Genomic DNA, 111048 nt, shown 5'->3' with positions numbered 1-111048 from the left:
GCTTCCGCCCAATGTCAGCGTGCCGCCAATGCCCGATGCGCCGGCGGCCGCCACGATTGCCGACGTACCCAACAGCTGGCGCCTGCTCAGGGTTCTCTTGCGGTCTTCTTCCGACATATTCCGTCTCCTTCTGGTTGAGTCTTAGGTCGTTGAACTGAGAACAGGGCTGCTTTGCTCGATTGGCTTGCCTTTGAAGGCGATCACCGGCTTGGCCGGCCCCTTGCCCCGGCTCGACGGTGACGAGAGCGCCTCGAATTTCTCGCGCTTCAGGCGCACCTGGATCATGTGCGGGCAGCGATGGTCGTCGTGGTAGAGTTCTTGGCAATGCATGCAGTAGATGCATTCATTGACGTTGATCTGGCCCTCTGGATGGATCGCCTGCACGGGGCATTCCTTGGCGCAACGCTGGCAGGGCGAGCCGCACTCGGGATAGCGCTTCAGCCACTCGAACATGCGGATGCGCCCTGGTATGGCGAGTGCGGCGCCGAGCGGACAGAGATAGCGGCAGTAGAAGCGTTCGATGAACAGGCCGGCAACCAGAAGCGCCAGCGCGAAGATCACGAACGGCCATTCGCGGGCGAACTTCAGGATGATCGCGGTTTTGAACGGCTCGACCTCGGCGTAAGTCTCTGCCATTCCCACCGAATAGAGCGAAAGGCCGAAGAGGCCGAGGAAGATGATGTACTTGATTGGCCACAGCCGCTCGTGCAGGCCGAAGGGCAGCGTGATCTGGGGCACTTTCAGCCACTGCGCCAGATTATTGCTTAGCTCCTGGAGCGCACCGAACGGACAAAGCCAGCCGCAAAACGGCCCACGGCCCCAGAAGAGCAGCCCGGCCGCAACCGCACCCCAAAGGATGAAGATGAGGGGTGCCGACAGAAAGAATTCCCAGCTGAAGCCGCTGATCAACGAGTTGAAAAACGTCAGCACATTGACCACGGAGAGCTGGGCATTGGCGTACCATCCAAGCCAGACCAGTGTGAAAAGGAGATAGCCTCGTCGCACCCAACCGAACAGGCGTGGCCGCCGAACCAGCCAGTTCTGGAAGAAGAAGATGGCGGTAAGGACAAGGAGGGCGGCCACGGTGATGGCGAGCGAAACGGTGTCCATCCTCCAAATTTTCATCCAGAGCGGTTCTTGGTCGGGGAAAGTCGCGCCTGGCTCTTCAGCCGACGCAGGTGCCGGCGCGGCCGCTTCCGAAACCGATTTGACGGCCTCCTGCACCGGAGGCTCTTCGATCGTCAGGTAACGGTCGGGAAGAGTATAGCCGACATTGAACGGAAGCACCGCCTTGTCGCGCGCACCAAAGCTACGCTGGGCTAGCAGTTGCAGTTCCCAAGGCCGCGTCAGATCGAGCGAAAATTCCTCCGGTACGGAAAACAATGCTATTTCGCGCAGGCTCGGCGCGCCTTTGGCCGCCAGGTCGCCGAGTCTGGTGTGGTTTCGATCGCGGAACCGGACACCTTGGCCGTCTTGCAGCAGTTCGATCCGATCAAAGATCCCGCCCCGGACATAGCCAGAGCCCTTGAAGGAATAAGCGCCCTCCCCGGCAACAACGATTGCCTGCTGCCCGGGCTTGAGCTTCCTTTGCAGCCGCTCGTAGGCGGCATCTCCCAGAAGGCTGCGACCGATCGTCGGCACACTGACCGCAGCCACATACAAGTCGATGAAGCGATCGCCTGGATTGGCTGTCTCGGGCTTGACGGAAGCTTCTGGATGGCCGGCTTGCGCGAAAGCGTCGGAGACCTCGCCGACGCTGAGGCGGAGGCTGCGAATTGAGCCATCGCCCAGGAGCGAAGCCCAATCGCGGATTTCAGACTTGGATAGGTCCGGTTTCTTAATCAGCCCTGGGGCGACTGGTGAGGTGGACGAACCCGTTGCACCAAGACGGTTGCTCCGGATCAGTTTGACGGCGGAGCGGACGACGCTGTCGCTCATCACCAGAACTGTCACGGTGGCACCGCTGACGATGTCGACCTGCGGAAGTTGTTCTGCCCCAGCAGCGACGCGACTAAGGTCCTTGCCGATCAATAAGTTGAGCGCCGCAACGACCTTTGCCTGCGGTATGCCTATGAGGACGATCGGTTCCTTGTGCTCGACCAGCTTGATTCCGCGGATAATGCCCGCGGGATCAATGCCAACAAGAATTCTGATCGGTTTTCCCGAATATCCAACGGCGCTGGAAAAGTCGGTGTTGAGGTAGGCATATCCGATCTTTCGGTTTCCCGAATAGACTGGCGCCAGCGCCGGGACCCCCTCCATCTCCCCGTATCGGTCGCCTCCCTGGATAAGCTCCCCGGGCTTGGTGTTTGCCAGGTAATCCTTAAGGCTCCCAGCCGCATGGGTGGGAGCGGACAAGACAGTTAGGATTGCAAGGGTTGTAATTGCCCACGCAGCAAGGCGGCGCCAGTTCCTCCAGAGTCGGAAACAAGCGGCCAACATATATCGTGTGGAAATGCTCCCCGGCATTGGCTTCCTTCATCACGTTCTCAAGCTGGGAGCCGGCTGGTTTCGTCCGCCAGCAGCCTCTGGCGCGTGTGTCGGCGGTTTTGGACGGGAGTTCTTTGACGCAGCGCAAACAACTCCCAGGCAGTTGGCTTAGTGTCGGAAAAACTGGCATCGGAGGAAAAAGTCATGTCTCGTTTGGGAGCAGAGCCGGCGGCGCCGGTCAGGTCGATGGCCGAACTTCTGGCAATCGCTTTCGCGATGGAGAAGGAATCTGCTCAAAGGTACTCAGAACTGGCACAACGAATGCGCGATAAGGGTCAGGCGAGACTGGCCGAGGTCTTCGAGCGCCTGGTCAAGGAGGAAACGGGCCATATCGAAAACGTCACTCGCTGGTCCCGGCAATCCAGTGGCAATGATCCGGATCTGAGGCAGCTCCGATGGACGCCGAAAGGTGTTTTCGATGACGAGAACACGGCCGTGGTCTCGCCGGAACTTGTGGACCCCTACCATTCGTTTGCGATGGCAGTGAGAAACGAAGAGCGCGCTTTTGCCTTTTGGTCCTACGTAGCTTCGAACGCACCTTCAACGGAGATCCGCTCCGCTGCCGAGCAGATGGCCAGAGAGGAGTTGGAACATGCCCGTGTTCTGCGGGTCGAACGCCGGCTTGCATTCTCTTCGCGTCGTGAGGCCGACGCGACATTTGCCAGCGCTGGCGACCTTGCAACCATGGAAGAACAGGTCGCGATCCGACTGAAAGCATTTGCGGCGCTTCGCGGGGAACATGACGAGACCGTGCTTAGCGGTCTGGCGGCAGAGGCACGAAAACTTGCGCAACAACTCACGGCCAGTCCGTTTGGAACGAACACGTCTATCAGCGACCGATCGCCGGAATCCTTGGATGCTCTCTGCGAGCTGCTGGCCGAATCCTACCTCAACGCGGGGGAAACCCTTCCCCTCCAGGCCGACCGCGACCGAGCTCAAATGCTGGCAACGACTGCCATTAAGCGCTTGGCTACTTTGAGATATCTCGACGAACAGCCGCTATGATTGTTGGCGCGATCAGTGTGGGTTCAACACCGAAATTCGCCAATTGCGCTGCTCCAACGTGATACAAATTCCGGATTCGTCATACCAAGCGATGTCGACGGCATTCCGTTTGCTTCGATACGGCGCGGTCCAGGTCTCGCGCGTCAAGAAGGCGCCTTGTTCGGCTGCCGCGCACGTAATTTGGGCCGAACGAGCATGCCGCCAAACAGGGCCACATATCCGAGGAAGGCCGCCACCCACAACGTCGCCGACATGTGGAGAAGCATTGCTTGCGCAGGTAGGAACGCGGCGCCGATGCGCAGGACGGCCGCAAGCACGATCGCGACAAAGACCACGCGTGTGCCAATGGTCGCCCGCAATTCGCGCCCTGTATGCCCAAGCGTGGCTCGGGTCATGACGGCGAGCGTCATGCATGCCACCGCTCCTACGCTGAACGCGTGAATGCCCGCCGCCGAAGGGACTGTCTCCGGCACGACGACGGCAAGTCCGGCGAGCAGGAGACCGATCGGCACGAAGGCAAACGCGACGTGCAGGATCAGCACCAGCGGATCACGAAACGTGCGATCACCCGCCCAGCGCACAAGCCGGATAGCGTTGAAGGCCGCCCCGACGATCAGCATCGCGCCTGTCGCGCTGCTTTCGGGAAAGAATGCCCAGGCCGCCAACGCGGTCGCCGACAGTGCGATCGCTGCGATGTCGAATTGGCTGAACGGGGCCGGCAGGCGTCCCTGATTTTCGCGTACCAACCAATTGCGGGTGAAACTGGGAACGATACGTCCGCCTATGATCATGATCAGAACGACGGCAGCCCCGAGTCCGAGCCGGCGGCTGATGTCCGAGACTGCATGGTTGTGCGCTTCGACATGAAACATCACATTGGCCACCAAAAGTACGGCGACCGGCAACAGCACCTTGAGGTTCCGCCAGTTCCGACCCGCGATGATTTCAGTCGCGGCGGCGACCGCGACAGCCACAAGGAAGGCGCAGTCGATTGCGGCTCCAACGAGCCAGCCGGTCTGCGCCGAAAAGAACACGGCGAACCGCCCCGCAAGCCACAACAGGACGAGTGCCAGCAAAGGCAGGCCTTGCACCGGCAGTCGTCCGGTCCAATTCGGGATCGCGGTCAGCAAGAAACCCGTGACGATCGCCGCGAGATAGCCAAACAGCATCTCGTGGACATGCCAGTCTACCGGCAAGAAGGCGCTTGAGGTTTCGATACGACCGTAAAACAACGGCAGCCAGAGCAGGATCGCCCCTCCGGCATACAGCGAGCCGAGCAGGAAGAACGGCCGGAAACCGTAGGAGAGAACCGCCGGATAAGTGCCGGGTCGTGTGCGTGGGATTGCCATCGGATGCATTTCAAAAGGGAACCATAGGCGGACTAACGTCCGCCCGCAGGTCCTTTAGGTCTCTGAACAAGAATTGCCCCACCTTCAGTTGCCTGCTGGAATTGCACCCAACAGCGTCTCGAACACTTTCTTCGCCTTCCCGGACTGCTTAACCGCCGCTGCCTGCGCCAGATTGACCGGCTTGCCGACCACGATCAACGCCACCATGCCCATCCCATAATGAGGCGCGCACTTCACGCCATAGATACCTTCCTTGTCGAGTGTAACGGTGATTTGTTCGCCCGGCTTGCCCTTGAAAGTCTTCGCGCCGTCGGGGATCATGCCGTTGATCGTTTCGGCATCGTGGCCCTTGTCGGTTGGCACGAACGTGATGGTGTCACCAGGCGCTGCCTGGACAAAGTCCGGTTGAAAGACCATTACGCCTTTCTCACCTTTGTTGAGCATCTGGATCTGGTGATCGGCGGCTTGAGCAGCTCCGCTCATTAGCGATGCGGCGGCGAGCGCGGTGGCGATGGTGACTGCGTATCTCATGATTTTACCTTTCTGTGATTTCATATTTGACGGGTTCGCCGTTGGGGAGCTTTTAGACTGACTTCAGCATGCGAACTTTGATGCAACGCAAACAAGGTCGAAGGAAAAGGCCGGGCTTGGTGCCCCTTGCCGTCCGTCGGGAACCCATGACATTGTGTGCTCGACAGAGACACGGATTTGCTGATGCCCATTGCAAGATCTTGGAAGAGGAATTGCCCTTGAGCCGTCTGGATCGGTCGTTGATCTCCGGGCTATCGGCCTTCCAGGGCATGACCCCGACGGATCTTGATTACATGATCGGCCAAGCGCGATCGTTGCGGGTTGTCAAGGATCAACCTATCTTCGAGCAAGAGCAGGAAGCCCACTCCTTCTTCTTGTTGCTCGACGGACATGTGCGTGTCGTTAAGACAACGCCAGACGGCCAAGAAGTGACCGTGCGCTACATTAGTCCTGGTGAACTGATGGGGATTGCCCACGCGTTGGGTCGCAGCACCTATCCGGCCAGCGCAATTGCTGCCGTCGATTGCGTGGCTCTTGCATGGCCAGGTCATCTTTGGCTCAAGTTCGCGGATTCCTTCCCAAGTTTTGGCGCCAATACCTATAAAACCGTTGGCAGCAGGCTGCAGGACGCTCACACGCGCGTGATCGAGATGTCCACCGAACAGGTGGATCAGCGCGTCGCCCATGCGCTGCTCAAGTTAATCAAGCAGACCGGTCGGCAAACCGATGAGGGAATCATGATTGATTTCCCGATATCACGGCAGGACATCGCCGAGATGACAGGAACGACGCTGCACACGGTGAGTCGGCTGCTCTCATCTTGGGAGGAAAAGGGGCTCGTTAAAAGTGGCCGCGAAAAGGTGACCGTGGTGGAACCTCACCGCCTGCTTTTGCTGGCCGAAGGACGGACTGGGAACAACTAGTCCGCTCCGGTTCGCTCGATCGCGGCGTTCAGATCGACACGCAGTGATTCCTCGCCTATCCCGTGCTCACGCGCCGCTTCGGAAATGGTGTGGAACGAGGCAACCGGGCAGCCGACGCAAAGCAGGCGATACTGGAGAACCACTCCGATGGTTGCCGGCCACCTGAGCATTATTTCGTCCATCGTTGCATCGTCGCGAAGTCGGGTCTTCATGCGCGTCGTCCAGGTTTAGGAAGCAATATCTTGCAACCGCTGTTCCAGATGATCGTTGCGCTGAGACAAAGAGGAAGCGCCCTCCCGCGTGTGCCCCCTTCCCAAGCAACGCTGAGATGCGTTTTGGACACCGAGGGCGGGCGCAGGCTGCTTGGTCCATAGGAGTAGGCATGCCACCCCAACAGGAAACTCTGAGCCGATGCTAAGCGCCCGTGTCATAAACATTCCGACGGTCGGGAAAGCGAGCGCGCTTCGCCGTGGCCGAACAGCGTAAGCCCACAAGTGAAACGCGCCACTGCAAGGCCCGGCCTTGCAAGGCAAGCATATGCGCCGCTGGTTGCGGGAACTCCGTAGCAAGGGTCCGGGTCAGAAATCGCGCACACCTTTCAACCATGAAGACGATCAGGACCGATGTCTTCACAACGCCGTGGAGCGCATTTGACCGTCGTAAATCAACGACGTTTCCAGAGCGGCGCACCGTCTATGACGAGGCGTTGCCTTGCAGCCATGCTGTCATGCAATGGGTCACGTTGCGGTCAGGCCAAGACGGCACTTGGCGTCTGTATTCATCATATCAGGTGCCCATGGTGGATCATATGTGAGCCGGATGTCTACCCAATGGATCCCAGGTACTATCCAGGCGGCCGAGCGGACTGCATCCTTGAGGTATCCCGTCGCGGGACAAGCACGGGCCGTGGTCGTCATTTCGATATGCGCTATCCCATCCTGTTCCACCGAAACTTGGTAGATCAATCCGAGATCGACGACATTTTCTCCAAGCTCCGGATCAATGACCATGCGCAGGGATTCACGTATGCCAACCGCTAGTGCCTGGCCTTCCGCTCCGTTCATGATACTCGCCCTCCTGACCCACCAGAGCGGATGACTATGCGATAGTGCCCTTGCGGCTCGAAGGTGCCGCGCCAGCGATGCCCACGTACCTGCAACTCATCGAATAAAAAAACTGGTTCGCGCGGCAGCAGCACTGCCATCGTCTGACCAAGTGCCAAGGTCTTGACCGCTTGCAGCGTTCTGACCATCGGTTCCGGCGGCTCGAGATCGCGATTGTCGAGCTCCATGATTGGTTCTGGCCAGTCGCGTGGCATGTCGTCGGTGCTTGCTGATCGTTCCGACGGTTCCCCTACCTGCTGTGCTGCCCCAACCGGCGTGAAGACAACTTCCCAGTCACCATTGCCAATTTCTTTGGCCGAGGGCTCGAAGCCTCGCGCGCCAAGCACCTGAAACAAGGGAATGGGCTTAAAGGACACAAGCAAGCGCAGGCTTTGACCCGGGCCGAGTGCGGCCACCGCTTCCATGATGGCACTGAAGGGCTCGCCACCTTCGCGAAGGATCGGCCGAACGTCGAGGTCGTAATGCGGGGCACTCATTCGGGTTTCCTCTATAATGGGCGCCAGGAGGGCAGGAAAAGGCGCGGGCGCGATGCTCCCTCGGGCAGGCGCAAGGCTGCGGTAACATTGGCAAGGCGGCGCGCAAGAACGAGTTCCGCGACGATCGCTATCGTAGCAGCTAAGGTCACAGCCGTAGCCATGCGGAACAGACCCGGCACCTCGGTCAGAAGCGCCCCAGTCCCGACCAGCACGCCGGCGTAGAAGAGTGCGAAACTCACCTTGCCGCGCGTTTCGACGACAAGATCCTGGACGCGCGGCGTTGGCTTCCTGCCCATCACCGGTCCGTAGCATTCGAGCCAGGTTAGGAACGGCACGATCTTGTAGAGTTGCGAAAGCCCCAGCCCTGTTAGCCAACCGAAAGCAACGAGATAGACAACTGCGCCTGCATGCTGCGCAAGCGTTCCCGTCGCCAGCAGAGCGAGGAGAAGCACAACCGACAGATAAAGGGCGGAGAAGGCGCCGATCGCCGAACTGCTGTTCAATTCGATCTTGCGTCGCTTGCGGCTGCGATAGAAGAAAACGAGATCGATGGCATAGAACACCGTCGCGGCGGACGCGAGTAAGCAAGCGAGAACGGCAGGCAGCATTATCTCTCCGGAAAGACGTGTCAAAGGCTCTGACGACACAATAAGAAGCAGGGCGGTAGCGCCGGCCCACAAGACCAGATAACCCGTGGTGCGTTCGCTGTCCGGGGAAAGCATAAACATTGGCAGCAAGCGGTAACTCACACCAACGGCCGTGAAGCCGAGCCAGCCGCCAAGGCCTACCATCACGTGAGTGGGAAGAGCCGCTTGCACATCTATGCCAATCCCACCTAGCACCTCGCCGGAGAGCGAGAATGCAAAGGAGGCACCCAAGACGCTGGTGACTGCGATGCTGGCAAGCCCTCCCGCAACGAAGCGCGCGGGCAGTGGCAGTCTGGATGGTCGGACATCCCATAACGTACGTGCGAGCGCCCATCCCACCAATCCGAAGCCAGCCGGAAGGAGAAGCCCGGCAAACGCAAGCGCAGGAACATCAACGTCAATTGCTCCTGATAGGCGCAAGAATCCGGTGACCAGGCAAGTCAGACCGACAATCAGGCACAGCAGCGCCGGCAAGGCCAGAGACTCGCAGCGAAGTGGCCGCGCAACGAGCACCGGGACAAACTGGAACAAGGCTCCGCACATCAGAAGGCTAAGCCAGCCTATTGTGATCATGTGGACGATCATAAGCGTCTCTGGGGCTTCCAAGGCAACAGTCGGAAAACCGTAGCCGGCCATCATCAGCATCTGAGCGGCGACCAAAGACACCAGTGCCGAGGCGAAGTACGCCATGGTCCAGCGCGAAAGAGCCGAGTTGATCATCGCCAGACAGCTATACAATGAAAACATCTGCGATCATGGGACATGTCAGAACTCATTCGCCAAATCGGAGCAGCAGACATTCTACACAAGGGCCATCACCGCTGTGGCACCCAACACGATTGGGGCGAGCCCAGCGATGAGCATGGGCAGCCATGTCTTCTCTGCCTTTGGGCCGCTCGCCGCTTCAGTGCTGAATACGAGGCTTGGGCATCCGTTGATCGCGTCTTCCATCCCTATCTCGAATTGCATGTTCATGTCACTTCCTTGAACTCCCGGTCGCTGAGGCGTCCGTCAAAGCGCTTCGCATTTGCCTCGCAATCCTTTGTTTGCTTCGACGTGCGACCGCTTTAGCAATCCCGCATCGTACGGCAGAAGCGCAATCGTATCCCCCTCGGGCAGCGCGCGAACACATCAGGTCAAAGTCGTCGAACGTCGATTACGAGAAGCTATCCGACATGCCCCAATAGTTCTTTGCGTTCGCGCAAACTGGGGTCGATCCGCGTCTTACTCGGGTTAGTGATCGCCCTGTGGGATTTCGGGTGCCATTCCGGTGCAAGAGCAGTGAGGACGCTGACAAGCGCGATTACGCCTGAGCAGGGAACGATCTCCGCAATCGCAACTGCTTGACCGACAAGACCAAGCCTTCGTAGAGCAATTGCCGCGAGGATGGCCAGAGCAGCTTGGGAGCGCTTTAATCAGTCGTCCAAAGGCAATCACCACAGTCCACAACGTCCCTGGGCAAAGCCGCCCGTCCAGGCCGAAATCCGTCGGGGCGAGCACGGCGACGAGGACGCTTGCGTTAGAGCAAAGAACATCCGATGGGATGCCATAAACTGGAGCTAGCAGTTTGATGGAAGGCCGTCGTTTAGAATCTATCGCGATGCTAATGGACGCAGAACTGCGGTGAGCGGATTCACCTTGCCAGTTGGCCGAGGGCAATCAGCAGGTTGAGAATTATGCAGAACAAGACGCTGCCAGAGATTGCGTGTGGAGGTCTGAATGATCTCGGTTAAATGGGCGGATGCTGCGCCCGAGATCGATGCCGCGGCTGCCGCCAAAGCGATGAAGTTCTCTGTTGAGTATTTCATAAGGCAGATCCAGCGTGGCGGCATCAAAGGGCGGGTTGAGCGAGGGGTTGGTGAGGACGATGGCAAACACCGTTTGGCCTTCCGTTCTCATGATCGTGAGTTGACAATAGTTGTCGGTCCAAACGGTGAGATCATCAGCCAGGAACTAATCGTGGCGACCCCAAAGCGTCGTTGGAGGCGGGCTTGAGCCGTGCCCAGCGCAATTGGAGACATCTGCGAGGCCGTCAATTCCTTCCTTGTAGCACAATGAGGCTGCTGACGTTGGGACCCCGACTGATCTGGCCCACTTCGATCCCGAGCCACTTCGCTTCACGAACAGGTTCCACTGCGCCTCGCACACTGACCATGTAATGATCTGAGCGCTGGTGCTGAAGCGCTAGCCCAAGCCACACAGCGAGATCGAAATAACTAGGCCGGTCAGATGGCAATACCAACGGCGGCGCCGATACCGGCGGTCAGAGCCATTGCCAGCGCGCCCCAGAAGGTGACACGAACCATTGCCCTCAGCACATTGGCGCCGCCGGCTTTGGCCCCGATGGCACCCAGAACCGCCAGGAACAGGAGGGAGGCGACAGACACCGTTGTGGCAAGCCAGGCGGCCGGCGAAATAAGCACCATCGCCAAAGGCATGGCTGCGCCAACCGAAAATGCGGCAGCCGAGGTCAGAGCGGCCTGGATCGGCCTCGCCGTGGTCACCTCGGAGATACCAAGTTCGTCACGTGCGTGGGCGCCGAGCGCGTCCTTCGCCATCAATTGGTCGGCGACCTGCAAGGCCAGGGTTGGCTCGACGCCTCGTCTGACATAGATCTCCGCAAGTTCGTGACGCTCGAAATCTGGCTGCGTGGCCAACTCGCCCTTCTCACGCGCAAGGTCAGCTTGTTCGGTGTCGGACTGCGAACTGACCGAAACATACTCTCCGGCCGCCATCGACATCGCGCCGGCGACCAGTCCGGCCACGCCGGCCACCAGAACATTTGAGGCCGCGGCATTGGCCGCCGCCACACCAACGATCAGGCTGGCCGTCGACACGATTCCGTCATTGGCGCCCAGCACGGCGGCGCGCAGCCAGCCGACGCGCGATACGAGATGGTTTTCACTGTGCAGGCGGCTCATGGCATCACCGCGCGCGCCGTCCAGCAGGCCGGAGCATTCTGACGAGCACATCCGATTTTACGAAGAAATGCTGCCACAGCGCCGCTACGGCATGAAGGCCTACAACGATGATGATCACTGGCTTGGCGAGTTCGTGTATCTCACCCATTGCTCGAATGTTGAAGTACCATGCCAGCGCTCCGGTAATTGGCATCCCGAAAATGAACAGGTAGAGCAGGAAATGGGCGGCAGCGGCGATCCCCTTTAACAGTGCGCTTTCTTCCGACGGTGCTGCCGGCACACCAACCTTGAGACGGACCGCAAGCCGCCAGATCGCCAGTACCAGAACTGCCAAACCGACATAGACATGAATATTCGCGTTTAAGATGTCGCCAGCTGCCGGCTCGGTGCCGCGCGAGAACGCCCGGTAAGCCGGCTTGATGTCCTCACCGATTACAAGCTGCAGGACGATCAGCACCGCGATGGTCCAATGCAGCAATATCTGGGTTCCGGTGTATCCGGCCGGCTCTTTGACAACAGCCATAGGCAGCTACCTTGTTTGAGAGAGCCCTCTTAGCTCAGGCTTTATGTGGATATCTTGATCTATGACAAATCGACTTGATGTCGTCCATGAGCTTTGCCGGGCACTCGCAGCTTGAACTCGGCTGACAGCCAGTTGTCAGCTTGGTCGTGGGATATTGCCTCCGGAGAGCAGATAGGCCGCCCTGCGAGAGTCAACGTGGAAACACCTCCGATGAAACAGATTGCCTTGTCACTTTTCGTGATCGCCGCGTCGGGCGCTTATGTCTGGGATCAGGCCGGCAAGGACCCTGCAAACGATATGCTCGGCGAAGCGCTGCCGGCCGACGCAGCCGAAGCGCCTTCAGCGCAGCCAAAAGAGCCGGCCCCGTTTGCGGCGACCTTGCCGGCGCCCCTCGACCCCCGGTTCAGAACAAGGTTCCCGATTGCCCCGGAAACGACGGCTGGCATAGCAGTGCCCGCCGAACGAACAGATGATCCGGTCAAGCAGACAGTGGTTCCGGTGACCCCACAACCCTCGCGAGCGCTGCTGGCGCAGCCAGTGGCGCCGGCTGCCTCCGATCCTGCGCCATCGGTACCTTCATTTGCCGTCACTCCCGCCGTCTACATACCAGTCCCGCAGCCGAGGCCAGCATATCGGGATGCGCCAGCACGTGTCGTCCGGGTCGACATGAAGATCTATGCCGACGGCGTCTACACCGGCCCTACGGCCGATGCCTACTACGGCATCATCCAGATTCAGGCCCTGATACAGGGCGGGCAGCTTAAGGCGCTGAAGGTATTGAAATACCCATCCGACCGCCGCACCTCCATCAATATCAACAGGCAAGCGCTGCCCATGCTGCGCGACGAAGCGATCAGCGCCCAAAGCGCCAATGTCGACATTATTTCGGGCGCGACCCTGACCAGCAGGGCTTTCATCCAGTCGCTGCGCGGCGCGCTGAAGAAAGCGACGTCGTAGGTCCATGCGCGACACGCGAATTTTGATGGGCATGCCCATAACGGTCGACATCGGTGGCGCCTCGACCGGGGAGCTGATCGACAGGGTCTTTGGCTATTTCGAGAATATCGACCGGCGCTTCAGCACATACCGGGCCGACAGCGAGATCGCGGCCATCAACCGCGGCGACGTTCCGGTCGCCGACTGGAGCGGCGAGATGATGGAAGTGCTCGCTCTCGCCAGACAGACGAAAGACGAGACGGACGGATACTTCGATATTCGCAAGCCCGACGGATCGCTCGATCCTTCCGGCATCGTCAAGGGCTGGGCAATCCGCAATGCGGCAGGCATCGTTCAACGGGCCGGCATCAGCGATTTCTTCATCGAGGCGGGCGGCGATATCCAGTCCTGCGGCAAGAATGCTTCGGGTCAGGATTGGAGCGTCGGTATCCGCAATCCCTTCAATGCTCACGAGATCGTAAAGGTCGTCTATCCCCGCGATCGCGGCGTCGCGACCTCAGGCACCTATGTCCGCGGCCAACACATCTACAACCCGCACGGGATTGGTAATCCAATCCAGGACATCGTCAGCCTGACCGTGATCGGCGCCGATGTGCTCGAAGCCGATCGTTTCGCCACCGCGGCCTTCGCCATGGGTCGGGACGGCATTTTCTTCATCGAGCAGACCCCTGGCCTGGAGGGATATCTCGTCGACGCCAGTGGCCGCGCCACCCCGACAGCCGGGTTCGGAGCCCTTTGCCTGCCATGATCAAGACCATCGACCGATTTCTCGATCACCTGACCATGTACAGGCTGGTCCTCTACTATCTGATGACGCTTGTCGGCGCAGCGTTCGTGCTCGGCTTCGCCAAGCTGGTGCCACATGACCCCATTGCGCTTGGCTTCACGACGGCTCTTGCGCTGGCCGCCTGCTGGATCACCAACAAGGCCTTTGCGCGTGTCTTCGCGGTCCCGGCCAACAACGAGTCCGCCTACATCACCGCGCTCATCCTGGCGCTTATCCTCGATCCGGTGGCGGTCACGGACACAAAGGGGATCGCAGCGGTGGCATTCGCGTCCGTCTGGGCGATTTCATCGAAATTCATTCTCGCCATCGGCCGAAAGCACCTTTTCAACCCGGCTGCGCTGGGCGTGGCGCTGTCCGCGCTGCTGCTCGACCAACCAGCCACCTGGTGGGTGGGCGGCAATCTGCCATTGCTTCCGCTCGTGCTCGTCGGCGGTATGCTCATTGTCCGCAAACTGCGCCGGCTTGACCTTGTCTCGACCTTCCTTGTCGCGGCGCTGGCGACCATCCTGGCAACGACCGATCCGGACCAGTATTGGACGGCGCTCACGCAGACACTGAGTTCCTCGCCCCTGCTGTTCTTTGCCTTCGTGATGCTGACCGAGCCGCTGACCGCGCCGACGATGCGTTGGCCGCGTATCGCCTTTGCCGCGATCGTCGGCTTTCTGTTTGCTCCCGCCATTCATCTCGGCTCGTTCTATTTCACGCCGGAACTGGCGCTGCTTGCCGGCAACCTGTTTGCCTATGCGGCAGGCCCCAAGGGACGCTTCGTGCTGACTCTTGAACGCATCGAGCAGTCGGCCGTCGACAGCTTTGACTTCATCTTCCGCTCGCCGCGCAAGCTCGCCTTCGAGGCCGGTCAGTATCTCGAATGGACGCTTGGTCTCCATCGTGCCGACAATCGCGGCAACCGCCGGTATTTCACGGTCGCCTCGGCGCCGACGGAGGAAACGGTCCGCCTCGGCGTCAAGTTCTATCCGCAATCAAGCGCCTTCAAGCGCGAATTGATGGCCATGAAGCCAGGCAGCACGATTCACGCCGCGCAACTGGCCGGCAATTTCACGTTGCCCGCCCGGCGTGAAATCAAGATCGCTTTCCTGGCCGGGGGCATCGGGATCACGCCATTCCGCTCGATGCTGCAATACCTACTCGACCGCAATGAGCGGCGGCCGATCGTCATCCTCTACGGAACCGAGGGGCAGCAGGACATTGCCTACCGTGACGTGCTCGGTGCCGCAAAACGCGAACTCGGCATCCGAACGTTCCACGCCGTCGCGCGAGGTGGCGAGCGTGGCCAGTATCCTGGCTACATCGACGAGCGCCTGATCCGTCTGGCTATACCGGACCACCTCGAGCGGATTTTCTACATTTCCGGCCCGCAGGCGATGGTCAAGGCGCTGCGCAAGAAGCTGCTGGCCATGGGCGTGCGTCGCTCGAAGATAAGGGTCGACTACTTCCCGGGTTTCGTCTGAAGGACGCTCAACTGTGTCGTCGCAAGGAAATGGCCATAAACAGACCCGGATCGGCGTTGGCCATGGCAAGGCGTCCGCCATAGGCTTCGACGATATCGGATACGATGGCCAGGCCAAGCCCGCTGCTGCCGCCCTTGCTGTCGAGCTGGACACCACGGGACAGAGCGGTCTCCCGATCGGCATCCGGTATGCCAGGACCATCATCGGCGACAGTGACGATTACCTCGTCAGCGGTGGAGGATGCATCGACACGCACTGACGACTTTGCGTAGCGCGCGGCGTTTTCGACCAGATTGCCGAGGATTTCCGACAAGTCGCCTTCATCCATCGGCGCTGTCAGATCCTCCGGGACGGTCATCTTGAATGAAAGCTGCTTGCCGCTTGGCGTGCGCTTGACGACGGCAATGACGCCGGCCGCGACCTGCGATACCCGGCAGGATGCCTCGCCGGAAACGCCGGGCGCGAGGCGGGCGCGCGCGAGCTCCCGCTCGACATGGCGCCGGATCGCTTCTGTGCTCTTCTCGATCTCGTCGGCCAGATCCGTCTCGCCTTTCTTGCGCAAGGCACGGATGTCAGCCGACAGGACCTGGAGCGGCGTCTTGAGGCCGTGCGCCAGATCGGTGGCGCGCGAACGGGCCCGAGCAAGAGCCTTCTCCTGGGCATTGAGAAGACGATTGATTTCGTCAGCGAGCGGCTGCACTTCGCTCGGTGCCACCACATCGAGCCGTGTCGTTCGCTGCGCAATCACGCTTCCGACGGCGGCCCGCAAGGTCTCCAGAGGTGCGAGACCGATCGTGATCTGGATGAAAAACGCGGCCATGAGAACTGCGGCGAGCATCAAGAGAGCCGGAGCAAGATCGCGAACATACTCGCTTACAGACGCCTCGATGGTTCGATGATCCTCCGCCACGACTGCGCGAAAGGACCGACCTCCGGCGTCGATGATTGTACGCTCGACCGCAATGCTGAGTTCTCCGCCAGGTCCCGTGAACTCCTCGACCGTTCGCATCTCACCCGTTGCGCTGCGGGCAGGCAGGACCAGCTTGGCGTCCCACAAAGATCGTGAGCGCTGGAGACCGCCGGTAGCGATGTCTTCGACCTGCCAGTAATAACCGGACAGCGGATTGGCGAAGCGCGGGTCGGTGAGCACCGGGGCTAACACCAGTTGGCCGTTGCTTGTGAAGGTCGTTGCGCCGATCAACTCATTGAGATCGACCGTCAGCTCGCCCACAACGCGCCGCTCGACGTGAAGTTCAAACAGATAGCGCAAGCCGGCGCCGGCTATGGCGAGCGCGACAAGAATCGAGATCGTTGCCGCCAGCCACAGCCTGAAGCGGATCGAGCCGCCCATCAGGCGGGATCATCGGGCATCAGATACCCGAAGCCGCGCCGCGTTTCGATGGCGCCACTCCCGAGCTTGCGACGCAAGCGCGCGACGATCACCTCGATCGTGTTCGGATCGCGGTCGTTCCCTGAATCGTAGAGATGCTCAGCAAGTTCGGTGGGCGCCACCACCCGACCAGCATGATGCATCAGAAACGCCAGGAGCCGGTATTCCAGCGGCGAAAGAGAAATGGGGACGCCACGGAGCGAAATACGCATCTGGCGCGTATCCAGAAGCAACGGCCCGGACCTCAGAACGGGTGCGGCCTGCCCGGCCGAACGACGCAGGATCGCCCGCAATCGGGCGAGCAGTTCTTCCATCTCAAAGGGTTTGGGAAGATAGTCGTCAGCACCGGAATTGATACCGTCCACGCGTTCGGTCCACGTACCTCTTGCCGTCAGGATGAGAACCGGAAACCTGCGCTCATTGGCCCGCCAGCGCTTCAAGACAGTGAGACCATCGAGCTTCGGCAACCCGAGGTCCAGGATCGCAGCATCGTAGTTCTCCACATCGCCTGCGAACCAGGCAGCCTCTCCATCGCGAACGATATCAACCGCCAGACCGGATGCCTTAAGGGCTGTAGCGATATCGGCGGCGATACGGGGCTCGTCCTCGGCAAGGAGGATCTTCATCAGTCCCCCTCCCTTTCGCGCATGATGACACCGGCACCGGCGTCAACATCGACAGTCTTTCGCCGGCCATCGGCGCCGACGACCTGGAATCGATAGACCCATTTGTTGGCCTTGCGGAGGAGGTCAACCGCGACGATGTCGCCTGGAGCCTGCGCGCGAACAATATCGAGGATATTGGAAAGGCCTTTTATCTCACCGTGTTCGTAGAGATCCCGCGCCCTGTCATGATCGCCATCGTCGTCCTCGTCAGCCCGCGCGGCAAGTGGCTGGGCCAGGACAAGCCCGGCCAGGCCCAGGATTGCGAGGCTCTTTAGTTTGACCATCATGAGGGAGGCATGTCGCACGTCGAAGCTTTCAATTTGCTGTCAACCATCCACAGCTGCCGGCAAGCAAAGGCTCGCTATCACGGCATCCTCGCGGCCAATCATGGCCGCGCAGAGAAAAGGATGTCGAAACCATGCGCAATTCCCTGTTCTTACTCGCAGCACTCGGATGCTTCTCGACCTTTGCCCTGCCGGCAGCCGCTGAATCTGAAGAAGGTTCATGCGCAGCGTCATCCTCATCCTCAATTGCCCCTGCCGGCCCAATCGATCTGGAGGCCATCCCCATGCAGGATGCCACCGGTCCCAAGGCGATCAAGGGCGTTGGCGATGACCACGAATGCGACGACAGTCACACTTCCAGTAAGGCCGTTTTCAGCAGCACTGACGAGGACGGCCAGGGGGACGACGACTGATACCGAAAAGCTTATGCCCAGCCCTTGAGCTGGGCGTCCGCTGATCAATTGCGCTATCGCCAAACTTACCCCCTCTATCTGCGCCATCCCTTGGCCACTCCGGAGATTTTCCTTGTCATGATCCCAGTCCAGCATATCCATCCCATGCTCGTGCATTTTCCCATTGTCCTCATCTACACTTTGGCGGCGATCGACCTTGTGGTGCTCGCTCGCGGCAACGCGGTGACCAAGCGTTCTGGCGTGGGGACGGTATCGACCTTTATCGCTCTCGCAGCCGGGGCGTTCGCGATTGGAACCTGGTTCTATGGGGGAATGGCACTCGATCATGCTGAAGCCGCCGGCTTCAGCAGTGACATAGCGGAGATCCACGAGAGCCTGGGAGGTATCACAGCGTTCGCGTTTCTGATCTGGGGCCTAGTGAGGCTCGGCCTTTGGGTGCGGAATCGTGAACTGCGGCTACTGACCATTGCTATTCCTCTGGTCGAAATTGGCGGAGCAATTCTGGTCACGGCGACGGCCTATTATGGTGGACTGCTTGTCTACGAACTTGGCGTGAACGTCGCTAAGACCGCGATCGCTGGTTGACGGGCACGCGCCTGGTTATTTGCAGCCCCAGCTTGGGTCATTTGTCTCGAGGGCAAAATGATTCAAATCAAGGCCCTTCGCTCATGCGGCATCTAAGAAGCCGGGAATGAAATATCTCCGGGGAGCGAGCATGCAAGCCGAAGCCATCATGAGCAAGCCAGTCATCTGCACGGACCCGTCCGCCTCGATCGCCGAGGTGGCCGGGCTGATGCTGTCCAATAAGATCAGCGGCCTGCCTGTTGTTCGCGGCGACGGCACGCTGGTGGGGATTGTCAGCGAGGGCGATTTCCTGCGACGAGGAGAACTGGACACCGAGCAAAAGCGCTCGCGCTGGCTAGAGTTTCTCGTCAGTCCTGGAAAGGCCGCCGACGAATATGTCCACGCCAATGGTCGACGGATCGAGGAGGTGATGTCCAGCGATGTCGTCACGGCGTCTCCCGCCGCGTCGCTCGCCGAGGTCGTCGAACTCATGACGCAACATCACGTCAAACGCATTCCGGTCATCGATGCCGGGAAAGTCGTCGGCATCATCACCCGTTCTGATCTGCTGCGGGCATTGCTCAGCGTCCTTCCGGATGCAGGCCGTTCGGTCATCGATGACGAGCAGATTCGCCACAACGTCGCTGGCGAGCTTGCAAAGCACAAATGGACCGGCAAAGACCTGATCCACGTGATGGTGAACAAGGGCGTGGTGATATTGAGCGGTGTCATCTTCGACGAACGTGAGCGCCAGGCAGCCTTTGTGGCAGCCGAAAACGTTGCCGGCGTAAAGGCTGTCAGGGATGGTCTCTTCTGCGCCGATCCGTTGTCCGTGGTGCTTGTTTCGTAGCGGCGGGACGATCCCGACGAACTTGCCACTGCAAGCCGCGGGTCCACGATCAATCTCGCTCGACAGCGAATTGTCGAGAATGAGAACATCACCAGCCGATTACCATGCCAAACGGGTTTGGATGCTCGCCTGAAGATGTGGCCACCAGCTGAAGAGGTCCGTGCTATCAAGCCCGCCAGGGCGATCCATGGAGTCCGGAGCCTACGCATCCGGTTGCGCTGGACCTCCAAGACGTACGGTCTTTCCAGAGGTTGAGTGACCCTCCATCCAGCTCGAGGCGTCGACGGTTCTAACGTTGACCGGCGGCGTGTTGCAGCCGTGCGATAAGATCACGGTTGCGGCAATAGTCTGGCGGATTATCGGCTTGCTGGTGTTCGTCGAGCCAGGTCGAGCATTCGTCCTGATGCCCACACGAGCGGCATCGGTCCACTGCCCGGTTGGTGACGGCGGCATGATCCGGCACCGATTTCAATTGTTTGTCGACGCCAAGCTTCTGCATCATGCGGCCCATCAGGGCGGTCCTGGCGTCGACTGAAACCAGATAATCGAGAAATGTCATGCTGATCACTCCTGCCTAGCGACCATCATTGTCATGTCGGCGGCCGCAATCATTGATCTCGATCAACAGCAGGCGTCGTTGCTAATCCCTGAGGCTAAACGGGAGGGCTTGGGCTCTGAGCTGAAGCGACAAGGCGGTCGAGAAAACGCCGTTGGCCGACTACCAACTTGTCCCGGGCCAAGGCTAGATCCAGCCATTCACCGCGGTCGACGTCGACAAACAATTGTCCCCGGCCACTGCGTGGTGGCCACTCCATAGCAGACAGATTGCTGCGCATCATCGCGGTGTCGAAATCACCCTCGAGCGCTGGGTTTGCCTTCTCGCTGGCGCTACTCACCCAAATTCAGCAGTGGGCCCTTGAGCTCCCAGCCTGTCTCTTCGGTGAACTCGCGCCGCGCCGTCCCCGCTAGGATTATACTCGCCCTTGCAATCGACCAGGCCCCAAGATCTCGCTTTTGCCAGAATGGGCCGCCTGGATGAACGAGCAGCACCTGCAGCCCCTTGTCCAATCTGCGATAAGGCAAAATGCCGGCGCTCTTTTCACGATGGTTTCAAGCCTCTCCACCCAGCCTATAATGTCGGGTACGCAGAATGAGACTTGGTGGCTCTGCCAATAGGTTGCCCCGGCCTCTTCGGGTGCGACTGCGGCTCCTCCTGGCCGAAGAACCCGCGCTTTGTCGCCTCTGAGGCCCATAGATAGAGCGCGGTGATAGCGACAAGTCCGGCAAGTATAGGCAGCGGCAAGGGCACGAAACCGAACCAGTCTGCGAACGGCAGATACGGAATCATGATCGCGACAAACCCGACGCCCAGTGTCAGCCAGGCGAGCAAGGGGCTCGGACGGCTCGCCCAAAAAGCGCGGTGCGTACGAACGATGAGCACGATTGCAAGCTCGGTCAGCAACGATTCGACAAACCAGGCTGTCTGGAATGCAGCCTCTGTGGCATGGGCGAAGAGCAGCAGGAACGCGAAGGTTGCGAAATCGAACAGCGAACTGACCAGGCCAAAGCTGATCATGAATCGCCTCACGAAACGGATGTCCCAGTGGCGCGGCCTGTGCAGCTGATCTGCGTCAACGTTGTCACTTGCGATGGCGAGTGAGGGCACGTCGGAAAGGAAATTGTTGAGCAGGATCTGCTTTGCCAGAAGTGGCAGGAAAGGCAGGAATAGCGAGGCGACCGCCATACTTATCATGTTGCCGAAATTGGCGCTGGTGGTGATGGAGATATATTTCATGGTGTTGGCGAAGGTCTTGCGGCCGTCGTCGACGCCCCGCACCAGCACTCCGAGATCCTGCTTGAGAAGGATGATATCGGCAGCCTCACGCGCGACATCGCATGCGGTGTCGACGGAGACCCCAATATCGGCCTCATGGAGCGCGGGCGCATCATTGATGCCGTCACCCAGATAGCCAACGACATGGCCCCTGCTCCGCAAGGCCTGGACAATGCGTTCTTTCTGGTTGGGATCGATCTCGACGAAGAGGTCAGTGTCCTGCACGGCTGCAAAGAGCGCGCTCTTGGTCAACTTCGACAGATCCTCCCCGGTCATGATCCGATCGCTACGCAAGCCGACCGCTTGAGCAAGATGGGCTGCAACGTAGCGGTTGTCGCCCGTAATGACGTTCACGGCGATGCCCCGGTGGGCGAGTTCGGCAAGCGTGCTCTTTACGCCTTCCTTGGGCGGGTCTAGGAAAAGCAGAAAGCCGGCGAAGGCGAGATCGACCTCGTCCTTCCTGCCATAGGTAGCGTGGCTTTCAAATCGACGCGTCGCTAGCCCCAGAACGCGATATCCTTCCGCGCTCCAGCGTCGAAACATCTTGTCGATCGCCGCGCGGTGCGTGTCTTCGAGAGGTTCCAGGCCTTTCGCTGTGCCGACGAAGCTGCAGGTTTCGAGGACGTTCTGTACTGCGCCTTTCGTGATCAGAAGATCTTCGCCATCCTTGGTTCGCACAACAACGGATAGGCGCTTGCGAATGAAATCATAAGGGATCTCGTCGACCTTGGTGAAAGCGGCCAATGATGCACCCTTGCCCGGCGCACCGGCGATGGCTTCGTCCAGCGGGTTCTTCAGTCCAGTGTGCAGGGTTGCGTTGAGACGTGCCCAAAGCAGGATGTCGGTTGACGGGTTGCCGTCGACATCAAGCCATCCGTCAAGGTGGATCACGCCTTCCGTCAGCGTGCCGGTCTTGTCGGTGCAAAGCACGTCCATGCTGCCCAGATTCTCGATGGCGTCGAGACGGCGCACGATGACGCCATTGGCAGCCATGGCGCGGGCGCCACGAGCAAGTGTTACACTGATAATGGCCGGGAGCAGTTCAGGTGTGAGGCCGACCGCGAGTGCCAGGGAAAACAACAGCGATTCTATCAGCGGACGATGCAGCATCAGATTGGCAAAAAACACGATGATGACAATCGCCAGCATGATCTCGGTCATCAGATAGCCAAACGATCTGATCCCGCGGGCAAAATCCGTTTCCGGGATTTGTCGCTCCAGTGCCGCTGCGATGGAGGCGAATTCGGTGCGCCGGCCGGTCGCTGCCGCAAGCACGGTCGCCGTGCCGCTGCGCACGGACGTACCGGTAAACACCGCATTGTTGCGTTGGGCGACGGACGCATCAGGATCTGATCGCCCCGCCGCCTTCAGGACGGGGAAGGTTTCGCCAGTCAGCACCGCCTCGCTGACATTGAAATCCCGCGCTTCGAGGATGACGCAGTCGGCAGGTATGAGGTTTCCGGCCGATAGCCGGATGAGGTCGCCCGGCACGATTTCTTCGGCAGAAACGGAGGATTCGACGCCATCTCGCAGCACGGTAGCCTTGCGCGAGATACGCTGTTTAAGTGCCTCTGTCGCCCGCGACGCCCCATACTCCTGGGTGAAGCTGAGAACGCAACTTGCCAGCACGATCGCCCCGATGATTGCGGCCTCCTGACCTGCACCGACGAAGGCCGAAACGCTAGCCGCGAAGATCAGGATCAGGACAAGCGGGCTACGGAACTGGCGAACGAACACGCTAAGCGCCGACGCGCCTGACTTCGAGGCCGGCGTATTCGCGCCGTATTTGATGAGCCGCGAGGCGGCATCCGACCCAGCCAGGCCCGATGTGGGCGAAGTTGCCAGACCTCGCACGAGATCTTCGCTGGTGATCGACCAATACGGACTTGCGGCCGCCGCAACGGAATGTTGGTCCACGCCAGAAGACACGATATTCGCCATCAGTATGACAGGAAGCGGTTGATGCTGCTCTCTTCGATCAGCGTGCGGGTGACGCCACCAAACGCCCATTCGCGCAGGCGGCTATGGCCATAGGCGCCTGAGACGATCATGTCGGCATTGATCAAGCGTGCGAATGTCAACAACTGCTCGCCATCGACTTCACCGGTGATCAGTTCCGTCTGCGCCATGATGCCATGGTGCTCAAGATAGACAGCGACATCGGCGAGACTGTCACGAACATTGTCGTCGCCTTTGGCGGCGGCGATCGTGGCGACGACAACCTCATTGGCCTTGGCCAGAAAAGGCAAGGCATCCGCCACCGCCCGTCGCGCCTCCCTGGTATCCTTCCAGGCAACCAGGACCGTATTAGCGCGGAGGTGTTCGACGTTGTTTCCGATGACCAGGACTGGCCGGCCGATGCCGAGCGCCAGGCTGCCAACATCGGCGGCGCGAAACACGTCGTCTCCCGACGCACCGGTCACGACAAGATCGGCTGCGCGGGCGAAAACGCTGAGGAAGCGGGTCGGGCTGCAGACGGCCTGTCCCCACTCGCTTGTGATCGAAGCCGGGACCAGGCTTTCGAACTCGGCACGCAGTTCGGCAAGCCTCTTTTCGATTTCAGTCCGCTGAATCTGCATGACCTCCCCTTCGTAGACCATGCCTTCACCCGTCGCGACCAAGGGCGGAACATCCGCCGCCGCCAGACCAATGAGATGGGCGCCGAAACGCTCTGCGAGTTCGATACCCACTTTCACAATCGCAGCAGGGGGCGTATCGACGGCGAGATTCGCGATTATGGACTTGTAGGACATTGGACGCGCCTTTCACTCAAGCGTTTCGAATGTGCTATGAATTGCATTCACGGGCGCTGGCTTCCTTGATGCGCGTCAAAGAACCGGCCAATCGCTTTTGCATCTAGACTTCGGCCTCGATCCGTTTTGTCTCTGATCGGAGAAGTGATAGTTAGGCCTTGTTTATGTGTCTCGAGCCTAAGGAACCGCGGGTGATCCAAGACGAAGCATTCAGTTTGACGCCTGGCGGGACGACGCTCGAATCCCTATTGTCGCAAATGTTCGATCGGGCGCCCGGGTTCATGGCTCTGATACGCGAGCCTGACCATGTGTTCGTACTGACCAATGCCGCCTACCAGCAACTCATTGGCGACCGGCAGGTTATTGGAAAATCGGCGCGCGAGGCCTTTCCCGAACTCGAAAGACACGAATTCCTCGAACGGCTCGACCGCGTGTACGTGACTGGCGAGTCCTACAGCGGCAAAGGCGTGAAGGTCGGATTCCGCAACAGCAGCAATGGGCCAATTGAAGAGCGTATCCTGGATGTTGTCTATCAGCCGATCAGGGCCGATGACGGTCGAATTACCGCCATCTTCATTGAAGGCACGGATGTCAGCGACCTCTCATTTGCGAATGCCGCGCTTCTGTTGCGCGAAGATCATCTGCGTTCAATCCTGGCGACCGTGCCTGATGCGATGGTCGTCATTGACGAGCAAGGCAGTATCCAGTCCTTCAGCACGGCCGCCGAAACGCTGTTCGGTTACCAGTCGGGCGAGGTCATCGGACAGAACGTCAAGATGCTGATGCCGGCGCCCTATCGCGAAGAGCACGATGCTTATCTGCTTCGCTACCTGACGACCGGGGAGCGTCGGATCATCGGGCTCGGCCGCACCGTGACCGGGGCACGCAAGGATGGCACGACTTTCCCGATGGAGCTTTCCGTCGGCGAAATGCACCCGGGAACCGGACGCTTCTTTACCGGCTTTTGCCGCGACCTGACTGAACGTCATCGCGCGGAAGCAAGAATTCAGGAACAGCAGCAGGAGCTTCTGCACATGGCGCGGTTTACCGCCCTTGGCGAGATGGCATCGACGCTCGCTCATGAGATCAACCAACCGCTGACAGCCATCACCAATTACCTGAAGGGCAGCCGACGGCTCCTGGAGAAGAGCACGGAAGCAAACGCGCCGATGCTGCGGGATGCCGTGGAAAAGGCCGCCGAGCAGGCCCTGCGGGCAGGCGACGTCATTCGTCATCTGCGCGATTTTGTTGCCAGGGGCGAAAGCGAGCGCCAGGTCGAGCGATTGCCGGCGCTCATCGAGGAAGCCTCGTCGCTCGCCCTGGTTGGTGCGAGGGAGATCAATGTCCAGATCGGCTACAAGCTCGACCCTGCCGCGGAACTGGTCTTGACCGATCGCATCCAAATTCAGCAGGTTCTGCTCAATCTGATGCGCAACGCAGTGGAGGCCATGCAGGAAACGCAGCGCCGTGAATTGAAAATCACAACCGTTGCCCGGGACGATGGCATGGCTGAAGTGAGCGTGATCGATACCGGTCCGGGGCTCGCGCCAGAGGTTTCGGCGCAACTGTTCCAGCCATTTGTGACCACCAAGAAGCAGGGTATGGGTGTCGGTCTCTCCATCTGCCGCACCATCGTTGAATCGCACGGCGGCCACATCTGGGCCGAGGCAATGCCGACGGGCGGCACCGCCTTTCGGTTCACCTTACGCATCGTTGAGAAGGATGAGGTCACAAATGGCCGACAGTGATCTGGTCCACGTCGTCGACGACGATGTTGATGTTCGCAAGTCTCTCGGTTTTCTGCTGGCGACAGCCGACTTTGCCGTACGCCTGTACGAGTCGGCCACTGCTTTTCTCTCAGCGGCGGATGGCCATCTCGACGGCTGCATCGTTACGGACGTGCGCATGCCGGGAATAGACGGCATCGAATTGCTACGGCAACTCAGAACAGGCGGCCACAAGATTCCGGTCATCATCATGACAGGTCACGCCGACGTGGCGCTCGCCGTTCAGGCCATGAAGGAAGGCGCTTCCGATTTCGTCGAAAAGCCGTTTGACGACGAGATGCTGATCCAGGCGATACGCTCTGCACTGGCCAACCGGAACGAGGCGAACGCGGCGCATCCCCAGTCCGCGGATATCCGCGCGCGTCTATCGACCTTGTCTGACCGCGAGCGCCAAGTGCTGGACGGACTCGTTGCCGGTTTACCCAACAAGACGATTGCCTACGATCTGGGGATCAGCCCGCGCACGGTCGAAATCCACCGGGCCAATGTCATGAGCAAAATGGAGGCGAGTAGTCTGTCACACCTGGTGCGTATGGCGTTGATCGTGGAGTCCCGACCCTAGGGAGAGTCCTCGAGAGGATTGCGATTTCTGACCTCGGTCCTTTCCCAATCCCAATCGCGCCAATGGGTCGGCCGGATGTCGAGACGGGCACCACTAGCAGCATTCTTCCAGCCCTCCTTTATCCTTCTGCAGGCAAACACAAGCGCGTGCTCGCCGTCTTCGTCGAAAACGGCCAGTTCTAGATCGCGACCAAAAGGAGCGCTTAGGATTGGTTTCCACATCGCATCAAAATCTTCGCAAACGGTGTGGCGCGCCTTGATCTGCATCACTTTTTGAAATTACCGGCAAAGCGGGCGCGATTGCCTGTGTCGAACCGATGTCGACCACAATTCCTGCGGCAGACGCCATACCGGCCGCAATCACATGCGCGCCGCGGGCAGCCCAATCGATCGCGATTGCAGCATTGATATCTGATCCGACGTCCATGGCGATGGGCACCATTTCCCTGAACTGCTCCATGACCTCGCTCCGGCGATGATCGGCCATCTTAGGCCGGCTGCCGAACCAGAATTTGATCCGCGTCAATCACCGCACAATCGCGGCATCTGCGCCATACGCCGATTGATCGTGATCAAGGACTGCGCCGCCTAGGAGCCTATCGTTCGACGGCAAAACGAGATTTGCCATGCGGTATACCTAGGTCGACGAAGGCGCAGTGGCGGCCAGCATGTTGCCAGAGGGCATCCTGGAGCACTGGTTCATTGCCAGCGGCGACCCGATCAGGGCCGGAGAGCGCATAGCCGAGGTTCGCGTCGAAAGCGCGCTGCACGAGATTGTCGCGCCGGCAGCTGGGCGTGCGACCATTGTCGCATCGGCGAATACCGTCATTAAACCTGGATCGATCCTGGCAATCCTGGTGTCGCAGCCTGCTTAAGCCCTCAGCGCCTCAGATTGCCGTTCAGCAATACACGCAAGGATTTCCAGCAATGGCGACCCGACACGCCGCGCCTGCGACCATTGTGAAGCCAAGGTGTTCTTTTTCAACCGCGAGAACCTCCGACAGTGTGAGACTTGCGACGACGCTTGCGCATCATCCGAGCCACAACAAGGCTGGCTCGGTCGACGGCAAGCGTGCATTGGGAAATCAGGCCTTCTACCACGACATCCTCAGCGCCCTTCGGTCCGCGACCAGGGTCGGCGAAGCACGAGCTGGCCACGCACATCCGCGAGTACAACACCGGCTTAAACAATCGCATTGTCGGCATCGAACCGGCGGATCCTCCTACCGAGGCCCAGATCCTGGCGCATGCGCAGTCGTTTCTTCGTGCCCCTGGCCGGATGTTGCCCTGGCCCTCTCCGGTAGCAGTTTGCTGGCCGGCAATTGGCCGCGAATAGCCGGAGCCGTTCAGACCCGATCGCCTGCCGCATTCGAGACTGGGTCACGGCTGCTGCAGCGTGCTGATATACGTGATGATTGCTTCGATCTGATCGGGGCTCGCAGTCCACTCTGGCATATCCGGATGGCCAGTCGAAATGCCCTCCGCAAGAGCTTCCTCCAGATCGGAGATCGGATAGCGCTTTGACAAGGTGCGAAATGGCGGAGCGTCGGGATGGTTGCTCCTGTCAGTTTTTCCGACGGCGTGACAGCGGGCGCAGTTGACCTCCACCAACGCCTTGCCATGCTCCGTTACGCTATCGGCCAAGGCTGGCTGCACACATCCGAGTAACATCAACGCAAATACGGAAGCCCTGAGACGACTATGTCTGTAAACGGCGTTCATGTTGTCTGACGACCTCCGCATTGCCGTCTACACGACAGTCTTAGCCGCGGCATCCTCGATCGCTATCCTGGCGCCCTTACGCATGTTTCTGGCCGTTTCGGAAGCGAGCCTGGAGGTCAATGCGGCGACCTTGCCGGCTTCGATCACGTATTGCGACGTCGCATTCTGCACGAAAGCAGCGAAGATGTCGAAGGCATCATTGAACTGCGGACCACTGATCAAGTCATCGGCCAGCCTCACGTCCTGCTCACAACGATGCTTCAGAAACGCCAGCGTTTCAACATTGAAGCGCATCATGGCCTTGAAGGCGTGCACCTGAAGGGACGCGGCGGCGAGGAAGAGCTTCTGGCCATTCTCCGCCACCGGCAACAATTGTGTGCCTAATGAGGATGGCTCGGGCTGAGTGTGCATTATCGACTACTCCGTTCTGAATCTCCACAGCACGACGTTGACGCCATTCGTCGTCATGTCCTTGATCAGGATCAACCCTATGGTCTTGCGGGCTGTACGAGCGTGCCGGCACCAGCCGTTTTCCTTGCTTTTACGCCTCCCTCTATTTGATGGCCAAGTCGGTTCAACCGCAGATGGAATGAGCGATGGCTTTTAAGATGATTATGGTGCAACTGGACGTAGACGCGACGCCGCGCCGCGCATCTCGATGGCATGGGATTTGGCTCAACGGCTCGAGGCCGACCTCTGGCTTCTAGCGCCGCCGAGCCGCATTTTGTCCTTCCGACCGGCACTGACGACCAGGCCGCGCCCAAGGCGTTGTGGTGCCAGGTGGAGGAGATAGAAGGTCGCCTCGACTGCCTGAGAGAGGAATTCCTGAGCACCGTCAACGGCAGCAATCGTGCATCTTGGCGCGCAAAGATAGGCAATCCCACGCGCGAACTTGCACTCAATGCGCGTGCTGCCGATTTGATCTTGACCGGCTCGCCGTCGACCGATCTGGTGGTCGACCATAATCGTATGCTGGATGCGGCGAGTCTCATCCTGGCGTCCCGTGGCGACGATGTCGCGGACGTTAGCTCTTTCTGGCACGGCACGGAGTGACAGCGCGATCTGTGGTCTTGGATGCGCGCCTCTCCGAACCGGCGGACATCCTCCTGCAGATCGGACAGGATATTGCGGCCGATCTCATAGTTCTCGGCGGCTACGGTCACAGTCGGCTACTGGAGAGGACCTTTGGCGGCGTGACGCGTTCTGTGCTGCGCAGCGGATCATTGCATCGGTTCATATCGACCTGAGCAGGCGGAGCCTCGGAGTCGTGATTTTGACATGAATCAAGGTCGTCCGTTGCCGCAAAGGGTTACGTCCAACCCTTGCCAAATTCGGTGTAGCCGATGCCCGCAGCGCGACAGCGAGTAAATAAGGAGATTCGGACATGAATTATCAGCGGTTCTTCGAGGACGCGATCGACCAGCTCCATGCGGAACGACGCTACCGCGTCTTTGCCGACCTCGAGCGCATAGCGGGCAAATTTCCGCGTGCCATCTGGCGCGCCAACGGCCGCGCAGAGGAAATCACCGTCTGGTGCTCCAACGACTATCTCGGCATGGGCCAGCACCCGGATGTCATCGCAGCGTTCCAGAACGCGGCGGGCCGGATGGGTTCGGGCGCCGGCGGCACCCGCAACATCTCCGGCACCAGCAATCCGCTGGTCGAACTCGAGCATGAGCTCGCCGACCTGCACGACAAGGAAGCCGCGCTGGTCTTCACCTCCGGTTTTGTCTCCAACGAAGCCTCGATCTCGACCATCGCGCGGCTTTTGCCCAACTGCCTGATCATTTCGGACGAGCTCAACCATGCCTCGATGATCGAAGGCGTGCGGCGCTCGGGCGCGGAAAAGAAGATTTTTCGCCACAACGATGTCGCGCACCTGGAAAGCCTGCTGCAGGCGGCGGGCCGCGAACGCGCCAAGCTGATCGTGTTCGAGAGCGTCTATTCGATGGATGGCGATATCGCGCCGATCCGGGAGATCGTCGACCTCGCCGAGCGCTATAACGCCATGACCTATATCGACGAGGTCCACGCCGTGGGCATGTATGGTCCGCGCGGCGGTGGCATCACCGAGCGGGAAGGCCTCGCCGACCGCATCAACATCATCGAGGGCACGCTGGCCAAGGCTTTCGGCACGCTGGGCGGCTACATCACCGGCACGAGTGCTGTCATCGACGCCGTGCGCTCCTATGCGCCGGGCTTCATCTTCACCACCGCGCTGCCGCCGGCCATCGCCGCCGCTGCCACCACCTCGATCCGTCATCTCAAGCGCTCGCAGGCCGAGCGTGACGCCCAGCAGCAGCAGGCGACGCGGACCAAGCAGATCCTCTCCGCCGCCGGCCTGCCGGTGATGGAATCGGCGACCCATATCGTGCCAGTGCTGGTTGGCGACCCCGAGCTTTGCAAGATGGCAAGCGACCGGCTGCTCGGCGTGCACGGCATCTACATCCAGCCGATCAACTATCCGACCGTGCCGCGCGGCACGGAGCGGCTGCGCATCACGCCGACGCCGTTCCATTCGGATGCGCTGATCGCCGAGCTGCAGGACGCCCTGGTCGAGACCTGGGACGCGCTCGGCATTTCCTATGGTTCAGCAGGACGACCTTCCGTGGCCAAGACCGACCGGATCATTCCCCTGCTGGTGCAGCAGGCTTTTGGCTGAACTGGCGCCCAGCACCTCCGGTTCGTTTGACGCAGAGCCCGAACGATTTGATCCCGCTCAATGCTCAGAGCCTTATTATGCCCCAGAATGGCGCCAAATCTCAGGAGCATCGCCATGGGTCCTTGTCCTCACACGTCCTTCGCTGACTTCACGCATGCCGGCCAGCAGGCGCAACAATGGGTCAAGGAGCTCGCCAAAGACCTCTGCTGGAGCGAACCGAGCGCGTGCCGGCTGCTGAGGGCTGTCCTGCACACGGTGCGGGACTGGCTGTCGCCGGCGGAAATGGCCGATCTCTCGGCGCAACTGCCTGTTTTGGTCCGCGGCATCTATTTCGAAGGTTGGAAGCCGTCGGTGCCTGCGCATGAGCGCACGAAGCGCGACTTCATTATCAGTGTCAGAAACAGTTTCGGCTACGATGAGGAGATCGATTTCGATGTCGCGATCAGTGCCGTGTTCAAGCTTCTCGACCGTCACATTTCGCATGGCGAGATCGTACAGGTCAGAAACTCGATGAAAAAGTCGCTGCGAAACCTGTGGCCGGTGGATTGACCGATGTTCCGTGACCGGGAAGACGCTGGAGCGAAGCTTGGCCTGGAGCTGAGCAGACTTCAACTGCATCGGCCCATCGTACTGGCATTGCCGCGTGGCGGCGTGCCCGTCGCAGTGGAAGTGGCCAAAGCCCTCAACGCTCCTCTTGACCTGCTGATCGTCCGCAAGATCGGCGCCCCGGGCAATCCCGAATTGGCTGTTGCCGCAATCATCGATGGCGACCCTGGGGAGGTCGTGCTGAACCGTGAAATTGTCGAGCCTATGGGCTCGACGACGACGCCTTACGTGTCTTGATTGCAAATGAACGTCCTGAACTCGAACGCCGGCGCGTTGCCTATCGTGGCAAGACCAAACCGATGTCGATCGCAGGAAAGACGGCTATCATCGTCGATGACGGTGTCGCGACCGGTACGACCATGAAAATCGCGATCCGCGCCCTCAAGCGCCGGTCACCGAGGGAAATCGTCGTGGCGGTTCCCGTTTCACCGCAAGTGACGGTCGCCGCGCTGGAGCAGGAAGCGGACCGTGTAGTCTGCCTCAGTAGGCCAGGACAGTTCCAGGCCTTGAGCCATCATTATCGCCAGTTCCCGCAACTCTCTGACAACGACGTTGTCTCCGCTATGGACGAGGCTGCCCAGCTGTACAAAACTGGCCAGTGGCACGTTTCCGGCCTGGTTCAAAGGCCATGAAGAACAGGAGATCGAACTGATGCAGATCCGCACGCTTTCTGCTTTGGAATGTACCAAATTGCTGACGGCCAATCGCGTGGGCCGCCTGGCATGCGCAAAGGATGGACAGCCCTATGTCGTGCCGTTCCACTACGCCTATTCGGACGCCCATCTTTACGCGTTTTCCATGCCGGGCAAAAAGATCGAATGGATGCGGGCCAATCCGCTGGTGTGCGTCCAGGTGGATGAGCATGGACAGGGGCGGGGATGGAGAAGCGTCGTTGTTGACGGCCGATACGAAGAACTGCCTGACCGGATCGGCCACAAGCTTGAGCGGGATCATGCCTGGACGGTCTTGAGCAAGCACTCCGACTGGTGGGAACCCGGCGCACTCAAGCCGCTGGTTCCTCCCACAGCCGACAGTGCGCCGCATGTCTTCTTTCGGATCCTGATCGAACGGGTATCGGGACGGGAAGCGAGCGAGTAGTCATTCCATCAATTTGCGCGAGATGCGAAGGGCTGGCGCAATCTGCACCGGCCCTTTTGGATTGTTATCGCGCCATTAAGACCGGTAGTGACGAGCCCTCAAGCATTGACTTAGTGACCCCGCCGAAGATTCGCTCCCGCAGGCGGGAATGACCATAGGCGCCCATGACCAAGAGCTCGGCCGCGACGTCGCCGGCATGCTGGCGAAGCACGTCGGCAACCGAATGATTCGAACTCGGTAGCCGCTCGACGGTAACCTTCACGCCGTGCCGGGCAAGATAAGCCGCGGCATCTGCACCTGGCTCGTCGCCGTGATGGAACTCATTTTCGATGGGATCGATGATGACAAGGCGCACATCTTCGGCGCCTTTCAGCATATCGAGCGACTCGCGGACGGCGCGCGATGACTCCAGGCGGGCGTCCCATGCAACGAGGATGCGTTTCGGCTTCAGCGTCGGGCGCGAGCCCTCGGGAACAAGCAGGATGGGCTTTCCCGATGAAAACAGCGTGCCCTCGATGACTTTCTCCTTCAGCGCATGGCTTGCCAGCAGATCTGGTCCGAGAAGGGTCAGATCGGCGTAGCGGGCACGCCTTCCGATGACGTCGTCGGCCCATCCCATGTCGGGATAGTCGTCGCTCAGATCGGCCGATACGGCAGTCTGGGAGAGAAAGCCGGCGACGTCTGATTTTCGTTTCTCAAGCCTTCTCAACTCGGCCTGCCGCTCCGCAAGCCAGGCAGGCGAGACGACAGCGGCATACTCGCCCCCAGAGGGCGGCGCGGCCAGCTCGAGAACGAGCACGGAGAGATGGGCACCGACCTGTTCGCACAGTGAGGCGGCCAGCTTTAGATCGGCTTCGCCCTGGTTCGGCCCAGTAACCGTAAGCAGCGTCCTGAAAGTCACGGCGGCAACTCCTGATTTCGATTGAAAGGTCAATCTGGCTTCAGTCATTAGCGCGGGTGCCCGGCGCGCTCATTGCGCTGAATCAAATACCGTGACCGCGGGGCATTTGATCCGCATCAACGTACTGCCAAACCAGGGCTGTAGGTTTTCAGCTAATCAATCGGAAAACGCAGATGAAATTCCTGATCGCGGCGGCTCTGGCAGGATTGGCCTTCAACGCGGCTCGCGCCCAGGAACTTGGCGACGGCAAGGCCGAATACATGAACTCGTGCGCGGTCTGCCATGGTCCGGAAGGCAAGGGGGACGGCCCGTTGGCGACGAGTTGTTGAAGCGGCCGAGCGACCTGACGCGCCTCTCCAGGCGCAATGGCGGCGAATTCCCTTACTGGCGTGTTTATGCCGTGATCGACGGCCGCGCCATGGTGCCGGCGCATGGCGAGCGCGACATGCCGGTGTGGGGCAGCCAATTCCTGCCTGCCGACGTGAAGAAATATGGCCCGAACGCAGGCGAAATCGTCACCAGGGAACGGATCCATGAGTTGGCAGGCTATGTCCAGACATTGCAGCAATGAACGCAGCTCGCGCAAACGAAATACGCAAAACACACGTGGAAGGCCGGCCATGATCGTCGATGAGCAGCAAGCCGCTGCCTCTTTTCTGCTTGATCCTGCTACCCATGGCGCGGTCGGGGCCGTCGAGGCGATCGAGACTCACATTTCCCGTATTTTCCTCGTTGGCCAACGCGCCTACAAGATGAAGCGGGGGGTCAAGCTGCCCTATGTCGATTTCTCGGCGCCGGCCCTCAGGCTTGCCGCTTGCGAGAAAGAGGTGGAACTCAACTCGAAGACCGCGCCCGGCCTCTATTTGGTCGTGCGTCGAATCACCCGCGAAGCCGACGGCAAACTGGCTTTCAATGGCACCGGCCAAATGGTCGATGCTGCGATCGAGATGGTCCGCTTCGACCAGTCGAAGCTCCTCGATCGGATGGCAACCGCCGGAGAATTGACGCCGGCGCTGATGACCGCGGTTGCGCGCATGATCGTCAGCTACCACCGTGCCGCGCCGACGATCCACAATGGCGGCGGCTCATCAAATCTGGCTGGCGTGCTCGACATCAACGAGGCTGGCTTTGCCACCAGCCACGTTTTCGCAAAAGCTGAGGTCACGAGCTTTGCCGAGGCCTTCCGCAACGCCCTCGCCCGGCATTCCGGATTGCTCGACCGCCGGGAAGCCGCAGGCAAGATCCGCGGCTGCCATGGCGACCTGCATTTGCACAACATCTGCCTTTTAGACAGCGAGCCTCGCCTCTTCGACTGTATCGAATTCAACGACCAGATCGCCAGCATCGACGTTTTATACGACCTTGCTTTCCTGTTGATGGATCTTTGGCATCGCGGTTTTCCGCAGCTCGCCAACCTTGTGATGAACCGCTATCTCGATGAAGCCGACGACGAGGATGGGTTCGTGCTGCTGCCCTTTTTCATGGCTGTGCGGGCTGCCGTGCGCGCCCACGTCATCGCAACGCAGGTCGAGGAACGCAGCGCCGACAGCGACAGGCTGGTTGCCGAGGCGAGATCCTATTTCGACCTTGCCCGAACATTTCTCCAGGAAAAACCGGCGCGACTCGTTGCCGTTGGCGGTCTGAGTGGCTCGGGAAAGACGACCGTTGCCGAGGCGCTGGCCGCCCATTTCGGTGCAGCGCCAGGCGCCCGCATTGTCGAAAGCGACCGCGTCCGCAAGGCCATGCATGGTGTACCGCCGGAGACCAGGCTGCCGGACAAAGCCTATCGGCCCGAAGTTTCCGATCGCGTCTACCGCGAAATGGCATGGCGCGCCGGCCTGATCCTTTCGCAGGGCGGCTCGGTCGTGGCCGATGCCGTTTTCGACAGACCCGCCGATCGTGAGCGGATCGAGAAAGCGGCGCGCAGCCGGGCTATCAGATTCTCCGGATTTTGGTTGGAGGCGGCCCCGCTTGTCCTGTGGCAGCGGGTCAGCGAGCGCAAGGGCGGCCCTTCAGATGCCACGATCGAGATACTCTCGCGGCAATTGGAGCGAAATGCCACCCAGTCTGGCTGGCGAAAAATCGACGCTGATCGGATGCTCGCCGACATTGTCTTGGAATTGAGAAGGCACTCAGAGAGCGATGCGTCCGAAACCCTGTGCACAGCGTCCTGATCGGTGCAGCGGGCGATCGGCCTCAACTGAGTTCGAGCGTTACCTCGACAAGGCCGGGTTCGCTAGGATGACGCCTTATCGAGAAGCCAAACTCGCGGCACATGGCCAACATCCTCGTGTTCTCGGCGAGCATTATCCCTTCGATTCGTCCGATCCCATCGGCCCTCGCATAATCGACGATCTGGCTGAGCAATTCCCAGCCAAGACCATTACCCTGGAGATCTGTACGCACCAGCAAGGCGTATTCGGCGACGGTGTGGTCGGGATCGCAAGATATCCGGCTGATACCGGCCAGCGCGCCGGAGCTCGTATTCAGCGCAACGAAAGCCATGTTGCGACCGTAGTCTAGCTGGGTGAGCCGCTTCAGCATCTGGTCGGAGAAGCTTTTGCGGGGCGACAGAAAACGCAGGCGCAGATCATCGGGCGAAATCCTGGCAAGGAATTCGGGATAGAGCGAGATGTCGGCCGGCTTGATCGGACGGATATTGTAGTCGATGTCGCCCGCCGAAAACACCTTTTCCCAACCCGACGGATAGGGCCTTATGGCAAGTGCCGGGTTCGGCCCCGCCTCTTCCACCCGTTCCGGCTCGATCTCGATGCGGGCGTCGAGTGCAATCACACCCTCGGCGTCGGCCAGCAGCGGATTGATATCCACCGCAACGAGGCACGGAAAGTCGACGATCATCTGCGATAGGCCGTTGAGTGAAGCAATGATCGATTGCCGATCGGCCGGCTTGCGATCACGAAACCCGGCAAGAACGCGGCCGATCCGGGTTTGGTCGATTAGGTCACCGGCAAGAATGTCGTCGAGCGGCGGCAACGCGATCGCCGTGTCGTTCATCACTTCGACCGCGACGCCCCCGGCTCCAAAGAGGATGACTGGCCCGAAGATCGGGTCGCGGCTTATCCCGAGGATGAGTTCCTGCGCCTGTTTTCGCGCCACCATTGGCTGAACGGCATAGCCTTCAATGTCGGCTTGCGGTGCGTGCTTGCGCACGCGCGCCTCGATTGCGCGTGCCGCCTCCCCGGCGGCAACGGGGTCGGCGATGCCAAGCACCACCCCACCAATGTCCGACTTGTGCGTGATCGCCTTGGACAGGAGTTTGACGACGGCCTGCTCGGATGTCTTGAGGAACCGGCTGGCTGCCAGTTGCGCTTCGGCAGGAGATCTGGCGACGATCGTCTCGGGGACAGGGATGCCGTAGGCCGAGATTGCCGCCTTGGCTTCGGACTCGGTCAGCATACGCCGCCCTTCCCTGGCGACGGCCCTGAATATTGCAAGCGCGGCTTCCCGGTCGCTCGCGATGTCGCTGCGGCTCGACGGCGTGCGCATCAATGCCCGCTGGGCACGCGACCATTCGCTGAGATAAGAAACCGCCGTTGCGGCGTCCGCCGGCGTCTCGAAGCTGGCAAGACCAGCATCCTGAAGAACACGTCGCCCCTCGCGCGCCGTGTGTTCGCCGAGCCAGCAGGTCAGGACAGGTTTGCCGCTGATCTTGCCGCCCTGCGCGAGCACCGCCACGGCGCTTGCCGCGGCAAGCGGCGAGCCGAGCCCAGTCGGGCAGTTCATGACCAGGACGACGTCGGTGCCGGCATCGGCCATGATCGCCTCGATCGCGGCGGCATAGCGTTCTGGCGGGGCGTCCCCGATAATGTCGACCGGATTGGCGTGGGACCATGTACTCGGCAGGACGGCATCCAGACGAGTGATCGTTTCCGGCGATAGCTCGGCCAGGTGCCCGTTGCCTTCGACGAGTTGATCGACGGCAAGCACGCCGGCGCCGCCACCATTGGTGACTATGCCGACGCGGGCTCGTTCCAGCGGAACGAAACGGGCGGTCGTTTCAACCGCATCGAACAACTCGGTGAGACCTTTGACGCGCAGTATGCCAGCACGCAGCAATGCCGCATCGACGACGCGATCGGCGCCCGATAGCGCGCCGGTATGGGTCGCGGCTGCTTTGGCTGATTGCTCGTGCCGGCCCGACTTTATCGCAATCACCGGCTTTATGCGTGCCGCCGCACGCGCGGCCGAGATGAACTTGCGCGGATTGGGGATGGTTTCGAGATACATTACGATGGCGCGCGTGTGCATGTCGCCCGCCAGCATGTCGAGACAATCTCCCACGTCGACATCCGCCATGTCGCCCAGAGAGACGATCTGGGCGAAGCCGACATTGTTGTCCGCCGCCCAGTCTATCAGCGACGTCGCGATGGCGCCGGATTGCGACAGCAGCGCGATGCTGCCGGGTTTGGCGGCCATGTGCGCAAATCCAGCATTGAGCTTCAATGGCGGGATCATCAGCCCGACCGTGTTCGGCCCAATGATGCGGAAAACGGTGGGCTTGGCCGCATCGAGCATCGCCTGACGCAGGCCGTTTTCGTGCGTGAGCCCGGCGGTGATGACGATCGCCGCCCGCGTGCCCTTCTCTGCAAGGTCGCGCACTATGGCCGGAACTGTTCGGGGCGGCGTGACGATGACACCAAGGTCTGGAACGCCTGGAAGATCGGCCGCCTTGGCATAGGATTGCCGACCAGCCACTTGCGAATATTTCGGGTTGACCGGCCAGATCTCGCCCTCGAAGCCGCCGCTGACCATATTGTCGAAGACGACGCGGCCGACGGAGCCTTCGCGCACCGATGCGCCGAATACGGCGACCGACCTCGGGGCGAACGCATGTTCAAGATTTCGGATCGTCACCGGTGGGTCTCCCGTTCGCGGCGATAGTCGCCAATCGATCCTGCCCCTTCATTGCGCTGGATCAAAGCCTCGTCCGGTTCTCGCGATTAGCTGTTGCAAGAGGGTTCGAAGCGGTCGCTTGCGACGTAGCAGCCACTGCTGCGGTCAAGGATTGGAGAGTTAAGATGAGTTACTATTTCAGCAAGATCGTCGCCATGCCGTTCACAGCGGCAATCGACCACGTGAGCGACAAGCTCGCAAGCAAGGGGTTTGGCGTTCTGACCTCGATCAATGTTCAGCAGACCATGAAGGCCAAGCTTGGTGAAGATTTCAGGCCCTATGTGATCCTGGGCGCGTGCAATCCGCATTTCGCCTGGCGAGCCCTTCAGGCCGAAGACAAGATCGGAACCATGCTGCCCTGCAATGTCATCGTCACCGAGGTCGAACCAGGAAAGGTAGAAGTCGCGGCGGTGGATCCGGTCGCTTCAATGGGGGCCATCGCCAATCGCGAGCTTGCGCAGGTCGCGAACGTTGTGCGTCGCGTGCTCGAGGAGATGGTCCGCGAGCTCTAGCGCCAAAGGGGCCATCAAGGTTGAGGGACATCGGATGAGCGAGTCTGCTCTACGACGCGCATTGCTGGTCATCGCTATCCTGGGTCTCGCCGTCGGAGCCGGAGCCTGGCGAACGGGGCTCGGTCCCATCGAAGCCCACACGATCTGGACGGTGTCGACCTTGCCCGTGGTGGCGGCTCTCGCAATCTCCATTCTGCGCGATTTCTGGATCGGCCGCTTCGGCGTTGATGCGATTGCGCTGGTCTCGATGTCCGCCGCGCTGCTGCTCGGACAACCGCTTGCGGCAGTGGTGGTCGCTATCATGTATGCCGGTGGTACAGTCCTTGAGGATTTCGCTCGTGGCCGCGCGGAACGGAACCTCAAGGCGTTGACCGACCGATCGCCGCGTGTGGCCCATCGGACGACAACCCGAGGGACAGAGACAGTCCCCGTCGAAGATGTTGCTGTCGGGGACGAGCTTCTGGTCCGGGCCGGCGAATTGCTTCCCGTCGATGGTATATTGCTTGATCCTTCGGCCTCCCTCAACGAGTCCGCGGTGACCGGCGAGCCGCTGCCCGAGCGGCGGATAGCGGGCGACACGCTGCGCAGCGGCACCATCAATGCCGGCGAGACATTCAGCATGCAGGCTTCCGCCTTGGCAGACCAGAGCACCTATGCCGCGATCGTACGCATGGTCGCTGCAGCGCAGACGGCGAAATCCCCCTTCATTCGCATGGCCGACCGTTTCGCCCTGTTCCTGCTGCCTGCCACTCTGGTGGTTTCCGGCGCCGCCTGGTACATCTCCGGTGATCCAATCCGGGCGCTGGCCGTGCTGGTAGTCGCCACACCTTGCCCGCTCATCCTGGCTGCCCCTGTTGCCTTCATCGGCGGCGTCTCGCGTGCCGCGCGTGCAGGCATCCTGATGAAAGGCAGCGCGGCTCTGGAAGCGCTTGCGCAAGTCCGAACCGCGATCTTCGACAAGACGGGGACCTTGACCATCGGCGGCGCCGAGCTCATCGACATCGAAGCCGCACCCGGCTGTGAAGCGAACCAATCGCTGCAGCTGCTGGCATCCCTGGAACAGGCATCGCACCATGTGCTCGCCGACTCGATCATCCGGGCGGCGCGCGGCAGGCAGCTGATGCTTTCGCATCCGCATGATGTCAGCGAGCATCGCGGTGCAGGCCTCAACGGCCGGGTCGACACCATGTCGGTCGCGGCTGGATCGCGGGCTTTCGTGCTCGCCGACGAGCCGCTGCCCGGCTGGGCGAAAAGCGGCGAAGAAAAATACCGGGACGAGCCGGTGCTTAGGGTTTTTGTCGCCGTCGCTGGAGAGCTTGCTGGGATTTTCACCTTGGGCGATGCGTTGCGTCCTGATGCACGCGACGCGCTCGCCAATCTGCGCTCGGCTGGCATCACGCGCATGGTCATGCTTACAGGTGATGACAGTGCGGCAGCAAAGCGTGTTTCCTCCAGGCTTGATCTGGATGTCATCATCGCCGATGCCGTCCCTGCGGACAAGGTCACCACCGTCGAGGCCGAGAAAGCAACAGCGCCCACAATGATGGTTGGCGATGGCATCAACGATGCACCTGCCCTTGCCGCCGCAACGGTCGGTATCGCCATGGGCGCCCGTGGTGCGACCGCCTCCTCCGAGGCGGCCGACGTCATCGTGCTGACCGACAGGCTGCAGCCGGTTGCGGACGCGGTTCGGATTGCACGGCGAACGCGATCGATCGCCTTGCAGAGCATCATCGCCGGGCTGGCGTTGTCCGGGCTGGCAATGATCGCGGCGGCCATGGGGCAGATCACGCCGGTTGCCGGAGCGCTGCTTCAGGAGGGGATTGACGTCGCGGTTATCCTGAACGCCTTGCGCACGCTTGGCGATGGGCATCTGTGGCGCGCATAGTGGTTGAGAACAAAATCGGTGAATGGCGATGGCACAGCAAAATCTGGTGGTTTGCAGCAAATGCGGTGGGGTCAACCGCCTGCCGCCAGCCCGCAATGCCAGTGAGGCGAAATGCGGAAAGTGCGGGACCGCGCTGTTTTCGGGTCACCCGGAAGATGTCGACGCCGCGCGTTTCGATCATCAGATCGCGCGCAGCAGTCTGCCCGTTGTCGTCGACGTCTGGGCACCCTGGTGCGGCCCCTGCAAGATGATGGCGCCAGCCTATGAAGCGGCGGCAAGTGAACTGGAGCCGCATGTTCGTCTGATCAAACTCAACTCCGACAATGAGCAGGCTGTCGCGGCCAGGCTCGGCATCCGTGGCATTCCGACCATGATCCTGTTCCATGGCGGGCGCGAGATCGCGCGCACATCCGGCGCAATGACGGCAGGCCAAATCGTCAGGTGGGTTCGTGACCGCCTGCCGCCAACGGTCACCGCCTGAAGTCGTCGCGCCAATGGATCCGATCATCGCCCGGCTTGGGCTGGCGCTCGCAATAGGTCTTCTTGTCGGCTTGGAGCGTGGTTGGCAGGAGCGGGACGCGCCCGATCGCAGTCGCACAGCTGGCATCCGGACATTCGGCATATCTGGCCTGCTGGGTGGCGTGCTCGCTGCACTCGCCAACGCACTCGGCGCTGTATCCGTGCTGGTCGGCGGGTTCATCGCCTTTGCGACAATCTTTGCCTGGTACAAGGCACGCGAGGCTGCCCATGACGAGGACTTCAGCGTCACCAGCGTGATCGCGGGCCTGGGGGTGTTTGCCCTTGGCGCGCTTTCCGTCGCCGGCGATTATCGTGCTGCAGCCGCCGGTGGCGCGGCATTGGCGGTAATCCTGGCCAGCCGCGAGGTCCTGCACGGTCTTTTGAAGCGACTGACCTGGGTCGAACTGCGTTCGGCGCTGGTCCTTGCGGTGATGACGGCGATCGTCTTGCCCTTGCTGCCAAACCGCACGATCGACCCGTGGGCCGGTTTCAATCCCTGGGAAGTCTGGTTCCTGACGGTGCTGATGGCCTCGATTTCGTTCGCCGGATACGTGGCTGTTCGCATTCTGGGAAATACACGCGGTCTGCTGGTCAGTTCGCTCACCGGTGCAATCGTCTCTTCCACAGCAGTGACCTTGGCGCTTGCCCGCAATGCCGCGTCGGCAAGCAATCCGCTGCCGCTCGCCGGGGCGGCGTCCCTGGCAGCAATGGTTTCGGTGCTCCGCGTCTGCGCCGTGGTTCTGATCGTCGAGCCAAGTGTGCTCGCATCGGTCGTGATTCCGGCGATTACCGCAGCGCTTGCCTTCGCTGTCTGCGGCGCATTGCTGCTGGCTCGTGACAGCGGGAACGGTAAAGGCAGCGCGATCGCGCGCAATCCATTCGAACTGGGCCCCTTGCTGCTCTTCGCCTTGCTCTTTGCCATCGTCGCGACCGCAAGTGCCGGGCTGGCCGTTCAATTCGGTGGGCGCGGTCTGCTGGCGAGTTCGGCGCTGGCCGGCGCATTCGATGTCGATGTCTCGGTGCTTGGCGCGCTGCGCCTGGTCAAGCATTCCGTGTCCGTCGAGACCGTGGGCCAGGCCGTGCTCGCGGCGCTCGCAGCAAACGCGATCGGTCGCCTGTCGCTCGCAGTATTTGCTGGTCCGATCACGTTCTGGTTGCCACTGGCCGTCACAACACTGATAGCCGCGGCCATGGGTATCTGCGCCCTGTTGTTGCTCGGTCCTGGATAGAAGTGCTGTGCTCGCGCTTTTTTTGATACGGATCAAGAGCTAGGTCCCGCCACCGCTCTATGAAACTCCGTAGAAGGAGTTCGCCATGACCAGTGTGAAGGACCTCACCCCGAAATTCCGCAACGTCCGGCTGCTGCTCGCCCGTGAGAAAGGTCATCCGGAAGGCGACCGCGAAGAGGGCTATGACGTGCTCGCTCCGTTGACCGGCGAAGGCCGGATCGATGCGCAAGAGTGGAAATCGCACAAGGCCTCGTGCCGCGTTCGCCGATTTCGCACTGGCGAGGAGGATCTGGTCGGTCGGCTGAGGCGCAAGCCCGGCGGACATTGGTTCTTCGACTATGCCGACGGCGACCGCGACGACGAGATCGGCTTTCGTCTCGGCGACGAACGGTTCGTGACCGGCGAGTATGTGTCGATCGAGCGCAACGGCGCCATGCACACGTACCAGGTGGCGAGGGTCGAGCGGCCCTGACGCGGCGACGCAAGGCTCCCCTGGAGTAGACCATGTCGCGACGCATCTTGATTGTGGTCGGCCATCCCGATCCGTCCCCGGACCGGCTCTGCCGCGGTCTCGCCAGGGCCTATGGCGAGGGCGCGGAGAAGGCGGGGCACGCCGTCCGCCGGGTCGACCTGGCGGCGATCGATTTCCCGATGCTGCGGACAATGCAGGAGTTCGAGCACGGTTCAATTCCCGATGAACTGAAGGACGCAGCCGAAGCGATCGTCTGGGCGGAGCACATTGTCTTTGTTTTTCCGCTGTGGCTTGGGACCATGCCGGCCATGCTCAAGGCATTTCTGGAACAGGTCATGCGGCCGGGGACGGCCTTTGCCTATCCGGACAAGGGCGGCAGCTTTACCAAGACACTGCTTCGCGGCCGCTCCGCGCGCGTTGTGGTGACGATGGGTATGCCTTCCGTTCTTTACCGGCTATGGTTCCTGGGACACGGCATCGCCGGCATGAAGCGAAGCATCCTGCATTTTGTCGGTATCAGTCCGGTGCGCGAGACGTTGTTCGGCATGGTCGCCGGCGCCAGCGATGCGACCCGCGCGAAGTGGATCAGCCAGATCCGAAATCTTGGCGAGCGGGCCAGATAATCCTCAACCGCCAATCACGGTACCAGGACGGCGGCGCCGCTCAATCTGCCTTGCCTCAGATCGTCCAGTGCCTGATTGGCCTGTTCCAGTGAGTAGACCTTGGTGTGGGTGCGTGCCTGCGCACGCTTGGCAATGGGGAAAAACTCTTCGGCATCGCGGCGCGTCAGGTTTGCCACCGACACCAGTTCGCGCTCTTCCCAGAGCAACTCGTAGGCCATCGCCTGAATGTCACTCATAGGGATGCCGCCGCAAACCACCCGGCCGCCCTTGCGGACGGCACCAAGCGCGATCGGCACCAAGTCACCCACAGGAGCAAAGATGATCGCGGCATCGAGTTGCCCGGGCGGAAGTTGATCCGAACCGCCCGCCCAGGTCGCTCCAAGCGAGCGCGCGAAATCCTGTGCTTGCTCGTCACCGGGCCGGGTGACAGCGAAAATCTCACGGCCTTGCCAGATCGCGATCTGAGCGACGATGTGCGCGGCGGCGCCGAAGCCGTAAATCCCGAGCCGCTTGCCGTCGCCGGCCTTCTTCAGGCATCGCCAGCCGATCAGGCCGGCGCAAAGCAAGGGTGCCAGCGATACGGGGTCGGCATCCCGGTCCAGATCGAAGGCGAATTGCGCGTCGGCAATGACATGGCTGGCAAAGCCGCCATCGCGCGTGTAGCCCGTGAAATCTGGCTGATCGCAAAGATTTTCATGTCCTGTGGCGCAGTAGGGACAACGCCCGCAAGTATGCCCAAGCCATGGCACACCGACTCTCTGCCCGATCCTGGAAGGCGCCACCCCCTTGCCCACGGCATCGACGATGCCGACGATTTCGTGACCGGGAACGAGCGGCAATTTTGGGTGATGCAGATCGCCATCTATGACGTGAGATCGGTCCGACAGATAGCGCATGCCTCGACCTTCAACCTGATCTCACCCATCCCCGGTAAGGGGTCGAATCTTCGACCAGTTTCAAGGGAGTGCCTATGCTTTCGAGCACCATTGCTCTTATGACGCGCTCCATGTTGCCCCGCAAACAAACGAAGCCGATTACGATCAACTCCTCCGCTATTCCCGGCACCAGGCGATGGGATGCGATCCGGGCAACCTTTCGAAAACGGCGACAAGTCGCAGGCTCCTAGCGCTGCTCTGTTTTGGGGGTTCATGGACCGACGGTGAACTCGGTCCACATGCCGGCGCCAAAATGACCTGGCACGTTGCAGATAAGCAGGTATTTTCCAGCCTTCAGGTCGACGGTCAATGTGCCCGATTTGCCGGGATCGAGCTCCGAAACCTCGCCCTTGTCGCCCGCCTTGTCTTCGTCGACCCGGTTCTCGGCCTCAACATAGGGAAGCGGCTTGCCGGGATCGGCAAGGTACATCACGATCATTTCGTGAACGGTGTCCTTGGAGTCATTCTTCACTTTGAATGTGACCTCCCCGGCCTTCACGGCTCCGGGGGACGCCTTGATGCCCATGGTGGCCTTCGAGAGATCGCGTCCTGGCGTTGCATAAGCAAGAGCCATCGGCATCTCCGTACTCGCGCCCTTGTCCGAAAGCGAGACCTGAACAAGCTCGGCAGTCCGCGCAACGCCCGCACTGCTTGCCATCAGCATTGCGGCCGCAAGCCCGAGCGCCACTCTCCTCGATATGGTTTCCACGGTATTCCTCTTTCAGGACGGCAGCAGAAGCGCTCTACATCCTGGCGGTCATCATGCTCGCAGCACACCCGCGGTCGTTGCGCCAGATCAAACCGACCGATGCGAGCCCGATCTGCGGCCCGACCAAACTGTCAGCCAGTTGTCAGGTTGAAGTGGTTATTTCGGAACCAATGACGGCGAAAAGGCCGTCTGACAGACCGATCGAAATCCACCCGCAGGCGCAAAATCGGCGCCCAACTCCCGAATGGAGCCATCATGTATCGCACACTCGTCCTCGCCGCTCTCGCTGGCATGATTGCAGGACCGGCGCTCGCCGCCGGCGACAGCTGCAGCACCGCCCCGAAATCACAGTTCAAGCCCAAGGCAACGCTCGAGGCGCAATTGACCGGCCAAGGCCTCACCGTGCGCCAGATCAAGGTCGAGAAGGGTTGCTACGAAGTCTACGCGGTCGACAAGGCCGGCAAGAAAGTCAACCTGGCCTACAATGCCGAAACCCTTGAAAAGCTCGACAATGCCGAAGCCGGCGAAAACTGATCTGCGTGTTTCAGCCACTGCGGACGTGCAGCCATCTTCGCAGATGGTGCGCGTCTGGGACCTGGTCGTACGGAGTTTCCACTGGGCGCTGGTGCTCAGCTTCGTAACGGCCTGGTTCACCTCCCATTCCTCCGAGGTCTTGCACCATTTGGCAGGTTACGCCGCCGCCGCCCTGGTCGTGATGCGGCTCCTGTGGGGCGTTGTGGGCACGCCCTATGCGCGGTTCACTCAATTCGTGCGAGACCCGGCGACGGTGCTGCGCTATCTCTCTGCAATACCGAGCGGTCGCGAAGCCCGCTACATCGGCCACAACCCGGCCGGCGGCGCAATGGTGGTCGCGCTGATGGCTGCGATGGGGTCAACCGCACTGACCGGCTGGCTGATGACTACGGACGCCTATTTCGGCGTGTCGCGGGTTGAAACGGCGCACAGCCTGAGCGCGCACGGCTTACTTGTGCTGGTCCTCTTCCATATAGGCGGCGTCGCGCTGGCAAGCTTTCGCCATCGCGAAAACCTGGTACGGGCCATGATCACCGGGCGAAAACGCAAAGCCGAGTCGGCGGACATCGCCTGACGACCTGCCAATGGGCCAAATTCGATTTGCGCCCCGGCCGATATCGGGGGCGCGTGTCGGTCGCTCCTTGTTCAACATGGCCCTGGAAGCGCGCGATGCGACATGGGCGGAGCGGATAATATAAGAGCAGGCATTGGTGCGGCGACCCAGAAACCGGAACACCAACGCCACTCTTTTTATTCAGCAACCGCTTATTGACCCGCATCAAAGCTGCCGGTCCTGCCTTCCTGTTTATTGCCTCCCATCAGAGCTTTCAAAAGTGGGGAGAGCATCATGACTACGGCTGATTTCAACATCCCGGTTCCGCAAGTCGGTACCTTGGCGCCTGCGAAACTTCGATTGGGGTCGTTGACCGCCTTGGTCATCGGCTCGATGGTCGGGTCCGGCGTCTTCAGCCTGCCGCAGAACATGGCGGCAGGCGCTGGTCCCCTCGCAATTCTGATTGGCTGGGGTATCACCGCGTTCGGCATGCTGGCGCTGGTCTTCGTCTATCAATCGCTTGCGACCCGCAAGCCCGAGCTCGACGCCGGTCCCTATGCTTACGCCAAGGCCGGCTTTGGTCCCTTCATCGGCTTTAACAGCGCCTGGGGCTACTGGATCAGTGCCTGGGTCGGCAACGTCTCCTATGCTGTGATCGTGTTCAGCGCCCTGTCCTATTTCTTTCCGGCCTTCGGTGACGGAAACACCTGGCAGGCGGTGCTCGGCGCATCGGTCCTGCTGTGGCTGATCCACATCCTGGTTCTCGCCGGCATCCGGCAGGCCGCGGTCGTCAACCTCATAGTCACCGCGGCAAAGATCGCTCCGATCGTCCTGTTCGTTGGCGTTGTTGCCGTTGCCTTCAAGCTTCAGGTCTGGTCCCTCGACTTTACCGGTCTCGGCAACGCCAGTCTCGGCTCGATCACCGCACAGGTGAAGAGCACGATGCTGGTGACGTTGTGGGTGTTTATCGGCATCGAGGGCGCCAGCGTCTTTTCTGGCCGTGCGGAGCGCCGCAAGGACATCGCCACCGCGACGGTTCTTGGCTTCTTCACATGCCTCGCGCTCTACGCCCTGGTGTCGCTGCTGTCACTCGGCGTCCTCAGTCAACCCGAACTCGCCGGCCTGAAGAACCCCTCCATGGCCGGTGTGCTAGAAGCCGTTGTCGGCCCGTGGGGCGCTAGCCTCATCAACATCGCGCTCGTGGTGTCGGTGGTCGGCGCCTTCCTGAGCTGGACGCTGCTTGCGGCTGAAATTCCGCATGTCGCCGCCAAGGACGGCACAATGCCGAAGTTCTTCGGCTGGGAGAGCGAACGCGGTGTGCCATCGACCTCGCTGCTGATCACCAACCTGCTCGTCCAGGCATTCCTGGTGATCACGCTCTTCGCCCAAAGCACCTATCAAGCGCTGTTCTACATCGCGTCGGCCGCGATCCTGGTTCCCTACATTTTTTCCGGAGCTTACGCAGCCAAGCTCGCGCTGACCGACGAGAGTTACGGGAATGGCGAGCAGCGCGTCGGGGCTCTTTTTGCCGGATTGCTGGCCACGGTCTACGGACTGTGGCTCGTCTATGCGGCGGGACCCGCCTACCTGTTCATGTGCGCGATCCTCTATGCGCCCGGCATCATCTTCTACATCTGGGCGCGCCGCGAAACCAACCAGCGTGTGTTCCACCCTGCCGAAGCAGCGCTCGCCGCAGCTCTCGTCGCCGTCGCCATCCTCGCCGTTTACGAGATGTGGACCGGCGCCGTCAGCCCGCTTTGAAGGGATCGGTTCGATGACAAGCCTGGGTGTTCACTCCGAAGTCGGCCGTCTGCGCGAGGTTATGGTCCATCGTCCGGACCTCAGCCTGCGCAGGCTGACGCCGGAGAACTGCAAGGCGCTGCTTTTCGATGACGTGCTATGGGTCAAGCGCGCCCGCCAGGAGCACGATGTCTTCGTCGATGCATTGCGTGAACGCGGCGTCGTGGTCCATTCCTTCGGAGAGCTCCTGGCTGAGACGATGAGCCTGGCCAAGGCCCGCGAGTGGCTTCTCGACCGCAGGGTCCACCCCGGGGTCGTCGGTCTCGACATGGTCAATGAGCTGCGCGGATGGCTCGATGATATGCCGTCGGCGCAGCTTTCGTCCTTCCTCGTCGGCGGGGTTGCCAGGGCGGAGCTTCCTTTCGAACCCAAAGGTCTGACCGGGAGGACGCTCGCCCCCCAAGATTTCGTGCTGCCGCCGCTTCCGAACCAGCTGTTCACCCGCGACAGTTCCTGCTGGATCTACGGCTCAGTCTCGGTCAATTCCATGTACTGGGCTGCGCGGCGCCCTGAAGCCGCCAACGTCGAGGCCGTCTACCGCTTCCATCCTCGCTTTCGCGACAGCGGCATACCTTTCGTGTCGCCGGACCTAGGCACAGGCACGAGCCTCGAAGGCGGCGACGTTATGCCGATCGGTGGCGGGACTGTTCTCGTCGGCATGGGGGAGCGCACCACGCCGCAAGCCGTTGGCGACCTGGCCCGCAAGCTGTTCGCAGCCGGTGAGGCAACACGCGTGATTGCCGCCTTGATGCCACGCGACCGCAGTTTCATGCATCTCGACACCGTCTTCACCTTCTGCGATCGCGATCTTGTGACCTTGTATCCACCGGTGGTCGACCGCTTGCGCTCCTTCTCGCTGCGGCCGGGCGATGGCGAGGCGGCGGTCGAGGTCACGGATGAGGCAAAACCATTCACGGCTGTCATTGCCGAAGCGCTTGGGCTGAAAACGCTCCGAATCATCGCCACCGGTGGCGACCGCTACGAGGCCGAACGCGAACAATGGGATGATGGCAACAATGTCGTTGCGGTCGAACCCGGCGTGGTGGTCGGTTATGACCGCAACGTCTACACCAACACGCTTCTGCGCCGCGCGGGCATCGAAGTGATCACCGTCGAGGGGGCTGAACTCAGCCGCGGCCGCGGCGGTGGCCATTGCATGACCTGTCCGGTGGTCCGCGACGCAATCTGACGTGAAAGGAATTCTGGATGTCGACCAATCTTCACGGCCGCTCCGTCCTGACGCTGGACGATCTCACCGCCGATGAAATCCGCTTTCTTCTTAAGCTTGCCGCGGACCTCAAGGCGGCCAAACTCGCCGGGCATGAGATCCCGCGTCTGGTCAGGAAAAACATCGCACTGATCTTCGAGAAGGACTCGACTCGCACGCGCACAGGGTTCGAAGTCGCGGCCTACGACCAGGGCGCACACGTGACTTACTTTGGTCCCAGCGGCAGCCATATTGGCCACAAGGAATCGATGAAGGACACGGCGCGCGTGCTCGGTCGCATGTACGATGCGATCGAATATCGCGGCTTTGGCCAGCACCAGGCGGAATTGCTTGCCGCGCATGCCGGCGTGCCCGTCTACAACGGCCTCACCAACGAGGCGCATCCAACACAGATCCTCGCCGACCTCATGACCATGCGCGAATACACGCACAAGCATCTTTCGGACATGACCGTCACCTTCGTCGGCGAAGGGCGCGACAACGTCGCGCTGTCGCTGGCACTAGGCGCAGCCAAGGTCGGTATCGACATGCGCATCGCCTCGCCAAGGGAGCTCTGGCCGGATGAGGTATTTTGCGGCCATGTCGGAGAGCTCGCAGCACAAAGCGGCGGCCGCTTCCGGCTCGACGAGAATGTGACGGGTTGCGTCCAGGATGCCGATTTCATTTACACCGACGTGTGGATGTCAATGGGCGAGGACAAATCCGGCTGGGCCGAGCGTATTCGTCTTTTGACACCCTACCGCGTGACCGGCGAGGTAATGGCTGCCGCCGGCAACCCCCACGTCAAATTCATGCATTGCCTGCCGGCGTTCCATGACACGGATACCGAGATCGGTGCCTTCGTTGCGAAGGAATATGGCATCGATTGCATGGAGGTCACCCACCAGGTGTTCGAGTCTGCTGCCTCCATCGTTTTTGATCAGGCCGAAAATCGCATGCATACAATCAAGGCGCTCCTCGTCGCCACGATCGGTAACTGAGATGCTGATCGTCGTTGCACTTGGCGGAAACGCGCTACTGCGACGCGGCGAACCGATGACGGCCGAAAACCAGCGCGCCAACATCGTGCGCGCTGCCGCTGTGTTGGCGAAGCTGGTCAACACAGGGCACTCGATTGTCGTCACGCACGGCAACGGTCCGCAGGTGGGACTGTTGGCCCTGCAGGCAGCGACAACTGCGGACGGTCGCACATTTCCACTCGACGTGCTTGGCGCCGAGAGCGCGGGGATGATCGGCTACGTCATTGAGCAGGAGCTCTGCAACCTCCTTAAGGAGAGGCTTTTTGCGACGCTGCTGACGCAGGTGAGGGTCGATCCGCAGGATCCGGCCTTCGCTCATCCAACGAAGCCTATCGGCCCTGTCTACGATGAGACAACCGCACGCAGGCTTGCCAGCGAGCGCGATTGGCAGATCGCGCCAGATGGCGACAAGTGGCGCCGCGTCGTGCCTTCGCCCAGGCCCCTGGCAATCCTGGAAGCATCGGTAATCGCGTTCCTGGTCGAGCGCGGCGTGATCGTCATCTGCACCGGTGGCGGCGGTGTTCCTGTGATAGCAAGGGAGGACGGCAGTCTTTGCGGTGTGGAGGCAGTCATCGATAAGGACCTGGCAAGCGCACTTCTCGCCCGACAGCTGAGAGCCGACATGCTGCTCATGCTGACCGATGTCGACGCCGTTTATGAAGGCTACGGCACGCCGGGCGCTCGCGCGCTTCGTCAAGTGCGGTCAACGGAAATATCAGGGCGGAATTTTGCAGTGGGATCGATGGGGCCAAAGATCGAAGCTGCGGTCGAATTCGCGCAAGCGACTGGCAATCCTTCAGCGATAGGCCAACTCAAGGACGCCGTTGAAATCGTCAAAGGCGAGCGAGGCACCCTGTTCGCCCCCTGAGCCGTCCGGCCTTCAAGGCCTTCGAGCATTTTTCCAGCCGGGTTGCTCGCTGAGATCCCAGTACCTCTAAAATTCATCGTCATGCGCATCGCTTGATCGCCGTCAAGGCAAGCCGCGTCGCACGTTAGGTTGCTCCTGGAAACGCGAACGGGGCGCCGGCGGATGAGCTACAAATCCATTCGCTTGAACGTGGACATTGACGGTCCGATCGAGCCCATTGCCAGGGTAGGTATCGACCTCGCCCGGTTGATAGGCTTTTTGCGCGGCCGAAGCTCCGCTGCCGGTGACAATGGCTCCGGAAGGCGCCGAGCTGGCCGCGCAGTTTGTGGGAGCAGTCGATGGCGAGCGCAGTGCCGAGCACCGCGCCCGCATCTGCGCCGGCAAGATCATAGGCGAGAAGCCCGAGCGCGACAGTGGCGAGGCCGGTGCCGATGAGCGCGATGACCTGCGCCATGAACAGATGCCGATAGGTGCGATCGGCGAGAACTTCCAGCATGATTATCTTCTCGGGATGCTTGGGCGGCGTAAGGTGCCACGCCAGTAGTAGGATCAGTGTTTGTGGCCTTCCGGCTCAACCATCTTGAACGGCAGGACCTGTTGCTTGCCCTTTGAGGTCAGGATCAGCCTCGCCTCGAACTCGTGCGGCTCGGCGGGGGCGACGCTGCTTTCACGACGGTGGTGATTGCCGGCGACAGGCCCGAGCGAAAGCGTCTCGGGATCTTCGGACCGGTCGATGATCACGGTCGCCCCTAGATCGTCGGCATGGCTGTCGATGGTGAGACGGAAGCGCTCGCCAGCGGGCGTATCGACGATTTCGAGCGTTCCCGTTGCCAGGTCGCTGACGACCTTGAAAGGCTCCGGCGCATGATCGGCGTGGGCCGAACCGCCCGCCACGGATCCGACTTCGCCTTCCAGACGGATGTTCGCCTCCGAGAGCGCCGGCAGGTGGTCGAACAGCTCCCCTCTCAAAGCCTCCGCGATGCCGACCACATCCTTTGCGCTCGCTGTCTCGGCCACCTTGATGGCGATATCGGCGTGCAGCCTGTGGCCTATCCAGCGCGCCCGCACCTGGGCGACCCGTTGGATGCCCCCCACATGTTCAGCCGCATGATGGATTTCCTCGACGATGCCCGGCTCGACGCCATCCAGCATGCGTGTCAGCACCGCCTTTGAGGACTGCCAGACGATGGCGAGGATAGCCACAGTGATCAAAAGGCCGATGATCGGGTCCGCGAGCGGGAAGCCTAGCCAGACGCCGGCCGCGCCAAGCACCACCGCAAGGCTGGTGAAGCCATCGGTGCGGGCGTGATAGCCGTCGGCGATCAGGGCCGCGCTGTTTATCTCGCGGCCGACGCGGATGCGGAATACCGCGACAGCCTCATTGCCCAGGAAACCGACCAGGCCGGCGGCGGCAACCCAGCCGAGGAAGCTGATGGCTTGGGGATGGATCAACCTGTCGATCGCCTCATAGCCGGCGACGATGGCACTGAAGAGGATAATCAGGACGATGATGATGCCGGCCAGATCCTCGACCCGGCCAAGGCCGTAGGTGAAGGTCCGTCGAAACCCCTCTCCCAACAAATGTCGTCCACTGTTGTCCACCCGCCATTTCGCCAGTTGCTGCCATTCGTGTCGACCGCAGCCTTGCCGTTCCGACATAAGGCTATCGAGCATATCGGAGATCACGCTCCGCTAAGCGGCGATCAGCAGGAAAGCGATCGTGACCAGACCGGCCTTCGAAGTCCAAAATCCGCCTGCCTCGGCCTTCGGTTCTGGTTCGGACCCGGTCGGGGGATCGAACATGCGGTGCACGTTGTTGGTGTTCATGGGGTGGGTTCCTTATTTGTCAGCGATTGTCGTTGCGGGAGCTTTCGAGCCCATAGACGATGAGGCTGACGGCCCAGACCAGTCGCGGGCGAAGAGTGGCCACCTAAAGTCGGAGCCGATTGTGAAGTTGACCGCCGACATCAAGCCGATGGACGACGCTCCTCCGATCAGAACGCCGGCCACCGCGATCGCATGGCGCGCGCGTAACGCGGTGATTGCCAGCGCAACCAGGAGAACGCCGGGGGCGAGGGCGTAGCCGCCGAGCATCCGGAAACCTGGGTGAGCCACACGGAGGTCGAACGGATCCTGCAAACGCTCTACGGCATCTTGCGAACCCGAGGCCAGAACGGCCAAGACAAGGTGACGGCGGCGGCGTCAAAACGCCTCCTAAACCGGCGGATTTGTACCCAACCATCTCGTAGGCAAGGTTAGCGCGGCTTGGTGAAACCCGCAGGGTCAGCACCAATGGCGCGGTCAGGCTTTTAACCACCCTCTCCAGAAATGCTTCAGGAACTCAAGGCAGACCAGCACTGCGGCTCCTGCCGCCAGCGTCATCGAGAGGTCGTCAAGGTGCAGCGGTCCGAACTGGAAGAGACCACTGGCGAATGGCCAGAGAAGTGTCCCGCCCAGCGCTGCAGCAACCACCACGACGACAAGAGCAAGCGATCGATTGGGCCGGAACAACGCAATCAGCAGCGAGTCGCCGAACGTACGGTTGACGAAGATCAGGCCGACGATCGAGAGGACCAGCGAAAAAAACGTCAAGGCGCGAATTTCGTTCTCCGGCATTCCCCAGTGGAAGGCAAAAAGGAAGATGCTTGCGACAAGTGCGAACGCCAGCAGGCCCTGCACAACGCTCCAGGCTATGAGCGAGCGCGAAAAGAGCGATGCTTGCGGATCTCGTGGAGGGCGATTCATGACGTCATCTTCCTCGGTCTCGGCTTCAAAGACCAAGGAACACACCGGATCGATCACCATTTCCAGAAAGGCTATGTGCATCGGTCCGAACAGAATGGGCAGGCCAAACAGCAGAGGAAGAAGGGCCAGCCCAGCGATCGGCACATGCACGGCAAGAATGAAGCCCATGGCCTTGCGCAAATTGTCGTAGATGCGGCGGCCCAGCCGTATGGCTTTGACGATCGACCCGAAGTCGTCGTCGAGAAGGACAATGGATGAAGCCTCGCGCGCGACGTCGGTGCCGCGACCTCCCATGGCAATGCCGATGTTGGCCGCTTTCAGCGAGGGGGCGTCGTTGACGCCGTCTCCTGTCATGCCGACGATCTCGCCATTGGCCTTCAACGCTCTGACGATCGCCAGTTTCTGCTCGGGCGTGATCCGCGCGAACACTGTGGCGGTCTTGACGCGCGCGCAAAGTGCCGCATCGTCCATTGTCTTGAGCGTTTCACCGGTCACGACGTCGTTGAAATCGAGCCCAGCCTGACTGGCTATTGCTCTGGCGGTCGCCGGATAATCCCCCGTGATCATGACCACTCTGATTCCAGCGGACCGGCAGTTGTTCACGGCATCCGGAACCTCCGGGCGGAGGGGGTCAGCCAGCCCGACGAGGCCCATGAACTCGAAATCGAAGCCTGTCTGCCTTTCTGGCAGTTCACCAGCACAATGACTGGCTCGGGCCACCCCGAGGACGCGCAGTCCTTCGGTCGCCATGGCGTCCACGGAAGCCTTGATCGAAGCGAAGCGCTCCGCGCTCAGACGACAGAGTGCCGCTATGGCCTCCGGCGAGCCCTTGGCGGCGACCAGACAGTCGCTGCCGTCAGCCGGTGATCGCCAAGCATTCGACATGGCCAGCAGCTCGGGACGCAACCCATAGGCGCGGACAAGTTTCCGATCAACACTGTCCAGATCCTTGCGACTGGGTGATCGCTCCTGCGAAAGGGTGTGAAATGCCTTTTCCATCGGATCAAAAGGAATTTCGGCGCTGGCGAGCACACCAAGCTCGACCAGCTCGCCAAAGGCCGCCGGCATCCCGGCATTCATGTTGTCCGGTAACCGGAACCGTTTGCCGTCAGGCGTTCTCAGCTCCGCGATTGTCATGCGGTTTTCGGTCAACGTTCCGGTCTTGTCGGTGCAGAGAACTGTCGCCGAGCCAAGCGTTTCGATCGCCGCCGCACGACGGGTGAGCACGCGCGCCTGCGAGATGCGCCAGGCGCCCATGGCCATGAAGATGGTCAACACCATCGGGAATTCCTCGGGCAGCATCGACATGCCCAGCGCGATGCCAGCAAGGACCGCGTCGAGCCACCCGCCCCGCAAAACGCCATAAAGCACGACCGCCAGAACGCTGACCGCACCACCGACCAGTGCGAAGATGCCGACAAGACGTTTCGTCTGTCGCTGCAAGCGGGGTGCTTCGGTCTCCATAATGCTGAGCGATTGGCCGATCGCACCGATTTGGCTCAGCGGCCCGGTTGCCAGAACTTCGCCAATGCCCGAACCGCGCACCACGAGTGATCCGGAAAATGCGAAAGGCAGGTCGTCGCCGCCTGGGCGGCGTTCGGCTGGCGGGTCGCCATCCTTGGCTGCAAACTTGCGCACCGGAACCGACTCACCGGTCAGCAGCGATTCATCGGTCTGGAGATCCAGGCTTTGGATCAGCAAGACGTCGGCCGGCACCCGATCGCCCTCGCCCAGCACCACCAGATCGCCGCGCACGACCTCGCGCCCTGCAATGCGCCTACGTTCACCGTCGCGTATCACCAGGGCACGCGGGCTTGTCAGGTCGCGCAACGCCTCCAGAACGCGTTCTGTCCGCGCTTCCTGTACGATGGTTATCCCCACCGACAAGGTGGCAAAAGCAGCCAGGATCAACGCCTCATGCAGATCCCCAAGCAGCAGGTAAACGGCACCTCCGCCCAACAGAAGGGCCAGCATCGGTTCGCGCACGACTTCGAAGGCAATCCGCAGCGGCGTCCGCCGGTTCGATCTGGGCAGTTCGTTGAAACCATCGAGGGCGAGCCTGGCTTGTGCCTCGACCTCGCTGAGACCAGACAAAGCGATAGTGGGTCGGGTGGATTGGGACATTTGGGTGTTTCCCTCGTTCCCAACATCTTTAATCAGGTGAATAGAGCGGGCCTTGACCTACCGCAAAGGCTATCGTTCAAATGCCGAACGGACACCCGGTTCTGGATGGCCATTCGCCGATGCAACGGGCCAGCCTGAACGGATTAGGTGGTTTCCCTTAGGGACATAACCGAATTTCGCGATCTGCGGATTCGCGCGATTGCTGTGTTACGGATCAACCGGGAACACAGCCATGTACGCTCAACAGATCGCCAAGATTGAACTGCCAACGCAGCCGAGCCCTTTCGCTCTCCTCGATGGGGCTATGGCGCAACCGGTCAGCTTCTTCCCGGCTGGCACGGAGATCTACGCCCAAGGCGAAAAGGCAGGACCCCTTTACCAGGTCGAATTCGGCGCGGTGCGTGTCTACCGGCTGCTCGCCGACGGCCGCCGGCAGATCAGCGCCTTCCACATGGCCGGAGAGACTTTCGGCTTCGAGGCCGAGGCCACCCATCATTTCTTCGCCGAGGCCATCAACGCGACCGGTATCCGCGTTGTCCGGATCGCTGCGGCCGCGGACATGTCCCGCCAGTTGCTGCCGCTTGCGCTCAAGGGCTTGATCAGAGCTCAGGAACATCTGCTGGTCCTTGGCCGCCAGAACGCCATCGAACGGGTCGCAGCGTTCCTAGTCGACATGACGGAACGGCAGGGCGGCTTGCGCCAGGTCGACTTGCCGATGTCGCGACTGGATATTGGCGACTATCTCGGCCTCACCATCGAGACGGTGTCGCGGGTCTTCACCCGACTGAAGGACAAAGGCGTCATTCGCCTGCTCGGTTTGCGCAGCATCGAAATCCTCAAGCAGGACGTGCTTTTGGACATGGGTGAATAACCCACCCTCGCCGCTGCGACGACGCCAGACAACACCCAAGGATTTGAGACGATGAACAAGACGCTCACCACCCACACGGGATTCTGTTTCCAAGTGCGCGGCGCGCGCCCCGAGGACGAGCCGGCACTGGCTGAGTTTTTCACCCATGTGACCCCTGAAGATCTGCGCTTCCGCTTTCTCGGCGCCGTGCGGGAAGTTTCGCACGAACGGCTGGTGGCAATGACGCGGTCCGATGATGCGCACATCCATAATTTTCTTGCATTCGCACCAGACGGAATGCTGATCGCGGTGGCGACACTGGCCAGCGATCCGGCCGACCGGCGTGGCGAGGTCGCTGTCTGCATTCGCGATGACCGCAAGCAACTGGGCGTCAGCTGGGAATTGCTCGCCCACATTGCGCGCTACGCGGATGAGCTCGGTCTCGAAACCATCGAGTCGATCGAACACCGGGAAAACCGTGCGGCAATCGAGCTTGAGCGCGAGATGGGCTTCACCGTCACGACGGATCCGGATGACGCAACCCTCGTGCTGGTGCAACGCAAGCGAGGGGCCAAGTTGCCGAAGTAGCTGGGCACGCGGTTCCAGCGGCAGACAGACCGCTCAGAATGCCAGCGTCTCGCGGGCAACGGCCTGTTCCTCACCGGCCGGAATGACGAGAATGTCGACGCGCGAATTTGGCGCGCTGACACTCTCCGCACCTTTCTGGTTCAAATGCTCATCGAGCTCGACGCCAAGCCACGCAGCTGCTTCGCAGATCCTGTGCCGGATCAGTGGCGCGTGTTCGCCGATGCCAGCGGTGAACACCAGCGTGTCGAGCCCGCCAAGCGCGGCGGCAAGCGAGCCGATTTCACGTCCGACACGATAAACAAATAGGTCGACGGCTTGAACGGCCGAAGGCTCTTTTGCGCCCAGCAGAACCTGCATGTCTCCAGAAATGCCGGAGACGCCCAGCAGGCCCGAACGTTCGTAGAGAAGGCTGGCCAGGTCTTCGCTCGACAGCCTCCTCTCCTGCAGCAAATACAGGATGACGCCCGGGTCCAGCACGCCGCAGCGGGTGCTCATGACGAGGCCGTCAAGCGTCGAGAACCCCATCGTCGTGGCGACACTGCGTCCAGCCTTCATCGCGCAGAGGCTGGCGCCGCTGCCGAGATGGGCGACGATCACCCGACCGCCGGCGGCCGCACCGTAGCGCTCGCGCAGCTTCGCAGCGATATGGCTGTAGGACAGGCCGTGAAAACCATAGGAAACGATGCCCGCCTCGGTCATCGCGCGCGGCAGCCCGTAGATCTTGACAAGTGCTGGCCGGCTCGCATGAAACGCAGTGTCGAAGCATCCGACCTGACGCGCCCGCGGGAGGAGCTCTGCAGCCCGGGCAACGATCTCGAGATTGATCCTTTGATGGATGGGCGCCAGCGGCTCCAGCAGCTGTAGTGCCTCGAGCGCGTCCGTGTCGAGCAGCGTCGCTTGGGTGAAGTCGCGCCCGCCATGGACGATCCTATGCCCGACCCTGTTGATGCGGCCAAGAAGGTTGCGATCGGCGAGCAGCGCAGCGACCGTTGAGAAGGCTTTGGCAACATCGATCGATTTTTCGCCCAGGCTGATGTCGATCTCGGGGGATCCGGCCGCGGCCGCGACGTGCAGGCGCGGATGCCGTGCGAGCGACGAAATACTGCCGCGCAGCAGCTCGGAAAGCTCGGCGCTTGCCTCGAACACCGCGAATTTCAAGCTCGATGACCCGCTGTTCAGGACAAGGAACGCATCACTCATGAAGCCGTCCGCATTCTCGGCCCGGTGGTGCGCCGAAACCCGCTCGTCGGCTTATTGGGCAAGTCTGGCGCCGCATCCATGCCCTGCTCCCATTTCCAGCCAAGGATCTCCGGCATATCCTGACCATGAGCACGGATATAGGCCCGATGCTCAATCAGTTTGCCTTCCATCTCCTGCACCTGCCCGATATTGGCGCCCTTGCCCTTTGGCAGCCGCTCAAGGACGCTCTGGACGAGATGGTATCGATCCAGGCCATTGAGCACCGTCATGTCGAATGGCGTTGTCGTCGTGCCTTCCTCATTGTAGCCGCGCACATGGATGTTGTCGTGATTGGTGCGCCGGTAAGTCAGGCGATGGATGGTCCAGGGATAGCCGTGATAGGCGAAGATCACCGGCTTTTCCGAGGTAAACAGGGCGTCGAATTCACGGTCCGACAACCCATGGGGGTGATGCTCCTTGGGTTGCAGGGTCATCAGGTCGACGACATTCACCACCCTGATCTTGAGTTCGGGAATGGCATACCTGAGGATCTGCACGGCCGCCAGCGTTTCGAGCGTCGGGACGTCGCCGGCGCAAGCCATCACGACGTCAGGATCCTCGCCATTGTCGGTCGAAGCCCAGTCCCAGATGCCGATACCCGTCCCGCAATGAACGATGGCCTTGTCCATTGAAAGCCACTGCCACGATGGCGGCTTGCCGGCGACGATCACGTTGATGCGGTTCCATGTCTGCAGCACGTGATCGGTCACGCACAGCAAGGTGTTGGCATCCGGCGGCAGGTAGACCCGCACAATATCGGCTTTCTTGTTGAGAGCGACATCGATGAAGCCTGGATCCTGATGGCTGAAGCCATTGTGCTCCTGGTGCCAGACATGGCTCGACAGCAGATAGTTCAGCGACGCCACCGGCCGACGCCACGGAATGTCGCGGCAGGCATCCAGCCATTTGGCATGCTGATTGAACATGGAATCGACAATGTGAATGAACGCCTCGTAGCAGGAAAACAAGCCGTGCCGCCCGGTGAGCAGGTAGCCTTCGAGCCAACCCTGGCATGTGTGTTCCGAGAGAATCTCCAGGACCCTGCCGTCGCGGCCAAGATGAACGTCTTCGGGCAGGATCGTTTCCATCCAGGCGCGCTCGGTGACCTCGAACACGTCCTGAAGCCGGTTCGAGGCCGTCTCATCGGGACCGACGATGCGGAAGTTCTGCGCCGCCTCGTTCAGCTCCATGACGGCGCGCAGGAACTTGCCCATCGCCCGTGTCGATTCGGTCTTCACCGCGCCCGGTCGTTCGATCGCAACCGCGTGGTCGTGCACTAGGGGCAGGACGAGGGACTTGCGCAGCAGGCCGCCATTGGCATGCGGGTTGGCACCCATGCGCCATGTGCCCTCAGGGGCGGAAGCGCGGATCGCTTCAATAGGGGCGCCGGCTGCATCGAACAGTTCTTCGGGCCGGTAGCTTCTCAGCCAGTCCTCGAGCAGCTTGAGATGCGCCGGGTTTTCCGCAAGGCCCGACAAGGGAACCTGGTGCGAGCGCCAGAAGCTCTCGGTCTTCAGTCCATCGACCTCCTTCGGTCCGGTCCAGCCTTTGGGGCTGCGCAGCACGATCATCGGCCATCTTGGTCGCGAAGTCCCTGTTGCGGAACCGCTCCGCGCGGTCTGCTGGATCGCACGGATCCGGTCGAACGCATCGTCGAGCACGCTCGCCATGCGCTCATGCATCAGCGCCGGCTCGTGCCCCTCGACGAACAGCGGTTCATAGCCATAGCCGACGAACAGCGAGCGCAATTCGTCTTCTGGGATACGGGCCAGAATGGTCGGATTGGCGATTTTGTAGCCGTTCAGATGCAGGATCGGCAGAACCGCTCCATCGCGCTCAGGATTCAGAAACTTGTTGGAATGCCATGCGGTGGCCATCGGCCCGGTCTCGGCCTCTCCGTCGCCGACGACGCAGGCGACCACGAGATCGGGATTGTCGAAGGCCGCGCCATAGGCATGAGAAAGCGCGTAGCCCAGTTCGCCGCCCTCATGGATCGAGCCCGGCACGTCGGGCGCCGCGTGGCTCGGTATGCCGCCCGGAAAGGAGAACTGGCGGAAAAGTTTGCGCATCCCCTGCTCATCCATCGATATGTCGGGATTGAGCTCACTGTAGCTGCCCTCAAGATAGCTGTTCGCCACCATTGCCGGTCCGCCGTGACCAGGTCCGCAGACATAGATCACATTCGCGTCACTGAGCCTGATCATGCGATTGAGGTGGGCGTAGATGAAACTCAGCCCCGGCGACGTTCCCCAATGGCCGAGCAGGCGTGGCTTGACGTGCTCCAGCCGCAACGGTTCGCGCAGCAGTGGATTGTCGAGCAGGTAGATCTGGCCGATCGTGAGATAGTTGGCGGCACGCCAATAGGCATGGATGTCGTACGCCTCGCGGTTGGACAGGACACCACTGGAGGCTGGATTTGTCGTGTGCTCGGTCATGTCTGGCTCCGTTGTTGGCGACAGTCTTGAGTCTTGCGATTTCGACTTGCGCCTGTGTTTCGTCGAGCTGCAGCGAAGGAACACAAACGCGTCGGCGTTTCAGTGCATCTCTTCGCAGGATTTAAGCATCATTGCCGTCGAGCGCGCGGCGCATGCGCCTGATGACCGCCGCACGTCCCCGCTCGTCGGCCGCAGCGCCGACCGCTTCGTTGATGTCGAGGAGAAGTCTGGAAAGGTCGTTGTGCCAGTCGAGGCGGGCAACGCTTTCTGGTCTCAGACGGCGGGGCTGGTTGAGTTCGACCGGCAGACTGCCACTGAACGTCAATTGGAAGGCATCATCCAGCCGCGGCGTGATGATCCTGCCGTCAGGCATAATCGATTGCAGCCGCTCGCTGAAGCCACGCAGCCCTTCCTCCTCGCCATGGGTGAGGAACACCGCCTGCCTTACCGGACCTCTGGACGCGACCCACGCAACCAGTTCGGCTGCGTCGGCATGACCGGAATAGAGGTCGAACAGGCTGACATGCGCCTTGACCTCGACCTCCTCGCCCTGGATGCGCACGCGCCGAGCGCCGTCGAGCAGGATCCTGCCTAGAGAGCCCTGGGCCTGGTAGCCGGCGATCATCACCGTGGCATTCCGGCGCCAGAGATTGGCCTTGAGGTGATGGCGGATCCGGCCCGCGTCGCACATGCCGCTGGCAGCGATCACCACGAAGAAGCCGGTCAGGCGATTGATCGCCTTGCTCTGTTCCACCGTCTCGGTAAAGCGTAACTCCTTCGAGTTGAGGGCCTGCCGTAGCGCGTCACCCTGTTCGATCTCGTCGGCATGCCGCTCAAAAATCGCGCTGGCGCGTGTCGCCAGCGGCGAGTCGACAAAGACCGGCGCGGAGGGCACGGCACCGGTCCGCATGAGCAGATGGAGATCGACCAGCAGTTCCTGCGTTCGCTCCACGGCGAAGGACGGAATGATGAGAGGTCCGCCGGTCTCGGCGGCGCCACGCACGATGTCACCCAGCTGCGATCGCCGCTGCTCGGGCGATACATCCGGGCGCTCGCGGTCGCCATAGGTCGATTCGCAGATCAGGTAGTCGACCCCAGCCGGACCTTCCGGGCCGGTCTGCAGCAACTTGTGTCCAGGCCCGATATCGCCTGAAAACAGAATGCGCATGGGTCTCTTCTGGTGATCCAGATCGATCTCAAGTTCGACCGAGGCAGAGCCGAGCAGGTGACCAGCGTTCCAGAAGCGGGCCCGAAGGCCTTCGGCGACGGTTGTCCATTCGCCATATTCCAGGGCCCGGAACAAGGTCATGCAGGCGGCCGCATCTGAAAGAGTGTAGATCGGCTCGACCAGCGGCCGACCGCGCCGCGCGTTGCGTCTGTTCAGCTGTTCGACTTCCATTTCCTGGATATGCGCCGCGTCGGGCAGCATCACTGAGCAGAGATCGATGGTGGCGCGGGTCGAATGGATGGGACCGGAAAAGCCCTGCTTGACCAGCTTCGCCAACAGCCCACTATGGTCGATATGCGCATGCGTCAGGATGACAGCGTCGATCGTCTCCGGCGGGAACGGAAACTGGCCATAATTAAGTTCCCGTTCCGACTTCGATCCCTGGAAAAGGCCGCAATCGACGAGAACCCGCCAGCGGGAGGTTTCGATCTCGTAGCATGAGCCGGTGACGCCGTGGGCCGCGCCGTGAAAGCGCAGGATAGGATCCGTGCCGCGAGCGCCTTGCATGTCGCCACGCCCTAGTGGGAGAGCAGGACAGGCAGGCGCAGATCGGCAAGCACCCCGTCCGTAGCGCCACCGAGCACGAAATCCCTGACACGAGAATGGCCATATCCGCCCATGACCAGAAGCTTGCCGCCGATTTTGAGGGCATGCTCCTGCAGTGCAGTCGCGACCGAACGGTCCTGTGCCTGGATCGAGACCGCCTCGGCCATCAGACCACGCGCCCTCAAGCCCGAAGCAAGGCGCTCGCCAATGCCTTGCCCCGGAAGCGGCTTCTCGTCGGTGACGGTCACAACCGTAACCATTGAGGCACGTTCGAGAAACGCCCGCGCGTCTGCAACAGCCCTTGCGGCCACTCGGCTGCCATCCCAGGCGATAACGACATGTTCAAAGGGTTCCACCTTCGTGGAATCGGGAAGAAGAACGGTCGGCCTACCGGAGCCGAAGACTGTCGCCTCGGCCAGCGTCCGTGCCGTCTGGTTGGCGGGCGCCCAGCCGACAAGGCAGGTGTCGAAATAGCGGGAGTGCTCTGCGGCAACATCTCCCATCAGGGCCAGTGGCGCTGCGATCTCCTGGGCGGACAGGATCACCGCACCTGATGAGGCCTCATTGGCAACCGCCTCAAGCAGAGCTTTGCCGTGCTTGCGGCTTGTCGCCTCAGCTTCCGCTATCTTGTAGGGGAGGTCGAGGAGGTAGGTTGAGAGCGCATTTGAAACGTCGGGAATATCGACATTGATGGCGACGGCATGAAGCGCCGCTCCGATCTGCTTGGCGACGGCAACAGCGTTTACGGCCACTGCCCCAGCATTTGCGTCCGGATACGTCGCCAGACAAAGAACTGCCATTAGCTTCATCGGTTTTCGCCTCCATTGATGCCGGCCCGGATGGCCAACTTGCGTGGTATTGGTAGTCGCGGTGGGCGAGCCCGGCTTTGATCCACCGCAAATGCGTGACCACTGGACGAGATCCGCGTCGGCGCCCACGCCGACATCGTGTCGCCCGCCGTCGCTGCGCTGGCTCAATTGCATGGGCGAAAACCTGTCGCTATTTTGGAGCGAATGTTGTCTCTTGTCAGACGTCAATGCCCAAGCGGAAGACGACGCAACGATGGCACCGGCGGTCACCGCGATCCATGTCATTTCGGGGCTTCCGGACCTTTGACCGACTGACGTCGAGGACGCCTCCCGACGGGCTCGCCTCGCGACCCTCCCGTTCACGGTCCAGCATCAGCGCCACATCGTGGATTGTCTTGAACTGAAACGGCGCACGAAGCTGCGGCACCACCAGTAGACGGTCTGCCAGGGCGGGAAATCCTTCGGCAGCATGCGCCAGCCGCCACCCGGTCGGGCCATGTAGCGGATCGCGTTCAAGACTCGCGCAGGTCCCTCGCCACGCGCCGCCCGGTCATGGACGCGCCCGGCAGGAACGGTTGTATCCGCGACCATTCCTCATCCGTCAGATCGGACGGATAACGCTTGGTCTTCTTCTCGACGTCGGCCATCCGGCCACGCGTCGCTCGGGTCCACATCCCAAGCTTGAATTACGTGCGATCGCACCGTTCAAGGCGTTTTCAATCGGTCTCTGAGCGCGCTCGAACAAGCCCCGCCAATCCGCCGACCGCACTGCAGCATCGGGCGGCAATCAATCTGGTTCGGCTGTGATTCTTGGCGAGAACACGATGTCAATCGGAGATGACCAATCTGGATTAATCACTGAGTGGCTGACATTGCCATAAAATACGACAAAAAGGCGTGTGCCCGTTCCGAACCTTCGGGCCGGCCGCCACCTATGGTTCTGCACAAAACGGGAGGGCGGCTACTCCTAGCACAAGGGCTGCGTCTCTGCGTGGATACTCGTTGCCTCGACCCGAACAAGATCCGGCCTTCGCACCCTTGTCGCCGAAGACATACGGCCACTTTCGGAAACCCGAAACTTCATGGAGTGTTTCAATGACGCGAATACTGTTTGCCGGCCAGAAACCTGAAACCGTCGACTTCTCGGACCCGTCCTTGCCGCCCGGCTTCAATGCCGAAAAAATCAACGCTGGGATCGCTTTGGGCGTGGCGAAAATCGAGGAACGGGGCTGGCAGGGTGACACCTGCATGATTACGCCCGATGCCGCACTCAAAGGAGCGCTGAGCAATGCGACGTACGATTGCGTGGTGATCGGTGGCGGCCTAGGCTGCCGCCCAAGGGGCTACCCTTGTTCGAAACCGTTGTGAACATCATCCACAAGGCGGCGCCTAACGCCGCCTCAACACCAGACCCGAGGACACTGCGGAAGCCGCTGCCCGTCAGCTCCCCACGAGTTGACACCTCCCACGCAGTTTTGCAGTCGTGCTACAGCATTACAAAGTTTTAACCTTGGCGGCAGAGGTGGCCCTCAACCTTTCCGCTCCCGCTTGGCTCTAGCAAAGCCCCGATCGGTCGCGATAAATCGCTCAAGCATGGGCACAATCAGGCGAAGAGGATCAGTGGAAGGCTGACCCCCGTCGCGGCCAAGGATCTCAGCATATCTGGACAGATCGCGGTGCAGCGGCGCCGGCAGTTCCACTGTGACCTTAACCGGCTTGTCGTCTGCAATCGGACCGAGTTTCAGATTGGCCATTTTCAGCCTCCGTAGGGTTCGAGCACGAGATCGCGCGTAACGACGACACGCACATTGACGCCAGGCCGTATCGTCAGTGTGGGTGCGATGTTGAGTTGGCGCTGGACGATCTGCTGGCCCATCTGGCTGAGGCTGTCGGAGGCGCCGCTGCGCAAGGCGCGCACGATGTCACCTTCCTGGCCGGACGAGCCGGCCTCCGCGCCAACGCTGAGAATGGTGGTGAGTGCGGCCGCCTTGAACAGCTCGGCCCAATGGTAGTCGACGCCGTCCTCAAGGCCGGCATAGCCTTGGGCGTCAGTGCCAGGCTGGCGTTCAAGAACAATGGAGCGTCCGTTGGGAAAGACCAGCCTGTTCCAGACAAGCAGCACGCGCCGCTGGCCGAAGCCGACGCCATTGTCGTACTGGCCAATGACACGCGTGCCTTGCGGGATCAGCAGCGAGCGACCCGTCGGACTGTCATAGACATTTTCGATCACCTGGGCGGTGATCTGACCGGGCAGATCGGAACGGATACCGGTGATGAGGGCCGCCGGGATGACGGCCCCTGCTTGGAGCACATAGGGCGACGCCGGCGGCGTGACGCGATCCGGCGCCACGGTGCGCCGATCAGCGGCCGCATTCAGAAAGCCGAGCTGGCGGTCTTGCGTGGTCGACTGGCCGATCTGACCGGCAAGGTCGGGGCCGCCAAGGTTCGGCGGGGAAGTTCCTGCGGGCGGGGTTTCGGCCAATGCCGCGATTGACTGCCCCGTCTGGAAGAAAACACGCGACGTTCGGGCCGCCTCCTCTTCGGCCCGCCGGCGCTGTTCGGCTTCATCAACCATCGGCGTTGCGATCGTAGGCGGCACGACGGGCTGTCCCTTGTTCTGGGCATCAAGCATCGGCCGGCCAAGATCGCCAGGCAGCGGCGGTCCAAGAACAGGGCCAGTATAGTCGCGCGGCAGGCTGGCCAGTCCCTCGGCGGGCTGCCTGTTGGACGTCGAGTAGAGCTCGTCGCCATGCCTGCCGGTTTCACTCGTCCGAAGCGCGTAGATCAGCGCGCCGCCGACGCCAAGCGATGCACATAAGCCGATGCCGGCAAGCACCTTGCGCGACAAGCGCGTGACGCGCGGCGGATCGGCGCGAAGCTGCATGGGGGCAGCCGGGATTTCGTTCTCGCTCATGATTGTTCCCCTCCCCTTTGACGAAATGCGTTCTTTGCACTCGGCGCCGCATTGGTGCCTGACATCCACAGACCTCTCCTCGTGGCATCGGTGCGGACGATCCTGACGGTCTGTTGCCGCTTGCCACTGCCAAGCCGCAATTCCGCGGCGCCAAAGAGACGGTCGACGATCAGGGTGTTCTGGTAGACGCGGCTGTTGGCAATCTCGGCCTCGCCGTCCGGGCCTATGACGAAGATGGGCGGCATCTCGCCTTGCACGATCCCGCGTGGAAACTCGACGTAGGCCCGCCTGCCGTCGTCATAGACGCTGACGGGCCGCCACGGGGCCGCGTCGCCGGTGAAACCATAACGATAATTGCGTGCGGTGATGGCGGGAATCACCGGTGTCGCGGGGATCGCGCGCGCTTGTCCGGCCGGCGCCGCGGGATAGGCCCATGACACGGCGGGCATGTAAGGCTCCTCGCCCGATTGCAGCTCGATCATGTAGCTGCGCCGGTCGGTGGTGATGACGAGATTGGTGTTGATGTCCGGACGCGAAGGCTTGACCAGCACATGGACGCGCCTGGAGACGCCCGCTCCGCTTTCGGTGTCACCGATGATCCAGCGCGCGGTATCGCCCGCCGCGATCGGACCTTCGCCGGTCAGGCTTTCGCCGGGCTCAAGCGCGATGTCCGTTATCTGTCCTGGAGCGGCATAGACCTGATAAAGGGCTCCTTCACTCCAAGGATAAATCTGAATGGCGTTGTAATAACCCTCACGACGCGGCTGGACCCGCGCCGCCGCGTTCGCGTTCTCGACGCGCGCCACCGGCGTGCTGCCGGCCGCGCCGCCGCGGGCCGGGACCCACCCTGGTGGAACGTGCAGCGGTTTGGGTCTCTCATCGAGTGCGGCCACCGGAGCGGCAGGCAAAGGCGGCACGGAGGCGTCATAGGAGATCTGAGGTGGTTTCTGCGGTGTGGCGCAACCGGCAAGTAGCCAGCCCGACAACAACACCGCGGCAAACGCCGACTTTCTCAAAGCTGGAGTGGCGATGATACCGAATGGCTGGTTCATTGGCTCATCTCCCGCGACCAGTTTATGGCGTTGACGTATATGCCAAGCGGATTGGCCCGCAGCCGGTCAGCGTCGCGTGGCGCCTGGATCACGGTTGTCAGAATGGCTGTCCATCGCTCGCTGGTGGAGAGCTGGCCATCCTCGTAATGACGTTCGGCCCAGGCGACGCGAAAGGAGTCCGCCGAGGCACGAATGACGGACGAGACATCGACGGAGACCTGCTGCTTGCCCACCCTGGAGAAGGGGTCGTTGACACGGGCATAGTCGTTGAGTGCCGCGGCGCCCCCGTCGGTGGTCCATTCGTAGGCGCGCATCCAGTTCTGGCGCACGACGATCGGATCGGCCGGGATGGAGCGGACCTGCTCGATGAAACGGGCGAGATGCCACGCAATTTGCGGGTCGGTTGGCCTATAGTCCGAGGTGGCGGGCGCGAGTGCCTGCGCCTGTCCGAGCGTGTCAACCTGCACCACCCAAGGGATCACCGTCCCTCGCAGTGATTGCGAAACGAGCGTGGCGGCCAGGCCGGCCGACAGGATCAATGACCCGAAGGCCATTAAGCGCCAGCTTCTGGCCTGCACGCGAGCAGAGCCGATGCGGTCGTCCCAGACTTGCGCGGCCTTCTGGTATGAAGTCTCGGGCTGGGGCGCCTTGCCGTAGTGGGTGGCGGGCCGTCGAAAGATGTTCATGGGTCATTTGCCTTCGGAGAGAGAAACGGAACTACCGCTGCCATGGCCGTCGCCAGCGCGAACTGCGTGGGCAGCGGTTTGGACGCCGTGCGACAGGCGCTGGGACCGCTGCATGCGCTTGGCCCAGTCGGGTGTATTTTGTGCCACTTCGCCCGCGCCGGCCGCGCGGGAGACGGGAGGGTCGCTTGCGCGTTCGGCATTGCCCCTAACCGTCCCCGCTGTCGCGGTCTCACCGCGTTCCGCGTTGGCGGACCGTGGGCTAGCCGAGGAGGCCGATTGCACGGATTCACCGGCACGCGCGGCGGCGCGCCTGAGCGGCGAGCCATTTTGCGAAACACCGCCGCTGCCAACGCCGCCGCCCAGGGCGGAGGCGGCAGCTGCGGTGTCACCCTGGCCCGACGCGCCTGCAATCGAGCCGCCACGCACAATGGAGCTGCCTGCGGAGAAAGCCGCCGAGCCGCCGCGGGCTGCGAGGCTTGCGGTGCCGCCCGTGGCAAGCACCATGCCGCCTGCGGCCAGGCCTGTACCGACGGCGGCACCCGCACCGAGTTGCGGTCCGCCAGAGACGATGCCGTTGGCGATGCCCGGGCCGAAGATGCCGAGACCGAGAAGCGACAATGCAGCCAGCACGATTGCCATAGCTTGATCGATGGTGGGGTTTTCGCCGCCGAACCCTTGAGTGAACTCGCCGAACAGGGTCGAGCCAATGCCGATGACGACGGCCAGCACCAGCACCTTGATGCCCGATGAGATGACGTTGCCAAGGACGCGCTCGGCCATGAAGGCTGTCTTGCCGAAGAGGCCAAAGGGGATCAGCACAAAACCGGCCAGCGTCGCCAGCTTGAATTCGATCAGCGTTACGAAGAGCTGTACCGCCAAGATGAAGAAGGCAAGCAGGACCAGTGACCAGGCGAATAGAAGGCAGACGATCTGGATGAAGTTTTCAAAGAAGGAGACGTAGCCCATCAAACCTGAGATCGCCTCGAGCAATGGCCGTCCCGCATCGAGACCGGTTTGCGCCACCTTGCCGGGGTGCAGCAGGTCCTGAGCCGAGAAACCGGTTCCACTCGCCTTCAGGCCAAGACCGGAAAAACTCTCGAATACGATCTGGGCGAGACCGTTCCAGTTGGATATCAGATAGGCAAAGACACCGACGAAGAGCGTCTTCTTGACAAGCCGCGCAAGAATGTCGTCATCAGCGCCCCAGCTCCAGAAGAGCGCGGCGAGCGTCACGTCGATGACGATCAGCGTGGTGGCGACGAAGGCGACCTCGCCGCCGAGCAGGCCGAAACCGCTGTCGATGTAGCGGGTGAAAGTCGCCAGGAATTGGTCGATGACGCCAGTATTGCCCATATCTATCGGGCCTCGTGCAGGGCTGCATCTGGCGCGTCGGGCTCGCCTATCGAAGGCCCCGATGGCTGTTTCAGGCCGAGGAAGCGATCGCGCTGTTCGGCCCATAGCCGCGCGCATCCATCGTCACGCAGGGCAGCCTCGCCGAGGACCTGGCAACGGCGCAGACCCTCGCGAAGCGGGTTCGGCATCAAGCCTGCGCTTGTGTGCGCGCCCTCGCCCGCCAGCTTATTCTGTTTCCGGCTCATACCGAGCGCGGCCGCCGAGAGGGCGGCCGCGACAAAGATCACAGCCACCGCGCGAGCGAGGGTTTTGCCGTCCATGGCCATCGACCTCAGCGGTTAAACATCTGGACCGAGCCGACCTCGTAGCCCGAGCCGGGAGTGAGGAAGCGCCGGCGCTGCTCCCGCCCCTGATCGACCGCGGCGGCACGTTCGGCCTCGGTCAGCGCCTGGGCGCGACCGTTGGCGGCGACAACAGCGGTCAGGTCCGCGAGCTGCTGGCCCTGAAGCGCAAGAAGCTGATTGCCAGCTTGCGTCGCCTGCAGCGCTCCGGTCGCCGATTGGCTGGCGCCGACCAGCGCCGACATTTGCGCGCGGCCGGTCTCGATGTTTCCAACGACGCCCGCCTGGATGCGCATGGCGTCCTGAAGGCCGCCCACCGTGTTTTGCCAGCGCGAGCGCGCGTCCGTGACGAGCTCCTGGTCGGATGCAGAAAGCGAGACGCTGCCGTATTGCTGCTGAAAGGCCTTGTCGACCTGCTGGACGTCGAAGGCGATGTTTTGTGCTTGCCCGAGAAGCTGTTGCGTGCGTTGCACCGACTGTTGCAGTTGCTGGAGCGAGGACAAAGGCAGGCTCGCCAGGTTGCGCGCCTGGTTGATCAGCATCTGGGCCTGATTCTGAAGGGAGGTGATCTGGTTTGTGATCTGCTGCAGCGAACGCGCGGCCGTCAGAACATTCTGGGAATAGTTCGATGGATCAAACACGATGAAGGCATACGCTGGCGCAGTCGGCGAGATGGCGACCGGCGCGGCGAGTATCGCCGCGACCATGAGAAGGGCGTGTGGGCGCCTTTGACGAACAGTCATGGCTGGGAATCCTTTTCAGGTTCGGAAAGGGTTAGGTTGGGAATGAGGTCGGCGGCCCAGCCCACGTCACGGGCACGCAGCCAGGCCGCCAGGAAGCCGTTGCGGCCATGCTCGGCGATGATGCTGCCAATCAGGGCCTGATCGCTCTTCGAGGACGCGGCGCAAAGCGCCAGCCCGACCTCGGACAGGCCGAGCTCGAAGAGACGGTTGCCGCGGCGGGACTGGCAGTAGTAGTCGCGCTTGGGTGTGGCTCGTGCCAGGATTTCGATCTGGCGGTCGTTCAGGCCGAAGCGCCGATAGATGGCGGCAATCTGCGGCTCAACCGCGCGCTCATTGGGCAACAGCAGCCGGGTTGGACAGCTTTCGATGATCGCGGGCGCAATAGTCGAATTGTCGATATCGGCAAGCGACTGGGTGGCGAAGACGACGCTGGCGTTTTTCTTGCGCAGCGTCTTCAGCCACTCGCGCAACTGCCCGGCAAACCCCCCGTCATCGAGGGCGAGCCAGCCTTCGTCGATGATGAGCAACGTCGGACGCCCGTCGAGCCGGTCCCCGATGCGATGGAACAGGTAGGAGAGGACGGCCGGCGCGGCTTGCGTGCCCACCAGTCCTTCGATCTCGAAGGCCTGCACGGATGCCTGTCCGAGGTGTTCGGCCTCGGCGTCGAGCAATCGGCCGTGAGCGCCTCCGACACAGTATGGGCGCAATGCCTGTTTCAGGTCATTGGCTTGCAAGAGCACACTGAGCCCGGTGATGGTGCGCTCCTCGACGGGAGCCGAGGCAAGCGACGTTAGCGCCGCCCAGATATGCTCCTTTGCGTCCGGGGTGATCTGGATGCCTTCGCGCATCAGGATCGCGACGATCCAGTCAGCCGTCCAGGCACGCTCGTATGTGTCATGAACCCGGGCGAGCGGCTGCAGCGAAACGGAGGCGTCCACGCCTTCGGTGAGGTGCCCTCCGAGATCGTGCCAGTCGCCCCCCATGGCGAGCGCCGCGGCGCGGATAGACCCGCCGAAATCGAAGGCGAAGATCTGAGCGTTGCGGTAGCGGCAGAACTGCAGCGCCATCAGCGCGAGCAGCACCGACTTGCCGGCTCCAGTGGGGCCGACGACCAGCGTATGACCTACATCGCCGACATGAAGGACCAACCGGAACGGGGTCGAGCCTTCGGTCTTGCCGTAAAGCAAGGGAGGACTGACCAGATGCTCGTCCCGTTCCGGCCCCGCCCACACGGCAGAGAGGGGCATCATGTGGGCGAGATTGAGCGTTGAGATGGGAGGCTGACGGACATTGGCGTAGGCGTGCCCGGGCAAGGAACCAAGCCAGGCGTCGATGGCGTTGACGGTCTCGGCAATCGCCGTGAAGTCGCGGCCCTGGATGACCTTCTCGACAAGCCGTAATTTCTCGTCGGCCACGCGCGGGTCACAATCCCATATCGCGACGGTCGCGGTGACATAGGCCATGCCCGCCATGTCGGCGCCGAGCTCCTGCAATGCGGTGTCGGCGTCGGCCGCCTTGTTGGCGGCGTCGGTGTCGAGGAGGGCCGACGCTTCGTTGGTCATCACCTCCTTGAGGATCGAGGCGATGCTCTTGCGCTTCGCAAACCATTGCCGCCGTATCCTGGTCAACAGTCGGACAGCGTCGACCTTGTCGAGCAGGATCGCACGGGTCGACCAGCGGTAAGGGAAGGCCAGCCGATTGAGGTCATCAAGCAGGCCGGGTGTCGTTGCGGTCGGGAAGCCGGCGATCGAGAGCACGCGAAGATGCTTATCGCCAAGTCGTGGCTCGAGCCCGCCGGCGAGCGGTTCATCAGCGAGCAGCGCATCGAGATAGATCGGCGTCTCGGGGACGCGCACCTTATGGCGTTTGGTCGAGATCGTCGAATGCAGATAAGTGAGCGTTTCGCCGTCATCGAGCCAATGGCATTCCGGCATGAACCCGTCGAGCAGGGACAGCACGCGCCCTGTCCGGTCGACAAAGGCGCGCACGATCTCGCCCGGATCCGCGTCCGACTGGTCGCGACCCTCATAAAGCCACCCCTCGGCGCGCGTGGCGTCTTCGGGCGGTGGCAAAAACAGGAATGTGAGAAAGTAGCTCGATACGAAATGAACCCCTTCCTCGTCGAAATCGGCTTTGCGCTCGGCATCGAGCAGGCTGGCGGCCGCATTGGGAAACTGGCTCTCGGGATAGGAGGCGGCTTCGTGCCGCTGTGCTTCGACAAAGACGCTCCAGCCCGAGCCGAGGCGACGAAAGGCATTGTTGATGCGCGACGCCACCGCGACAAGCTCTGCCGCGACGGCGGAGTCGAGATCGGGGCCGCGAAACCTCGCGGTGCGCTGAAAACTGCCGTCCTTGTTGAGCACGACGCCCGGCGCGACGAGTGCTGCCCAAGGCAGATAGTCGGCAAGGCGAGCAGCGGTTCGGCGGTATTCGGCAAGGCTCATCATAGCGGCGCCCTCAAACCGAAAGATGTCCGGGGAGCCGCAGGTGTCGGCGCCCAACCTCGAAAAACAGCGGATCGCGCCTGGCGGCCCATACCGCCGTGAGATGTCCGATTGCCCAGATGAGGAGACCGACCAGCCACAGCCGCAGCCCAAGGCCGACCGCGCCCGCCAGCGTGCCATTGAGGATCGCTATTCCGCGCGGCGCGCCGCCGAGCAGGATCTGCTCCGTCAGCGCCCGGTGGACGGGCACCGTCCACCCCCGCACCGCGTCGAGTTGTTCAAGAGCGGTTGTCATCAGATCAGCGCTCCGCCGCCGAACGAGAAGAACGACAGGAAGAAACTCGACGCCGCAAAGGCGATCGAAAGGCCAAAAACGATCTGGATGAGCCGCCTGAAGCCACCCGAACTGTCGCCGAAGGCCAGCGTCAGGCCGGTGACGATGATGATGATCACGGCGACGATCTTGGAAACCGGTCCCTCGACGGACTGAAGAATCTTTTCGAGCGGCTGTTCCCACGGCATCGAGGAGCCTGACGCATGGGCGACCGGAGCCACCACGAGATTGACGGCAATTGCGACGCAGGCCGCAGCCAGGCCGGCGCGGCAGCGCGAAAGCAGGCGGATCATGAATTTTCTCCTGTGTTGATGGGGGCAGCTTCAGCAATGCGGTAATCGCCGTCGGCGCCGAGACCCTCGACTCTGACCAGTTCGACAAGCCGCCGCGCGTTGCCGCGTCCGGCGAGCACAGCGACAAGCCCGATCGTGTCGGCGATCAGCGCACGCGGCACGGTGACAACGGCTTCCTGGATAAGCTGCTCAAGACGGCGCAGCGCGCCTATACCGGAGCCCGCATGAAGGGTGCCTATCCCGCCAGGGTGCCCTGTGCCCCATGCCTTCAACAGATCCAGAGCTTCGGCGCCGCGCACCTCGCCGATGGGGATGCGGTCGGGCCGCAGGCGCAAAGACGAGCGAACCAGGTCGGAAAGCGTGGCGACGCCGTCCTTCGTGCGCATTGCGACAAGGTTGGGCGCGGCGCATTGGAGTTCACGGGTGTCCTCGATCAGGACGACCCGGTCCGTCCCTTTCGCCACTTCGGCAAGCAGCGCGTTGGTGAGCGTCGTCTTGCCAGTCGACGTGCCGCCGGCGACGAGGATGTTGGCGCGCACGGCAACCGCGGCACGCAATATCGCGGCCTGGGCGGCCGACATTGTGCCCGCCGCGACATAGTCATCGAGCGTGAACACGGCGACGGCGGGCTTGCGGATTGCGAAGGCCGGCGCGGCCACCACGGGCGGCAACAGGCCCTCGAAACGCTCGCCGGTCTGCGGCAACTCGGCCGAGACGCGTGGAGAACGGGAATGGACCTCGACGCCGACATGATGGGCGACCAGACGCACAATGCGCTCGCCGGCGGCGGGCGCCAGCATGTTCCCTGTATCGGCCAGACCGTCCGAAAGCCGATCCACCCAGATGCGGCCATCCGGGTTGAGCATGACCTCGACGATCGCGGGATCGTCGAGAAACCGGGCGATGGCGGGTCCAAGCGCGGTGCGCAGCATGCGCGAACTGCGCGCGCGTCCTTCGGTATCGTTGTGCGAGATGGCCATACTGTCCCCGTTCTGGCCGGGAACACGTCGAACAACGCCCGGTCGGGGACGATCAAAAGAGCCTTGGAGCAGCCCGGTTCAACCGGTTTCAGCCGTCGTCGTAGCGTAGCGTAAAATTACCGGCCAACGGCGGCGCCGACGGTCATCGCGCTTTAAGCCCGACGTCTTTCCGCCTTCGCCGCAGCTCAAATATGAACTTTTGCAGTAAGATGTCCATGTTTATTGACAGAAGACTCCCGCCGGGTTTATGACAAAGCCACCGATGGCCTCTCCGGAAAGGCGATCGTTCTTTCCACCGCACGGAGAATTGCCATGAGGTCCGGTCAGAAGGACGCGATTTCTGAGCGGAAAGCCGCCGACCTGAGGCACGCTGAAACCATACTGACATCATCGGCACCCCTTTCAGCAAAGATAGGTGGCACCTCGTGAACATGTTCGAGATCTGGCTAGGCATTCTGCAGGGGCTGGGCATCACCCTGAAGGTCACGGCCTATGGCCTGGTCTTTGCGATCCCCTTCGCGCTCGTCTTCGGCGTCGCGCAGTTTCTGACCACCGGCATGACCCGCTTCCTGGTCACCGCCATGATTGAATTCTGGCGCAGTTCCGCGGTGGTCGTCCTGCTCTTCGTCTTTTACTATGTGCTGCCGGTGATGGGGGTCACCCTATCGGCGCTGACCGTCAGTGCACTGGTGCTCGGTCTCAACACGGGCGGCTACGCCAGCCAGGCGGTGCGCGCCGGACTGCAATCTCTTCCCGCCGGCCAACGCGAGGCGGGCATGGCGCTCGGCCTCTCGCGCCCGGCGATCCTGTTTCTGATCGAGCTGCCGCAGGCCTTGGTCGCCATGAGCCCCACCTTCGTCAACAATCTTATCCAGCTCGTCAAGGCGACGTCCCTCGTTTCGCTGGTCACGCTGACGGACATGACCTTCCGGGCCAAGGAGATCGCGCAGACCGAATACGATCCGGTGGCGATCTACTCAGCGCTGCTGCTGGCCTTCTTCGTCGTGTGTTATCCGATCGCACTCGCCGGCCGCTGGCTCGAGGCGCGGGTCAAATCCTGAAAGAGGAACGCCTGGTGGGATTTAACTTTGACTTCGCGCTCTCGACCATTCCGACCATTCTCGGGGCAATCGGAGCGACTCTGCTGGCAACGGTGTTGAGTTGTCTCGGCGCTTCAGCGCTTGGTTTCAGTTTCGAGATGATCCGCCGCGGCGGCGGCGCGCCCGGCCTCGCCGTCCGCTTTCTGATTGACTTCATCCGCTCGACGCCGGTTCTGGCCTGGCTCTATTTCCTGTATTTCGTCATGCCTTTCTACGGCATCCGGCTTGGGGCCATGACGGTCGGCATACTGGGGCTGAGCCTGTATTACAGCGGCTATCTGGCGGAGGTGTTCAAGGCGGGCATCGACGCGATCCCGAAGGGCCAACAGGAAGCAGCCAGAGCCTTGTCGCTCAGCCGCCGCGACACGGTCGTTTTCATTGTCGCGCCGCAAATGTTGCGCAACGTCGCCGCACCGTTGGGCAACTATCTCGTTTCGATCCTCAAGGCCACGCCCTATCTCGCGATCCTGGCGGTACCCGAAATGCTCGGCCGCGCCTTCGATATCGCGTCTGAAACCTATCGATACGCGGAGCCGCTCACCGTCGCCGGCATTCTGTTTCTCGCCTTGGCGCTGATCGTTGCTTATGGCGTAAAGCGTGTCGAGCAGCGCCTGCTTGCATCCGGACGTCGCTGATGCTCGCTCAAGTCTCGCTCCCAGTCTCCTCCGTTCAAACCACCGCGCATCTCCGGGTCGATGGCCTCAATAAATGGTTCGGTGCCCTGCACGTCTTGAAGGATATTGATCTGACGATCCGCGCGGGCACACGCATCGTCGTTTGCGGGCCTTCCGGCTCGGGCAAATCGACGCTGATCCGCTGCTGCAACGGTCTTGAGCCTTTTCAAAAGGGAACGATCCAGCTCGACGGGATAGCACTGGGAAGAAATGCCCGGGACACGGCGACGGCGCGCCGGCTGACAGGCATGGTGTTCCAGAGTTTCAACCTCTTTCCGCATCTCACCGTGCTTGCCAACTGCACGCTGGCGCTGCGACGGGTTCTCCTGAAAACCGGCCGGGAGGCCGAAGAGATCGCCATGCAGCATCTGACGGCGGTGCGCATTCCCGAAAAGGCGCAAGCCTACCCGGCCCAGCTCTCGGGTGGTCAACAACAAAGGGTGGCGATCGCGCGTGCGCTCTGCCTCAATCCCCGAATCATGCTGTTCGACGAACCCACCTCCGCGCTCGACCCGGAAATGATCAAGGAAGCCCTCGACGTCATGATCGCGCTCGCGAAAACCGGCATGACCATGGTCTGCGTGACGCATGAGATGGGTTTCGCACGCGAAGTCGCCGATGAGATTGTTTTCATGGACGACGGCCGCATTATCGAGCGTGCCTCTTCCAAAGAGTTTTTCTCAGCGGCCGCTCACCCACGCGCGCGGCTGTTCCTGGACACCATCTTGAGCCATTGAGATGAGACGCGTGTCGACCGGCGTGCCGGCACCGCCCGCGCAGGAACGCTGCACGCCCGTCAGATCACCAGTCCGGCGCGAACGCGTAACCTGCCGAGCGAACGGTCCGGATCACATCGCTTCCCACCGACGCCCGAAGCCTTTTGCGCAACCTGGCTATATGGACGTCGACGCCCCGCACGTCGGTTGCGGCGGCATGTTCAGGCCATGCCGTCGCGACCAGCTCCTCGCGACTCAAGACCTTGCCAGGTTGCCCCAAAAGGCTGCGCAAAAGCTTGAACTCGATCGGTGGCATGACGATCTCCTTTTGCTTGAAGAATGTCCGGTGGGTCTGTCGCTCGAGCCGAAAATCGCCCTGCACCAACTCACCCGAGTCCGTTTCGCGTGAAAGCTTCGCTATGCCCGCCTTGCCGTGCAGCCATGTCAGCAGCTGTTCGGGGGCGAACGGCCGGGAAAATATTTCGTCGACGCCAGCCTTGATCAAGTCCAGATGCAGCCTGCCGGAGCGCGGGGCAACCAGGCTCGCGACCGGCGTCGCTTTGGTTGCGGCGGTCGACTTCAACCAGCTGCACTGCTTGACGATTGCACGGTCGCCCGGATGGCAGTCCACGATTATGGCAAGCGGGGCTGTCGCCGCGATGGCACGTGCGATTTCCCGGTCTCCCGTGATCAGCTGTGTTTCGAAGCCGGCTACCGAAAGTATGTGGCCGAAGACCAGGAAGAAATCCGGGTCCTTCGAGGCGATCAGGACCAGCGGCTTCATGAGTCCATCAACCGGGTTCGACACATCATAGGGCTGACTACCGCGCAAATGGGCGCGATGACAATACACCCCTGACGATCGAGCCCTCGCGCGCTTCCCGCAGGTGCCTGGTTACGAGCCTAGATGTTGTCGGCAAGTATGACGCCGCTGATGCCGTAAGCGCGGCGCGTCTGTTCAACAGCTTCGGGCGTGACCTCGATCAGCAACGCGATGATATCGCCGTCGGGATGTTCGAGAACGTCACCGAGCTCGGTCAGCGTCCACCCAAGCGCGCGCAGCCGTTTTGGCCAGAATGTCTCGCACACCACACTGATCTGTCGAATCCCCAGACGTTGAGCGATCTCGAGCAGACCGCAGAGAACCAAGCCGGCGATCGGCGACGGGGTGCCGTGCGTACGAAGCGATGGAACGACGAAGAAACGCGTCCACTCGAAAATTTCAGCCGCTCGCGGAGGCCTGTCGCCGGCGAGAACCGGGAACACTTCGCTCATGAGATGCGGCTCCAGCGTCGGGACGAGACGGGAGCCGCCTAGGATCTTGCCGTTGGTATCAAGCGCCAGAACATAAAGCGTATGCTCGTTATCGAAGGCGTCGATCTCGATGTTGATGGGCCGTGCGACGGCGCGCCATCGCCTCTGCTTGACGTAAATCTCGTAGCGTATCCGAAAGTAGCGCTCCAGAACTTTCCTGTAGTGCTTCCTGTTATCCCAAGTGACCAGATGTATACGAACCATGACGCCTCCAGGCGGAGGGTCGTAGGAAAACGGACTTGCCGTACGTATGACGGTATTCAGGTATTGCTAAATCTGGATTTCCTGCCGTCGCAGCGCCTTGACGATGGCATGCGCGACATTGATCGCATCGAGCTTTGCTCGAATGTTGCGCTGATGGCTTTCAACCGTGTTCCTGGTGACACCAAGGATACAAGCGATGTCATCGGTGGATTTGCCTTGCGCGCTCCACTCCAGGAGTTCGCGCTCGCGCGCCGTCAAGGGCGTGGGCTCTTCGCCATCGCCGGGTGTTCCCAGCCCTGAGAGGCTGCGAAAGGTATGCACGCAAACCGTCTCGATAAGGGGCATGGCGCTCGGCGGCACGTCCATCCGGTCGCTCGCCGCAGTGACCACACTTGGGCCCGCCAGAGGCACGTGAATGGGTACACAGATACCTTCTTTCATCCCGAACTCGGCAGCTTCGTCCATGACCAGCTTCGCGCGTGCACCCAACCTTGCGGCCGGCAGCTCGCGCCACAGGAAGGGCTCCGGCGAGTGCCGGCACTGCGCAACACACGGATCGTGCAAAAAGTGATCCTCGGAGACGTAGCGCCGATACCAATCGATAGGCCAGCCATCGCCCAGGATTTCACGCTGCCAGTCCGTATCGTGCGGCACGGGCAGTCCGGTGATCAGAAAATTGCGCAATCCGTAACGCCCCATGGCTGAGCGGAACTCTTGAAGGATTGCATCAGCCGACCGCGCAGTATCGATCTTGGTGATCGCCGCAAAAAGGTCGACAACAGTTTCGTTCTCCATTGGAAGACCTCAACCAAAGTCAGGCCCTACCCCGCAGAACAACCTATGGCTGTCTAGACACCATCTTCAATGGGACACGCATCGAATGTACACTAAAGGAGTCAATCACGTGTCACAAAGACGAGATAAGTGAAAATCAGGTCAGCACTGAATTGCGGAAGTCCGGCTTCATTCATTCGACTTTGAGGCGGCCGGCTTCGTCACCCGAACAGCGTGCTTACTTGCCGGGTTTGCTGAAACCAACTCTTGTGGCTCGACATTCAACGCCTTGGCCAGAATTTCGACTGTATCAAGCGTAGCGTTGCGCCGCCCGGCTTCGACGCTGCTGATATAGGCGCGCGTGCGGCCCGAAACGAAAGACAACTGCTCCTGAGAGAGTTTTCGCTCTCTGCGAAGCCGCTGCACGTTTAGGCCGAAAACGCCGCGAAGTTTCATCCAACAACGGATGCTACGACGCGCACTGTGGTGCGACACACTATAGTGCACATTCCGCATTGACAGCCGTGCTGCGGGCTGTTGAAACAACAAGCGAATTCCTCGTTTCCTGAATAAGGAATAGCCATGGCGAGCCGGCCATTTCGCGACCTCGCACACAACATGTCCGCGCATCTCTCGGGCGAGCAAAAGCCGCCTGGTATGGACGCAGGTCGTGTCCTGGAGTTCGTCTGCATCCGATGCGGCGCTTCCTCGCCTGCGCACGTCACCATCGACTCCAGGGGATGCGCCCACTGCCAAGACACCGCGCCGGCAAATCTTCGTCCGGTCTATGCGGTCCCGCACCTCCATCCCTTTGACGGCGTCACCAGTTCGCGCTCGCTGTGGCGTTTTGCGCATATGCTGCCTTGCACAGAAGCCGACGCGGTGAGCCTTGGCGAGGGTCTGACACCTTTGCTTGCCGCACCGCGCATCGGCGCGTTTCTGGGCGTGCCGGACCTTGCAATCAAGGACGAAGGCCGAAACCCGACCTGGTCGCACAAGGACCGCTTCTCGACCATCGCGGTCAGTGTGGCGCGCGCACGTGGCGCGAAAATCGTCGCGACCGCCTCATCGGGAAACGCCGGCGCTTCGCTGGCGGCCTACGCCGCTCGAGCTGGTCTCAAATGCGTCGTCACCACTTTCGCGGGGTCGGCCGGCGCGATGCTGGCGCAGATCCGAAAGTATGACGCGACGGTCTTGCCCCTGGTCAACAAAATGGACCGATGGTCGCTGCTTGAACAGGCGGCTGCCCGTTACGACTGGTTCATCGCATCGCCCTATCACGGTCCGGTCGTCGGCAGCCATCCACTCGGCATCGAGGGCTACAAGACGATCGCCTATGAGATCGTCGAGCAATCGAATGGCACGGCGCCAGACTGGTGCGTCCTGCCGGTCTGCTATGGTGATGCGTTGTCCGGCGTGTGGGCTGGCTTTTGCGAGCTGTTCGCGGCAGGGTCGATCACGCGCTTGCCTCGTCTCGTCGCAGCAGAGGTGCATGGGTCGCTGGCGCACGCTCTGGCCAGCGGCGCCGATGCGTTGAGTGAACGCAAGATGCTCTTCGACAGCCTAGCCGTATCGATTGGCACGCCACGCAGCACCTTTCAGGCCTTGAAGGCTCTGCGCGAATCCGGCGGGCATGCCGTCCCCGTCAGCAATCACGGCCTGATCGCGATGCAGGAACGCCTTGCGCGGGAGGAAGGAATCTTTGCCGAACTGGCCTCGGTCACGCCGCTGATAGCGATATCGACGTTGAAGGACCAAGGTGTCATCGCAGCCACAGACCGTGTCGTGGCCGTCGTGACAGCCAGCGGCCTCAAGGACCTCGATCGCTCCGTTGGATCGAACGAACACGACCAGATCTTCCAGACGACGCACGACGCCTGGCGCTGGCTCGACAAAAACGGGCTGGATCTCGTTTCATAGATTTTCCGCCGCACCAACAACCGGTGGCACTTCGCCTGCCGCCTGCGTTTTCAGCACATCGCCGAGGCAGCGACGCAGCCAAAGAAAGCGCGTCCATTGCGTCTCTTCGGCCGGTGCGATGGTCGTCAGCGTCCTCGGCTCCGACAGTTCCTTGCAGGGCCAGCCAGGCAGCGCCGCAAGCCACTCATCATTGTAGACGGTCTCGGCATGGCGATGGCCTTCGTCAGGCATGATCACCGCCACCTGCGCGTCAGGAAGCGTCGTTGCAACCCATTGCGCCACCAAGGCGGCGGCGCCGCTGGTCGGCCCCATGAAAATGCCATGCTCGCGCAGCAAGCGGTGCGCGCTCCTATACGCCGGGTAGGCGCCAACCCAATGGATCTCGTCGACAAGCTCATGCCTGACATTTTTCGGCAGAACGCTGTTGCCCAAGCCCCGCAGCATGCGCTTGCCGACAGGGTGCCCGAACAGAATGCTGCGATGGGTATCGACGGCAAACACCATCAGGTGGGGAAAGACAGTTCGCAAAAAGGAGGCGGTGCCGCATAGCGAGCCTCCCGTGCCGACGCAGCCGACCAGGCAGTCAATCCTGCCCATGGCCCGGACAAAGAGTTCGGCCAGCCGCGCATAGGCAAGCCAATTGCCCGGACTGTCGTATTGGCGGGTCCAGAAGCCATCCGGCTCCTTCGCCAGGATTTCCTTGAGGCGCTCCAGCCGGCCCGGCTGGTTGCCATCGCCGCGCGGATCGTCAAGGGCGATAACCGTCGCGCCGATGCGCTCCAGACGGGCTTTGTATTTGGCATCGATCAGCGTTGAAGCGGTGACGAGCGTAAGGCGATAGTCACGCGCCGCCGCCAGCAGCGCCACCGCCATTCCAAATGTGCCGGACGTCGTCTCGACGATATGGGAGCCGGCCTTCAGTTCGCCATTCGACGCTGCCCGATCCAGAATGTAGCGGGCCGGCATCAGCTTCATCAGCGGGAACGCAGCGGCCACGAGATTGGGCGCCAGCAGAGCAAGGCGCGGGGTCTCAAGGTCCCTGAAATAGTCCACGTCGAAGGTCACCATGTCCAGCTCTCCGCGTTGACCAAGTGAACTTCGACATCCTTGAAGCCGGCACGTCTTATCTGTTGCGCGACGAGGGCCGCCCGTCGCTTCAGATTCGATGTGAAAAGATCGAAAATCAGGCCAAACAGCGAACCGCTATGGGCGACTTGCACCCCGCACGCCCCGGCTCGCCTGGCGATGTCGGCGATCTCGCCGAAGCCCTGTTTCGGCAAGTGCCGTTGACTGATCACCGCACTGGCCGAGGCGGCACGTCCGAGAAGATAGGGATCCTGAAGGCGAACCGCCCGCGCCACCAGCGCCCTAAGCACGCCGAATTCCTGGATCTCGGTACTGTCGTAGCGTGCAGGCGGCAGCTGCAATGTGTCGACCGGAACCCCGCCATTTGCCTTGAACCCGACCAGGAGCAGCGGCGGCAGGGAGCCCCCGAAATTCTCGATCACCATGCCTTCCCGTTGCGCGAAGAGCACTGCGTGCTCATCGAACGCGATCGCGTCGCTGGCGCGCTCGGCAGCCACGGCCAGACGCCCGATGCTCGACGCCCGCAGCTGGATGTTGACGGCTGCGGCGACAGCGCGAATGGAAGCGACAACGTCAGCCGTCGATGAGCCGTAGCCGTGCCCCACAGGGATTGAGCTTTGAAGTGTCAGCTCGCCGCCGCCAGTGACGTTCAGAAAATCGAGCGTGAGGCGCGCGGCTGCCGCCGCCTTGACCTTATGATCGGGGTGGACAACGACCGCATCGCCGTCGCTCCTGGCGAAGCTTGCCTCGGATCTCAAGCCAGCAATCGGCAGCGTCACGAGCCCGCGATGAAGGCGCCCGCCATCATCCTTGAAGACGCCCTGGATGAGCTCGCCGTGATGCGCCATTGCCGTCGCTGTTCTCACCGGCGACCGCAGCGCTTCACGGCTCATGACATCGCCGGCCTCGGCCATTTTCATCTCCCCCATGCTTTTCTCGCCATGCGGGAAGATGGCGCCGACGATCGGCCGCGGCTCTCAAGGAATTCCGGTATTGACGGCCTCCTACCGTACCAGCAGGCGCGAGGCGATGCTGGCGGATCGTCAGGCGGCCGAGCCAAGGTGCCGCAGCGGCCGGCCGGCCGAAACCGATTGCACTGCTGCCATGATACCTTGCGCATCGATCCCGTAATGCCGGTAGAGATCCGCGATCGTACCGGTCTGGCCGAAATGCTCGACGCCGAGCGCGCGCGTGCGGTGGCCATGGACCGATCCCAGCCAGGCGAGCGTCGCGGGGTGCCCGTCCAGCACCGTCACGATGGCGCACGAGGCCGGGAGGCCAGCCAGCAGGCGCTCGACATGGCTGGTGGCGCGCGGATGGCCAAACTGGCGCGCCCGCGCCGCCGCAGACCAGCCGGCGTTCAGCCGATCGGCCGAGGTCACGGCCAGAAGCCCGACATCGCGCCGATCTCCGGCCATCAGCCCCAACGCCTGCACCGCCTCCGGCGCGACAGCTCCCGAATAGGCGATCACCACAGCGGCATTGGGCCCGGGCTTGCGCAACCAGTAGGCGCCGTCGACGATGGCGCGCGCCAGCGGATCCTCCATCTGGCGAGACGGTTGTTCGACCGATCGCGTTGAGAGCCTGAGGTAGACCGAACCTCCAGTACGATCGCGCAGCCAGGTTTGGTCGTCGGGCTCGGCCTCGCCGGAGCGCTGCATGTAGTCGAACGCCCAACGCAGGATGACTGCCAGCTCGTCAACATAGGCCGGCTCGAATGCGGCCAGGCCGTCCTGCGCCATGCCGATCAGCGGCGTGGCGATCGACTGATGCGCTCCGCCCTCTGGCGCCAGCGTCACGCCGGAGGGCGTTGCCGCCAGAATGAAGCGCGCGTCCTGATAGCAGGCATAGTTCAGCGCATCGAGGCCACGCTCGATGAAAGGGTCGTAGAGCGTGCCGACCGGAAGCAGCCGCTCGCCGTGAAGCGAGTGCGACAAACCCAGCGCCGACAGCATCGTGAAGAGGTTCATCTCCGAGATGCCCAGTTCGAAATGCTGTCCCGACGGCGAAAACGTCCAATTGAAGGTGGAGGGTATGCGTTCTTCACGGAAGAGGTCCGCCTGGTCGCCGCGCGCGAACAGGCCTCGCCTGTTCACCCAGGCGCCGAGATTGGTCGAGACCGTGACGTCCGGAGACGTGGTGACCACACGCTTTGCAAAATCGCTGTCTGACTTGGCGATCTCATGCATCAGAAGGCCGAAGCCCTGCTGTGTCGACATGGAGACCTGCGCGCGCCAGGGTATCTGTGCCGGCACGGATACGGCCGAGGCTTTATGGCGACGGGTAGCTGCCTGCGCGAAAGGCGACGACGCCAGATAGGACCGGATCGCGGCCTCATCGTATGCAAGGCCCTCGAACATGTCCCATTCACGCCCCTGGCGGACACCCATGGCTTGTCGCAGCGCCTCGACTTGCGCCGGTGTCATCAATCCGGCGTGATTGTCTTTGTGGCCTGCCAGCGGCAGGCCGAAGCCCTTGATCGTATAGGCGATGAAACAGGACGGACGATCATGCCCTCGCGCCTGCTCGAAGGCATCGACGATGCTCGCCAGATCGTGGCCGCCGAGATTTGCCATCAATGCGGCGAGGTCTTCGTCGCTGCGCTTCTCGACCAGCCGGGTCACCGATCCCTGGTCACCGAGGTCGTCCAGAAGGCGCCGGCGCCATGCAGCGCCGCCCTGGAAGGTCAGCGCCGAATAGAGCTGGTTGGGGCATGCATCGATCCATGACCGCAGCTTTTCGCCGCCCTCTTCCTCAAAGGCCGCCTTTTGCAAGGTGCCATGTTTCAGGATCACCACATCCCAGCCGAAGTTGCGAAAGATGGACTCGAAGCGCTGCCACAGGCCTTCGCGCACCACCGCATCCAGGCTCTGCCTGTTGTAGTCGACGACCCACCAGGTGTTGCGCAGGCCGTGCTTCCAGCCTTCGAGGAGGGCCTCGAAGATATTGCCCTCATCCATTTCGGCGTCGCCGAGAAGGGCGACCATCCGACCTTCAGGCTGGTCCGCGTTCCAGCCCTTTGCCCTGACATAATCCTGGACCAGGGAGGAGAACAGGGTCTGTGCCACGCCCAGTCCAACCGACCCGGTCGAGAAATCGACGTCGTCGATATCCTTGGTTCGAGACGGGTATGACTGCGCGCCGCGATAGCCGCGAAAATTCTGCAGCTGCTCGAGCGTCTGCTTGCCGTACAGATACTGGATGGCGTGAAAAACCGGGCTGGCATGCGGCTTGACGGCGATACGGTCTTCAGGCCTGAGGATCTGGAAATAGAGCGCCGTCAGCAAGGTCGAGGCGGACGCCGAGGACGCCTGATGTCCGCCAATCTTGAGGCCGTCCTGCGAGCCGCGAACATGATTGGCATGATGGATCATCCAGACCGCCAGCCACAGAACCTTGCGTTCGAGTTCGGAGAGGATCGTCATCGTCGGCTCCTGTCAGTCGGGTCTCAACGATAGCTGCCTCTGCCTCTCAAAAGTGACTATTCTTACGCAAGCCGACCGATGATATTGGCTGATGCAGCCAATAATGACGCCAGACGAGGGAAACATGCCAAATCCGACGCTTGATGCCATCGACCTGAAGATCATTGCCGCGCTGCAGAAGAACGCAAAAGCGACGACGAACGACCTTGCTGAAGCCGTCGGCCTTTCGCCCTCACCATGCGCCCGGCGCGTCAGGCTCTTGGAGGGCGCCGGCGTCATCAAAGGCTATACGGTCGTCGTCGACCAAAAGAAGCTCGGGCTGCCGATCAGCGCTTTCGCGTCGATCAAGCTTGAACGGCAACGCGAAGACGATCTCGACCGCTTCTCTCAGTCCGTGCTGCGCTGGCCGGAGGTTGTCGACTGCTATCTGATGACGGGCCAGCGCGATTACCTGATGCGCATCGTGGTGCGCGACCTGGAGGCCTACGAACGGTTCATCAAGGACAAGCTGACGCGGCTGGACAACATCGCCTCGATCGAAAGCAGCTTCGCGCTCGGCCAGGTCAAGCGCTCGGAAGTCTTGCCTGTCTAGGCGACCGGTCATTCGGCGTCGGTTAAGCTTCAGCGGCGGAAGCGAGTTGGGGGACCGCGTCACCCCGATCGCAATTCACGTCGGGCGTGTATCTCCTCGAGCGGCCAGGCTTGATCCACCCACCCCAGTCCGTCCGCAATATGTACATATTTTGTACATATATATTGACGAAGCACCGCATCCGACCGTAGCGTTGAGCGGCTGAGGCGGGACGCCTTCGCGCAACTCAAACTCATGGGAGGACCCCACCGATGAAATTTCGAGCCCGATCGGCTGCGATTGGCCTGGCCTGCATCGCCTATGCCGCGCTTGTTGGATCTGTGCTGCCGGCAGCGGCAGAGACCACGAAAGAACGCGTCTTGAAGGAAGGGCGGATCGTCATCGGCATCCACAACCGCTCGCCATGGGGCTACAAGAAGGAGGGAACCGGCGAGCTGCTTGGCTGGCATCCGGATCTTCTCAGGGCTGCCTTTGCCGATCTCGGGGTCAAGCAGGTCGAGTTTGAGGTCACCGAGTTCGGCGCGTTGATCCCTGGCCTGATGGCCGGCCGTTTCGATGCCGTTGCGTCGGGCCTGTCGATAACGCCGGAGCGATGTCAGCAGGTCGCCTTCGGCGCTCCCGACCTGAGGTCCGACGACGCGGCGATCGTGCTCGCAGGCAACCCCAAGGCGATCCACAGCTATGCGGATCTTGCCAAGAAATCCGACGCTATCATGGGCGGCGGCCGCGGCAGCAACGTCATCAAGAACGCTATCACCGAGGGTGTGCCGGAGGACCGCATCCTGCAGTTCCCCGACATCGAGACCAACATCGCGGCACTGCGCGCCGGCCGCATCGACGCGGCTCTGTTCTCTTCCCCGACGGTGATCGGGCTGCTTGCCGGCAACAAGAGCCCCGATCTGGAGCGCGCCAGCCCGTTTACGACGGACGAGAAGTCGATCAGCTACATCGCGATCGCGTTCAGGAAGGACGATGGCGATCTGCGCGACCTCTACAATCGGGGTCTGGCGAAGGTCATGTCGAATGGCACGATCGCCACCATCATGGCGAAGTACGGATTTGGCCCCACGGAGAACGTGCCGCCAGGATTGACGAGGTCGCAATTGTGCGGAGCCGCCAACTGAACGCCATCAGCAACAGAACCCAGTTGGCATCAACAGCGCGGGCGGCCCCGCGCTAGCGCCGGCGGCCCGCGCTGGCGATGACCGGGTGCGGACCGCCCTCCCCCAGGTACGGCGTCGTCATCATGGCCGCCATGTCAATTCGATCGGGCGCTTCGAATCGGACAGGAATGCCGCGACGCCGCCAGGGTCTTGTCCGGTCCGGCATAGAGCACATGCAGGACCGCACCGACCAGCAGCGCGTGGCTCGTGTTTTCCCAATGGTTGCGCCTTTCAAGCGAGCCTTCGGGATCGACCAGGATGTCGGCGATGTTTTGTACGTCGCGGACCTCCCATTCCCCACGCCAGACCTCGAGAAAGTAACTCGAGGCGTAGCCGCTCGGGCAGACGCTCGTGTCGCTTGAACCTTGATCCTCGCCGAGGGGCAATGACTGCGAGTGAGCAAGGAATACATGGTTTTCAGGACGCGCTCGTCGTAGCCGTTCGCCATCTGAAGTTCCGTATCCCAGGTGTAGACGCCAGTTAGGTTGATGTGTTCCCGACCGGGCGGCGAGATGTGCTTCAACAAAGTCTCAAGAATGTATCGTCCCGCTCGTTTCAGTTGGGGCCAAGACCGCCGCTGCCAGCTACACGGCATCATACGCGATCGCGTATATCTTTCCTACATACGTGATCGCGTATATCTCCGTTTTATACCTAACCCCGTATATTGACGATCAATACGCGATCGCGTATATTACGGGCGTGGAGACCCATCATGACAGACCAGATCGCTCGCAACGAAAAACAACTCGGAGCCATCCTGCGCCGCGCTCGCAAGAACGCCGGGCTCACGCAAGGCTCGCTCGGCAACCAGATCCACCTACGCCAGGGTACGGTCTCCCGCCTCGAGGCCGGCGAGCCTGCGATGCAACTCCGCACCTTGATGGCCGCCCTCTCCGCTCTCGACCTTGAACTCGTCGTGCGCGCGCGCAGCAAAGGCAGCTCCGCTGATATTGAGGACCTGTTCTAATGGCACGGCGACGGGCTCACATTCCCTTGAATGTCTTCCTGAACGGGCGCCTGGTGGGCGTCCTGCGCAGGGAATCGACGGGCGCCATCGACTTCCAATACGCCCGCGAATGGCTGGACTGGCGAGGCACCTTCCCGATCTCACTCTCGCTTCCTTTGCGGGAAGACCGCTACATCGGCACGCCGGTGACCAACGTCTTCGACAACCTGCTTCCGGACAATGACGCCATACGCAGGCGTGTTGCCGAACGCGTCGGCGCCGACGGCACGGATGCCTACAGCATGCTGGCTGCGCTCGGCCATGACTGCGTCGGCGCGTTGCAATTCCTGCCTGATGGCATGGATCCAGGCCCTCCCGGCAGTCTCGAAGGCAGGCCGGTCAGCAACCAGGACGTCGCCGGAATCATCGAGAACCTTGCTGCCGCTCCGCTAGGCCTCGGCGAGGATGAGGACTTTCGCATCTCGATTGCCGGCGCGCAGGAAAAGACCGCACTGCTGCGCAAGGACGGAGGCTGGTTCAAACCGATCGGCACGGCAGCGACCACCCATATCCTGAAGCCGCAGACCGGCCGGCTGCCGAACGGCATCGATCTCTCCAACAGCGTCGAGAACGAGTATCTGTGCCTTAAGCTGCTGCAAGCGTTTGGCGTTCCCGCCGCCCAGGCGCAGATCGCTGACTTCGGCAAACGCCGCACGCTGATCGTAGAACGCTTCGACCGGCTGTGGGCCCGCGACGGCCGCCTCCTGCGCCTACCGCAGGAAGATATCTGTCAGGCGCTGTCAGTGCCGCCGACGCGCAAGTACCAGTCGGATGGCGGTCCCGGCATGCGCGAGATTATCGAGCTCTTGAAGGGTAGCGATACGCCAGATGAAGGCATCGCCACCTTCTTGCGCACCTGCATCTTGTTCTGGCTGATTGGCGCGACCGACGGCCACGCCAAGAATTTCAGTATTTTTTTGAGCCCTGGCGGACGATTCCGCATGACGCCCCTTTACGACGTGCTGACCGCGCAGCCCAGCCTTGATACCGGCCAGATTCCGCACCAAAAATTCAAGTTGGCAATGTCGGTCGGCAAGAACAGGCACTATTCGGTACCTGACATCATGCCACGCCACTTCCTGCAGACCGCTGACATTGCCGGTGTGGGCACCCCTGTCATGCGCAGAATTTTCGATGACATTGCTGAAAACGTGGAAAAGCAGGCCGACGAGGTGATCGTCTCGCTGCCGCGTGGCTTTCCTGAACAGCTTGTCGACGCAGTCAAGTCGGCTATCGGCAAGCGGGCGGCTCTCCTCGCCGATAACAAGGCTGATGCCATCGATTGATCAAGGTGCGACGAACCGGCTGCCGGGACTTGCTCGCCAGCCGCTGCTGATCATCATCGTCTTCTTCGGTCCAACAAACATTGTCGTCGCGTGACCGCCACCGGCGTCAAGTATACCCATCATCATGATGAACATGGCCATCAGGCTCCAAGCTAGCCAACTCCGTCAGGGTGGGTTTTCGCGGTGTCCATCGGATTGATATCCTCGGAAATCTCCTGTCGCAGTTTCGGCCCCTTCGCGAGGCGCCTGCCCAGGGCGGTCACGAAGGCTTCGTAGCGCTCGGCCGCCTTGGCGCGCGCGGCCTGGGCGGCGGGCTCGGGCAACGCTGGCGTTGTCGCGAGCCAGAAACGGACAAACACCGCCAGTGTCTCGACCGCAATGCCGATATCGCGCTCCTGCCTGGCCAGGCGGCGATCAACCTGATCGAGGCGTTTGGCGATAGCGGCCTCGCGACGTTCATCCCCATCCGGCGACAGGAAGGAAGCGAGTGCGGCTTCCGCAATCATGGATTGGGGTTGATCGCGCCGCGCCGCATAATCGCCAAGCATCGTCATGATGGCCTGATCGAGATAGACGGAAATCTGCGCCTTCTTTTTGCGAGCCATCATGGCGCCTACAACTCCATGCCGTCATCGGGATCCAGGGAAACCTGCCGCGCAACGCCCTGCATGAGGCGCGCCAGTCGCCGGTTGCGGACGGCATCATCGTCGTCGTCGGCATCGTCGTCCTGTCCCATATCGAATTCGTCTTCAATCGGCGCCGCCCTCTCGACGGCCTGCGCCCGATTGAGTTCGGCTTGCAGGCGGCGCTCCGATCCCGTTGGATCGCCATCGCCCTGCTGTAGCGTTCCGGAAACGTGCGTGACCTCCAAGTGAGCCAGGATCGGCAACTCGCTCCAGTCGTCAGGCTCGGCCTCTCCGGACCGCGCCAGTTCGGGTGGCGGCAACACGCGCTCCTTAAAACTGGCGTCCTCATAGTACCGCGCCTTCTTGGCCCTGATCGGCGGCGCGCCTGCCACCATGACGATCTCGTCGGTCGGCGGAAGCTGCATGATCTCGCCAGGAGTGAGCAACTGCCGTGCAGTCTCTTGCCTCGACACCATGAGATGCCCAAGCCACGGCGAAAGCCGGTGACCGGCATAGTTCTTCATCGCCCGCATTTCGGTTGCCGTGCCGAGCGCGTCTGAGACACGCTTGGCGGTCCTTTCGTCGTTTGTGGCGAAGCTGACGCGGACATGACAGTTGTCGAGGACCGAGTTGTTGGGGCCATAAGCCTTCTCGATCTGGTTGAGCGACTGCGCGATGAGAAAGCTTTTCAGGCCATAGCCGGCCATGAAAGCCAACGCGCTCTCGAAGAAGTCGAGGCGGCCCAGCGCCGGGAACTCGTCCAACATCAGAAGCAACCGGTGGCGGGTTGTCTTGGTAGGCAGGTCCTCGGTGAGGCGGCGACCGATCTGATTGAGGATGAGGCGGATAAGGGGTTTGGTCCGGTTGATGTCCGAAGGCGGCACGACGAGATAGAGCGTTGCTGGTTGCGTCCCCGCAACGATGTCGGAAATTCGCCAGTCACAGCGCCGGGTCACGCCGGCGACAACCGGATCGCGGTAAAGACCGAGGAAGGACATCGCGGTGGAGAGCACACCCGAGCGTTCATTGTCGGATTTGTTGAGCAGCTCGCGCGCCGCACTGGCGATAACCGGATGCGGGCCGGCATCTCCCAGGTGCGCGGTCTTCATCATCGCGGCAAGCGTCGATTCTATCGGGCGCTTGGGATCGGAGAGGAAGGCCGCGACGCCGGCGAGCGTCTTGTCCTGCTCGGCGTAGAGAACATGGAGGATCGCGCCGACCAGCAGCGCGTGACTGGTCTTCTCCCAATGGTTCCTCTTCTCCAGGCTCCCTTCCGGATCGACGAGAATGTCGGCGATGTTCTGCACGTCGCGAACCTCCCATTCGCCGCGGCGGACTTCCAGAAGCGGGTTGTAGGCTGACGATCTCGAATTGGTCGGATCGAAAAGCAGCACGCGACCGTGCAGAGCGCGAAAGCCCGCGGTGAGCTGCCAGTTCTCGCCCTTGATGTCGTGGACGATCGCCGAGCCCGGCCAGGTCAGAAGCGAAGGCACCACCAGGCCGACGCCTTTGCCGGACCGGGTCGGGGCGAAGCACAACACATGCTCTGGCCCGTCGTGACGCAGATAATGGCGGTCATAGCGCCCGAGCACGACACCATCGTTATCGATTAGGCCGGCTGCCTCCACCTCTCGCTTCTCGGCCCAGCGCGCCGACCCGTAGGTCTGGACAGTCTTGGCTTCGCGCGCCCGCCACACCGACATGCCGATGGCAACAATGATCGAGAGGAAGCCACCGGACACGGCGATCAATCCGCCTTTCCCGAAGATAGACGGGGCGTAGGCGTCGTAGAAATACCACCACCAGAACAGAGCGGGCGGATAGTAGACAGGCAACCCGGCGATCTCGAACCAGGGCGGACCGAGCCCCATCTGGAAACCGAGTTGCCATGCGGTCCATTGTGTCGCCGCCCAGGTCGTCAAGAGGACGATCAGGAAGACCGTGAGGATCTGGCCCCACAGGATTTTCGTGGCGGACATGGTTGTTCCTTTCTTCCAGTGTCAGAGGCCGAGACCCTTCTTGCGGCCAAAGCTCCAGTCGATGCCGCCGTCGCCACGTGCGACACCGGAGACGTGCTGGCCGAGATGCTTTTCGAGTGAGGGCGTCCAGGGGACGAGCTGGAAGCCTAGTCCGTCGTCGATCATGGCGAAACGGCCGGAGGCGAGCGCCAAGCGCTGGCGATAGGTGCCGGCAACAAAGTCTCCGCTGGCGGCGCGCTTGAAGGGTTTTCCGGTGTCGGCGGCGAGCCTGTCGCCCAGCGTCTCCAGTTCCGCACGTCGCAGCGTGTCGAGCAGGTTCCGGGTGAAGACGACCCGTCTGCCTTGGCGCTCCGCGAACCCCTGTTTGACAAGATGTTCGGCGCGCCGGTCGAGGGCGTCGCGAACCTCGGCGCCGAAGCCGGCCTCGGCCAGGGCGGCCGGTTCGCGCGCGATTGCCTGACGGTCGAGCCAGGTCGCACCCGATGCCGTGATCTGCTGATCCACTCCAAGGTCGGAGCGCACGGCGAGCGCGGCTCGCCGCTGCCCGCGCGCATCATCGAATTTTCGCAGCTCGACGATCGATCCCGGTGCGCTGTCGCCAGCGGCCTCCAGATCGGAGAGCTTGATGTGATGGGTGCGTCCGTCGACGCCGTCGACCACGGCATAGGCCGTGCCGATCAGTTCGTCATCGAGCCCACGATCGACCAGCCGGCCGACAACCGGCGTCTCCAGGCTCTCCGCGGCCAGGACATAATTGGCTGAGCCACGCTCGATGTCAGCCGCACTCATCGCGCGGTGGATGCGCTTGATGATGTCGCCGCGCTCGCCTAGCTCGCGCAGTGTTGCTTCGGCCCGTTCGTCGATTGCCCATTGGCCAGGCCCGGCCTGTTGGGCAAGACCAAGGGTCTCGAGCTTGCGCAGGCGACCGATTTTCAGAGCGTGATACTCGTCCGGTTGACTTTGGGGAGATGGCGCGAGATCGATGATCCCGCTGTCACGGCTGTCGCGAAGCAACTGCCGATCAAGTTGCGTCCACCGCTCGGACTGGATGTGGCTTTCGAGCGAGTGGCGGATATCGAGCTCGGTGCGCGGACCCAGTTCCTGGGTAACCAGATCGCGAGCCCGGTCGCGCATGCCTTCCTTGATGTAGTCACGCGCGATGACCAGATCCTGGCCATCGTCGCGAACCCCACGCACGATCAGGTGAATGTGGGGATGCTCGGTGTTCCAGTGATCGACCGCCACCCAGTCGAGCCGCGTGTCGAGGTCCTTCTCCATCTGCCCCACCAGATCGCGGGTGAAGGCGTTGAGGTCCGCCATATCGAGAGCGTCGTCCGGCGAGACGATGAAGCGGAAATGGTGACGATCGTCCTTGGCGCAAGCGGCGAAGGAAGCGCCATCGGCATTCTCCGTTCCCGGCCCGAACAGCTTCCCCTTCTCCCCGTCCCGGCTGACACCCTCGCGGCGCAGATAGTTGAGGTGAGTGCCAAGTGGAGCGGCGCGCACGGAATGACGGACGACTCGCGCCTTGACGACGGCGCCGCGCGATCGCGAGGTGATGAGGCGGTTGGCCTGGATGCTGGCGCGCTGACCGTGACCAAAGCGGGAGCGGCTTGCTTGTACAATCCGGCCCGAGCGCGAAATACCGCCGCCGGCCTTTTTCGCCGCGGCCAACACCTGCGCGATGAAGGGCCGGGCCTGCTGGGCGCGCGTGGAGCGGATGCGCCCGGGTCGAATGCGAAACTCGCGCTCATCAGCCATGGCGCGGCACCGCAATGTGGAAAAAGAAAAGCAAATACAATATGCTGGCTGCTTCATACACATTGCGCCGATGGCCGGCAATGTGCGGAACGCGCCAGAAAATCAAGCAAGAACAACCACCAGACCGCCGCGCAATGTGCGCCCTTTTATCCTGCCATCCCTCGGTTGTTACCTCGTGCCCGACTCGCCTCATTGGCTGCGACGTCAAACGAGACCCCAGGGGGCGACCTGACGGAGACTTCGTCATCGCTGCGATGTCCGGACGTCGGACCCTGTGAACAGCTGGCGCGGCCGCGAACCGGCCGCGAAAAGTTTGCGCACCAACGGTGACGACGAAACCTCGACGGAAATGTCTTCGCCAGCCGGAAGACCGGAAGCGGCCATTGACCCGGACGGGACTATGAACAGCGGCGCAACCGTCCAGCTGACGGCCTTGGCATGGCCGGCGGTGAGTGCGCCGGGCGCATCACCGCCGCCCCAGAAAGGGCGAAGCGTGACAACATAGGCCCGGGTCTCAGCCGGCAGCGGACGGCCCTTCAAGGAGGCTTCGTAACGCCCTGGCCCGGCGTTGTAGGCGGCGAGAAAGCCCGGTGAACCGTATCGATCATACAGCTCGCGAAGATAGGCGGTGCCGGCAAGGATGTTGTCGCGCGGATCATAGGGATCGCGGCCGAGCTGGTGACGAAGGCGCAGCTCGGCAAAGGTTGCGGGCATGATCTGCATCAAGCCCAAGGCGCCCTTTCGCGACACGGCGCGCGGGTCGCGGGCGCTTTCGACGTGCATGATTGCCCGTATCCAGCGCTGAGGAACGCGGAAGCGATGCGACGCCTCGGCAATAGGCGCGGCATAGGGATCGTCCGCGGATTTGCGGGAGGCCGGCGCGGATTGTGCCAGCGCCCCCGTCATCGCGTGACAGACGATCAGCATGCCACCGATCAGCCAGAGTGCCTCTCGCCGACCAGGCAACCGACTGACGGGGCGGCTTCCGTCCGCACGTTTCGGCGCCGATGGCCCACTCATCGAGCACGCTCCGGCCGCGATTTCGGCCGGATCCAGCGCAGAGACCAGGAGCCGTCGTCGGTTCGGAAGAGACCGGCGCGAAAGCGCCGGCCAAACAGCGGGTCCTCCAACCGGCACGACAGATAGTCGCCAACCGTCTGTCCGGTTTCCTTCCAGGCCGCACCCACCTCGGGGCCGCCGCCGTCACCGATGTGGATACGAAAATCCGGCGCTTTGCCGTCAGATATTGTGGTCGGCACAAGCACCAGCTCGGCATCCACGAGCAGCGTTCGAACCCGCCCGCAGTAACCCGAATCTGTTTTCTGGAAGACGCCGATCTCGGCCATGGATTATCTCCTTCTCTTGTTGGCTGGACTGAATTTCAGTTCGCCGGAGCGAGCCAGGTGTAGTGGCCATCGCCCCTCTCGTCGGTCCAAAGCGGCAGCGCGGCCCCGACGATCGAGCTCGCCGGGAACGGGCCGAAATAGCGGCCATCGAGACTCTCCCCGACCTTCCGGTTCATGACGAAGATTTCGGCGGCGGCGATGATGCGGCAGCCCTGCCATTCCGGCAGCGCGCGCCCCTTGCGGTCGCGCTCCAGTGCAGCACCCAGCGCAAGCCCGTTCACCGTGACGAGGCGGCCGAGACGGCAGACTTGCTGCCCAGGAAGCCCTTCGATGTGCTTCAGCATCGGCACGCCGAGCGGAAGGTAGCCACGCTCGGCGGCGAACCGAGCGACCTTGTCTGGCGGTTCGATGACAACGAGCGCGCCGGCCGTGGGGACGGCCATGTTCCTGATCGCATAAAGCCCGAGTGGCGCGCTGGCCGACGCGTTCCACAGCAGCAGCTGCGGCATCTCCACGACAGCGGGAGCGACCGTCGCGGTGACGGCTGCAAGTGCCGCGGCTATGCAGGCGGTGCGGCTCATGAAGTCACCCGCTTGCGCAACAGAAAGGCGCGGTGCTGCTCGAGCGAATAGGCACGCGGCCTTCCGCCCGCAATCAGACGGTTGTGGGTCTGACGCCAATAGCCCGGTGCGGCCTCGACCGGATCGAGGCCGATCGCCTCGACCGCATCGATCAGTTGGAGAACCCGCTCGACCTTGTCCCAACCTGCGATCTTGAGCAGGATCTCGCCGCCTGGCCGGATGTAAGGCAGAGTCTGATACGCTTCAGCGGGCAAGACCGCGCGCACGATGTCGATGCGCGAAACAACAGTGCCAAAGTCATTCGCCGCCCAGCGCACGAACGCAAAAACACTGCCTGGCGCAAATCCGACGACGCGGCGCCGCTTGTCGATGATCGTCTCATGGGCAGGACGTCCGAAGCGGATGCGATGCTCAATCCGATTCTCGATCCAGATCAGCTCGACCGTCGTGAGGTCGTCGCGCGGCGTCGATTGGGTAGACGACGTCATGTGTCGTCTCCCTTGCGCCAGCCAGCGCACCGCCGCTTCTGCCCCTCACTGCCAGTCGACGGCTTGCGCGCAAGACTGTTAGATTGAGAGTTAGACTCTAAGTTAAGAGCGCGATTTTCCGTGTCGACCCCGCCGCTTAGGGCCGATCGCGGTTCCCGAAAGCACGAGGATCCGGTTCCCGATGGCACGATAGTCCGGGTTCCTGATGGCACGACCCTGTCCACTGATCCGGGCGCCGGCTCGAAAGCCAACAGCACACGGCCGCTGGCTTCGACCTCCGTGAACAGAAGGTATCCCGGCAAAGGTTGGCGGCGCACGATGCCACGCAGTTCGAAGGCGAAGCGCTTGAGCGGCGAGAGGCTGCCGGACTTGCGATGCAGGTGGCTGATGTCAAAACGCCAGCCGGAGTGCTGGCGACCGCCATGCTTGCGCACCAGCCGATAGAGCCAGCGCTCCAGACCGCCCGTCAGGCGGAAATAGGCGCGGTCGATCGTCAGGATGAGCGCATCGTCCATAACAGCGCGGTAGAACCAATCCGGCAAAATCAATTCGACGCCGAGCGGGTGGCCGTTTCGATCGAAGCGCTCCTGCCACTCGTTGATCCACGAGAAGCGATGGCGCCGGCCTTCGGCGCGTTGGCGAATGGAGGTGACGACGCTTGTCGACTGCAGGCGATCGAGCGCCGCCTTGAGGCGCAGATAGTCTCGCTTCGAGACACCGCGGCCGACGAAGGTGAGCATTTCGTATGGCGTCGCGGCCATCAGGCGCGAAGTGCGCAATCCGGCGTCCCGCGCATTGACGATCTGGCTTGCGGCCCAGATCAGGATATCGGCATCCCAGATCGTCGCCATGCCGTGGTCGGGCATCGCTTCGACACGGATAGCCACATCGCCGGCGCGAAAGTCGATGGGCGCGATGCGCCTGGATTTGGCGAGGGAAAAGAAGGGATAGGCCATGAGGTCCTGCGCATCGCGTGGCGCGACAACACCGGGCAGCGCGTGGAACAGATCAAGCTGTCCGCGTTCCGATGGTTGGCGTGGTCGTGCCGACATAGGGGAGATCAGCCGTGTCAGCGCCTTTCGCGCCCGGCATAGGCGATCAGGCGGGCGGCTTGAGGCTTGGCGGGCAGCACCGAGCCTTGCGGATCGGATGTCGACGTCATCGCGCCGCGCTGCACCCAGGCCTGGAGGTCGTCGACGGCGTAGACGACGCGGCCGCCGAGTTTTCGATAGGCAGGCCCGGTGCCGTAGGTGCGGTGTTTCTCCAGCGTACGCGCCGAAAGACTGAGGAAATGCGCAGCTTCCGAAGTGCGCAGGTAGCGCGGCGGCAATGGCGCGGCGTCGGCATTCATCGGGTGTCTCCTTGCGGCCGTCGAGATTGAACGGCGATCGATGGCCAGGATGGAAGAGTGTGGAGACGGTGATCAGGTGCGCAATTGAGGGGCGCTATTTCGCACCGCCAAGAGGCCTTCAGGCAGTGGCGCCGGCGCGCAGCCATTGAGAACAGCCGCGCTCGACCATCTCCACGGCGTCGCGCATCAGACGACAGGAAGCCGGTAATGGCAGCCGGCGGCGCGGAAAGCTTCCGCGGCACCGGCAGAAGGCGCCTCGCCCGACACCGGGCGAGGCGTCTGCCAGTTCACTCGCCGTTGCGGCGGTTGGGGCGGGACCAGATGAGGCTATGGCCCTCGCCTTCCTCGTCGGCGAAGAGGTTGGCGTAGATCGGGGCGGTGAAGCTCGGATCGTCGAGCTTGAGCCCGAGATAGTCGCGGCCCTCGTTGGAGCGCTTGGACCAGGCGGCGCCGATTTCGGCCTTGCCGACCACCACGCGGTGGCTTGCAGCGTTCTCGCCGCTGGCCCGGGTGTCGGGGACGATGCGCACGCCCTTGGCCTGGACGCTGAGGGTGATGATCTCGCCGGTGAACTCGTTCGCATTGGTCTTCTTGAAAGTGCCGATGGTAGCCATTTTCAGTCTCCGTTTCTTCGTTTCCGAGCCCGCACCATGCGGCCTCGATAGCGATCACAGGGCCGGAGGCGACCGCCGCCGCATCGCTTGCGACCGCAGCAAAAGCGGAGGATGGCGGAGGCGCGCGTTTCTTGGTTCCGCGAGGAATGGGCTTTGCCCAGGGGAAGAAACGCGCAACGCGCCCTTGCGGCATAGGCGGTCGAGGCTTCAGCCGTCCTTCGGCCAGATCAGCCGGCTCGAGAGGTCGTTGGTGCGCTCTGCGAAATGAAGGAGGGAGGCAATCGCGGCATCGGTAGCTCGGCGACGAAGCGGATTGGTTGGCCAGGAGGTCCGCCCACAATGTTGACCCGCATCAAAGGCTTGCCCCGTTGTGCCAAGCGCACGCGACGGCACACTGCGAATGTCCTGTTTGGGCCGAAGAACGAACCCGCTGCGCGGGATGGGCGCGCTGGGATGAGGTAGAGATCACGAACCGGACGTCGCGCTCGCATTTGAGGGTGGTTCGGCAGCGGCAGAGCATCACAGGCTTCTTCAACAAGGAGCCTGACCATGCCCTGTCCTGTTCTTGATGCACCTATCAGTCCAGTTCGTCAGCGGCTGATCGACGACATGAATATGCGGCGTTTCTCACAGGAGACGCAGCGCAACTATCTCCGCGACATCGGACGCCTGGCGACGTTCCTCGGCCGGTCGCCGGATACAGCGACCACTGACGACCTGCGCCGATTCCAGATCGAGCAGCAGGACGACGGCGTTCCCGTGCCGACGATGAACAGCATCGTGTCGGCGCTGCGCTTCTTCTTCACACATACGGTCGATCGCCCCGATCTGGCGCGCAAGCTCGTTCGTCTGGCGCACCCGCGCAAGCTGCCGGTGGTGCTGAGCCGCGACGAGGTCGCCCGGCTACTCAACGCCACCACCTGCCTCAAGCACCAGGCCGCGCTGTCGGTCGCTTATGGCGCGGGCCTGCGCGTGGCGGCGGTGGCGACGCTGAAGGTTGCTGACATCGACAGCCAGCGCATGCTGTTGCGCGTCGAGCGCGGCAAGGACGGGCGATACCGCAACGCCATGCTGTCGCAAGACCTGCTCTTGTTGCTGCGCCAGTGGTGGAAGGGCGGACGCCAGCAGGGGGGTGATGCATCGCGACGGCTGGCTGTTTCCTGGGCAGCATGCGATGAAGCCCATCAGCACGCGGCAGCTCTATCGCGTGGTCGTCGAGGCAGCGCAGGCGGCCGACATCGCCAAGCGGGTCGGGCCGCACATGCTGCGTCACAGCTTCGCCACCCACCTGCTGGAGGACGGCACCGACATTCCGGATCATCCAGGTCTTGCTCGGGCGCGCCAAGCTAAATAGCACCGCCTTCTACACCAAGGTTGCAACCCTCACGGTGCGCACCGTCACGAGCCCGCTCGACAAGCTTGGCCTCTTCAAGCTGGAAGAGATCTCGCCCGACGGCTGAGCGTGCGCGCCTCGATTGAGGTTGCCGACATCTTCCGCACTGCCGGGCCCGCCTACCGGGCCGTCCATGCAGGGCATCTGACACTGCAGCAACTCAAGGTCATGTCGGCGATCGAGCACTGCCGCACCGCCGCCCTTGGCGGTCACGTGGAGGCCTGCGAGGACTGCGGCCAGTGGCGCATCGCCTACAACTCCTGCCGCAACCGGCACTGTCCGAAGTGCCAGGGTGCCGCGGCGCGGACATGGCTTGCCGAGCGCGAGGCCGACCTGCTGCCGGTCGGCTACTTCCACGTCGTGTTCACGCTGCCGGCCGAGGTCGCCGACATCGCCTTCCACAACAAGGCGGCGGTCGACGACCTGCTGTTCAAGGCGGCATCGGAGACGATGCTGACGATCGCTGCGGATCCGAAGCATCTCGGCGCGCGCATCGGCATCACCGCCGTCCTTCAAACTTGGGGCTCGGAAATGTCGCACCATCCGCATGTGCACATGATCGTGCCGGGCGGCGGCATCGCGCCAGACGGAAGCCGGTGGATATCGTCGCGCCCGGCCTTCCTGCTGCCGGTGCGCGTGCTCGGCAAGCTGTTCCGCCGCCTGTTCCTCTCTCGGTTGGTTGCGCTGCACGATGCCGGCCGGCTCACCTTCTTCGGATCGATGGCGCACTTCACCGACCGGCGAGCATTCCTGCGGCACCTGGCGCCGGTCCGGAAGAAGCGCTGGGTGGTTTATGCCAAGGCGCCCTTCGCCGGGCCTCAAGCCGTACTTGCCTATCTGTCCCGCTACACCCACCGCTTTGCGATCTCGAACCGCCGCCTCATCCGATTCGATGAGGCCGAGGTCACGTTCCGCTACAAGGACTATCGTCGCGACGGCACAGACCGGCAGCAGATCATGACGCTCGCCACCGACGAGTTCATCCGCCGATTCCTGCTCCACATCCTGCCGCGTGGCTTCCACCGCATCCGGCACTACGACCTGCTCGCCGGCGGCTCCCACAAAGCCAGCCTCGCACTCGCGCGCAAACTGTTGAGCGTCGCGCCGCTGCCCGAAGACGGCACTCCGGAAGAACCGACTGACTTCCGCCCGCCATGCCCGTGCTGCGGCGGACGGATGATCATCATCGACGTGTTCGAACGTGGAGGCAGCCGCGCGGGCCGCCGGACGCGTCGGCGACGAACCGGGAGAGCGTCCCATGACGCGGCATGGCGAAGTCCAGCCTTCAGCCACAGGCGCTCAGCCTCCGGCGACGAACCCACGCGCGTCCATGGAGATCATCGGCCTCGACAGGGCTAAGTCCGACCGCACGCCGAGCCGAGGAGGCCGCACGGCCGGAAGACAAGGCGGTCCGTGCATCAATCCCGCCGCTTCTCGCCGGCGGTCGCGCTATCCCCGACACCAGCCAAAAATCGAAATCCCCATAACCCCTCGCCTGTGGCTCGAGGGTTCCTTCTTCGGAGACTTTCGTACGCCTGCCGGCGCCCGAAACTCTTCACGGAATCGGACGGCTGGCTTCTAGGCTCAGATCATCAGAAGCGGACTTAACAGGAGGTCTGTGCGCCTCAGCTGAACTGATCCGAACGCGAACAGCGAAATCGAGAAATTGAAGAGAATAGGTCCGCTCGCCGGGAGCAGCCTTTACGTCTAGGGCTGTCGAAATCCCACGCGCGCCCTGTAGATTCTCCCAAGGTAAGCCAACCGCGCGGGTTTAAGCTCCTCTCGCTTCAATCCCGATGACGTAGCGCGTCGAGCCAATATCTTAATATCATAATTACAGCACTGGACCATTCCTCGGGGGCCTTCAGTAGCGCGGCTTCCCGATCAGCCCACCAGCTGTCTGTCTCACGCTCCAGCAAGATACGGACAAAGCGATGTCCTTCTGGTCGGTGCTTCTGACCTTGATCTTCAGCACCGAACCCGCCCGCAATGCGGCTACTGTTCCTTCATCGAGGGTGAGCGGCACGATGCAGCCGGCCGGCAAGCAGGTTGAGAAGCGCAGCGCCTCAAGGGGCTGGCTGTCATCGATCTGCAATGCGGCGCCGGCGTCGAGCATAAGCCCAAACGGAAGCACGACATTGCCCGCGAGCGTGGCGTCGCTGTTTCGCCTAAGCTCAACAGCCAGGACCCGCTGGCCGTTCTGCTGCGTCTGTTGCTGGGAGACACCGCACGTTACCGTTGATGTGCTGCTTTGACAGGTCAGGCTCCAGTCTTGATAGCTTTCCTGGAGCGAAGTCGCGCCGCCTGGCAGCTTTGAAGTCACATCTTGAGACAAAGCCGCGGTGCCCATCACCATCAAGCCGAGCGTCGCCGCTGCACTGGCCAGCGGGAATTTCCACATGCGCAATTCGATCACCTTTCTTGCGGGTGAGATTTATGCTCAGGAACTCCTGCAGCTTTCGCGCGGACTGCCTGGAAAGGCCGCCCTTGAACTGCTCCGGTCGGCTGGTTCGTGAGGCATAGGCGTAAAGCACGTGAATGCCCATGATTGCGATCAGCTGCTCGATATGGACGTGGCTGACGCCCTCCTTCTTCGTAAGCTCCGCCTTGAGCAGTTTGGCGATGCGCAACGCATTAAAGTCCCGCGTGCCAAGGGGCGGAGGCATCAACTCCGTCTCCACCGGGCCGAATTGCTGCCTGGCCAGTTCCTTCAGGCTGTCGTCCGGGTAGACGATAATTGCGCTCTCCCGCGCCTTCGACAGCCGCAAGCGAGCTTCAAGATGTGCCGGCTTGACGATGATGCTCCCTGCCGCCGCGTCGTAGCGCTCAGCCTTGGCTCCCCCGAGGGAGGCACACACGCCTGGTGCGGCCTCGAGACCGACATAGACAACGTGATCACTTGCCTCGAAGGTGTGTAGACCAGGTGCAATGACGGAACAAGACGCCCTGCCCCGCTGAGTCGCTATCGTCCGCTCATCGGTTGTCGAAGAAACAGATTGCAAGTCCAGTTCGGGTGGATCGAAGCCGGCATCCAGATCGTGCTCAGAAGAAGTCATATCAGTCGGCCTGTGTCACAGCGCGAGGCAGGAAGACATTCACGTTTCAATTAGTGAATCCTAATTTAGAAGACGAACACTCCCATTCACCTTAGTGAGCGCCGTCAGACGTCCCTGGAATGTAAACTATCCCCCGAATGAACCGGTTCCCGATCATTCGCTTTTGATTCAACTCAACAATGGAACAAGGGTCGTGTGCCACACCCGCAGCGGTTGTGGACCAGAGTTGAGCGGCTTGTCATTGACCAGACCCCAACCGCAAAAAAGTGAGCTCGAAGGGTTGCCATGCACTCACGGGGGCGCATATCGGGTCGCGGGGATGCACTGCGGTTCGCTGGGTGCGCGGGCCACAACCTTGATGATGGTGACGGAACATTGAAAAATCCCGAACTTCGCCCAATCGATCTTCCACAGAGCAGCAGCGGCCTCGGAGCCTTGTGACCAGACTATTCGGAGTGCATGGGAATGCGGGGCCGAGGCTGGATTCGGGAACTGCGGCTTGCTGACGCTCAACAGCTCAGAAAGCAAATCGCCCAGTTCGAAATGGAACTACTTACGGAAAGAGAGTCATTCAAACTAAGAAGGCTCGCGGAGCTCGGCTATCACATCCATTCCCGCAAGTTGCGACTTCAACGCCTGGAGCGCTGCATCTCTGCGCTGAAGTGACTGATCTCTAGGAACCGCCGGCGACCGCCGAGTGGTCCGCTCGCGAAAAATAAGCTTTGGGGAGCACGATCCTGCATTCCATGCGCAGCGATCGGAGGCGGCGAGGTTGTAATACGAGTGTCCCATTCCGTTTCTCCTTCGGCCATGATTGGCCACCGGAGAAACGCGGGTACCCCTCGGGGCGTGATCCTGGCTAACCGCAATCTGATCGGTCCCGACATCGTGATCGCGGCGACGGCTATAGTACGGGCCTCGAATCGATGGTGGGCAAGCTTGGCGTTCTGGACGGCAGGGCGTTCCGCTTTTTAACGGCGGCGATCATGATCCGACGCGGCCGGGTCTGTGGTTCACGGGAATGCAGCCAAATGTCCGCGGCTGCTTCGCCGACGCCAGGATTCAGGCGCGCCATCGCAAAGGCCATTGTCAAATCATCGCGGCGCGAAGCGCGCCAGCAGCGGCAAGCAACGCCACAACAACCCACGACGGCATCCGCCATACGACCAGAAGCAGGAACCCGGTTACAGCCAGAGCAAAATCCCCTGGCGTGACGACTGCGCTCTTCCATACCGGATCGTAGAGAGCCATCCCAAGGATGCCGACCACAGCCGCATTCGCACCGCGCATCGCAGCCTGGGCGCCTGGACGCGAGCGCAGGGCGTCCCAAAACGGCAACATGCCGTAAACAAGCAGCGTACCGGGCAGGAAGATGGCGATAAGCGCGATCGCCGCGCCGGCCAGGCCGTTTGGAACGGGGCTTGCCACGCTCCCCAGATAGGCAGCGAACGTGAAGAGCGGCCCCGGCACTGCCTGCGCCAGTCCATAGCCCTGCAGGAAGGCTTCGTTCGTCACCCAGCCCGTGTTGACGACCTCCGTTTGCAGCAGCGGCAGCACCACATGGCCTCCGCCGAATACCAAGGCCCCAGAGCGGTAGAAGGCGTCAAAGAATGCGATAGCGTGACTACCCGTGGCCCGTTCCGTCAGCGACGGAACGACAAGGAGGACAGCAAAGAGTGCTAGCGAAACAGCGCCGCCGCGAGCCGAAACGGGAAAACTCAAATGTCCAGGCACCTTGGTTTCCTCGCCAGGGCAAAGCCATAGCCCGGCGAGGGTTCCAAGGACGATCGAAGCTATTTGCGCGAACGACCCGCCGACGACGACGACAACCGCAATCGCGAGTATCGCAATGGCGGCGCGCTGCTTGTCGGGCGTTAGCGTTCGCGCCATGCCCCAGATTGCTTGTGCTACCACGGCAACAGCCACGAGCTTGAGCCCGTGAAATACGCCGTCCGCGACTGGGCCATGAAGCCCTGCCGCACCAAAAGCGAAGGCCACAATGATCAGTGCCGATGGCAGGGTGAAGGCGAGCCATGCTGTAAGGCCACCTGCCAGGCCACCACCTCTGAATACGCCGAGGGCGAAGGCCACCTGGCTGGACGCCGGACCAGGAAGAAACTGGCAAAGGGCGACGAGATCGCCATACGCTTGCTCATCGAGCCATTTGCGACGCAACACCAGTTCGTTGCGATAGTAACCGAGATGCGCGATGGGTCCGCCAAACGATGTGAGGCCAAGCCTCAGGAATACACGAAAGACTTCGCCTGCGGACCCGCGTATCGGCGCGCCTAGCTGTTGGTCCATTGCGTTGCCCATACGAAATCGCTTCTAATAAACTTGCCGGGGGTCGTTTGAAAGGTGATCCATAATGACGCCAGCCAGTGTTCGGTACATTGTCAACGATGTCGCAATCTCCGTCGCCTTCCACACGCAGCACCTTGGGTTCACCATCGAGCAGGACGCACGGCCAGCGTTTGCGTCGGTGACCCGTGGTCCCTTGCGGCTGATGTTGAGTGGCGCTGCAAGCTCCGGCGCACGGCCGATGCCGGACGGTCGCCGTCCAGTGCCCGGCGGGTGGAACCGCATCCTGCTGCTTGTCGAAGATCTGAAAGAGGAAGTCGAACGGCTGAAAGGCGCCGGGTTGCCATTTCGCAATGAGGTCATCAGTGGAGTCGGTGGCTCGCAAATCCTGCTCGAAGACCGTCGGGGAACGTGATCGAACTGTTCCAGCCCGCCGCTCACTGACAGGTTCTCAACCTTGCTTTTGGAACTGACCGAGGTTTGAAGCTCGTCGGAACGGCCGAATCGGTGCAAGCGGCCGTAGACATGGTCGGAGTTCTGACGGCGTGTATAGGCGCCGTCTTCCGACACGAGGCTTTCAGGGCCAGGCGGCGGGCCTAAATGCCGCCCATTCCTCAGGCTAACAGAATACGGCACCATCAAGCTGCGCATGGGGTTGAACGCGCATCGTCGGAAACTTGGAACCCCCGCTTAGTCACTCGGAGCCGCGTGCGCCGTGGCGGAAGAGCTGTACTTCTAACTCGCCTCCCTATTGACAGACGGGCTGCATGCCGGGCCGCTCCGGCGGGAGCGCAATGTAGCCTTACTCGGCGACGGCAATAAAACAAAGCAGGTGTGCGACATCCAAACATTTGGATTCAACGTCCGGCATAATATGGCTTGAACGAAGTGCAAATGCTATGACCGTCGGATCGACAGAGTTCGGAGACCCATTCGCGGACGCAAGCGGTCCGTAGGCGGAGATGATCCGGAGGCTGCACCAAAGGGGCGATGATGATGGAAGCAGCGCCGCATTCACAGATTGCTGACCACTACGCGCGAGGCAGCCTGGTCGCAGGTATTCGCGATGGTCTTGCCGCCATGGGGAAGACCGAAAGCACGGTCACCGCCGAGGACCTCTCGCCCGTAGACGAGTTTCACATTGGCGGCCGCGCCGCCACGGGAGAGTTGGCAGGGCAACTTGCGCTCACCGCTGCGGATCGAGTGCTCGACATCGGCTGCGGCCTCGGTGGACCAGCGCGACAGATCGCAGCGAAGTATGGCTGCCACCTCACCGGCATCGATCTCACTCGCGACTACGTCGAAGCCGGCAATGTCCTTTCCGGCTGGCTCCATCTAGGGGAGCGCGTCTCGTTGCAGCAGGGCGATGCTTTGCGGCTGCCCTTCCCAGATGGATCGTTTACTGCCGCATACATGTTGCATGTCGGAATGAATATCGCCGACAAGAGCGCACTATTTTTCGGACATTGCGCGGGTCCTATGCCCCGGGGCGCGTTTCGGTGTCTTCGACGTCATGCGCACTGGACCCGGCGAACTGTCTTATCCGCTGCCATGGGCGAGTACGGCAGATACGAACGCGATCGCCGCTCCAGAGCAGTACCGCGACACACTTTCCGCGGCAGGGTTCGAGATCTTGTCGGAACGCCAGCGGCGTGATGCTGCGCTCGAGTACTTCGCACGGCAGCGCGCCCAAGTGGCCATGGGGCGGGCAGTACTGGGCGTGCAAACTCTCATGGGAGCGCGGCGGCCCCAGATGGTCCGAAACATGAGCGAAAGTATTTCAGCCGGCCTGATTGGGCCGGTCGAGATTATTGCCCGAAGGCGGTAATATCTGTTGTCGATTTCAACTGATTCTGGCGGGAAACGCAATGTCTGCTTCGGGTCAGGAATTGAACTAACGCGCCCGCCCCGTGCAAGTCCGCTTTGGTGAGCAGCAGCGCTAACTTCAACGGCCGGAATTGGGCGCATTGCTGCCCATCATTTCGGCTGAAAGCGAAGAGACATGGTCGTCGCGCTGCATCGTGTCACGCGGGTTCTCGAATCGGACCCGAGGTCCGCATCCCGACTACCTTCTGGAATCACCTCTCCGAGACTCTCCGGCGCAAGCGGGGAATGCTTGTGGGGTTGGGACGGGTGACCCGCGGTCGCCTCATTCCAGCCGTATCGCCGAGGAGCGATCTGAGCCCAGGTCGAGTGTGGCCGACCGGACAACGTCCCGACGCTCGTCGAATGGCCCTCACTGACGAGAGAAGCAGCAGGACGATTGGCTTCGACACCCACGCCTAGAATAAAGCGTTGATGACTACCGTGCCACGCAACGACACCATGTCCCGGGGTATCACCAAGGTTTGCTTGCGCGTTCTACGTCGAGGGAAGCGCCAGCCGCTTCTGGCCAGCAACGATACGGCGGAAGAACCACAGAATGGCTGGGCAAACCAGGAGCACGACGGCCCCGAAGTCCAGCGCGGCGCTGGCGGAGCCGATCGAGGTGGAAAGCTTTCCGCCGATCGCCGCTCCAACCGGGCTCCCGGCATAGAAAGCCGTATAGAATATTCCCATTCCGATCGCCCGCGTTTTCCGCTCGAGCACACGTGCTGGAAGGCTCATGATCGCACCGGCGGGGAGGCCGCAGACGGCACCGACGGCAATGACGATGGGAAGCACGTGGCCGCTTCGCGACAGGAGAACCGTTAGCAGGGCAAAGGCGATGCTGCCTGCGACAATGATGGCTTCGCCGCGTTTGGTCTGATCAGCGAGGAAGCCACCAAAGGGAACCGAAATCGCCGCGAGCCAGAGGACGATGCTGATCGTCGATCCAGCCGCAGCCATGGACCATCCTCGCTCAACCAGCATCGATGGCCCGAAACTGAAGATCATCGACAAACCGAGATTGTAGAGACACCAGATTGAGCTAGCGGCAACGACTGCATAGACCGTTTCCGAGGTCAGACTGCCTCGTTCGCCTTCAAGAGAGACCGCCGCCTCCGGCGCGCGGTAGACGAAAGCCATGAGGCCGAAGCCGATCAGAATCCACCCCGCGACGGCAAGGTTGACGAGATGAAGCCCGAACCTCGCTCCGATCCATGGCAGGAGCATGAGCGAGATTGCGATGCCCACCGGCCACGAGTTGACGAAAATGGCCATCGCGGTTGCGATTTCGCGACCAGTGAACCAGTCGGCCACCATCTTGGTCATCAGGACGCTCAAGAGAATGCCGCCAGTGCCCGCAATCAGTCGGCCCGCGATCTGCACGCTCCATAATGCCGACGTAGTCATAAGCAATTCGCCGGCCAGCATCGCCAGGAGCCCCCCGAGGACGGTCGCCTTGTCGCCATAGCGGCGTCCGATCGTGCCACCGGGCAGAGCAAGCAGGACGCCGGGCGCAAAGTAAACTCCTATAAGGATACCGATGTCGGCCAGGCTCGCATCGACGCTTTGGCTAAGCTGTGGTGCGACGGCCCCTACGCTCCCGAACTGAAATGCGAAGGCGGTGCGAGCGACAAACAAGACAGCAAGAATGGTCCAGCGGCTTGGCACTTGAGTCCTCCCGTGGGACTGACAATCCGCGCATGGTTTTCACCAAATGCCTGGCGCACTCAGTCCTATCAATGATGTCTCAGCGCTTGCAGATCATGTCGGCCAGCGGCCCAGGCAAGCGCCTCTTCGAGCCTGTCGTCACCCCAAAACGTCTCGCCATCCACGACGAACGCTGGAGAGCCGAAAATGCCGTAGTTGCGGGCCGCGTCGGTTTCAGCCTTGAGACGCTCATGGGCACCGGGCTCATCGGCCCTTGCAATCGCACGACCGACATCTTGACCGAGGGGGGCTAGCACATGCTCCAGATGGGCACGGCTACCCAGATCCATGCCTTCTAGGTACCACGCCCTGAAGCTTGCGACGGTATAAGCCTCGCACCAGCCCTCTTCGGCCGCCACCATGGCGACTCGGTTGGCCACAAGGTCCGGATCGGTCGGCCAGATGGGTGGCCTGACATAAGGCACCCCGTGCGTCGCCGCGCGTCGCTCCACATCGCGCCACATGTACTTCACCTTTGCCGCCTGGGTGCGGAGGGCGATGTTGTTCTCGGCCATGACGGTGCGGACATTGAAGGGCCGCCATCGAACGGCAACACCCGACCGTTTTGACACCGCATCAACGCGCATCACGGACAGATACGAGTAGCCGCTTCCGAAGAAATAGAAGAAGTCGAGTTGCTGCATTCCCGTCGCCTCCCATCCATGGATGCCGACACTCAGCCAACTCGGCAACAAACCTATGCCTCAGTCGGTGCTGTTAAGGCTGCACATCCGTATCAGCCATGATCCGCCGGCCTGCTGCTCGAAGACGTTGACAGACGTACCGCTGCCAACCTCCAGGCCCTCGGTATACGTCGCCAGACACCAAGCCAGGTCACCAGATCTGCCCGCGTGTATCACTGTCATCTTCTTTTCAGGCGCCTCGTCGTGGCCGTGCGTCCAGGCTGTATGGAGAGCTTCGATAGCATCCCGGCCCCGAGCAGGAGGCGCGTAGGGCGAAAGTAATTCGGCATCGGCCGTAAACATGGCGCCGCATGTTTTGGCGTCGCCAGCACGATAGGCAGCCACATAGGAATTCCAGAAAACCTGCAGTTCCTCGTGAATCGACATCGGACGGCCCTCCGGAAGCCAGTTTGCTATATTAGCGGTTTCTTAGATGTACGACAATTCTCCAATGCTGGTCCGCCGCTGGCCATCTTCCCACCTAGCCGTTATCGCGGTGACCCCGGGGGGTCGGTCTCCGCTTCAGGTAGTATGCGATCTCACACCGCGCGCACGGGTGCGCTTATGGGATATCGCAAAGGCGGGCTCTACGTCGGAGTTGAAGGCGAAGAGCAGCCGTTCACTCCAGAATCTGCCGACAGCGCATAAGTGGACCAGGCGCCGGACGGACCCCCTTCAGGAGAGGCGCCTTCGTGCGCGCAGCAATTGGCGGTAGCCGCGCTCGACCATCTTCAGGCCGTCGCGCACGAGGCGATACGTCTGGTAGCGGAAAGGCGAGTCCTGCCAGTCAGTGGCACTGACCAACTTCCGACCAAACAAGGCCGTCGCGACTTCGAAATGAGATGCCTGCTCCTCACGGCCGTCAAGGCACTGCAGCATATGGCCAAGACGCCGCCGCTGGGCCGAGGTCAAGCGGGCATCGGGAAGGTGTTGCCTGTGGATCGAGCGGACGAATCTCTCGATCGCCTGTAGCCTGTCATGCGCCATGTCATCGAGTGGAATTATGGCAGCCAGCGGCTCGCCTGGTCGCGCGCCGCCGAGAAGCGCCAACTGCACGCCGGCCGGCGAAGATCGCACGTGAAGGCCGACTTCGTCACGCTTTCCCGCGGCCAACCGAACATCGCGGGCGCTGTCTTCCCGCGCGAGCATATCCGCCGGAACCTCGACCAGGTTCACGACCCCAGGGTCGATCTGAGGCGCCCAATAGACCGGCTGCTCGACCGCGGACTGA

At 61.8% G+C, this 111048-nt stretch carries 112 protein-coding genes and 8 pseudogenes (1 of these 120 running past the window's edge); 48 read left to right on the top strand and 72 right to left on the bottom strand.

Translation table 11 applies throughout. The features are described 5' to 3' along the window. Both nosZ and FJ986_RS20290 read right to left on the bottom strand, forming a co-directional pair. Positions 1 to 117 carry the 5' end (the start) of a TAT-dependent nitrous-oxide reductase gene (gene nosZ, locus FJ986_RS20295; RefSeq protein WP_140522862.1) on the bottom strand. 1809 nt of this gene lie to the left of the window's left edge, so the window shows 117 of its 1926 coding nt (coding positions 1–117); the start codon lies at positions 115 to 117; the stop codon falls past the left edge of the window. A 24-nt stretch (positions 118 to 141) separates the two neighbouring features. Next, the gene (locus FJ986_RS20290) at positions 142 to 2262 is read right to left on the bottom strand and encodes a NosR/NirI family protein (protein WP_224656232.1); all 2121 of its coding nucleotides are present in this window, start codon (positions 2260 to 2262) and stop codon (positions 142 to 144) included. A 339-nt stretch (positions 2263 to 2601) separates the two neighbouring features. On the opposite strand from FJ986_RS20290, the gene FJ986_RS20285 reads away from it, so the two are divergent. Then, entirely contained in the window at positions 2602 to 3495 is an 894-nt protein-coding gene (locus FJ986_RS20285; protein WP_140522864.1) for a ferritin family protein, read from the top strand. Positions 3496 to 3638: 143 nt separating this feature from the next. On the opposite strand, the gene FJ986_RS20280 is transcribed toward FJ986_RS20285, so the two are convergent. Together FJ986_RS20280 and FJ986_RS20275 are read right to left on the bottom strand one after the other, a co-directional pair. Beyond that, positions 3639 to 4844, bottom strand: a complete 1206-nt coding sequence (locus FJ986_RS20280; RefSeq protein ID WP_140523397.1) for an NnrS family protein — start codon at positions 4842 to 4844, stop codon at positions 3639 to 3641. An 84-nt stretch (positions 4845 to 4928) separates the two neighbouring features. Further along, entirely contained in the window at positions 4929 to 5375 is a 447-nt protein-coding gene (locus FJ986_RS20275; protein WP_140522866.1) for a pseudoazurin, read from the bottom strand. A gap of 218 nt (positions 5376 to 5593) precedes the next feature. Here FJ986_RS20275 and FJ986_RS20270 point away from each other — a divergent pair, with 218 nt between their 5' ends. After that, a complete protein-coding gene (locus FJ986_RS20270; protein WP_140522868.1) occupies positions 5594 to 6298 on the top strand; it encodes a Crp/Fnr family transcriptional regulator in 705 nt (234 codons plus the stop codon). Here FJ986_RS20270 and FJ986_RS20265 read toward each other — a convergent pair. The 5 genes from FJ986_RS20265 to FJ986_RS30515 all read right to left on the bottom strand — a co-directional run bounded on the left by FJ986_RS20265 (position 6295) and on the right by FJ986_RS30515 (position 9520). Further along, positions 6295 to 6510, bottom strand: coding sequence for a DUF1858 domain-containing protein (locus FJ986_RS20265; protein WP_140522870.1), 216 nt, complete (start codon positions 6508 to 6510; stop codon positions 6295 to 6297). The genes FJ986_RS20270 and FJ986_RS20265 overlap by 4 nt on opposite strands. 525 nt (positions 6511 to 7035) lie before the next feature. Further along, positions 7036 to 7362, bottom strand: a complete 327-nt coding sequence (locus tag FJ986_RS20260) for a metal-sulfur cluster assembly factor (protein ID WP_140522872.1) — start codon at positions 7360 to 7362, stop codon at positions 7036 to 7038. Further along, a complete protein-coding gene (locus FJ986_RS20255; RefSeq protein ID WP_140522874.1) occupies positions 7359 to 7898 on the bottom strand; it encodes a DUF2249 domain-containing protein in 540 nt (179 codons plus the stop codon). Before FJ986_RS20255 ends, FJ986_RS20260 begins: the two co-directional genes overlap by 4 nt. A gap of 11 nt (positions 7899 to 7909) precedes the next feature. Next, complete coding sequence (locus tag FJ986_RS20250; protein WP_318013165.1) at positions 7910 to 9292, bottom strand: hypothetical protein; 1383 nt, start codon at positions 9290 to 9292, stop codon at positions 7910 to 7912. Positions 9293 to 9346: 54 nt separating this feature from the next. After that, entirely contained in the window at positions 9347 to 9520 is a 174-nt protein-coding gene (locus FJ986_RS30515) for a hypothetical protein (RefSeq protein WP_181165392.1), read from the bottom strand. A gap of 744 nt (positions 9521 to 10264) precedes the next feature. Between FJ986_RS30515 and FJ986_RS20245 the strand changes: the two genes are divergently transcribed. After that, positions 10265 to 10540, top strand: coding sequence for a DUF6522 family protein (locus FJ986_RS20245; RefSeq protein WP_140522876.1), 276 nt, complete (start codon positions 10265 to 10267; stop codon positions 10538 to 10540). A gap of 230 nt (positions 10541 to 10770) precedes the next feature. Here the strand turns inward: FJ986_RS20245 and FJ986_RS20240 are convergent, their stop codons facing one another. Both FJ986_RS20240 and FJ986_RS20235 read right to left on the bottom strand, forming a co-directional pair. Further along, the gene (locus FJ986_RS20240) at positions 10771 to 11466 is read right to left on the bottom strand and encodes a VIT family protein (RefSeq protein WP_140522878.1); all 696 of its coding nucleotides are present in this window, start codon (positions 11464 to 11466) and stop codon (positions 10771 to 10773) included. Positions 11467 to 11470: 4 nt separating this feature from the next. Next, entirely contained in the window at positions 11471 to 11989 is a 519-nt protein-coding gene (locus tag FJ986_RS20235) for a cytochrome b/b6 domain-containing protein (protein WP_140522880.1), read from the bottom strand. 111 nt (positions 11990 to 12100) lie between these two features. Between FJ986_RS20235 and FJ986_RS20230 the strand changes: the two genes are divergently transcribed. Genes FJ986_RS20230 through FJ986_RS20220 form a run of 3 tightly spaced genes read left to right on the top strand, consistent with a single transcriptional unit; the run spans position 12101 to position 15202 of the window. Beyond that, complete coding sequence (locus FJ986_RS20230) at positions 12101 to 12946, top strand: FMN-binding protein (protein WP_224656231.1); 846 nt, start codon at positions 12101 to 12103, stop codon at positions 12944 to 12946. 25 nt (positions 12947 to 12971) lie between these two features. Then, positions 12972 to 13694: an FAD:protein FMN transferase gene (locus FJ986_RS20225; protein WP_224656230.1), complete on the top strand. Its 723-nt coding sequence runs from the start codon at positions 12972 to 12974 to the stop codon at positions 13692 to 13694. Continuing rightward, positions 13691 to 15202: an RnfABCDGE type electron transport complex subunit D gene (locus tag FJ986_RS20220; RefSeq protein ID WP_140522883.1), complete on the top strand. Its 1512-nt coding sequence runs from the start codon at positions 13691 to 13693 to the stop codon at positions 15200 to 15202. The genes FJ986_RS20225 and FJ986_RS20220 overlap by 4 nt, the downstream gene beginning before the upstream one ends. A 7-nt stretch (positions 15203 to 15209) precedes the next feature. Here FJ986_RS20220 and FJ986_RS20215 read toward each other — a convergent pair whose 3' ends face one another. The 3 genes from FJ986_RS20215 to FJ986_RS20205 are packed head-to-tail and all read right to left on the bottom strand — an operon-like array spanning position 15210 to position 17544. Continuing rightward, the gene (locus FJ986_RS20215) at positions 15210 to 16553 is read right to left on the bottom strand and encodes a HAMP domain-containing sensor histidine kinase (RefSeq protein ID WP_140522885.1); all 1344 of its coding nucleotides are present in this window, start codon (positions 16551 to 16553) and stop codon (positions 15210 to 15212) included. After that, the gene (locus FJ986_RS20210) at positions 16553 to 17218 is read right to left on the bottom strand and encodes a response regulator transcription factor (protein WP_140522887.1); all 666 of its coding nucleotides are present in this window, start codon (positions 17216 to 17218) and stop codon (positions 16553 to 16555) included. Before FJ986_RS20210 ends, FJ986_RS20215 begins: the two co-directional genes overlap by 1 nt. Further along, on the bottom strand, positions 17218 to 17544 hold the full coding sequence (locus FJ986_RS20205; RefSeq protein ID WP_140522889.1) for a PepSY domain-containing protein: 327 nt from the start codon (positions 17542 to 17544) through the stop codon (positions 17218 to 17220). The genes FJ986_RS20210 and FJ986_RS20205 overlap by 1 nt, the downstream gene beginning before the upstream one ends. A gap of 131 nt (positions 17545 to 17675) precedes the next feature. Here FJ986_RS20205 and FJ986_RS20200 point away from each other — a divergent pair, with 131 nt between their 5' ends. From FJ986_RS20200 to FJ986_RS20190, 3 genes are all read left to right on the top strand, one after another. Then, positions 17676 to 17954, top strand: coding sequence for a hypothetical protein (locus FJ986_RS20200; protein WP_140522891.1), 279 nt, complete (start codon positions 17676 to 17678; stop codon positions 17952 to 17954). Between the two features lie 117 nt (positions 17955 to 18071). After that, on the top strand, positions 18072 to 18539 hold the full coding sequence (locus FJ986_RS20195) for a DUF2231 domain-containing protein (protein WP_140522893.1): 468 nt from the start codon (positions 18072 to 18074) through the stop codon (positions 18537 to 18539). Positions 18540 to 18669: 130 nt separating this feature from the next. After that, on the top strand, positions 18670 to 19368 hold the full coding sequence (locus tag FJ986_RS20190) for a CBS domain-containing protein (protein ID WP_140522895.1): 699 nt from the start codon (positions 18670 to 18672) through the stop codon (positions 19366 to 19368). A gap of 289 nt (positions 19369 to 19657) precedes the next feature. Here the strand turns inward: FJ986_RS20190 and FJ986_RS20185 are convergent, their stop codons facing one another. The 4 genes and pseudogenes from FJ986_RS20185 to FJ986_RS20170 form a co-directional block, all read right to left on the bottom strand. Then, positions 19658 to 19927: a DUF6455 family protein gene (locus FJ986_RS20185; protein WP_140522897.1), complete on the bottom strand. Its 270-nt coding sequence runs from the start codon at positions 19925 to 19927 to the stop codon at positions 19658 to 19660. 94 nt (positions 19928 to 20021) lie between these two features. Further along, positions 20022 to 20454: pseudogene (locus FJ986_RS30915) on the bottom strand (NUDIX hydrolase). A 43-nt stretch (positions 20455 to 20497) separates the two neighbouring features. After that, positions 20498 to 23143, bottom strand: a complete 2646-nt coding sequence (gene mgtA / locus FJ986_RS20175) for a magnesium-translocating P-type ATPase (protein WP_224656229.1) — start codon at positions 23141 to 23143, stop codon at positions 20498 to 20500. Continuing rightward, positions 23143 to 23955, bottom strand: a complete 813-nt coding sequence (locus FJ986_RS20170; RefSeq protein ID WP_140675463.1) for a universal stress protein — start codon at positions 23953 to 23955, stop codon at positions 23143 to 23145. The genes mgtA and FJ986_RS20170 overlap by 1 nt, the downstream gene beginning before the upstream one ends. A 257-nt stretch (positions 23956 to 24212) precedes the next feature. Between FJ986_RS20170 and FJ986_RS20165 the strand changes: the two genes are divergently transcribed. Continuing rightward, positions 24213 to 25703 carry a PAS domain-containing sensor histidine kinase gene (locus tag FJ986_RS20165; RefSeq protein WP_224656241.1) on the top strand — a complete coding sequence of 497 codons (1491 nt, stop codon included), beginning with the start codon at positions 24213 to 24215 and terminating at the stop codon, positions 25701 to 25703. After that, positions 25690 to 26304, top strand: coding sequence for a response regulator FixJ (gene fixJ / locus FJ986_RS20160; RefSeq protein WP_140522905.1), 615 nt, complete (start codon positions 25690 to 25692; stop codon positions 26302 to 26304). The genes FJ986_RS20165 and fixJ overlap by 14 nt, the downstream gene beginning before the upstream one ends. 225 nt (positions 26305 to 26529) lie before the next feature. Here fixJ and FJ986_RS20150 read toward each other — a convergent pair whose 3' ends face one another. Beyond that, positions 26530 to 26763: a hypothetical protein gene (locus FJ986_RS20150; RefSeq protein WP_140527996.1), complete on the bottom strand. Its 234-nt coding sequence runs from the start codon at positions 26761 to 26763 to the stop codon at positions 26530 to 26532. Positions 26764 to 26959: 196 nt separating this feature from the next. Here FJ986_RS20150 and FJ986_RS20145 point away from each other — a divergent pair, with 196 nt between their 5' ends. After that, the gene (locus tag FJ986_RS20145; protein WP_224656228.1) at positions 26960 to 27178 is read left to right on the top strand and encodes a biotin/lipoyl-containing protein; all 219 of its coding nucleotides are present in this window, start codon (positions 26960 to 26962) and stop codon (positions 27176 to 27178) included. A gap of 505 nt (positions 27179 to 27683) precedes the next feature. Here FJ986_RS20145 and FJ986_RS20140 read toward each other — a convergent pair. Together FJ986_RS20140 and FJ986_RS20135 are read right to left on the bottom strand one after the other, a co-directional pair. Next, on the bottom strand, positions 27684 to 27974 hold the full coding sequence (locus FJ986_RS20140) for a cytochrome c (protein WP_140523410.1): 291 nt from the start codon (positions 27972 to 27974) through the stop codon (positions 27684 to 27686). A 78-nt stretch (positions 27975 to 28052) separates the two neighbouring features. Beyond that, a complete protein-coding gene (locus tag FJ986_RS20135; RefSeq protein WP_140522910.1) occupies positions 28053 to 28436 on the bottom strand; it encodes a phasin family protein in 384 nt (127 codons plus the stop codon). Positions 28437 to 28805: 369 nt separating this feature from the next. Between FJ986_RS20135 and FJ986_RS20130 the strand changes: the two genes are divergently transcribed. The 7 genes from FJ986_RS20130 to FJ986_RS20105 all read left to right on the top strand — a co-directional run bounded on the left by FJ986_RS20130 (position 28806) and on the right by FJ986_RS20105 (position 32391). Next, a complete protein-coding gene (locus FJ986_RS20130) occupies positions 28806 to 29078 on the top strand; it encodes a hypothetical protein (RefSeq protein ID WP_140522912.1) in 273 nt (90 codons plus the stop codon). After that, positions 29075 to 29272 (top strand): universal stress protein, encoded by a 198-nt coding sequence (locus FJ986_RS20125; RefSeq protein WP_224656227.1) that lies wholly within the window; start codon positions 29075 to 29077, stop codon positions 29270 to 29272. Before FJ986_RS20130 ends, FJ986_RS20125 begins: the two co-directional genes overlap by 4 nt. Positions 29273 to 29409: 137 nt before the next feature. Then, positions 29410 to 30687, top strand: a complete 1278-nt coding sequence (hemA, locus tag FJ986_RS20120) for a 5-aminolevulinate synthase (RefSeq protein ID WP_140522914.1) — start codon at positions 29410 to 29412, stop codon at positions 30685 to 30687. A 114-nt stretch (positions 30688 to 30801) separates the two neighbouring features. Then, positions 30802 to 31236: a DUF2267 domain-containing protein gene (locus FJ986_RS20115; protein WP_140522916.1), complete on the top strand. Its 435-nt coding sequence runs from the start codon at positions 30802 to 30804 to the stop codon at positions 31234 to 31236. A 3-nt stretch (positions 31237 to 31239) separates the two neighbouring features. After that, positions 31240 to 31530 carry a phosphoribosyltransferase family protein gene (locus tag FJ986_RS30905; RefSeq protein ID WP_224656349.1) on the top strand — a complete coding sequence of 97 codons (291 nt, stop codon included), beginning with the start codon at positions 31240 to 31242 and terminating at the stop codon, positions 31528 to 31530. After that, positions 31527 to 31925 (top strand): phosphoribosyltransferase family protein, encoded by a 399-nt coding sequence (locus FJ986_RS30900; protein ID WP_224656350.1) that lies wholly within the window; start codon positions 31527 to 31529, stop codon positions 31923 to 31925. Before FJ986_RS30905 ends, FJ986_RS30900 begins: the two co-directional genes overlap by 4 nt. Positions 31926 to 31944: 19 nt before the next feature. Further along, positions 31945 to 32391, top strand: coding sequence for a pyridoxamine 5'-phosphate oxidase family protein (locus FJ986_RS20105; RefSeq protein ID WP_140522918.1), 447 nt, complete (start codon positions 31945 to 31947; stop codon positions 32389 to 32391). Between the two features lie 64 nt (positions 32392 to 32455). On the opposite strand, the gene FJ986_RS20100 is transcribed toward FJ986_RS20105, so the two are convergent. Continuing rightward, complete coding sequence (locus FJ986_RS20100; protein WP_140522920.1) at positions 32456 to 33292, bottom strand: universal stress protein; 837 nt, start codon at positions 33290 to 33292, stop codon at positions 32456 to 32458. Positions 33293 to 33465: 173 nt separating this feature from the next. Between FJ986_RS20100 and FJ986_RS31185 the strand changes: the two genes are divergently transcribed. From FJ986_RS31185 to FJ986_RS20090, 3 genes are read left to right on the top strand one after another with little or no spacing between them, the layout of a single operon-like run. Continuing rightward, positions 33466 to 33621, top strand: a complete 156-nt coding sequence (locus FJ986_RS31185) for a c-type cytochrome (RefSeq protein WP_318013166.1) — start codon at positions 33466 to 33468, stop codon at positions 33619 to 33621. After that, positions 33618 to 33863, top strand: coding sequence for a hypothetical protein (locus tag FJ986_RS31180; RefSeq protein WP_318013167.1), 246 nt, complete (start codon positions 33618 to 33620; stop codon positions 33861 to 33863). The genes FJ986_RS31185 and FJ986_RS31180 overlap by 4 nt, the downstream gene beginning before the upstream one ends. Positions 33864 to 33912: 49 nt before the next feature. Then, complete coding sequence (locus FJ986_RS20090; RefSeq protein ID WP_140522921.1) at positions 33913 to 35466, top strand: bifunctional aminoglycoside phosphotransferase/ATP-binding protein; 1554 nt, start codon at positions 33913 to 33915, stop codon at positions 35464 to 35466. Between the two features lie 22 nt (positions 35467 to 35488). On the opposite strand, the gene FJ986_RS20085 is transcribed toward FJ986_RS20090, so the two are convergent. Next, positions 35489 to 38167, bottom strand: coding sequence for a bifunctional acetate--CoA ligase family protein/GNAT family N-acetyltransferase (locus FJ986_RS20085; RefSeq protein ID WP_140522923.1), 2679 nt, complete (start codon positions 38165 to 38167; stop codon positions 35489 to 35491). Between the two features lie 164 nt (positions 38168 to 38331). On the opposite strand from FJ986_RS20085, the gene FJ986_RS20080 reads away from it, so the two are divergent. The 6 genes from FJ986_RS20080 (at position 38332) to FJ986_RS20055 (ending at position 43449) form a co-directional block, all read left to right on the top strand. After that, on the top strand, positions 38332 to 38718 hold the full coding sequence (locus tag FJ986_RS20080) for a DUF302 domain-containing protein (protein WP_140523416.1): 387 nt from the start codon (positions 38332 to 38334) through the stop codon (positions 38716 to 38718). A 34-nt stretch (positions 38719 to 38752) separates the two neighbouring features. After that, positions 38753 to 40606: a heavy metal translocating P-type ATPase gene (locus tag FJ986_RS20075; RefSeq protein WP_140522925.1), complete on the top strand. Its 1854-nt coding sequence runs from the start codon at positions 38753 to 38755 to the stop codon at positions 40604 to 40606. Positions 40607 to 40634: 28 nt separating this feature from the next. Then, the gene (gene trxC / locus FJ986_RS20070) at positions 40635 to 41087 is read left to right on the top strand and encodes a thioredoxin TrxC (protein ID WP_140522927.1); all 453 of its coding nucleotides are present in this window, start codon (positions 40635 to 40637) and stop codon (positions 41085 to 41087) included. Positions 41088 to 41100: 13 nt separating this feature from the next. Next, positions 41101 to 42354: an MgtC/SapB family protein gene (locus tag FJ986_RS20065; protein WP_140522929.1), complete on the top strand. Its 1254-nt coding sequence runs from the start codon at positions 41101 to 41103 to the stop codon at positions 42352 to 42354. 85 nt (positions 42355 to 42439) lie between these two features. Continuing rightward, positions 42440 to 42826, top strand: a complete 387-nt coding sequence (locus FJ986_RS20060; protein WP_140522931.1) for a hypothetical protein — start codon at positions 42440 to 42442, stop codon at positions 42824 to 42826. A 32-nt stretch (positions 42827 to 42858) separates the two neighbouring features. Further along, entirely contained in the window at positions 42859 to 43449 is a 591-nt protein-coding gene (locus FJ986_RS20055; protein ID WP_140522933.1) for an NAD(P)H-dependent oxidoreductase, read from the top strand. A gap of 14 nt (positions 43450 to 43463) precedes the next feature. Here FJ986_RS20055 and FJ986_RS20050 read toward each other — a convergent pair. After that, positions 43464 to 44445, bottom strand: a pseudogene (locus FJ986_RS20050) (zinc-dependent alcohol dehydrogenase family protein). Positions 44446 to 44595: 150 nt separating this feature from the next. Next, positions 44596 to 45072, bottom strand: coding sequence for a plastocyanin/azurin family copper-binding protein (locus tag FJ986_RS20045; RefSeq protein ID WP_224656351.1), 477 nt, complete (start codon positions 45070 to 45072; stop codon positions 44596 to 44598). Positions 45073 to 45348: 276 nt separating this feature from the next. Here FJ986_RS20045 and FJ986_RS20040 point away from each other — a divergent pair, with 276 nt between their 5' ends. The 6 genes from FJ986_RS20040 to arcC all read left to right on the top strand — a co-directional run bounded on the left by FJ986_RS20040 (position 45349) and on the right by arcC (position 51095). Beyond that, positions 45349 to 45627 (top strand): PepSY domain-containing protein, encoded by a 279-nt coding sequence (locus FJ986_RS20040; RefSeq protein ID WP_140522935.1) that lies wholly within the window; start codon positions 45349 to 45351, stop codon positions 45625 to 45627. Next, complete coding sequence (locus FJ986_RS20035; protein WP_318013168.1) at positions 45605 to 46201, top strand: cytochrome b/b6 domain-containing protein; 597 nt, start codon at positions 45605 to 45607, stop codon at positions 46199 to 46201. The genes FJ986_RS20040 and FJ986_RS20035 overlap by 23 nt, the downstream gene beginning before the upstream one ends. 273 nt (positions 46202 to 46474) lie before the next feature. Next, on the top strand, positions 46475 to 47941 hold the full coding sequence (arcD, locus tag FJ986_RS20030; protein WP_140522937.1) for an arginine-ornithine antiporter: 1467 nt from the start codon (positions 46475 to 46477) through the stop codon (positions 47939 to 47941). A 13-nt stretch (positions 47942 to 47954) separates the two neighbouring features. Next, positions 47955 to 49169 carry an arginine deiminase gene (locus FJ986_RS20025; protein WP_140522939.1) on the top strand — a complete coding sequence of 405 codons (1215 nt, stop codon included), beginning with the start codon at positions 47955 to 47957 and terminating at the stop codon, positions 49167 to 49169. A 17-nt stretch (positions 49170 to 49186) separates the two neighbouring features. Beyond that, positions 49187 to 50188, top strand: a complete 1002-nt coding sequence (gene argF / locus FJ986_RS20020) for an ornithine carbamoyltransferase (RefSeq protein WP_140522941.1) — start codon at positions 49187 to 49189, stop codon at positions 50186 to 50188. 1 nt (position 50189) lies between these two features. Continuing rightward, a complete protein-coding gene (gene arcC / locus FJ986_RS20015) occupies positions 50190 to 51095 on the top strand; it encodes a carbamate kinase (protein ID WP_140522943.1) in 906 nt (301 codons plus the stop codon). A gap of 337 nt (positions 51096 to 51432) precedes the next feature. Here the strand turns inward: arcC and FJ986_RS20010 are convergent. The 4 genes and pseudogenes from FJ986_RS20010 to FJ986_RS20000 all read right to left on the bottom strand — a co-directional run. Continuing rightward, positions 51433 to 51591: pseudogene (locus FJ986_RS20010) on the bottom strand (MFS transporter); the annotation flags it as partial. Between the two features lie 53 nt (positions 51592 to 51644). Then, a complete protein-coding gene (locus FJ986_RS20005) occupies positions 51645 to 52769 on the bottom strand; it encodes a cation diffusion facilitator family transporter (protein WP_224680307.1) in 1125 nt (374 codons plus the stop codon). An 18-nt stretch (positions 52770 to 52787) separates the two neighbouring features. Then, complete coding sequence (locus FJ986_RS31110) at positions 52788 to 52922, bottom strand: hypothetical protein (RefSeq protein WP_263483449.1); 135 nt, start codon at positions 52920 to 52922, stop codon at positions 52788 to 52790. Positions 52923 to 53396: 474 nt separating this feature from the next. Further along, the gene (locus tag FJ986_RS20000) at positions 53397 to 55964 is read right to left on the bottom strand and encodes a cation-translocating P-type ATPase (RefSeq protein ID WP_140522945.1); all 2568 of its coding nucleotides are present in this window, start codon (positions 55962 to 55964) and stop codon (positions 53397 to 53399) included. A 232-nt stretch (positions 55965 to 56196) separates the two neighbouring features. On the opposite strand from FJ986_RS20000, the gene FJ986_RS19995 reads away from it, so the two are divergent. Both FJ986_RS19995 and FJ986_RS19990 read left to right on the top strand, forming a co-directional pair. Further along, on the top strand, positions 56197 to 56835 hold the full coding sequence (locus FJ986_RS19995) for a helix-turn-helix domain-containing protein (RefSeq protein WP_140522947.1): 639 nt from the start codon (positions 56197 to 56199) through the stop codon (positions 56833 to 56835). A gap of 51 nt (positions 56836 to 56886) precedes the next feature. Beyond that, the gene (locus FJ986_RS19990; protein ID WP_140522950.1) at positions 56887 to 57402 is read left to right on the top strand and encodes a GNAT family N-acetyltransferase; all 516 of its coding nucleotides are present in this window, start codon (positions 56887 to 56889) and stop codon (positions 57400 to 57402) included. Between the two features lie 33 nt (positions 57403 to 57435). Here the strand turns inward: FJ986_RS19990 and FJ986_RS19985 are convergent, their stop codons facing one another. The 5 genes and pseudogenes from FJ986_RS19985 to FJ986_RS19965 form a co-directional block, all read right to left on the bottom strand. After that, a complete protein-coding gene (locus FJ986_RS19985) occupies positions 57436 to 58602 on the bottom strand; it encodes an acetate/propionate family kinase (RefSeq protein ID WP_140522952.1) in 1167 nt (388 codons plus the stop codon). Next, on the bottom strand, positions 58599 to 61076 hold the full coding sequence (locus tag FJ986_RS19980) for a phosphoketolase family protein (RefSeq protein WP_140522954.1): 2478 nt from the start codon (positions 61074 to 61076) through the stop codon (positions 58599 to 58601). Before FJ986_RS19980 ends, FJ986_RS19985 begins: the two co-directional genes overlap by 4 nt. A 121-nt stretch (positions 61077 to 61197) precedes the next feature. After that, positions 61198 to 62811 carry an MBL fold metallo-hydrolase gene (locus FJ986_RS19975; protein WP_140555415.1) on the bottom strand — a complete coding sequence of 538 codons (1614 nt, stop codon included), beginning with the start codon at positions 62809 to 62811 and terminating at the stop codon, positions 61198 to 61200. A gap of 11 nt (positions 62812 to 62822) precedes the next feature. Further along, a complete protein-coding gene (locus FJ986_RS19970) occupies positions 62823 to 63944 on the bottom strand; it encodes a universal stress protein (protein ID WP_224656362.1) in 1122 nt (373 codons plus the stop codon). Between the two features lie 31 nt (positions 63945 to 63975). Further along, positions 63976 to 64333: pseudogene (locus FJ986_RS19965) on the bottom strand (transposase); the annotation flags it as partial. A 421-nt stretch (positions 64334 to 64754) separates the two neighbouring features. On the opposite strand from FJ986_RS19965, the gene FJ986_RS19960 reads away from it, so the two are divergent. Continuing rightward, a complete protein-coding gene (locus FJ986_RS19960) occupies positions 64755 to 65027 on the top strand; it encodes a hypothetical protein (protein WP_224656363.1) in 273 nt (90 codons plus the stop codon). A gap of 161 nt (positions 65028 to 65188) precedes the next feature. Here FJ986_RS19960 and FJ986_RS19955 read toward each other — a convergent pair whose 3' ends face one another. Genes FJ986_RS19955 through trbB form a run of 11 tightly spaced genes read right to left on the bottom strand, consistent with a single transcriptional unit; the run spans position 65189 to position 74799 of the window. Continuing rightward, positions 65189 to 65413: a DUF2274 domain-containing protein gene (locus FJ986_RS19955; RefSeq protein ID WP_140522958.1), complete on the bottom strand. Its 225-nt coding sequence runs from the start codon at positions 65411 to 65413 to the stop codon at positions 65189 to 65191. 2 nt (positions 65414 to 65415) lie between these two features. Continuing rightward, positions 65416 to 66573 (bottom strand): TrbI/VirB10 family protein, encoded by a 1158-nt coding sequence (locus FJ986_RS19950; RefSeq protein ID WP_140522960.1) that lies wholly within the window; start codon positions 66571 to 66573, stop codon positions 65416 to 65418. Beyond that, entirely contained in the window at positions 66570 to 67625 is a 1056-nt protein-coding gene (gene trbG, locus FJ986_RS19945; RefSeq protein WP_140522962.1) for a P-type conjugative transfer protein TrbG, read from the bottom strand. Before trbG ends, FJ986_RS19950 begins: the two co-directional genes overlap by 4 nt. After that, on the bottom strand, positions 67622 to 68311 hold the full coding sequence (gene trbF, locus FJ986_RS19940; protein WP_140522964.1) for a conjugal transfer protein TrbF: 690 nt from the start codon (positions 68309 to 68311) through the stop codon (positions 67622 to 67624). The genes trbG and trbF overlap by 4 nt, the downstream gene beginning before the upstream one ends. A gap of 3 nt (positions 68312 to 68314) precedes the next feature. Continuing rightward, positions 68315 to 69664 (bottom strand): P-type conjugative transfer protein TrbL, encoded by a 1350-nt coding sequence (gene trbL / locus FJ986_RS19935; RefSeq protein WP_140522966.1) that lies wholly within the window; start codon positions 69662 to 69664, stop codon positions 68315 to 68317. Between the two features lie 2 nt (positions 69665 to 69666). Continuing rightward, positions 69667 to 69984 (bottom strand): putative entry exclusion protein TrbK-alt, encoded by a 318-nt coding sequence (gene trbK-alt / locus FJ986_RS19930; protein ID WP_140522968.1) that lies wholly within the window; start codon positions 69982 to 69984, stop codon positions 69667 to 69669. An 11-nt stretch (positions 69985 to 69995) separates the two neighbouring features. Further along, entirely contained in the window at positions 69996 to 70748 is a 753-nt protein-coding gene (gene trbJ / locus FJ986_RS19925; RefSeq protein ID WP_140522970.1) for a P-type conjugative transfer protein TrbJ, read from the bottom strand. Next, positions 70745 to 73195 carry a conjugal transfer protein TrbE gene (gene trbE, locus FJ986_RS19920; protein WP_140555417.1) on the bottom strand — a complete coding sequence of 817 codons (2451 nt, stop codon included), beginning with the start codon at positions 73193 to 73195 and terminating at the stop codon, positions 70745 to 70747. The genes trbJ and trbE overlap by 4 nt, the downstream gene beginning before the upstream one ends. Before the next feature lie 10 nt (positions 73196 to 73205). After that, on the bottom strand, positions 73206 to 73487 hold the full coding sequence (locus tag FJ986_RS19915) for a VirB3 family type IV secretion system protein (RefSeq protein WP_140522972.1): 282 nt from the start codon (positions 73485 to 73487) through the stop codon (positions 73206 to 73208). Next, on the bottom strand, positions 73487 to 73819 hold the full coding sequence (locus FJ986_RS19910) for a TrbC/VirB2 family protein (RefSeq protein ID WP_140522974.1): 333 nt from the start codon (positions 73817 to 73819) through the stop codon (positions 73487 to 73489). Before FJ986_RS19910 ends, FJ986_RS19915 begins: the two co-directional genes overlap by 1 nt. Further along, the gene (gene trbB / locus FJ986_RS19905) at positions 73816 to 74799 is read right to left on the bottom strand and encodes a P-type conjugative transfer ATPase TrbB (RefSeq protein WP_140522976.1); all 984 of its coding nucleotides are present in this window, start codon (positions 74797 to 74799) and stop codon (positions 73816 to 73818) included. The genes FJ986_RS19910 and trbB overlap by 4 nt, the downstream gene beginning before the upstream one ends. A 431-nt stretch (positions 74800 to 75230) precedes the next feature. Here trbB and FJ986_RS19900 point away from each other — a divergent pair, with 431 nt between their 5' ends. Genes FJ986_RS19900 through FJ986_RS19890 form a run of 3 tightly spaced genes read left to right on the top strand, consistent with a single transcriptional unit; the run spans position 75231 to position 77310 of the window. After that, positions 75231 to 75860 carry an amino acid ABC transporter permease gene (locus FJ986_RS19900; RefSeq protein ID WP_210239488.1) on the top strand — a complete coding sequence of 210 codons (630 nt, stop codon included), beginning with the start codon at positions 75231 to 75233 and terminating at the stop codon, positions 75858 to 75860. 14 nt (positions 75861 to 75874) lie between these two features. Then, positions 75875 to 76534: an ABC transporter permease subunit gene (locus FJ986_RS19895; protein WP_140522978.1), complete on the top strand. Its 660-nt coding sequence runs from the start codon at positions 75875 to 75877 to the stop codon at positions 76532 to 76534. Further along, positions 76534 to 77310, top strand: coding sequence for an amino acid ABC transporter ATP-binding protein (locus FJ986_RS19890; RefSeq protein WP_140522980.1), 777 nt, complete (start codon positions 76534 to 76536; stop codon positions 77308 to 77310). The genes FJ986_RS19895 and FJ986_RS19890 overlap by 1 nt, the downstream gene beginning before the upstream one ends. Positions 77311 to 77374: 64 nt before the next feature. On the opposite strand, the gene FJ986_RS19885 is transcribed toward FJ986_RS19890, so the two are convergent. The 4 genes from FJ986_RS19885 to FJ986_RS19870 all read right to left on the bottom strand — a co-directional run bounded on the left by FJ986_RS19885 (position 77375) and on the right by FJ986_RS19870 (position 80037). After that, on the bottom strand, positions 77375 to 78121 hold the full coding sequence (locus FJ986_RS19885) for a response regulator transcription factor (protein WP_226880663.1): 747 nt from the start codon (positions 78119 to 78121) through the stop codon (positions 77375 to 77377). Positions 78122 to 78192: 71 nt separating this feature from the next. Then, on the bottom strand, positions 78193 to 78807 hold the full coding sequence (locus FJ986_RS19880) for an acyl-homoserine-lactone synthase (RefSeq protein ID WP_140522982.1): 615 nt from the start codon (positions 78805 to 78807) through the stop codon (positions 78193 to 78195). 66 nt (positions 78808 to 78873) lie between these two features. Next, positions 78874 to 79602, bottom strand: coding sequence for a LuxR family transcriptional regulator (locus tag FJ986_RS19875; RefSeq protein WP_140522984.1), 729 nt, complete (start codon positions 79600 to 79602; stop codon positions 78874 to 78876). 168 nt (positions 79603 to 79770) lie between these two features. Further along, positions 79771 to 80037, bottom strand: a complete 267-nt coding sequence (locus tag FJ986_RS19870) for a helix-turn-helix transcriptional regulator (RefSeq protein WP_140555418.1) — start codon at positions 80035 to 80037, stop codon at positions 79771 to 79773. Between the two features lie 201 nt (positions 80038 to 80238). Here FJ986_RS19870 and FJ986_RS19865 point away from each other — a divergent pair, with 201 nt between their 5' ends. Continuing rightward, positions 80239 to 81501, top strand: a complete 1263-nt coding sequence (locus FJ986_RS19865) for a threonine synthase (RefSeq protein ID WP_140523428.1) — start codon at positions 80239 to 80241, stop codon at positions 81499 to 81501. Here the strand turns inward: FJ986_RS19865 and FJ986_RS19860 are convergent. The 3 genes from FJ986_RS19860 to FJ986_RS19850 form a co-directional block, all read right to left on the bottom strand. Further along, entirely contained in the window at positions 81496 to 82569 is a 1074-nt protein-coding gene (locus FJ986_RS19860) for a PLP-dependent cysteine synthase family protein (RefSeq protein WP_140522988.1), read from the bottom strand. The two genes, FJ986_RS19865 and FJ986_RS19860, sit on opposite strands and share 6 nt — an antisense overlap. Then, a complete protein-coding gene (locus FJ986_RS19855; RefSeq protein WP_140523430.1) occupies positions 82563 to 83507 on the bottom strand; it encodes a kinase in 945 nt (314 codons plus the stop codon). The genes FJ986_RS19860 and FJ986_RS19855 overlap by 7 nt, the downstream gene beginning before the upstream one ends. A gap of 123 nt (positions 83508 to 83630) precedes the next feature. Further along, on the bottom strand, positions 83631 to 86012 hold the full coding sequence (locus FJ986_RS19850) for a transketolase (protein WP_140522990.1): 2382 nt from the start codon (positions 86010 to 86012) through the stop codon (positions 83631 to 83633). 124 nt (positions 86013 to 86136) lie between these two features. Here FJ986_RS19850 and FJ986_RS19845 point away from each other — a divergent pair, with 124 nt between their 5' ends. After that, on the top strand, positions 86137 to 86604 hold the full coding sequence (locus FJ986_RS19845) for an Lrp/AsnC family transcriptional regulator (RefSeq protein WP_140522992.1): 468 nt from the start codon (positions 86137 to 86139) through the stop codon (positions 86602 to 86604). Positions 86605 to 86855: 251 nt separating this feature from the next. Beyond that, positions 86856 to 87728 (top strand): ectoine/hydroxyectoine ABC transporter substrate-binding protein EhuB, encoded by an 873-nt coding sequence (gene ehuB, locus FJ986_RS19840; protein WP_140522994.1) that lies wholly within the window; start codon positions 86856 to 86858, stop codon positions 87726 to 87728. A 61-nt stretch (positions 87729 to 87789) separates the two neighbouring features. Here the strand turns inward: ehuB and FJ986_RS19835 are convergent. Then, positions 87790 to 88081 (bottom strand): annotated as a pseudogene (locus tag FJ986_RS19835) (type IV secretory system conjugative DNA transfer family protein); the annotation flags it as partial. Between the two features lie 401 nt (positions 88082 to 88482). Between FJ986_RS19835 and FJ986_RS19830 the strand changes: the two are divergent. Next, positions 88483 to 88737 (top strand): helix-turn-helix domain-containing protein, encoded by a 255-nt coding sequence (locus tag FJ986_RS19830; protein WP_064982438.1) that lies wholly within the window; start codon positions 88483 to 88485, stop codon positions 88735 to 88737. Further along, positions 88737 to 90062, top strand: a complete 1326-nt coding sequence (locus FJ986_RS19825; RefSeq protein WP_140522996.1) for a type II toxin-antitoxin system HipA family toxin — start codon at positions 88737 to 88739, stop codon at positions 90060 to 90062. The genes FJ986_RS19830 and FJ986_RS19825 overlap by 1 nt, the downstream gene beginning before the upstream one ends. Here the strand turns inward: FJ986_RS19825 and FJ986_RS30510 are convergent, their stop codons facing one another. The 11 genes from FJ986_RS30510 to FJ986_RS19775 form a co-directional block, all read right to left on the bottom strand. Further along, complete coding sequence (locus FJ986_RS30510; protein ID WP_181165445.1) at positions 90063 to 90203, bottom strand: hypothetical protein; 141 nt, start codon at positions 90201 to 90203, stop codon at positions 90063 to 90065. An 11-nt stretch (positions 90204 to 90214) separates the two neighbouring features. Continuing rightward, positions 90215 to 90670: a CopG family transcriptional regulator gene (locus FJ986_RS19820; RefSeq protein WP_140522998.1), complete on the bottom strand. Its 456-nt coding sequence runs from the start codon at positions 90668 to 90670 to the stop codon at positions 90215 to 90217. A gap of 5 nt (positions 90671 to 90675) precedes the next feature. Continuing rightward, positions 90676 to 92667, bottom strand: coding sequence for a conjugal transfer protein TraG (locus FJ986_RS19815; protein WP_140523000.1), 1992 nt, complete (start codon positions 92665 to 92667; stop codon positions 90676 to 90678). A gap of 21 nt (positions 92668 to 92688) precedes the next feature. Continuing rightward, positions 92689 to 94428, bottom strand: coding sequence for a VirD2 family relaxase/mobilization nuclease (locus FJ986_RS19810; RefSeq protein ID WP_140523002.1), 1740 nt, complete (start codon positions 94426 to 94428; stop codon positions 92689 to 92691). Positions 94429 to 94671: 243 nt separating this feature from the next. Further along, entirely contained in the window at positions 94672 to 95355 is a 684-nt protein-coding gene (locus FJ986_RS19805) for a lytic transglycosylase domain-containing protein (protein ID WP_318013186.1), read from the bottom strand. An 89-nt stretch (positions 95356 to 95444) separates the two neighbouring features. Then, on the bottom strand, positions 95445 to 95774 hold the full coding sequence (locus FJ986_RS19800; protein WP_140523006.1) for a DUF736 family protein: 330 nt from the start codon (positions 95772 to 95774) through the stop codon (positions 95445 to 95447). 35 nt (positions 95775 to 95809) lie between these two features. After that, positions 95810 to 96355 (bottom strand): S26 family signal peptidase, encoded by a 546-nt coding sequence (locus FJ986_RS19795; RefSeq protein ID WP_140523008.1) that lies wholly within the window; start codon positions 96353 to 96355, stop codon positions 95810 to 95812. Continuing rightward, positions 96352 to 96843 (bottom strand): DUF2840 domain-containing protein, encoded by a 492-nt coding sequence (locus tag FJ986_RS19790; RefSeq protein ID WP_140523433.1) that lies wholly within the window; start codon positions 96841 to 96843, stop codon positions 96352 to 96354. Before FJ986_RS19790 ends, FJ986_RS19795 begins: the two co-directional genes overlap by 4 nt. Further along, the gene (locus FJ986_RS19785) at positions 96840 to 97895 is read right to left on the bottom strand and encodes a replication initiator protein A (protein WP_140523010.1); all 1056 of its coding nucleotides are present in this window, start codon (positions 97893 to 97895) and stop codon (positions 96840 to 96842) included. The genes FJ986_RS19790 and FJ986_RS19785 overlap by 4 nt, the downstream gene beginning before the upstream one ends. 17 nt (positions 97896 to 97912) lie before the next feature. Beyond that, positions 97913 to 98194: a helix-turn-helix domain-containing protein gene (locus tag FJ986_RS19780; protein WP_140523012.1), complete on the bottom strand. Its 282-nt coding sequence runs from the start codon at positions 98192 to 98194 to the stop codon at positions 97913 to 97915. 287 nt (positions 98195 to 98481) lie between these two features. After that, positions 98482 to 98808 carry a DUF736 domain-containing protein gene (locus tag FJ986_RS19775; RefSeq protein WP_140523014.1) on the bottom strand — a complete coding sequence of 109 codons (327 nt, stop codon included), beginning with the start codon at positions 98806 to 98808 and terminating at the stop codon, positions 98482 to 98484. A 549-nt stretch (positions 98809 to 99357) separates the two neighbouring features. On the opposite strand from FJ986_RS19775, the pseudogene FJ986_RS19770 reads away from it, so the two are divergent. Both FJ986_RS19770 and FJ986_RS19765 read left to right on the top strand, forming a co-directional pair. Further along, positions 99358 to 100268: pseudogene (locus FJ986_RS19770) on the top strand (site-specific integrase). Between the two features lie 2 nt (positions 100269 to 100270). Next, positions 100271 to 101407: pseudogene (locus FJ986_RS19765) on the top strand (IS91 family transposase); the annotation flags it as partial. A gap of 658 nt (positions 101408 to 102065) precedes the next feature. On the opposite strand, the gene FJ986_RS19755 reads toward FJ986_RS19765, so the two are convergent. From FJ986_RS19755 to chrA, 3 genes are all read right to left on the bottom strand, one after another. After that, positions 102066 to 102464, bottom strand: coding sequence for an invasion associated locus B family protein (locus FJ986_RS19755; RefSeq protein WP_224656334.1), 399 nt, complete (start codon positions 102462 to 102464; stop codon positions 102066 to 102068). After that, positions 102376 to 103257, bottom strand: coding sequence for a hypothetical protein (locus FJ986_RS30895; RefSeq protein ID WP_246681813.1), 882 nt, complete (start codon positions 103255 to 103257; stop codon positions 102376 to 102378). Before FJ986_RS30895 ends, FJ986_RS19755 begins: the two co-directional genes overlap by 89 nt. A 1089-nt stretch (positions 103258 to 104346) precedes the next feature. Next, positions 104347 to 105573, bottom strand: a complete 1227-nt coding sequence (gene chrA, locus FJ986_RS19745; RefSeq protein ID WP_140555420.1) for a chromate efflux transporter — start codon at positions 105571 to 105573, stop codon at positions 104347 to 104349. A 52-nt stretch (positions 105574 to 105625) separates the two neighbouring features. On the opposite strand from chrA, the pseudogene FJ986_RS19740 reads away from it, so the two are divergent. Further along, positions 105626 to 106002 (top strand): annotated as a pseudogene (locus FJ986_RS19740) (VOC family protein). A gap of 570 nt (positions 106003 to 106572) precedes the next feature. Here the strand turns inward: FJ986_RS19740 and FJ986_RS30890 are convergent. The 5 genes from FJ986_RS30890 to FJ986_RS19715 all read right to left on the bottom strand — a co-directional run bounded on the left by FJ986_RS30890 (position 106573) and on the right by FJ986_RS19715 (position 110993). Beyond that, on the bottom strand, positions 106573 to 106893 hold the full coding sequence (locus FJ986_RS30890; protein ID WP_246672802.1) for a hypothetical protein: 321 nt from the start codon (positions 106891 to 106893) through the stop codon (positions 106573 to 106575). A gap of 1026 nt (positions 106894 to 107919) precedes the next feature. After that, positions 107920 to 109095, bottom strand: a complete 1176-nt coding sequence (locus FJ986_RS19730) for an MFS transporter (protein ID WP_140565810.1) — start codon at positions 109093 to 109095, stop codon at positions 107920 to 107922. A 68-nt stretch (positions 109096 to 109163) separates the two neighbouring features. Then, the gene (locus FJ986_RS19725; RefSeq protein WP_140523034.1) at positions 109164 to 109778 is read right to left on the bottom strand and encodes a 2-hydroxychromene-2-carboxylate isomerase; all 615 of its coding nucleotides are present in this window, start codon (positions 109776 to 109778) and stop codon (positions 109164 to 109166) included. Between the two features lie 60 nt (positions 109779 to 109838). Further along, positions 109839 to 110204 (bottom strand): nuclear transport factor 2 family protein, encoded by a 366-nt coding sequence (locus FJ986_RS19720; RefSeq protein WP_140523036.1) that lies wholly within the window; start codon positions 110202 to 110204, stop codon positions 109839 to 109841. A 288-nt stretch (positions 110205 to 110492) separates the two neighbouring features. Next, positions 110493 to 110993, bottom strand: coding sequence for a DUF2285 domain-containing protein (locus FJ986_RS19715; protein WP_140523038.1), 501 nt, complete (start codon positions 110991 to 110993; stop codon positions 110493 to 110495). Positions 110994 to 111048: the final 55 nt, after the last annotated feature.

It is taken from the genome of Mesorhizobium sp. B1-1-1 (assembly GCF_006442955.1).
In the GTDB taxonomy this organism is placed as follows: domain Bacteria; phylum Pseudomonadota; class Alphaproteobacteria; order Rhizobiales; family Rhizobiaceae; genus Mesorhizobium.
The sequence above is the reverse complement of the archived record's forward strand: the minus strand, read 5'-3'. Positions and strand labels throughout refer to the sequence as shown.

What these genes read in the sequence shown, in the direction of transcription:
- FJ986_RS20290 (WP_224656232.1), bottom strand. Translation starts at nt 2,262, where the DNA reads ATGGAGGGGGTCCCGGCGCTGGCGCCAGTCTATTCGGGAAACCGAAAG.
- FJ986_RS20280 (WP_140523397.1), bottom strand. Translation starts at nt 4,844, where the DNA reads ATGGCAATCCCACGCACACGACCCGGCACTTATCCGGCGGTTCTCTCC.
- FJ986_RS20275 (WP_140522866.1), bottom strand. Translation starts at nt 5,375, where the DNA reads ATGAGATACGCAGTCACCATCGCCACCGCGCTCGCCGCCGCATCGCTA.
- FJ986_RS20265 (WP_140522870.1), bottom strand. Translation starts at nt 6,510, where the DNA reads ATGAAGACCCGACTTCGCGACGATGCAACGATGGACGAAATAATGCTC.
- FJ986_RS20260 (WP_140522872.1), bottom strand. Translation starts at nt 7,362, where the DNA reads ATGAACGGAGCGGAAGGCCAGGCACTAGCGGTTGGCATACGTGAATCC.
- FJ986_RS20255 (WP_140522874.1), bottom strand. Translation starts at nt 7,898, where the DNA reads ATGAGTGCCCCGCATTACGACCTCGACGTTCGGCCGATCCTTCGCGAA.
- FJ986_RS20250 (WP_318013165.1), bottom strand. Translation starts at nt 9,292, where the DNA reads ATGTTTTCATTGTATAGCTGTCTGGCGATGATCAACTCGGCTCTTTCG.
- FJ986_RS30515 (WP_181165392.1), bottom strand. Translation starts at nt 9,520, where the DNA reads ATGAACATGCAATTCGAGATAGGGATGGAAGACGCGATCAACGGATGC.
- FJ986_RS20245 (WP_140522876.1), top strand. Translation starts at nt 10,265, where the DNA reads ATGATCTCGGTTAAATGGGCGGATGCTGCGCCCGAGATCGATGCCGCG.
- FJ986_RS20240 (WP_140522878.1), bottom strand. Translation starts at nt 11,466, where the DNA reads ATGAGCCGCCTGCACAGTGAAAACCATCTCGTATCGCGCGTCGGCTGG.
- FJ986_RS20235 (WP_140522880.1), bottom strand. Translation starts at nt 11,989, where the DNA reads ATGGCTGTTGTCAAAGAGCCGGCCGGATACACCGGAACCCAGATATTG.
- FJ986_RS20225 (WP_224656230.1), top strand. Translation starts at nt 12,972, where the DNA reads ATGGGCATGCCCATAACGGTCGACATCGGTGGCGCCTCGACCGGGGAG.
- FJ986_RS20220 (WP_140522883.1), top strand. Translation starts at nt 13,691, where the DNA reads ATGATCAAGACCATCGACCGATTTCTCGATCACCTGACCATGTACAGG.
- FJ986_RS20215 (WP_140522885.1), bottom strand. Translation starts at nt 16,553, where the DNA reads ATGGGCGGCTCGATCCGCTTCAGGCTGTGGCTGGCGGCAACGATCTCG.
- FJ986_RS20210 (WP_140522887.1), bottom strand. Translation starts at nt 17,218, where the DNA reads ATGAAGATCCTCCTTGCCGAGGACGAGCCCCGTATCGCCGCCGATATC.
- FJ986_RS20205 (WP_140522889.1), bottom strand. Translation starts at nt 17,544, where the DNA reads ATGATGGTCAAACTAAAGAGCCTCGCAATCCTGGGCCTGGCCGGGCTT.
- FJ986_RS20200 (WP_140522891.1), top strand. Translation starts at nt 17,676, where the DNA reads ATGCGCAATTCCCTGTTCTTACTCGCAGCACTCGGATGCTTCTCGACC.
- FJ986_RS20195 (WP_140522893.1), top strand. Translation starts at nt 18,072, where the DNA reads ATGATCCCAGTCCAGCATATCCATCCCATGCTCGTGCATTTTCCCATT.
- FJ986_RS20190 (WP_140522895.1), top strand. Translation starts at nt 18,670, where the DNA reads ATGCAAGCCGAAGCCATCATGAGCAAGCCAGTCATCTGCACGGACCCG.
- FJ986_RS20185 (WP_140522897.1), bottom strand. Translation starts at nt 19,927, where the DNA reads ATGACATTTCTCGATTATCTGGTTTCAGTCGACGCCAGGACCGCCCTG.
- mgtA (WP_224656229.1), bottom strand. Translation starts at nt 23,143, where the DNA reads ATGGCGAATATCGTGTCTTCTGGCGTGGACCAACATTCCGTTGCGGCG.
- FJ986_RS20170 (WP_140675463.1), bottom strand. Translation starts at nt 23,955, where the DNA reads ATGTCCTACAAGTCCATAATCGCGAATCTCGCCGTCGATACGCCCCCT.
- FJ986_RS20165 (WP_224656241.1), top strand. Translation starts at nt 24,213, where the DNA reads ATGTTCGATCGGGCGCCCGGGTTCATGGCTCTGATACGCGAGCCTGAC.
- fixJ (WP_140522905.1), top strand. Translation starts at nt 25,690, where the DNA reads ATGGCCGACAGTGATCTGGTCCACGTCGTCGACGACGATGTTGATGTT.
- FJ986_RS20150 (WP_140527996.1), bottom strand. Translation starts at nt 26,763, where the DNA reads ATGGAGCAGTTCAGGGAAATGGTGCCCATCGCCATGGACGTCGGATCA.
- FJ986_RS20140 (WP_140523410.1), bottom strand. Translation starts at nt 27,974, where the DNA reads ATGTTACTCGGATGTGTGCAGCCAGCCTTGGCCGATAGCGTAACGGAG.
- FJ986_RS20135 (WP_140522910.1), bottom strand. Translation starts at nt 28,436, where the DNA reads ATGCACACTCAGCCCGAGCCATCCTCATTAGGCACACAATTGTTGCCG.
- hemA (WP_140522914.1), top strand. Translation starts at nt 29,410, where the DNA reads ATGAATTATCAGCGGTTCTTCGAGGACGCGATCGACCAGCTCCATGCG.
- FJ986_RS20115 (WP_140522916.1), top strand. Translation starts at nt 30,802, where the DNA reads ATGGGTCCTTGTCCTCACACGTCCTTCGCTGACTTCACGCATGCCGGC.
- FJ986_RS30905 (WP_224656349.1), top strand. Translation starts at nt 31,240, where the DNA reads ATGTTCCGTGACCGGGAAGACGCTGGAGCGAAGCTTGGCCTGGAGCTG.
- FJ986_RS20105 (WP_140522918.1), top strand. Translation starts at nt 31,945, where the DNA reads ATGCAGATCCGCACGCTTTCTGCTTTGGAATGTACCAAATTGCTGACG.
- FJ986_RS31185 (WP_318013166.1), top strand. Translation starts at nt 33,466, where the DNA reads ATGAAATTCCTGATCGCGGCGGCTCTGGCAGGATTGGCCTTCAACGCG.
- FJ986_RS20090 (WP_140522921.1), top strand. Translation starts at nt 33,913, where the DNA reads ATGATCGTCGATGAGCAGCAAGCCGCTGCCTCTTTTCTGCTTGATCCT.
- FJ986_RS20080 (WP_140523416.1), top strand. Translation starts at nt 38,332, where the DNA reads ATGAGTTACTATTTCAGCAAGATCGTCGCCATGCCGTTCACAGCGGCA.
- FJ986_RS20075 (WP_140522925.1), top strand. Translation starts at nt 38,753, where the DNA reads ATGAGCGAGTCTGCTCTACGACGCGCATTGCTGGTCATCGCTATCCTG.
- trxC (WP_140522927.1), top strand. Translation starts at nt 40,635, where the DNA reads ATGGCACAGCAAAATCTGGTGGTTTGCAGCAAATGCGGTGGGGTCAAC.
- FJ986_RS20065 (WP_140522929.1), top strand. Translation starts at nt 41,101, where the DNA reads ATGGATCCGATCATCGCCCGGCTTGGGCTGGCGCTCGCAATAGGTCTT.
- FJ986_RS20060 (WP_140522931.1), top strand. Translation starts at nt 42,440, where the DNA reads ATGACCAGTGTGAAGGACCTCACCCCGAAATTCCGCAACGTCCGGCTG.
- FJ986_RS20055 (WP_140522933.1), top strand. Translation starts at nt 42,859, where the DNA reads ATGTCGCGACGCATCTTGATTGTGGTCGGCCATCCCGATCCGTCCCCG.
- FJ986_RS20040 (WP_140522935.1), top strand. Translation starts at nt 45,349, where the DNA reads ATGTATCGCACACTCGTCCTCGCCGCTCTCGCTGGCATGATTGCAGGA.
- FJ986_RS20035 (WP_318013168.1), top strand. Translation starts at nt 45,605, where the DNA reads ATGCCGAAGCCGGCGAAAACTGATCTGCGTGTTTCAGCCACTGCGGAC.
- arcD (WP_140522937.1), top strand. Translation starts at nt 46,475, where the DNA reads ATGACTACGGCTGATTTCAACATCCCGGTTCCGCAAGTCGGTACCTTG.
- FJ986_RS20025 (WP_140522939.1), top strand. Translation starts at nt 47,955, where the DNA reads ATGACAAGCCTGGGTGTTCACTCCGAAGTCGGCCGTCTGCGCGAGGTT.
- argF (WP_140522941.1), top strand. Translation starts at nt 49,187, where the DNA reads ATGTCGACCAATCTTCACGGCCGCTCCGTCCTGACGCTGGACGATCTC.
- arcC (WP_140522943.1), top strand. Translation starts at nt 50,190, where the DNA reads ATGCTGATCGTCGTTGCACTTGGCGGAAACGCGCTACTGCGACGCGGC.
- FJ986_RS20005 (WP_224680307.1), bottom strand. Translation starts at nt 52,769, where the DNA reads ATGCTCGATAGCCTTATGTCGGAACGGCAAGGCTGCGGTCGACACGAA.
- FJ986_RS31110 (WP_263483449.1), bottom strand. Translation starts at nt 52,922, where the DNA reads ATGAACACCAACAACGTGCACCGCATGTTCGATCCCCCGACCGGGTCC.
- FJ986_RS20000 (WP_140522945.1), bottom strand. Translation starts at nt 55,964, where the DNA reads ATGTCCCAATCCACCCGACCCACTATCGCTTTGTCTGGTCTCAGCGAG.
- FJ986_RS19995 (WP_140522947.1), top strand. Translation starts at nt 56,197, where the DNA reads ATGTACGCTCAACAGATCGCCAAGATTGAACTGCCAACGCAGCCGAGC.
- FJ986_RS19990 (WP_140522950.1), top strand. Translation starts at nt 56,887, where the DNA reads ATGAACAAGACGCTCACCACCCACACGGGATTCTGTTTCCAAGTGCGC.
- FJ986_RS19985 (WP_140522952.1), bottom strand. Translation starts at nt 58,602, where the DNA reads ATGAGTGATGCGTTCCTTGTCCTGAACAGCGGGTCATCGAGCTTGAAA.
- FJ986_RS19980 (WP_140522954.1), bottom strand. Translation starts at nt 61,076, where the DNA reads ATGACCGAGCACACGACAAATCCAGCCTCCAGTGGTGTCCTGTCCAAC.
- FJ986_RS19975 (WP_140555415.1), bottom strand. Translation starts at nt 62,811, where the DNA reads ATGCAAGGCGCTCGCGGCACGGATCCTATCCTGCGCTTTCACGGCGCG.
- FJ986_RS19970 (WP_224656362.1), bottom strand. Translation starts at nt 63,944, where the DNA reads ATGACATGGATCGCGGTGACCGCCGGTGCCATCGTTGCGTCGTCTTCC.
- FJ986_RS19960 (WP_224656363.1), top strand. Translation starts at nt 64,755, where the DNA reads ATGACGCGAATACTGTTTGCCGGCCAGAAACCTGAAACCGTCGACTTC.
- FJ986_RS19955 (WP_140522958.1), bottom strand. Translation starts at nt 65,413, where the DNA reads ATGGCCAATCTGAAACTCGGTCCGATTGCAGACGACAAGCCGGTTAAG.
- FJ986_RS19950 (WP_140522960.1), bottom strand. Translation starts at nt 66,573, where the DNA reads ATGAGCGAGAACGAAATCCCGGCTGCCCCCATGCAGCTTCGCGCCGAT.
- trbG (WP_140522962.1), bottom strand. Translation starts at nt 67,625, where the DNA reads ATGAACCAGCCATTCGGTATCATCGCCACTCCAGCTTTGAGAAAGTCG.
- trbF (WP_140522964.1), bottom strand. Translation starts at nt 68,311, where the DNA reads ATGAACATCTTTCGACGGCCCGCCACCCACTACGGCAAGGCGCCCCAG.
- trbL (WP_140522966.1), bottom strand. Translation starts at nt 69,664, where the DNA reads ATGGGCAATACTGGCGTCATCGACCAATTCCTGGCGACTTTCACCCGC.
- trbK-alt (WP_140522968.1), bottom strand. Translation starts at nt 69,984, where the DNA reads ATGGACGGCAAAACCCTCGCTCGCGCGGTGGCTGTGATCTTTGTCGCG.
- trbJ (WP_140522970.1), bottom strand. Translation starts at nt 70,748, where the DNA reads ATGACTGTTCGTCAAAGGCGCCCACACGCCCTTCTCATGGTCGCGGCG.
- trbE (WP_140555417.1), bottom strand. Translation starts at nt 73,195, where the DNA reads ATGATGAGCCTTGCCGAATACCGCCGAACCGCTGCTCGCCTTGCCGAC.
- FJ986_RS19915 (WP_140522972.1), bottom strand. Translation starts at nt 73,487, where the DNA reads ATGACAACCGCTCTTGAACAACTCGACGCGGTGCGGGGGTGGACGGTG.
- FJ986_RS19910 (WP_140522974.1), bottom strand. Translation starts at nt 73,819, where the DNA reads ATGATCCGCCTGCTTTCGCGCTGCCGCGCCGGCCTGGCTGCGGCCTGC.
- trbB (WP_140522976.1), bottom strand. Translation starts at nt 74,799, where the DNA reads ATGGCCATCTCGCACAACGATACCGAAGGACGCGCGCGCAGTTCGCGC.
- FJ986_RS19900 (WP_210239488.1), top strand. Translation starts at nt 75,231, where the DNA reads ATGTTCGAGATCTGGCTAGGCATTCTGCAGGGGCTGGGCATCACCCTG.
- FJ986_RS19890 (WP_140522980.1), top strand. Translation starts at nt 76,534, where the DNA reads ATGCTCGCTCAAGTCTCGCTCCCAGTCTCCTCCGTTCAAACCACCGCG.
- FJ986_RS19880 (WP_140522982.1), bottom strand. Translation starts at nt 78,807, where the DNA reads ATGGTTCGTATACATCTGGTCACTTGGGATAACAGGAAGCACTACAGG.
- FJ986_RS19875 (WP_140522984.1), bottom strand. Translation starts at nt 79,602, where the DNA reads ATGGAGAACGAAACTGTTGTCGACCTTTTTGCGGCGATCACCAAGATC.
- FJ986_RS19870 (WP_140555418.1), bottom strand. Translation starts at nt 80,037, where the DNA reads ATGAAACTTCGCGGCGTTTTCGGCCTAAACGTGCAGCGGCTTCGCAGA.
- FJ986_RS19865 (WP_140523428.1), top strand. Translation starts at nt 80,239, where the DNA reads ATGGACGCAGGTCGTGTCCTGGAGTTCGTCTGCATCCGATGCGGCGCT.
- FJ986_RS19860 (WP_140522988.1), bottom strand. Translation starts at nt 82,569, where the DNA reads ATGGTGACCTTCGACGTGGACTATTTCAGGGACCTTGAGACCCCGCGC.
- FJ986_RS19855 (WP_140523430.1), bottom strand. Translation starts at nt 83,507, where the DNA reads ATGAAAATGGCCGAGGCCGGCGATGTCATGAGCCGTGAAGCGCTGCGG.
- FJ986_RS19850 (WP_140522990.1), bottom strand. Translation starts at nt 86,012, where the DNA reads ATGACGATCCTCTCCGAACTCGAACGCAAGGTTCTGTGGCTGGCGGTC.
- FJ986_RS19845 (WP_140522992.1), top strand. Translation starts at nt 86,137, where the DNA reads ATGCCAAATCCGACGCTTGATGCCATCGACCTGAAGATCATTGCCGCG.
- ehuB (WP_140522994.1), top strand. Translation starts at nt 86,856, where the DNA reads ATGAAATTTCGAGCCCGATCGGCTGCGATTGGCCTGGCCTGCATCGCC.
- FJ986_RS19830 (WP_064982438.1), top strand. Translation starts at nt 88,483, where the DNA reads ATGACAGACCAGATCGCTCGCAACGAAAAACAACTCGGAGCCATCCTG.
- FJ986_RS19825 (WP_140522996.1), top strand. Translation starts at nt 88,737, where the DNA reads ATGGCACGGCGACGGGCTCACATTCCCTTGAATGTCTTCCTGAACGGG.
- FJ986_RS30510 (WP_181165445.1), bottom strand. Translation starts at nt 90,203, where the DNA reads ATGGCCATGTTCATCATGATGATGGGTATACTTGACGCCGGTGGCGGT.
- FJ986_RS19820 (WP_140522998.1), bottom strand. Translation starts at nt 90,670, where the DNA reads ATGATGGCTCGCAAAAAGAAGGCGCAGATTTCCGTCTATCTCGATCAG.
- FJ986_RS19815 (WP_140523000.1), bottom strand. Translation starts at nt 92,667, where the DNA reads ATGTCCGCCACGAAAATCCTGTGGGGCCAGATCCTCACGGTCTTCCTG.
- FJ986_RS19810 (WP_140523002.1), bottom strand. Translation starts at nt 94,428, where the DNA reads ATGGCTGATGAGCGCGAGTTTCGCATTCGACCCGGGCGCATCCGCTCC.
- FJ986_RS19805 (WP_318013186.1), bottom strand. Translation starts at nt 95,355, where the DNA reads ATGCTGATCGTCTGTCACGCGATGACGGGGGCGCTGGCACAATCCGCG.
- FJ986_RS19800 (WP_140523006.1), bottom strand. Translation starts at nt 95,774, where the DNA reads ATGGCCGAGATCGGCGTCTTCCAGAAAACAGATTCGGGTTACTGCGGG.
- FJ986_RS19795 (WP_140523008.1), bottom strand. Translation starts at nt 96,355, where the DNA reads ATGAGCCGCACCGCCTGCATAGCCGCGGCACTTGCAGCCGTCACCGCG.
- FJ986_RS19790 (WP_140523433.1), bottom strand. Translation starts at nt 96,843, where the DNA reads ATGACGTCGTCTACCCAATCGACGCCGCGCGACGACCTCACGACGGTC.
- FJ986_RS19785 (WP_140523010.1), bottom strand. Translation starts at nt 97,895, where the DNA reads ATGTCGGCACGACCACGCCAACCATCGGAACGCGGACAGCTTGATCTG.
- FJ986_RS19780 (WP_140523012.1), bottom strand. Translation starts at nt 98,194, where the DNA reads ATGAATGCCGACGCCGCGCCATTGCCGCCGCGCTACCTGCGCACTTCG.
- FJ986_RS19775 (WP_140523014.1), bottom strand. Translation starts at nt 98,808, where the DNA reads ATGGCTACCATCGGCACTTTCAAGAAGACCAATGCGAACGAGTTCACC.
- FJ986_RS30895 (WP_246681813.1), bottom strand. Translation starts at nt 103,257, where the DNA reads ATGACTTCTTCTGAGCACGATCTGGATGCCGGCTTCGATCCACCCGAA.
- chrA (WP_140555420.1), bottom strand. Translation starts at nt 105,573, where the DNA reads ATGGGCAACGCAATGGACCAACAGCTAGGCGCGCCGATACGCGGGTCC.
- FJ986_RS30890 (WP_246672802.1), bottom strand. Translation starts at nt 106,893, where the DNA reads ATGGAGCCAGCCGGAAAGGACATTGCCGGCTTCGACGTAGTCGCGAGT.
- FJ986_RS19725 (WP_140523034.1), bottom strand. Translation starts at nt 109,778, where the DNA reads ATGCAGCAACTCGACTTCTTCTATTTCTTCGGAAGCGGCTACTCGTAT.
- FJ986_RS19720 (WP_140523036.1), bottom strand. Translation starts at nt 110,204, where the DNA reads ATGTCGATTCACGAGGAACTGCAGGTTTTCTGGAATTCCTATGTGGCT.